The sequence below is a fragment of the Pseudoalteromonas sp. MQS005 genome (assembly GCF_001661605.1).
GTDB classification, from domain to species: domain Bacteria; phylum Pseudomonadota; class Gammaproteobacteria; order Enterobacterales; family Alteromonadaceae; genus Pseudoalteromonas; species Pseudoalteromonas tetraodonis.
In genome coordinates this window covers 1-91,848 of sequence record NZ_LYRQ01000010.1, presented here as the reverse complement: position 1 = coordinate 91,848, position 91,848 = coordinate 1, and the positions used below count along the sequence as shown (strand labels likewise).

The 91,848-nt window shown below is 41.1% G+C and carries 98 protein-coding genes; 67 read left to right on the top strand and 31 right to left on the bottom strand.

From position 1 onward, the window contains the following. Positions 1 to 255 precede the first annotated feature (255 nt). Entirely contained in the window at positions 256 to 1,320 is a 1,065-nt protein-coding gene (gene hemE, locus A9479_RS05540) for a uroporphyrinogen decarboxylase (RefSeq protein WP_013466162.1), read from the top strand. Between the two features lie 73 nt (positions 1,321 to 1,393). Here hemE and sthA read toward each other — a convergent pair whose 3' ends face one another. After that, positions 1,394 to 2,824, bottom strand: a complete 1,431-nt coding sequence (gene sthA / locus A9479_RS05535; RefSeq protein WP_197487240.1) for a Si-specific NAD(P)(+) transhydrogenase — start codon at positions 2,822 to 2,824, stop codon at positions 1,394 to 1,396. A gap of 13 nt (positions 2,825 to 2,837) precedes the next feature. Further along, positions 2,838 to 3,971, bottom strand: a complete 1,134-nt coding sequence (locus A9479_RS05530; protein ID WP_024602170.1) for a fatty acid desaturase — start codon at positions 3,969 to 3,971, stop codon at positions 2,838 to 2,840. Positions 3,972 to 4,101: 130 nt separating this feature from the next. On the opposite strand from A9479_RS05530, the gene fabR reads away from it, so the two are divergent. The 5 genes from fabR (at position 4,102) to leuD (ending at position 9,797) form a co-directional block, all read left to right on the top strand. Beyond that, a complete protein-coding gene (fabR, locus tag A9479_RS05525; RefSeq protein ID WP_013466159.1) occupies positions 4,102 to 4,719 on the top strand; it encodes an HTH-type transcriptional repressor FabR in 618 nt (205 codons plus the stop codon). Between the two features lie 395 nt (positions 4,720 to 5,114). Then, positions 5,115 to 6,668, top strand: a complete 1,554-nt coding sequence (leuA, locus tag A9479_RS05520; protein ID WP_013466157.1) for a 2-isopropylmalate synthase — start codon at positions 5,115 to 5,117, stop codon at positions 6,666 to 6,668. Beyond that, on the top strand, positions 6,665 to 7,741 hold the full coding sequence (leuB, locus tag A9479_RS05515; protein ID WP_013466156.1) for a 3-isopropylmalate dehydrogenase: 1,077 nt from the start codon (positions 6,665 to 6,667) through the stop codon (positions 7,739 to 7,741). The genes leuA and leuB overlap by 4 nt, the downstream gene beginning before the upstream one ends. Before the next feature lie 56 nt (positions 7,742 to 7,797). Continuing rightward, complete coding sequence (gene leuC / locus A9479_RS05510; RefSeq protein ID WP_008465616.1) at positions 7,798 to 9,198, top strand: 3-isopropylmalate dehydratase large subunit; 1,401 nt, start codon at positions 7,798 to 7,800, stop codon at positions 9,196 to 9,198. Continuing rightward, entirely contained in the window at positions 9,198 to 9,797 is a 600-nt protein-coding gene (gene leuD / locus A9479_RS05505) for a 3-isopropylmalate dehydratase small subunit (protein ID WP_064662899.1), read from the top strand. The genes leuC and leuD overlap by 1 nt, the downstream gene beginning before the upstream one ends. Before the next feature lie 51 nt (positions 9,798 to 9,848). On the opposite strand, the gene A9479_RS05500 is transcribed toward leuD, so the two are convergent. Further along, positions 9,849 to 10,142, bottom strand: a complete 294-nt coding sequence (locus A9479_RS05500; protein WP_013466154.1) for a hypothetical protein — start codon at positions 10,140 to 10,142, stop codon at positions 9,849 to 9,851. Positions 10,143 to 10,527: 385 nt separating this feature from the next. Here A9479_RS05500 and A9479_RS05495 point away from each other — a divergent pair, with 385 nt between their 5' ends. After that, on the top strand, positions 10,528 to 11,124 hold the full coding sequence (locus A9479_RS05495) for a hypothetical protein (protein ID WP_064662898.1): 597 nt from the start codon (positions 10,528 to 10,530) through the stop codon (positions 11,122 to 11,124). Between the two features lie 74 nt (positions 11,125 to 11,198). Here the strand turns inward: A9479_RS05495 and A9479_RS05490 are convergent, their stop codons facing one another. Next, positions 11,199 to 11,579: a hypothetical protein gene (locus A9479_RS05490; protein WP_013466152.1), complete on the bottom strand. Its 381-nt coding sequence runs from the start codon at positions 11,577 to 11,579 to the stop codon at positions 11,199 to 11,201. A gap of 95 nt (positions 11,580 to 11,674) precedes the next feature. Between A9479_RS05490 and A9479_RS05485 the strand changes: the two genes are divergently transcribed. Continuing rightward, on the top strand, positions 11,675 to 12,118 hold the full coding sequence (locus A9479_RS05485) for a TerB family tellurite resistance protein (protein WP_013466151.1): 444 nt from the start codon (positions 11,675 to 11,677) through the stop codon (positions 12,116 to 12,118). Between the two features lie 7 nt (positions 12,119 to 12,125). Here A9479_RS05485 and A9479_RS05480 read toward each other — a convergent pair whose 3' ends face one another. Then, positions 12,126 to 12,692, bottom strand: a complete 567-nt coding sequence (locus A9479_RS05480) for an NADPH-dependent FMN reductase (RefSeq protein ID WP_013466150.1) — start codon at positions 12,690 to 12,692, stop codon at positions 12,126 to 12,128. A gap of 116 nt (positions 12,693 to 12,808) precedes the next feature. Here A9479_RS05480 and A9479_RS05475 point away from each other — a divergent pair, with 116 nt between their 5' ends. Next, positions 12,809 to 13,705 (top strand): LysR family transcriptional regulator, encoded by an 897-nt coding sequence (locus A9479_RS05475; RefSeq protein WP_013466149.1) that lies wholly within the window; start codon positions 12,809 to 12,811, stop codon positions 13,703 to 13,705. 5 nt (positions 13,706 to 13,710) lie between these two features. Here A9479_RS05475 and norR read toward each other — a convergent pair whose 3' ends face one another. After that, complete coding sequence (gene norR / locus A9479_RS05470; RefSeq protein WP_064662903.1) at positions 13,711 to 15,276, bottom strand: nitric oxide reductase transcriptional regulator NorR; 1,566 nt, start codon at positions 15,274 to 15,276, stop codon at positions 13,711 to 13,713. Positions 15,277 to 15,441: 165 nt separating this feature from the next. Here norR and hmpA point away from each other — a divergent pair, with 165 nt between their 5' ends. After that, positions 15,442 to 16,623, top strand: a complete 1,182-nt coding sequence (gene hmpA, locus A9479_RS05465) for an NO-inducible flavohemoprotein (RefSeq protein WP_064662897.1) — start codon at positions 15,442 to 15,444, stop codon at positions 16,621 to 16,623. A gap of 39 nt (positions 16,624 to 16,662) precedes the next feature. On the opposite strand, the gene A9479_RS05460 is transcribed toward hmpA, so the two are convergent. Next, positions 16,663 to 17,316 carry an endonuclease gene (locus tag A9479_RS05460; RefSeq protein WP_064662902.1) on the bottom strand — a complete coding sequence of 218 codons (654 nt, stop codon included), beginning with the start codon at positions 17,314 to 17,316 and terminating at the stop codon, positions 16,663 to 16,665. Between the two features lie 252 nt (positions 17,317 to 17,568). Here A9479_RS05460 and A9479_RS05455 point away from each other — a divergent pair, with 252 nt between their 5' ends. Beyond that, on the top strand, positions 17,569 to 17,949 hold the full coding sequence (locus A9479_RS05455) for a hypothetical protein (protein WP_024602174.1): 381 nt from the start codon (positions 17,569 to 17,571) through the stop codon (positions 17,947 to 17,949). A gap of 29 nt (positions 17,950 to 17,978) precedes the next feature. Here A9479_RS05455 and A9479_RS05450 read toward each other — a convergent pair whose 3' ends face one another. Continuing rightward, on the bottom strand, positions 17,979 to 18,422 hold the full coding sequence (locus A9479_RS05450; protein ID WP_013466144.1) for a PaaI family thioesterase: 444 nt from the start codon (positions 18,420 to 18,422) through the stop codon (positions 17,979 to 17,981). A 198-nt stretch (positions 18,423 to 18,620) separates the two neighbouring features. Here A9479_RS05450 and lexA point away from each other — a divergent pair, with 198 nt between their 5' ends. The 5 genes from lexA to A9479_RS05425 all read left to right on the top strand — a co-directional run bounded on the left by lexA (position 18,621) and on the right by A9479_RS05425 (position 23,907). Further along, on the top strand, positions 18,621 to 19,238 hold the full coding sequence (gene lexA / locus A9479_RS05445) for a transcriptional repressor LexA (RefSeq protein WP_008114166.1): 618 nt from the start codon (positions 18,621 to 18,623) through the stop codon (positions 19,236 to 19,238). Positions 19,239 to 19,731: 493 nt separating this feature from the next. After that, the gene (gene coxB / locus A9479_RS05440) at positions 19,732 to 20,874 is read left to right on the top strand and encodes a cytochrome c oxidase subunit II (RefSeq protein ID WP_036980527.1); all 1,143 of its coding nucleotides are present in this window, start codon (positions 19,732 to 19,734) and stop codon (positions 20,872 to 20,874) included. Beyond that, complete coding sequence (gene ctaD / locus A9479_RS05435; RefSeq protein ID WP_028834828.1) at positions 20,874 to 22,466, top strand: cytochrome c oxidase subunit I; 1,593 nt, start codon at positions 20,874 to 20,876, stop codon at positions 22,464 to 22,466. Before coxB ends, ctaD begins: the two co-directional genes overlap by 1 nt. Beyond that, positions 22,466 to 22,996, top strand: coding sequence for a cytochrome c oxidase assembly protein (locus A9479_RS05430; protein WP_013466139.1), 531 nt, complete (start codon positions 22,466 to 22,468; stop codon positions 22,994 to 22,996). The genes ctaD and A9479_RS05430 overlap by 1 nt, the downstream gene beginning before the upstream one ends. 35 nt (positions 22,997 to 23,031) lie before the next feature. Then, complete coding sequence (locus tag A9479_RS05425) at positions 23,032 to 23,907, top strand: cytochrome c oxidase subunit 3 (RefSeq protein WP_013466138.1); 876 nt, start codon at positions 23,032 to 23,034, stop codon at positions 23,905 to 23,907. On the opposite strand, the gene A9479_RS20205 is transcribed toward A9479_RS05425, so the two are convergent. Further along, entirely contained in the window at positions 23,810 to 24,118 is a 309-nt protein-coding gene (locus tag A9479_RS20205) for a DUF2909 family protein (protein WP_081485455.1), read from the bottom strand. The genes A9479_RS05425 and A9479_RS20205 overlap by 98 nt on opposite strands. Positions 24,119 to 24,132: 14 nt before the next feature. Between A9479_RS20205 and A9479_RS05420 the strand changes: the two genes are divergently transcribed. The 13 genes from A9479_RS05420 (at position 24,133) to A9479_RS05360 (ending at position 36,567) form a co-directional block, all read left to right on the top strand. After that, a complete protein-coding gene (locus A9479_RS05420) occupies positions 24,133 to 24,873 on the top strand; it encodes an SURF1 family protein (RefSeq protein ID WP_064662896.1) in 741 nt (246 codons plus the stop codon). Then, entirely contained in the window at positions 24,863 to 25,357 is a 495-nt protein-coding gene (locus A9479_RS05415) for a hypothetical protein (RefSeq protein WP_013466136.1), read from the top strand. Before A9479_RS05420 ends, A9479_RS05415 begins: the two co-directional genes overlap by 11 nt. A 12-nt stretch (positions 25,358 to 25,369) precedes the next feature. Continuing rightward, positions 25,370 to 26,359 (top strand): heme A synthase, encoded by a 990-nt coding sequence (locus A9479_RS05410; RefSeq protein ID WP_024602181.1) that lies wholly within the window; start codon positions 25,370 to 25,372, stop codon positions 26,357 to 26,359. Positions 26,360 to 26,371: 12 nt separating this feature from the next. Further along, positions 26,372 to 27,301, top strand: coding sequence for a heme o synthase (cyoE, locus tag A9479_RS05405; RefSeq protein ID WP_013466134.1), 930 nt, complete (start codon positions 26,372 to 26,374; stop codon positions 27,299 to 27,301). Further along, positions 27,298 to 27,915, top strand: coding sequence for an SCO family protein (locus tag A9479_RS05400; RefSeq protein WP_058155347.1), 618 nt, complete (start codon positions 27,298 to 27,300; stop codon positions 27,913 to 27,915). The genes cyoE and A9479_RS05400 overlap by 4 nt, the downstream gene beginning before the upstream one ends. Before the next feature lie 163 nt (positions 27,916 to 28,078). Next, positions 28,079 to 28,351, top strand: coding sequence for a lipid asymmetry maintenance protein MlaB (locus tag A9479_RS05395; protein ID WP_024602184.1), 273 nt, complete (start codon positions 28,079 to 28,081; stop codon positions 28,349 to 28,351). Positions 28,352 to 28,359: 8 nt separating this feature from the next. Continuing rightward, positions 28,360 to 28,722: a response regulator gene (locus A9479_RS05390; protein ID WP_013466131.1), complete on the top strand. Its 363-nt coding sequence runs from the start codon at positions 28,360 to 28,362 to the stop codon at positions 28,720 to 28,722. Positions 28,723 to 28,736: 14 nt separating this feature from the next. Further along, the gene (locus A9479_RS05385; RefSeq protein ID WP_064662895.1) at positions 28,737 to 30,812 is read left to right on the top strand and encodes a chemotaxis protein CheA; all 2,076 of its coding nucleotides are present in this window, start codon (positions 28,737 to 28,739) and stop codon (positions 30,810 to 30,812) included. Beyond that, complete coding sequence (locus A9479_RS05380) at positions 30,794 to 31,279, top strand: chemotaxis protein CheW (RefSeq protein WP_064662894.1); 486 nt, start codon at positions 30,794 to 30,796, stop codon at positions 31,277 to 31,279. The genes A9479_RS05385 and A9479_RS05380 overlap by 19 nt, the downstream gene beginning before the upstream one ends. 48 nt (positions 31,280 to 31,327) lie before the next feature. Beyond that, positions 31,328 to 34,027 carry a methyl-accepting chemotaxis protein gene (locus tag A9479_RS05375; protein WP_064662893.1) on the top strand — a complete coding sequence of 900 codons (2,700 nt, stop codon included), beginning with the start codon at positions 31,328 to 31,330 and terminating at the stop codon, positions 34,025 to 34,027. Between the two features lie 68 nt (positions 34,028 to 34,095). Beyond that, positions 34,096 to 34,926 (top strand): protein-glutamate O-methyltransferase CheR, encoded by an 831-nt coding sequence (locus tag A9479_RS05370; RefSeq protein WP_013466126.1) that lies wholly within the window; start codon positions 34,096 to 34,098, stop codon positions 34,924 to 34,926. Further along, complete coding sequence (cheD, locus tag A9479_RS05365) at positions 34,910 to 35,527, top strand: chemoreceptor glutamine deamidase CheD (RefSeq protein WP_013466125.1); 618 nt, start codon at positions 34,910 to 34,912, stop codon at positions 35,525 to 35,527. The genes A9479_RS05370 and cheD overlap by 17 nt, the downstream gene beginning before the upstream one ends. 8 nt (positions 35,528 to 35,535) lie before the next feature. Next, a complete protein-coding gene (locus A9479_RS05360) occupies positions 35,536 to 36,567 on the top strand; it encodes a chemotaxis response regulator protein-glutamate methylesterase (protein ID WP_028834833.1) in 1,032 nt (343 codons plus the stop codon). Between the two features lie 3 nt (positions 36,568 to 36,570). Here the strand turns inward: A9479_RS05360 and A9479_RS05355 are convergent, their stop codons facing one another. Continuing rightward, positions 36,571 to 37,596, bottom strand: coding sequence for a polysaccharide deacetylase family protein (locus tag A9479_RS05355; protein ID WP_064662892.1), 1,026 nt, complete (start codon positions 37,594 to 37,596; stop codon positions 36,571 to 36,573). Between the two features lie 42 nt (positions 37,597 to 37,638). Between A9479_RS05355 and A9479_RS05350 the strand changes: the two genes are divergently transcribed. Further along, positions 37,639 to 38,910: an MATE family efflux transporter gene (locus A9479_RS05350; RefSeq protein ID WP_064662901.1), complete on the top strand. Its 1,272-nt coding sequence runs from the start codon at positions 37,639 to 37,641 to the stop codon at positions 38,908 to 38,910. Positions 38,911 to 38,914: 4 nt separating this feature from the next. Here A9479_RS05350 and A9479_RS05345 read toward each other — a convergent pair whose 3' ends face one another. Beyond that, positions 38,915 to 39,184 (bottom strand): hypothetical protein, encoded by a 270-nt coding sequence (locus tag A9479_RS05345; RefSeq protein ID WP_016900082.1) that lies wholly within the window; start codon positions 39,182 to 39,184, stop codon positions 38,915 to 38,917. A gap of 13 nt (positions 39,185 to 39,197) precedes the next feature. Further along, complete coding sequence (gene nfuA / locus A9479_RS05340; RefSeq protein ID WP_013466120.1) at positions 39,198 to 39,773, bottom strand: Fe-S biogenesis protein NfuA; 576 nt, start codon at positions 39,771 to 39,773, stop codon at positions 39,198 to 39,200. A 146-nt stretch (positions 39,774 to 39,919) separates the two neighbouring features. Here nfuA and A9479_RS05335 point away from each other — a divergent pair, with 146 nt between their 5' ends. Further along, on the top strand, positions 39,920 to 42,469 hold the full coding sequence (locus tag A9479_RS05335; RefSeq protein WP_197487239.1) for a M14 metallopeptidase family protein: 2,550 nt from the start codon (positions 39,920 to 39,922) through the stop codon (positions 42,467 to 42,469). A 2-nt stretch (positions 42,470 to 42,471) separates the two neighbouring features. On the opposite strand, the gene A9479_RS05330 is transcribed toward A9479_RS05335, so the two are convergent. Continuing rightward, positions 42,472 to 43,149, bottom strand: coding sequence for a ComF family protein (locus A9479_RS05330; protein ID WP_064662891.1), 678 nt, complete (start codon positions 43,147 to 43,149; stop codon positions 42,472 to 42,474). A gap of 74 nt (positions 43,150 to 43,223) precedes the next feature. On the opposite strand from A9479_RS05330, the gene bioH reads away from it, so the two are divergent. The 3 genes from bioH (at position 43,224) to A9479_RS05315 (ending at position 45,226) form a co-directional block, all read left to right on the top strand. After that, positions 43,224 to 43,961 (top strand): pimeloyl-ACP methyl ester esterase BioH, encoded by a 738-nt coding sequence (gene bioH / locus A9479_RS05325; protein ID WP_064662890.1) that lies wholly within the window; start codon positions 43,224 to 43,226, stop codon positions 43,959 to 43,961. A gap of 92 nt (positions 43,962 to 44,053) precedes the next feature. Beyond that, entirely contained in the window at positions 44,054 to 44,362 is a 309-nt protein-coding gene (locus tag A9479_RS05320; RefSeq protein ID WP_008112879.1) for a hypothetical protein, read from the top strand. A gap of 6 nt (positions 44,363 to 44,368) precedes the next feature. After that, a complete protein-coding gene (locus A9479_RS05315; RefSeq protein ID WP_064662889.1) occupies positions 44,369 to 45,226 on the top strand; it encodes a putative metalloprotease CJM1_0395 family protein in 858 nt (285 codons plus the stop codon). 62 nt (positions 45,227 to 45,288) lie between these two features. On the opposite strand, the gene A9479_RS05310 is transcribed toward A9479_RS05315, so the two are convergent. The 4 genes from A9479_RS05310 to greB form a co-directional block, all read right to left on the bottom strand. After that, positions 45,289 to 47,613, bottom strand: a complete 2,325-nt coding sequence (locus tag A9479_RS05310) for a Tex family protein (protein ID WP_064662888.1) — start codon at positions 47,611 to 47,613, stop codon at positions 45,289 to 45,291. Positions 47,614 to 47,781: 168 nt separating this feature from the next. Further along, on the bottom strand, positions 47,782 to 48,360 hold the full coding sequence (locus tag A9479_RS05305; protein ID WP_064662887.1) for a CBS domain-containing protein: 579 nt from the start codon (positions 48,358 to 48,360) through the stop codon (positions 47,782 to 47,784). Between the two features lie 55 nt (positions 48,361 to 48,415). Then, complete coding sequence (locus A9479_RS05300) at positions 48,416 to 48,721, bottom strand: hypothetical protein (RefSeq protein WP_024602195.1); 306 nt, start codon at positions 48,719 to 48,721, stop codon at positions 48,416 to 48,418. 124 nt (positions 48,722 to 48,845) lie between these two features. Then, positions 48,846 to 49,319, bottom strand: coding sequence for a transcription elongation factor GreB (gene greB, locus A9479_RS05295; protein ID WP_024602196.1), 474 nt, complete (start codon positions 49,317 to 49,319; stop codon positions 48,846 to 48,848). 183 nt (positions 49,320 to 49,502) lie between these two features. On the opposite strand from greB, the gene ompR reads away from it, so the two are divergent. Both ompR and envZ read left to right on the top strand, forming a co-directional pair. Further along, on the top strand, positions 49,503 to 50,222 hold the full coding sequence (gene ompR, locus A9479_RS05290; protein ID WP_013466099.1) for a two-component system response regulator OmpR: 720 nt from the start codon (positions 49,503 to 49,505) through the stop codon (positions 50,220 to 50,222). A gap of 5 nt (positions 50,223 to 50,227) precedes the next feature. Continuing rightward, positions 50,228 to 51,541: a two-component system sensor histidine kinase EnvZ gene (gene envZ / locus A9479_RS05285; RefSeq protein WP_064662886.1), complete on the top strand. Its 1,314-nt coding sequence runs from the start codon at positions 50,228 to 50,230 to the stop codon at positions 51,539 to 51,541. Between the two features lie 41 nt (positions 51,542 to 51,582). Here envZ and A9479_RS05280 read toward each other — a convergent pair whose 3' ends face one another. Together A9479_RS05280 and speE are read right to left on the bottom strand one after the other, a co-directional pair. After that, positions 51,583 to 53,625 carry a glycoside hydrolase family 97 protein gene (locus A9479_RS05280; RefSeq protein ID WP_064662885.1) on the bottom strand — a complete coding sequence of 681 codons (2,043 nt, stop codon included), beginning with the start codon at positions 53,623 to 53,625 and terminating at the stop codon, positions 51,583 to 51,585. Between the two features lie 139 nt (positions 53,626 to 53,764). Continuing rightward, positions 53,765 to 54,628, bottom strand: a complete 864-nt coding sequence (gene speE, locus A9479_RS05275; protein WP_064662884.1) for a polyamine aminopropyltransferase — start codon at positions 54,626 to 54,628, stop codon at positions 53,765 to 53,767. A 199-nt stretch (positions 54,629 to 54,827) separates the two neighbouring features. Between speE and speA the strand changes: the two genes are divergently transcribed. From speA to A9479_RS05255, 4 genes are read left to right on the top strand one after another with little or no spacing between them, the layout of a single operon-like run. After that, positions 54,828 to 56,708 (top strand): biosynthetic arginine decarboxylase, encoded by a 1,881-nt coding sequence (gene speA, locus A9479_RS05270; protein ID WP_064662883.1) that lies wholly within the window; start codon positions 54,828 to 54,830, stop codon positions 56,706 to 56,708. 60 nt (positions 56,709 to 56,768) lie between these two features. Further along, positions 56,769 to 57,641, top strand: coding sequence for an acyltransferase (locus A9479_RS05265; RefSeq protein ID WP_008109502.1), 873 nt, complete (start codon positions 56,769 to 56,771; stop codon positions 57,639 to 57,641). A gap of 18 nt (positions 57,642 to 57,659) precedes the next feature. Then, positions 57,660 to 58,580, top strand: coding sequence for an acetyltransferase (locus tag A9479_RS05260; RefSeq protein ID WP_013466094.1), 921 nt, complete (start codon positions 57,660 to 57,662; stop codon positions 58,578 to 58,580). Continuing rightward, positions 58,577 to 59,836, top strand: coding sequence for a mechanosensitive ion channel family protein (locus A9479_RS05255; RefSeq protein WP_016899329.1), 1,260 nt, complete (start codon positions 58,577 to 58,579; stop codon positions 59,834 to 59,836). The genes A9479_RS05260 and A9479_RS05255 overlap by 4 nt, the downstream gene beginning before the upstream one ends. Here A9479_RS05255 and chrA read toward each other — a convergent pair. Continuing rightward, the gene (gene chrA / locus A9479_RS05250; RefSeq protein WP_024602198.1) at positions 59,796 to 60,947 is read right to left on the bottom strand and encodes a chromate efflux transporter; all 1,152 of its coding nucleotides are present in this window, start codon (positions 60,945 to 60,947) and stop codon (positions 59,796 to 59,798) included. The genes A9479_RS05255 and chrA overlap by 41 nt on opposite strands. Before the next feature lie 184 nt (positions 60,948 to 61,131). Here chrA and A9479_RS05245 point away from each other — a divergent pair, with 184 nt between their 5' ends. After that, the gene (locus tag A9479_RS05245; protein ID WP_016899327.1) at positions 61,132 to 61,764 is read left to right on the top strand and encodes an OmpA family protein; all 633 of its coding nucleotides are present in this window, start codon (positions 61,132 to 61,134) and stop codon (positions 61,762 to 61,764) included. 104 nt (positions 61,765 to 61,868) lie between these two features. Then, positions 61,869 to 62,534, top strand: a complete 666-nt coding sequence (locus tag A9479_RS05240) for a hypothetical protein (protein WP_016899326.1) — start codon at positions 61,869 to 61,871, stop codon at positions 62,532 to 62,534. A gap of 14 nt (positions 62,535 to 62,548) precedes the next feature. On the opposite strand, the gene A9479_RS05235 is transcribed toward A9479_RS05240, so the two are convergent. After that, positions 62,549 to 64,327, bottom strand: a complete 1,779-nt coding sequence (locus tag A9479_RS05235) for an ABC transporter transmembrane domain-containing protein (protein WP_064662882.1) — start codon at positions 64,325 to 64,327, stop codon at positions 62,549 to 62,551. Between the two features lie 88 nt (positions 64,328 to 64,415). Between A9479_RS05235 and A9479_RS05230 the strand changes: the two genes are divergently transcribed. From A9479_RS05230 to A9479_RS05215, 4 genes are all read left to right on the top strand, one after another. Next, a complete protein-coding gene (locus A9479_RS05230; protein ID WP_064662881.1) occupies positions 64,416 to 64,814 on the top strand; it encodes a DUF3224 domain-containing protein in 399 nt (132 codons plus the stop codon). 14 nt (positions 64,815 to 64,828) lie between these two features. Beyond that, the gene (locus A9479_RS05225; protein ID WP_064662880.1) at positions 64,829 to 65,017 is read left to right on the top strand and encodes a hypothetical protein; all 189 of its coding nucleotides are present in this window, start codon (positions 64,829 to 64,831) and stop codon (positions 65,015 to 65,017) included. A gap of 9 nt (positions 65,018 to 65,026) precedes the next feature. Then, positions 65,027 to 65,644 (top strand): LysE family translocator, encoded by a 618-nt coding sequence (locus A9479_RS05220; RefSeq protein ID WP_013466086.1) that lies wholly within the window; start codon positions 65,027 to 65,029, stop codon positions 65,642 to 65,644. A 77-nt stretch (positions 65,645 to 65,721) separates the two neighbouring features. Next, positions 65,722 to 66,264, top strand: coding sequence for a PH domain-containing protein (locus A9479_RS05215; protein ID WP_064662879.1), 543 nt, complete (start codon positions 65,722 to 65,724; stop codon positions 66,262 to 66,264). A gap of 62 nt (positions 66,265 to 66,326) precedes the next feature. Here A9479_RS05215 and A9479_RS05210 read toward each other — a convergent pair whose 3' ends face one another. Together A9479_RS05210 and A9479_RS19625 are read right to left on the bottom strand one after the other, a co-directional pair. Next, positions 66,327 to 66,671, bottom strand: a complete 345-nt coding sequence (locus tag A9479_RS05210) for a rhodanese-like domain-containing protein (RefSeq protein ID WP_064662878.1) — start codon at positions 66,669 to 66,671, stop codon at positions 66,327 to 66,329. A gap of 5 nt (positions 66,672 to 66,676) precedes the next feature. Beyond that, the gene (locus tag A9479_RS19625; RefSeq protein ID WP_008467276.1) at positions 66,677 to 66,865 is read right to left on the bottom strand and encodes a DUF2892 domain-containing protein; all 189 of its coding nucleotides are present in this window, start codon (positions 66,863 to 66,865) and stop codon (positions 66,677 to 66,679) included. Between the two features lie 131 nt (positions 66,866 to 66,996). Here A9479_RS19625 and A9479_RS05205 point away from each other — a divergent pair, with 131 nt between their 5' ends. The 3 genes from A9479_RS05205 to A9479_RS05195 are packed head-to-tail and all read left to right on the top strand — an operon-like array spanning position 66,997 to position 71,640. Continuing rightward, positions 66,997 to 67,299 carry a metalloregulator ArsR/SmtB family transcription factor gene (locus tag A9479_RS05205; protein WP_008467273.1) on the top strand — a complete coding sequence of 101 codons (303 nt, stop codon included), beginning with the start codon at positions 66,997 to 66,999 and terminating at the stop codon, positions 67,297 to 67,299. Between the two features lie 5 nt (positions 67,300 to 67,304). Then, on the top strand, positions 67,305 to 70,580 hold the full coding sequence (locus tag A9479_RS05200; RefSeq protein ID WP_064662877.1) for an efflux RND transporter permease subunit: 3,276 nt from the start codon (positions 67,305 to 67,307) through the stop codon (positions 70,578 to 70,580). Continuing rightward, entirely contained in the window at positions 70,570 to 71,640 is a 1,071-nt protein-coding gene (locus A9479_RS05195) for an efflux RND transporter periplasmic adaptor subunit (protein ID WP_064662876.1), read from the top strand. The genes A9479_RS05200 and A9479_RS05195 overlap by 11 nt, the downstream gene beginning before the upstream one ends. Here A9479_RS05195 and A9479_RS05190 read toward each other — a convergent pair. From A9479_RS05190 to A9479_RS05155, 8 genes are all read right to left on the bottom strand, one after another. Beyond that, entirely contained in the window at positions 71,637 to 72,314 is a 678-nt protein-coding gene (locus A9479_RS05190) for a nitroreductase family protein (protein WP_064662875.1), read from the bottom strand. The two genes, A9479_RS05195 and A9479_RS05190, sit on opposite strands and share 4 nt — an antisense overlap. Before the next feature lie 212 nt (positions 72,315 to 72,526). Then, positions 72,527 to 73,765 (bottom strand): ABC transporter permease, encoded by a 1,239-nt coding sequence (locus A9479_RS05185; protein ID WP_013466081.1) that lies wholly within the window; start codon positions 73,763 to 73,765, stop codon positions 72,527 to 72,529. Beyond that, a complete protein-coding gene (locus A9479_RS05180) occupies positions 73,758 to 74,465 on the bottom strand; it encodes an ABC transporter ATP-binding protein (protein WP_008467268.1) in 708 nt (235 codons plus the stop codon). The genes A9479_RS05185 and A9479_RS05180 overlap by 8 nt, the downstream gene beginning before the upstream one ends. Further along, a complete protein-coding gene (locus A9479_RS05175) occupies positions 74,465 to 75,631 on the bottom strand; it encodes an efflux RND transporter periplasmic adaptor subunit (RefSeq protein WP_064662874.1) in 1,167 nt (388 codons plus the stop codon). Before A9479_RS05175 ends, A9479_RS05180 begins: the two co-directional genes overlap by 1 nt. A 49-nt stretch (positions 75,632 to 75,680) precedes the next feature. Beyond that, positions 75,681 to 76,391: a YIP1 family protein gene (locus tag A9479_RS05170; protein ID WP_064662873.1), complete on the bottom strand. Its 711-nt coding sequence runs from the start codon at positions 76,389 to 76,391 to the stop codon at positions 75,681 to 75,683. Between the two features lie 261 nt (positions 76,392 to 76,652). After that, positions 76,653 to 77,438, bottom strand: coding sequence for a hypothetical protein (locus A9479_RS05165; RefSeq protein ID WP_231893545.1), 786 nt, complete (start codon positions 77,436 to 77,438; stop codon positions 76,653 to 76,655). A 248-nt stretch (positions 77,439 to 77,686) separates the two neighbouring features. Further along, entirely contained in the window at positions 77,687 to 78,364 is a 678-nt protein-coding gene (locus A9479_RS05160) for a TorF family putative porin (protein WP_016899323.1), read from the bottom strand. Between the two features lie 372 nt (positions 78,365 to 78,736). Then, positions 78,737 to 79,900: a hypothetical protein gene (locus tag A9479_RS05155; protein WP_064662871.1), complete on the bottom strand. Its 1,164-nt coding sequence runs from the start codon at positions 79,898 to 79,900 to the stop codon at positions 78,737 to 78,739. A 266-nt stretch (positions 79,901 to 80,166) separates the two neighbouring features. Here A9479_RS05155 and A9479_RS05150 point away from each other — a divergent pair, with 266 nt between their 5' ends. The 18 genes from A9479_RS05150 (at position 80,167) to rplQ (ending at position 90,877) form a co-directional block, all read left to right on the top strand. Next, a complete protein-coding gene (locus tag A9479_RS05150) occupies positions 80,167 to 82,125 on the top strand; it encodes an AsmA family protein (RefSeq protein WP_064662870.1) in 1,959 nt (652 codons plus the stop codon). Positions 82,126 to 82,399: 274 nt separating this feature from the next. Further along, positions 82,400 to 82,768, top strand: coding sequence for a 50S ribosomal protein L14 (rplN, locus tag A9479_RS05145; RefSeq protein ID WP_008115397.1), 369 nt, complete (start codon positions 82,400 to 82,402; stop codon positions 82,766 to 82,768). 10 nt (positions 82,769 to 82,778) lie between these two features. Further along, a complete protein-coding gene (rplX, locus tag A9479_RS05140) occupies positions 82,779 to 83,093 on the top strand; it encodes a 50S ribosomal protein L24 (protein WP_004589210.1) in 315 nt (104 codons plus the stop codon). A 16-nt stretch (positions 83,094 to 83,109) separates the two neighbouring features. Next, complete coding sequence (gene rplE / locus A9479_RS05135; protein ID WP_010392500.1) at positions 83,110 to 83,649, top strand: 50S ribosomal protein L5; 540 nt, start codon at positions 83,110 to 83,112, stop codon at positions 83,647 to 83,649. A gap of 10 nt (positions 83,650 to 83,659) precedes the next feature. Continuing rightward, positions 83,660 to 83,965 carry a 30S ribosomal protein S14 gene (rpsN, locus tag A9479_RS05130; RefSeq protein ID WP_006794245.1) on the top strand — a complete coding sequence of 102 codons (306 nt, stop codon included), beginning with the start codon at positions 83,660 to 83,662 and terminating at the stop codon, positions 83,963 to 83,965. A 21-nt stretch (positions 83,966 to 83,986) separates the two neighbouring features. Further along, complete coding sequence (gene rpsH / locus A9479_RS05125) at positions 83,987 to 84,379, top strand: 30S ribosomal protein S8 (protein ID WP_016899320.1); 393 nt, start codon at positions 83,987 to 83,989, stop codon at positions 84,377 to 84,379. Positions 84,380 to 84,392: 13 nt separating this feature from the next. After that, positions 84,393 to 84,926, top strand: coding sequence for a 50S ribosomal protein L6 (gene rplF / locus A9479_RS05120; protein WP_006794247.1), 534 nt, complete (start codon positions 84,393 to 84,395; stop codon positions 84,924 to 84,926). A 9-nt stretch (positions 84,927 to 84,935) separates the two neighbouring features. Next, positions 84,936 to 85,286, top strand: a complete 351-nt coding sequence (gene rplR / locus A9479_RS05115) for a 50S ribosomal protein L18 (protein WP_008115388.1) — start codon at positions 84,936 to 84,938, stop codon at positions 85,284 to 85,286. Positions 85,287 to 85,295: 9 nt separating this feature from the next. Next, entirely contained in the window at positions 85,296 to 85,802 is a 507-nt protein-coding gene (gene rpsE, locus A9479_RS05110) for a 30S ribosomal protein S5 (protein ID WP_008115387.1), read from the top strand. A 3-nt stretch (positions 85,803 to 85,805) separates the two neighbouring features. Next, a complete protein-coding gene (rpmD, locus tag A9479_RS05105) occupies positions 85,806 to 85,988 on the top strand; it encodes a 50S ribosomal protein L30 (protein WP_008115384.1) in 183 nt (60 codons plus the stop codon). Between the two features lie 4 nt (positions 85,989 to 85,992). Continuing rightward, on the top strand, positions 85,993 to 86,427 hold the full coding sequence (gene rplO, locus A9479_RS05100; protein ID WP_013466073.1) for a 50S ribosomal protein L15: 435 nt from the start codon (positions 85,993 to 85,995) through the stop codon (positions 86,425 to 86,427). 10 nt (positions 86,428 to 86,437) lie between these two features. Continuing rightward, positions 86,438 to 87,766: a preprotein translocase subunit SecY gene (gene secY, locus A9479_RS05095; RefSeq protein WP_008115380.1), complete on the top strand. Its 1,329-nt coding sequence runs from the start codon at positions 86,438 to 86,440 to the stop codon at positions 87,764 to 87,766. Positions 87,767 to 87,788: 22 nt separating this feature from the next. After that, positions 87,789 to 87,902, top strand: coding sequence for a 50S ribosomal protein L36 (gene rpmJ, locus A9479_RS19620; RefSeq protein ID WP_002959476.1), 114 nt, complete (start codon positions 87,789 to 87,791; stop codon positions 87,900 to 87,902). Between the two features lie 125 nt (positions 87,903 to 88,027). Then, on the top strand, positions 88,028 to 88,384 hold the full coding sequence (gene rpsM / locus A9479_RS05090; protein WP_008115377.1) for a 30S ribosomal protein S13: 357 nt from the start codon (positions 88,028 to 88,030) through the stop codon (positions 88,382 to 88,384). 12 nt (positions 88,385 to 88,396) lie between these two features. Beyond that, complete coding sequence (rpsK, locus tag A9479_RS05085) at positions 88,397 to 88,783, top strand: 30S ribosomal protein S11 (RefSeq protein ID WP_002959471.1); 387 nt, start codon at positions 88,397 to 88,399, stop codon at positions 88,781 to 88,783. A gap of 21 nt (positions 88,784 to 88,804) precedes the next feature. Next, positions 88,805 to 89,425, top strand: a complete 621-nt coding sequence (gene rpsD, locus A9479_RS05080; RefSeq protein ID WP_002959461.1) for a 30S ribosomal protein S4 — start codon at positions 88,805 to 88,807, stop codon at positions 89,423 to 89,425. A gap of 24 nt (positions 89,426 to 89,449) precedes the next feature. Next, positions 89,450 to 90,436, top strand: a complete 987-nt coding sequence (gene rpoA, locus A9479_RS05075) for a DNA-directed RNA polymerase subunit alpha (protein ID WP_008115371.1) — start codon at positions 89,450 to 89,452, stop codon at positions 90,434 to 90,436. A 39-nt stretch (positions 90,437 to 90,475) separates the two neighbouring features. Continuing rightward, on the top strand, positions 90,476 to 90,877 hold the full coding sequence (gene rplQ / locus A9479_RS05070; RefSeq protein ID WP_013466072.1) for a 50S ribosomal protein L17: 402 nt from the start codon (positions 90,476 to 90,478) through the stop codon (positions 90,875 to 90,877). Positions 90,878 to 91,848: the final 971 nt, after the last annotated feature.

The following is a 91,848-nucleotide window of genomic DNA, read 5'->3' as shown; positions in this document are numbered from 1 at the left end:
ATTAACAATTTTTGTTATTGTTTTGTTAACGCGGGAGATACAATATCAAGCTTTTTTAGATGTTGCAAATAGTTTAATGAAAAGTTTTTATTATTAACGTTTGTTTGGTTGTTTTATGTGCAAAGTAACATGAAAATTAAAAATTACTTGATCTAGCGCTACTCTGTAGCGATTTAATCGCTTAGCGATAGAGGGGGCGTGAATATGGTGGTACAATCTTGCACAATTTCTAAAAGCCCTAGGACTCTATACGCTATGAGCGAATTAAAAAACGACCGTTATTTACGTGCCCTTGCCAAGCAACCTGTTGATGTCACGCCGGTATGGATGATGCGTCAAGCAGGACGTTATTTACCTGAATACCGTGCTACACGTGCACAAGCGGGCGATTTTATGAGCCTGTGTAGAAATGCTGAGTTAGCCTGTGAAGTAACATTACAGCCTTTGCGCCGTTACCCATTAGATGCAGCTATTTTGTTTAGTGATATTTTAACTATTCCCGATGCAATGGGATTAGGCTTGTACTTCGAAACAGGCGAAGGCCCTAAGTTTGAACGCCCAATTTCGTCACTAGCTGATGTTAAAAAAATTCCTAAACTTGATCCTACCGATGAGCTTGGCTATGTAATGAACGCAGTGAGCACTATTCGTCGTGAACTTAAAGGCGAAGTGCCATTAATTGGTTTTTCTGGTTCGCCTTGGACACTTGCAACTTACATGGTTGAAGGTGGTAGCAGTAAAGTATTTGGTAAAATCAAAAAAATGGCGTTTGCTGAGCCGCAAACACTGCATTTATTACTCGATAAACTAGCTGATTCGGTGATTGATTACTTAAACGCGCAAGTTAAAGCGGGTGCGCAATCGCTAATGGTATTTGACTCATGGGGTGGTGTACTAAGCCCGCGTGATTACAATGAGTTTTCATTGCAATACATGCATAAAATTGTTGATGGCTTAATTCGTGAATACGATGGCCGTAAAGTACCGGTTACTTTATTTACCAAAAACGGTGGTCAGTGGATTGAAGCGATTGCCGCAACGGGCTGTGACGCAGTAGGTCTAGATTGGACTATTAACATTGGTGATGCTAAACGTCGTGTTGGCGATAAAGTAGCACTGCAAGGTAATATGGACCCATCAATGCTTCATGGTACGCCTGATCGCATTCGCCAAGAGGTTGGCACTATTTTAGAAGACTTTGGTACTGGCAATGGCCATGTATTTAATTTAGGCCACGGTATTACACCAGATGTTGACCCAGAAAATGCCGGTGTATTTATTAACGCCGTGCATGAATTAAGTGCGCAATATCATAAATAGTTTCTAAATAACGATGAGTTATTAAAAAAGCCCGCTTGATTCAAGCGGGCTTTTTGTTACCTAGCGCTAAATATTACTTAAACAAGCGATTTAAGCCATTTAACGCCGCAACTCGGTAGGCTTCTGCCATAGTTGGGTAGTTAAACGTGGTATTTACAAAGTAGTCGATGGTGTTGCCACCATTTTTTTGTTCCATAATAGCTTGGCCAATGTGCACAATTTCAGAGGCTCGCTCACCAAAGCAATGCACACCGAGTACTTCTTTGGTTTCAGTGTGGAATAATATTTTTAAACTACCCACATCGGTGCCTGCAATTTGTGCACGCGCTAAATGTTTAAATTGAGCACGGCCGACTTCATAAGGAATTTTAGCTGCAGTTAATTGCTGCTCTGTTTTACCCACTGAACTCATTTCAGGAATGGTATAAATACCTGCTGGAATATCAATAATCAGTTTTTCTTCGCAATTACCACACGCGATGGCATCCGCTGCAATACGGCCTTGGTCAAATGCAGCACTGGCAAGACTTGGGTAACCAATCACATCGCCCACAGCGTATACGTTATCTACTTCTGTTTGATAAGTTTCGTTTACTTTTACTTGCCCGCGGCTATCTGCTTTTAAGCCAATGGCTTCTAAATTAAGGGTGTCAGTGTTACCGGTTCGGCCGTTGGCAAATAAAATACAGTCAGCTTTAACGCGTTTGCCCGATTTTAAATGCATAATCACGCAGTCGTCACGGGTTTCAATTCGGTCAAACTCTTCGTTATGACGAATTACAATGCCGCTATTCCAAAAGTGGTAGCTCAATGCATCTGATATTTCAGTATCCATAAATGCCAGTAAACGATCGCGAGTATTAACTAAATCTACCTTGGCACCCAAGCCTTTAAAAATAGACGCGTATTCACAACCAATAACACCGGCACCATAAATAAGTACGCGATGTGGATCGTGCTCAAGGCCTAAAATAGTGTCACTTTCGTAAATACGTGAGTGCGTAAAATCCACACCTGGTGGACGATAAGGTCGTGAGCCTGTGGCAATGACAATAGTTTGTGCAGTAAGGCGCTCAGTAGAACCGTCATTACGTCTAATTTCAATAGTATGTTTATCAACAAAGCTGGCATCGCCCTGAAACATATGAATACGGTTACGATCATAAAAGCTACTACGCAGATTCGATTGCTTTGAAATAACCGAGCTGGCATGGCGTAAGATATCAGGAAAAGTTAACCGAGTAGGGCGTTCGCCTACGTTGAATAAAGGATTTGCTTTGTATTCAATATAGCGGCTAACCGAATGGCGAAGTGCTTTTGAAGGAATTGTTCCCCAATGTACACAGCCACCACCTACGGCAGCTTGGCGTTCAATAACCGCTACTTTTTTGTTACTTTTAGAGAGGTTCATAGCGGTCCCTTCACCGCCAGGACCCGTGCCAATAATGATTGCATCATATTGGTATGTCACGGGTACTTTTTGCTTTTCTGGTTGTTTGGCCACAGCCACTCCTATTTTAACTAAAAGAGGCTTTTAATAACCTCGCATTAAGTGCTAGCCATGCCTGTTTTTGTGTTTCCCAGGCGGCTTCAAGCTCGTGATATTGTGCCATTAATGCCGACTTTTCACACTGCTTTGCCATATTATTTTTTTTAGCTTCCAACACTTGTTTTTGTAATGAGCAATAATTTTGCAGTTTTTTAAGCAACAAATCGTACTCTTGTTGTAATAATGTAAGCTTATCTTGCGCTAAAGGCAATTTTGCGAGGCGACCTTGTGTTTTGCTCATCAAGGTTTCTGCTTTAGCTTTTTCTATGCGCTCAACCGGTGTGCGCTTTAATTTACTCGCTAAACCAAGTGCAGCTAACGAGCGGATCATCCATTTAGTTGGGTCGTAATGAAACCATTTAATGCCATTGCGGTAATCGCTCGCAAAAATATGATGAAAGTTATGATAACCCTCGCCATAAGTAAATAAGGCTAAAAAGCCGTTATCGCGTGCGGTATTTTTTTCTGTGTAAGGGCGAGAACCCCAAATGTGCGCAACAGAGTTAATAAAAAAGGTAAAATGCTGGCTCAGTACTAAACGAAGTAGTCCCGCTAGTAATAACATGCCCCACACATCACCTAACATTAAACCTAATACCAGTGGTAAACCAACATTCATGGCAACTACCAGCTTTAAATAATGTTTATGTTGCCACATCACTATTTTATTGCGTTGTAGGTCGCGGCAATTGCTGTAATCACCGTAGCTATCGCCTTGGTAGTCGCGCAGCATCCAGCCTATGTGACTATACCAAAAGCCGTTGGTAGCGGCATAAGGGTCTTTTACAGGGTCATCAACTTGTCCGTGGTGAATACGATGATCGCTGCTCCAATGCAGCGCACTGTTTTGCAAAGCAAACGCGCCGCCTAAGGCAAAAATAAATTCAACGACCGGGTGTGCGTTGTAGGTTTTGTGCGCCCATAAACGATGGTAACCCGCAGTGATCGATAATCCTGCAAAAAACATGCAAGCTACAAAAGCAGCCCATTGTGTGCCTGTAAAGCCATAGTTAAACCCATACCAAGGTACAAGTGTAACAGCAGCCAAAAACGTCAGGCTAAAGAAAAGGACGTTGGTCCATATAAGTGGTGGTTTTTTCATCTTTCTCATTTCTCAGCGTACAACTGTACGCTAAAATAATATTTCAATCTGCTGCCGTCAAGTATTAGACTGTACTATTAGCTATTTTTTTAATTAAAAATTTATTACAAATTCATTCAGGGAGCTGTTGATGTCGGGCGTTAGAGCACAACAGAAACAAAAAACACGACAAGCATTAATTGAAGCTGCTTTTAATCAGCTTAGTGCTGATCATAGCTTTTCAAATTTGAGCTTGCGTGAAGTAGCGCGCGAAGCGGGTATTGCGCCCACCTCTTTTTACCGTCACTTTAAAGATATGAACGAGCTAGGTTTAACCATGGTTGATGAAGCGGGTTTAACGCTGCGTCAGCTGATGCGTCAAGCTCGTAGGCGAATAGCCAGTGGCGGCAGTGTAATAAATACGTCTGTGGTTACTTTTATGGAGTTTATTGATAACTCTAGTAATCAATTTAGATTATTGCTGCGTGAACGCTCAGGTACCTCAAAAGCATTTAGAGCGGCAGTAGCACGTGAAGTGAAACACTTTATTTTAGAGCTTGCTCATTATTTAGAAAGTGAAACGCCCTGTGATGCGATTCATGCGTATATTCAGGCAGAGGCTATGGTTACGTTGGTATTTAATGCTGGCGCCGAAGCGCTAGATATTGAAGGTCAGCAACGCGATGAATTAATTGAGCGAGTTATTTGGCAGTTACGCTATATTACTCGTGGTGCGTCAAATTACGTACGCGCAGAAAAGAAAGAGTAAATATTAAAAAAAGTTAAAATAAGCACTGTACTTTACGGTGCTTGTTAATTTAAACGCCACGCCCTCCAAGGTTGAATTCTTTATCTCTTTTTTATCTATTTATTGAATTTAAAATCCCTTAAAAGTCTTGTGTAATTATTTTTATGGCATTTTTATGCTTGCACCTACTGCGCTGCAATGATAAAAATAAGCCTCATTGGACACACACACAAGAAAACAAATGCAAACTAATCGTTTAATTACACTAAAACTAAACCTCTTACTGCTGTGGCAAGTGAGCGGGGATTAGTGTGTTTGCATTGAGCTAAACAACAAAACCCCGCAATTGCGGGGTTTTTTTTATCTCGCTGCAGGGATAAATCGAAATTTGGGTAACACAGGAATGAGGGGCAGTTATGCAAGAGCAAGATAAAGTATGGATTTTTGATACCACCTTACGTGATGGCGAACAGGCACTTAAAGCAAGCCTGACTGAAGATGATAAAATTCAACTAGCGCATACCATTAGCCGCTTAAATGTGGATGTTATGGAAGTGGGCTTTCCGGTTTCAAGCCCCGCTGACTTTCGCTCAGTGCAGCGAATTGCCACTGAAGTAAAAGGCCCTATTATTTGTGGCTTAGCACGCTCGGTTGCCAAAGATATTGAAGCCTGTGGCGAGGCGCTTCGCAGTGCACAGCAAAGCCGTATTCATACTTTTATTGCAACCAGCCCGCTTCATCTTGAACACAAGTTGCGAATGAGCCTTGATGATGCCACTGCAATGGCGGTTAAATCTATTAAATTAGCCCGTAATTACACTGATGATGTGGAATTTTCATGTGAAGACGCAGGACGTACACCACATTGGGATTTATGCAAAATAGTTGAGCAAGCTATTAATGCCGGTGCATCAACGATTAACTTGCCAGATACCGTCGGTTTTGTAACGCCAGATGAATACGCAGCAATGATCCGTCATTTAATGAACAACGTGCCAAATATTGATAAAGCCCGTTTAAGTGTGCATTGCCATAACGACTTAGGCTTAGCCGTTGCTAACTCTGTTGCTGCCGTTCAAGCCGGTGCGCGCCAAATCGAATGCACCATTAATGGTATAGGGGAGCGCGCGGGTAATTGTTCACTTGAAGAAGTGGCGATGATCATGAAAATGCGCAAAGACCATTTAAACGTATATACCGATATAAAAAGCGAAGAAATTTACCGCGCCTCTCGCCAAGTAGCCAAAATTTGTAATATGCCGGTACAGCCAAATAAAGCGATTGTTGGCGAAAATGCGTTTGCCCACAGTTCAGGTATTCACCAAGATGGTGTCTTAAAAGCGCAAAATACCTATGAAATTATGTCACCTGAAAGTGTGGGTGTGCCAAGTAATCAATTAAATATGACCTCGCGTTCAGGGCGTCATGTTATAGAGCATCGCTTAGAAGAATTAGGTTATCAAAAATCTGATTACGACATGGATAGCTTATACCAAAGTTTCGTTGCGTTAGCTGACCAAAAAGGCACAGTATATGACTACGACCTAGAAGCAATGATTTACTTTAATCAAATCAGCGACAAAGATGAAAAATATCAATTAGAGTTTGTTCACTCTACGTCGAACTCTCAATCGGTAGCCAGCTCAACGATAGGTTTGTTGATTGATGGCGAAGCAAAACAAGAAGCGGCCACAGGTAATGGCCCGGTAGAAGCCTCATTTGCAGCCATTGAGCGCTTAACCGGTATGAGCGTTGAAATGATTGAATACAATTTAGAGGCCACCGGCCAAGGTGCAAGTTCATTGGGACAAGTGAATATTATTGCTAAATATGATGGCCGTCCTTATCACGGTGCCGGTATTGCGGCCGATGTGGTCGAAGCCTCAGTACGCGCTATGGTTCGGGTTTATAACTTAATTTATCGAGCACAAAAAGTGTCTGATTTAAAACAACAAAGGAAAGCAGGATGAGTAAAACACATTACAGCGTTGCCGTATTAGCGGGCGACGGTATTGGCCCAGAAGTTATGGCAGCTGCAGAGCAAGTGCTTGATGCAGTAAGTGATAAGTTTGGCTTTACTCTGAACCGTGAACACCATGCTATTGGTGGTGCTGCCATTGATGAATTTGGCAAAGCACTTCCTGATACGACCTTAAAAGCGTGTGAAAACGCCGATGCTATTTTATTTGGTTCCGTGGGTGGTCCTAAGTGGGAACATTTACCACCTAATGACCAACCGGAGCGCGCGTCACTGTTACCACTGCGCAAGCACTTTGGTTTGTTTTGTAACTTACGCCCTGCTCAGTTATTACCCGCATTAAGCGCTGCATCACCACTACGTGCTGATATTAGCGAAAAAGGCTTTGATATTTTATGTGTGCGCGAGCTAACGGGTGGTATTTATTTTGGTGAGAAAGGCCGCAGTGGCGAAGGGGCAGAAGAAACTGCATTTGATACGCAAACTTATTCACGTAAAGAGATAGAGCGTATTGCACGTTTTGCTTTTGAGGCCGCTAAGTTGCGCAGCAATCATGTGACCTCGGTTGATAAAGCCAATGTTTTAGCATCAAGCGTTTTATGGCGCGAAGTGGTAACCGAAGTGAGTAAAGACTTTCCAGAAGTGAGCTTAGATTACATTTATGTAGATAACGCAGCGATGCAGCTGGTTAAACAACCTAGCCAGTTTGATGTATTACTTTGCGATAATTTATTTGGTGATATTTTATCGGACGAGTGCGCGATGATCACCGGTTCAATGGGTCTATTACCGTCGGCAAGTTTGAACCAATCAGGCTTTGGCTTGTATGAACCCGCGGGTGGTTCAGCGCCTGATATCGCCGGAAAAGGGGTGGCAAACCCAATCGCACAAATTTTAAGTGCCGCCTTAATGCTACGTTACTCATTAGGCCAAGACGAAGCGGCTCGTACGATTGAAAAAGCAGTCGCAGAGGCGGTTGAAGCTGGTGTGGGAACGCCGGATATTTATCCGCAGGGCGGCTATACCACCACCGATGTAGCAGCGGCCATCGTTTCACGCATTTAATTATTAAAGCCACAACACCGTCAGGCTGTGGCTCAATCAGATCAGGGAGTTAGCAAGTGGCCCAAACCTTATACAATAAAATTTGGCAAGCACACACCGTTGCCAGCATTAATGAGCAAACCGATTTACTTTATATTGACCGTCATTTAGTACACGAAGTGACGTCACCACAAGCATTTGCCGGCTTACGTGAAAAAAATCGTAAAGTGCGCTGTCCAGAAAAAACCATTGCCACCATGGATCATAATGTTTCAACTAAAAGTCGTTCACTGGATGCAGCCAGCGAAGTCTCTAAAAACCAATTAATGGCACTGGATGCAAACTGTAAAGAATTTGGTATTTTGCTGTACGACTTAAATTCAGTAAACCAAGGCATAGTGCATGTTATTGGACCAGAGCAGGGGATTACTTTACCAGGTACCACTATAGTCTGCGGCGATAGTCATACTTCAACGCATGGTGCGTTTGGTGCCTTGGCACATGGTATTGGTACCTCAGAGGTTGAGCATGTATTAGCTACGCAAACACTACAGCAAAAAAAGGCGAAGTCGTTAAAAATTCAAATTAACGGTGTATTACGCCCTACAGTAACAGCTAAAGATTTAATTATGGCGGTTATTGGTAAGCTAGGCACTGCTGGTGGCACTGGCTATGTGGCTGAATTTTGTGGTGAAGGCATAGAAGCTCTATCAATGGAAGCCCGTATGACATTGTGTAACATGAGCATTGAAATGGGTGCCAAGGCAGGTTTAATTGCCCCAGATAAAATCACTTACGAGTACTTAAAAGGGCGCCCGTTTGCACCCAAAGGTGCTGATTTTGATGCCGCTGTTGCCTACTGGGAAACTTTAAAAACGGATGATGGTGCTCATTTTGATTTAGAAGTAGAGTTAGATGCAGGCAGTATTCAACCGCAAGTTACTTGGGGGACTAATCCAGAGCAAGTGATTGGCGTTGATGAATGTATTCCAGATCCAGATAAAGAAACCGATTTAATTAAAGCCGATGCAATTCGCAGTGCGCTTAAATACATGGGCTTAAAAGCGGGCGATAAACTATCAAGCGCCAAAGTAGACACGGTATTTATTGGCTCATGCACCAACAGCCGCATTGAAGATTTACGCGCTGCAGCAAAAATTGTTGAAGGTAAACAGGTTTTAGCTGGTATTGAAGCGCTGATTGTTCCAGGCTCAGGCTTAGTTAAGCAGCAAGCTGAAGATGAAGGCTTAGCCGATATTTTTAAAGCTGCAGGGTTTGAGTGGCGCGAGCCGGGTTGTTCGATGTGTTTAGCTATGAACGATGACCGTTTAGGAGCTGGTAAACGCTGTGCTTCCACCTCGAATCGTAATTTTGAAGGTCGCCAAGGGCGCGGCGGGCGTACACACTTAGTGAGCCCTGCAATGGCGGCAGCAGCTGCAATACATGGTCACTTTGTTGATATTAGAGGAGAAGCTTAATGAGCATCTATTTTAGCGGCTTAATGGCCCCACTTGATAAAAACAACGTCGATACCGACCAAATTATTCCTAAGCAGTTTTTAACCTCAACAAGCCGTGATGGTTTTGATGCAGCACTGTTTTACGATTGGCGTTATTTAGATAATGGCGAGCCAAACCCTGAATTTATTTTAAACCGTCCTTGTTACCAAGGCGCGCAAATATTATTAACCCGCGATAATTTTGGCTGTGGCTCATCACGCGAGCACGCACCATGGGCATTAAAGCAATATGGGTTTGAAGTGATTTTAGCTGAAAGCTTTGCTGATATTTTCTTTAATAACTGTGGTAACAATCAAATGCTTGCTATTGCATTGCCAGCGCAAACGCTGGAAGAGTTATTTGTGTTAAGTGAGCAGCACGACGATATTCACATTGATGTGGATCTTGAAAACCAAGTGCTTACCAGCAATAAGTTTGCGCCAATCAACTTTGATATTCGCAAAGACGTGAAAGAGCGTTTATTAAGTGGCTTAGATTTTATTGGTGTAACCGAAACCCTCAATCCGCAAATTGATGCGTTTGAAAAGCAGTTAGCCGCAGAGAGACCGTGGCAGTAACCTTTTACATATGAAACTGGAGCGCAACTTAGGTTGCGCTTTTTTAATCGCTTATATTAAAAAACCACGCAATAAGCTTGCTAATGTAATCATTGCCATTAGTAATAAATTGAGAGTTTTAAATTTCTGGTAGCGGACTACCTTTGGGTCGTTGATAGTCGAAAAAAAACCATCTTTAAATGACTCAGCAAGATTGGCATAGGGTGTCCCATCTAATGAATTTTGTGATAATTTTTTCCATTGTTCTGGGTGCTGCTCAGCAAGGTGTTGATATATGTGCAGAGTGTAGCGATTTTGAATAATTAATAGTAATACGATGATTATTAAGCCGATATATTTTTCCATTTAAATATGTGCTCCGCGCTAAAACTGGCTTTACGTTTATACCAATCCGCAATAATACTCAATCATTTTGCGGGGCTAAACCTGTCGCTATCTGTGTTAAAAAATTCTCATTTAGAACAACTAAATAGCGAATTTTTTGCCTAGCTATCACCCCGTTTTTCCTGCCTCAAAATAGACTGCTTAATTAAGCGAATTGGTATTAGTTATTTCCCCTTTATCAAACAACAATATTTAATTTCTTATTTTCTTTCAAGCGATATTTTTTTACTAATTAATTAAAGTAAAACCCTATTGTTCTGTTAATTTTTATTGCTGTTCATCGTGATTATTTTCTTTGTGTTTGCTTAAACGCTAAGCTGATTTTTTACATGTTTAGGGACACATTATGAAATTATTAACAGCTGCAGCACTAATGCTTGCATCAACCGCTGCATTAGCACGTCCAGCGCCTTTAGTATCAATTCCAAGTCATGATAGCTTTTTCAATAGTATTGCTGCTCACTGCGGTAGAGCTTTTGAGGGTAAAGTAACGGTTGATAATGCAACAGGGCCGAGTTCATTTGCCGATAAAAAGTTAATTATGCATGTGCGTAAGTGTAATGACCGTGAGTTACAGGTGCCGTTTCATGTCGGTGATGATGCTTCACGTACGTGGATCATTACTAAAACAGGTAGTGGTTTGAGCCTAAAGCACGATCATCGCCATAAAGATGGCAGCGATGATGTGTCTACTATGTATGGCGGTCATACTGTGGATGCGGGTTTTGCTAATATGCAGTCATTCCCTGCAGATCAGTATTCAAAAGAGTTATTTGTTAGCCAAGGCATACCGCAATCGGTAGGCAATACATGGCAAATGTATATTTACCCTGAACAGTTCACTTATCGACTTATTCGCCAAGGTCGCGAATTCCGTGTTAATTTTGATTTAACTAAACCTATCACACCACCGGCTGCGCCGTGGGGATATGGCGTTAACTAACTTAGTTCAGGTTAACTACAGTAAAACCACAGGCTATTTTAATACTCAGTGGTTTTACTGAAAATAACGAGGTGTTATTTTTTTGAGGTTTTTTCTGCAGGCATTTCACACTGCACAAATACACTGAGCGGTGGCTGATAAGCACGCGGTTTAGTTGGAAAGCGTTGGTACTCCTGTACGCCCTCGGTCACTTTTAACATAAAAGGATTATCGTGACATAAACGATTTGCGTGGCGCAACAAAAACACACTTTGGTTTCTAAAATGTGGGTAGTCGTCAGACTGTATTTCTAAGTGGTAATTGTTAGTGTCTATTTGAGTTTGCTTATAATGCACCTTTTCATCAAAATCATAAAGTCGCTGCATTTCACTTTGCTCTGCCGACACACTCAAACACCCCGTTAATAAACACCAGCTAATAATTCCATGTATGTAATGATTGGCTTTTATACTCATAAACCTTTAACTCCATCTTGATTTTGGGTAGTGTGATCAGCATATCTATTAAACCCGTTATGATATAAGTCTAACACCCAAAAAGGGGAAATGTGATGTTCAAGCAAATTAAACAGCTTTTTTCGAGTATTGATCAGCAAGATTATGATATTGAACAACATGATTTAAAAACAGCGGTTGCCGCATTATTAATTGAGGTAATGCGAGCGGATAACGATTTACAGGCTGATGAGCAACATACGCTAAGTCTAACATTAAAAAAATATTTTGATTTAACGGATGAAGCAGTAGATGAGTTAACCGAGCAAGCAAGTGCAAGCTTAGATGACGCCATTGATTATTTTCAATTTTCTAAGCAAATTAACAATCAATGTAGTGCACAGCAACGCATTGATATAGTTGAATTACTTTGGCGTTTAGCGTACTCCGATGGAGAACTTGATCCACAAGAAGAATACGTTATTCGTCGTGTTGCTAATTTATTGTATGTTACCCATGAAGACTTTATTGCTGCAAAGCTTGCAGCAACAAAGTTATAGTGGCTGCTTATTTAAGCTTACTTGCTACGCTAACTAACTGCTGTGCAAGACCAGCCACTTTTTCAGCGGTAGCGGGGTCGCTAATTCGACCGTTGTCATCTAATAAAGTATGAATAGCCGGTACTGCCAGTTGGTTCGCTAATACTAAGCTGCCAATGCCTGATAATATATCACGCACATGATTTAAGCCCCGTAAACCGCCCAACCCACCTGGTGAGGCTGCATATAACGCGGTTACTTTATTTGCAAATGCAGGCTCTGCGCCTTGTTCGGTGCGCGATGCCCAATCAATAGCATTTTTTAACACGGCGGTAATAGAGCCATTATATTCTGGGCTGGCCAGCAAAATGCCATCGGCTGCGCGAAGTTTGTCTTTAAGTTGTTGTACACCGGCTGGTGTGCCTTGTGCCTCGAGATCTTCATCAAACATAGGAATGGCTAAGTCTGCGAGTTTAATCACTTCTACTTCAGCGCCACTTTCTAAAGCAAAGCGTGCCGCTTCGTTAATGAGTTTTTGATGAAAGCTATCTTTACGTAAGCTACCTGCTAGGGCAATAATTTTTGGTGTTGTCATGAGCTGCTCCTGATAATGAGTTTGTATAATGTGACTTTAACAAATAATCACTTGCAGAAAAGCCAAATAAACGCAAAACTTGTGTGCGTATATGCACAGATTAAAGAGTAGTTATCATGGCAATTCAATTTAATGATTGGCAAGACCTGAAGGTTGCTTACGAGGTAGCGCGCTTAGGTACTTTAACTGCCGCGGCCGAAGTGTTAGATGTTCACCATAGTACGGTGCTCAGGCGAATAAATAACTTAGAAAAAAGCTTAAATGCGCGACTATTTCATCGCCATGCTCGCGGCTACAAAGTCACAGAAATTGGCGCTAAGTTATTTACCACAGCACAAGCGATTAATGGTGAACTAGAGCGCCTACATAATGACATTATTGCTGCAGATAGCACCTTGCAAGGTAGCTTGTTACTCACCACAGTTAGTGGCTTTATTGATGTATTAAGTGAGGTGTGTGAGCAGTTTCAAACCTTGCATCCGCAAGTGCAATTACAAGTGATTATGGATCAAAAACGCTTACGTTTAGATCATGGCCAAGCACATATCGCAGTAAGAGCTGGACCCAGACCGGATGAGGGTGATTATATTGCTCAGCATTTAGCGGCGCTCTCGTCAGGATTTTATGCATCAAAGCATTACATTAGCCGTTATGGGTTGCCACAGACATTAGCGCAACTATCGCTGCATAGCTTTGTGTCAGGTGTAGCAGGGTATAATGCCAAAGTGCCTTACTTTGCATGGGTTGATGAAAATATTCCCCCGTCGCAAGTTAAGCTAAGAGTGTCAGAAACCTCAGAAGCGACCCGCGCCATAGTAAAAGGACTCGGTATTGGCGGATTACAGCATGATGTTGCAGCGCAATACTCTGATTTAGTCCCTGTACTGCCTAATGAACTGAGTTGGCCAACCGATTTGTGGCTGGTTACGCATCATTTAGTGCATCGAACGGCAAAAGTTCAAGCGTTTAGTCAGCTATTAAAAAATTATTTTAGGCAGCGAAAGTTAAGTTAAAAAGGCTACAACGATTTTTTTATTGAAACACCTAAGCGCTTGGCTAGCCGCGTTAAGTTAGCGCGGTCGACCTGTAAACTACGCGCTGTGCTTGCCCAGTTATAATTATGTTGTTTAAGTTGCTGTATTATAAGTTGCTGAGTATAGGTATCTATGGCTTGCTTTAACGAAATGTTGTTTGCTAAAGGTGGGATTACAAGCTGGTTTGAGTGTTCAAGAGCTAAGGTGTTAACAGCGCTTAAATTTAGCTCACAATGCGCAGGTTCAATAGTAATAATTGGTTGCTGCCACTGATGTTGTTTAGCCTTTAATGCAGCCCGATTAATCACATGCTCAAGCTCCCTCACATTGCCTGGCCAGTCATATTTTTTAAGCAGCAGTTGCGTTTCAATACTGAGTTTTAGCTGTTTAATAGCGAGCTTGCGGGCTGTTTTTTCTGCAAAATAACCGGCTAATAAAATAACATCTTCATCACGGGCTTTCAATGGAGCGACTGTGAGTGGATAAACACTTAATCGATGGTACAAATCGGCGCGAAACCGTCCTTGTGTTACTTCGTGTTTTAGGTCGCGATTGGTTGCTGCAATCACTCTAACATCGACATATTTAAGTTCATCTTCGCCAACGGTTTGTACTTCGCCACTTTGCAGTACGCGTAATAATTTACTTTGCATAGCCAGAGGCAGCTCGCCGATTTCATCTAAAAATAAGGTGCCGCCATCGGCTAACTGAAATTTACCTTGGCGGGCATTTTGGGCGCCGGTAAAAGCGCCTTTTGCATGGCCAAAAAATTCACTTTCTGCGAGGTTTTCAGGCAGTGATGCACAATTTAAATGAATTAATGGCTGATCTTTACGTGCGGAGTGTAAGTGAATATTACGTGCCACCAACTCTTTGCCGACCCCAGTATCACCTAAAATAAGGACACTAAAGTTTGATGCCGCAACCAGTTTTATCTCATTTTTAAGCGTTTGTATTGCAGAGCTTTGGCCAATAATTTCACCACCATCACGTTTGAGCGCTTCACGGTTTAACGCTTGTACTAATTCACTAGAGTGCTGCGCATGTTGTTTGTAATGGGCAAGCTCTAGGGCTGTTTTAAAGTGCGCACTGCACAAGGTTTGTAAGGTGTTGAGTGTATCAGTGGTAATACCGTAAAACGCATTGGCGTTAAGGCTATCAAAGGTCAGAATGCCAAGTAGTGCGTTTTTATCATAAAGGGGTAACCCTAAGCAGGCATGCACTGGAATATCACCGGTTTTAGCCAGTAGTAGCCCGTCGTATGGATCAGGTAGTGGACAGTCATGTGCAAATTGCAGAGCCAAACGACTACTGCAGATGGCTTTAAGGCGAGGATGCTCCGCAATATCAAAACGTCGTCCTAGGCTATCGGGCATAAGCCCTTTAATGGCTAAGGGTTTTAATTGCTCACCTTGGCGAATTAATAATGCACTGGCATCGCTGGGAATAACACGTTCAACCGTGGCTAAAAGTTGCTCAAAACTGTGAGCATGTAACGTACTTTGCGCAAGTTCTAATGCAACTTGCGTCAGGTTGAATTGTTGGTTCATGTCAAAATGACCTGTTAGTGTATTTTTACAGGTTTTATAGTAGGTCATAAAGACCCATCTTGTAAAGCGAGTTAATTTAACCTTTTGAATATTATAGGTTTAATTAGTTGGCACACTCTGTGTAATGCTAAATGCAAGCAGTTAGTTATTACATAGGAAATAAACATGTTATCCGATAAAACCATACAAATAGTTAAAAGCACGGTGCCATTGCTTGCAGAGGCAGGTACGGTCGTAACCGATCATTTTTACAAGCGCATGTTTAGTCATAATCCCGAGCTTAAACATATTTTTAATATGACTAATCAGGAAACGGGTCGTCAGCAATTTGCATTATTTAATGCGTTGGCTGCGTACGCGCAAAATATTGATAATTTAGCCGTGTTAAAAGAGGCGCTAGCGCGAATTAATCATAAGCATACCAGCCTAAATATTTTACCTGAGCATTATCCTATTGTGGGCGCACATTTAATCGGTACGTTAAAAGAGCTTATTCCTGAGCAGTTTACTGCCGATGTTGAATATGCGTGGCGCGAGGCCTACGGTGTACTTGCTGATATTTGTATTACCGAAGAAGCGGCATTGTATGCGCACAGTAAAAACAACCATGGTGGCTGGGCAGGCACGCGCCAGTTTGAAATTACTGATAAACATGTTGAATCTGAATTCGTAACTAGTTTTACGCTGACACCTGTGGATGGTAAAGCAGTTATTACCTACAAGCCAGGACAGTACATTGGCATTAAAGTTAAGCCTGAGGGCGCAGAATATGAAGAGATCCGCCAGTATTCTATTTCGCAAAAGAGCAATGCTAAAAACTATCGTATTAGCGTTAAAAAAGAGTGCCAACCAAAGCCTGGCGTGGTGTCTAATTATTTACACTCACTAGAGCAAGGCGCACGAGTAGAGTTATACCCGCCAGCGGGAGACTTCATTTTAAAAAATGAGGCAACTCCAGTGGTACTTATTTCAGCAGGCGTTGGCCAAACCCCGATGATGGCGATGCTGCAAACGCTACTTAGTGGTGATAAAAATCAAGCGATTAGTTATTTGCACGCGTGTGAAAACAGCCGCGAATTTTCATTTAAAGGGTATTTAGCGCAGCAAACGGCAATGCATCCACAGCTAAAAACATTTACTTGGTTTAATCAAGGTGGCGAGGAGTGTGATTTCACTGGGCTAATGGATTTAACGGTGCTTGAGGCATCATTACCTATTAGCGAAGGGGCATTTTATTTGTGTGGACCAGCATCATTTATGGCTTACGTAAAAGGCCAGTTACTTGATTTAGGTGTGCAAAGCTCAAACATTCACTACGAAATATTTGGACCACACCAAGCGTTATAGGTTAATTAAAAGCGTGTGTTACACGCTTTTAATTTAAACTTACAGCTTTTTACTATTTGTGTTAGCAGCATAAGCTTGTTGTTGCCAAGCATTAAATAGCTTTTGTTGTTTAGCTGAAATTTTTAAACCATACGTTTTTTGCATGTAAGAGTACGCATCGGCAATGCGTTTACGTGCATGAACAGGCGGTTCAACAACACGTTGTTTAAAATTAACTTTAACCTCACAGCGACCATATTGCGTCGCGTTTTGGGCTAACATGCCAAAGCGGTAGTTTGAGCGATCGGCGTTAATTTCACCAATTGCAGGGGCTAAATTGTTTATATCGGCTTCCATCATGCGAAACTTAGCGCTAACTTTGCGGCAGTTTTTACGCCCACCATCTTGCCAACATTGTAACTGGTGACCAAATTCCCATGCAGGGACAATATGTTCCCATTCAATTCGCAATGCACGTTGATTTACTTTGCCTGAGCGGGTTAGTGTGTTGCGAGGCACGTAGCCACAATGGGTAGGATCGGGTACTAACTTTTTGCCTTGTTTTTTTATATCGCAACCACAATAAATACTTTTAGCGTTTTCGGGAAGGGTATTAATTAAGTGCTTTTTGGCACTCGAAAACCGCGTAAATTGTTCGCCCATTGCTGAAAAACAAGCACAGCAAGCCAACAAAGCTAAAATAAACCGAATCATATCCATCACATACGTGAACTACAGGAGCGCCTAGTTTAAGGCCTAGAATAAAAAAGTAAACTGCCACCGGCATGCTTTAATTTTAATTTGCGTATTTTGTAGAGGGCGTTTTTGAGGAGTAAATAGTGGGCAATATTCAGAGGCTAACGCTAAAAATGCGTTAATGAGGTGATTCCTGCGTTGTTGATTTGGTATAACGGTAAAACTGCGTTAAAGTTTGCAATGAAATTAATAGAGGGTAAAAACGAGATAATGTCGGAAATTCAATTTTTAAATGTAGATCTAGAGCTTGAGTCAAAGCAAGATATTAGCGTATTAGTTGCTGATTTAAAAAAGGTCGCAACTATTTTACATTATGATAAAGACGAATACCGTCAACTTGCTCGCATTGAGGTTGCAGGTGAAATAACCACGCCAGATAAAGCGATTAATCACTTGTGTGAGTTAATCGAGTCGTGTTCACGCAATGCATTAAAGCAATGGTTGAGTTGTTCACGCAGAACTTTCGATATTGGGTTTGAGTCTGGCACTTCGCCAAAATGCTTTAACCAAGCCTTACATGCAGATACCTTGTTACGTATATCTGCAATTGGTGCAGGCGTAGAAATTACTATTTACCCTCTCGAAAAGTAATTTAACTTCAACCTTGGTTAATTGACTTACTAGCCTTTTCGCTCAACTACGGCTGCGGTCATCCGTGATACGCAGCAAAGCTCATTGCGGCTATTGGTTATTTTAATATCCCAAACCGAGCTGCGTTTGCCGATATGATAAGCTCTCGCTGTGGCCGTTAATGTGCCATTGCGTGATGCCTTTAAATGACTTGCACTGATCTCTTGGCCAACACAATAAAACCGATTGAAATCAACTACAAAATTAGCGGCATAACTTGCTACTGTTTCAGCAAGCACCACATTTGCACCACCATGAACGATACCCATAGGGTTATGATGCTCTGGAATTGCCGGCATAGTTGCCACTAAGTAGTCATCACCAATTTCACTGATCTCTATTCCCATGGTTTTCATGAGTGTCCCTTGGCCTGTAATACCTTGATCTAATTGCTTACAAAACTCTAATGTAATCGGTTGATGCCAAATACTCATGCTAGCTCCTTGGATAAGTAATTGAGAATTAAAATTTATTAATATGATAATGCGTTGCTAATAATTACATTTATCACCCTGCTTTTAAAGTAGGTTACTGTTTGATGATAACGGCATATAAGGCATTAATTTATATTTGCGATTTTTAAATAACTGTATATACTCACAGTTAATTGTACTGTATGGAAAACCAGTTGTATGCGACCATTAACGAAACGCCAAGCGCAAATACTCGAACTCATTAAAGTGTTTATTAAAGACACTGGTATGCCTCCTACACGTGCCGAAATTGCACAAACACTGGGTTTTAAAAGTGCGAATGCTGCAGAAGAACACTTAAAAGCACTGGCCAAAAAAGGTGTTATTAAAATGAAGCCAGGCGCGAGTCGGGGCATTCAGCTTGTTGAAGAAGAGGAGCCAGAGCAGTTGGGCTTGCCTTTAATTGGCAGGGTTGCTGCCGGTGAGCCAATATTGGCGCAACAGCATGTAGAAAGCCACTGTAAAATTGACCCTTTAATGTTTAAACCTGCGGCCGATTTTTTATTGCGTGTTAACGGTATGAGTATGAAAGACATTGGTATTATGGATGGTGATTTACTTGCTGTGCATAAAACCCAAGTTGCCGAAAATGGACAAGTTATTGTTGCCCGTGTTGACGACGATGTAACCGTGAAGCGTTTAGAAAAAGCGGGCAGAAAAGTACTCTTACATGCTGAAAATGATGAATTTTCAGCTATTGAAGTCGATTTAGAAAATGAGTCGTTCAATATTGAAGGCTTAGCGGTAGGTGTTATTCGTAACGCTGACTGGATGTAGTATTAAAGCATAATTTAGCGCTTAATAGTGATTAGGCGCTGGGTTTGTTAGCAGCACAATGTCTAACTTATCAAATGTATGACTATATGTTGTTAAGTGCTTCTCCTATCATAAATAAAATCACTAAATACTTTATAAATTAACAAATTTACTCTGCTTTTTTAAGTTAACAATTTTTTATATTTCTATCCTGTAATTTCAATACACCCCTTACTAAACCTGACTCTTAGATTAATTGCCTGACTAGTTGCTATTTTTTTAGCTGCGCATTTTAAAAAATACACCTTGTTTATTTTTCATACTCACCTTGCTTATTGTTTATTTTTTAACTAGTTATTAAAGAGCTGGAATAAAAATAACTCACAGCTTAGTCGTTTTGAGAACACACATTTACTAAATCCAGCACCCTTATAAAAAATAAAAATAACGAATAGGCGTTTAAGCCGTATGCCTCTTCGCTTTGCGTCAGCAATAGCATCAAAGGAGCCGTCACATGGGTAAGCTGAGTTCTTCCTTGTGGCTTATATTGTTTGTTTTTTCGCAGAATGTGCTTGCTAATAGCCAATATAATATGCGTAAAGGCGTAACCGATATAAGTAATAATGTATACCAACTGCACATGACTATTTTTTTAATATGTTGTGTGATTGGGGTGATCGTGTTTGCCATTATGTTTTGGGCACTCATTCATCATCGCAAATCTAAAGGGGCTGTCCCTGCCCAATTCCATGAAAGCACCAAAGTAGAAATACTGTGGACTGCGATCCCTTTTGTCATATTAATTGTTATGGCCATTCCTGCGACTAAAACCTTAATTGCCATGGAGGATGCCAGCAAAGCTGATCTCACCATTAAAATTACAGGCTCACAGTGGAAGTGGCATTACGAGTATATGGGGGAGGACGTTGAGTTTTATTCCATGCTAGCTACCCCTCAAAATGAAATAACCAACCTTGCTGATAAAAACCCGAATTATTTACTCGAGGTCGATAAACCACTGGTACTACCTATTAATCAAAAAGTACGCTTTTTAATGACTTCAGATGATGTTATTCACTCATGGTGGGTGCCTGACTTTGCCGTTAAAAAAGATGCAAACCCTGGGTTTATTAACGAAACATGGACCAATATTAATGAGGTCGGTACTTACCGTGGGCAGTGTGCAGAGCTTTGCGGTAAAGATCATGGTTTTATGCCTGTTGTAGTAGAAGCTAAAACAGAAGAAGACTTCAAAACGTGGTTAGCAGAGGCTAAACAAGCCAAACAAAAAGCAGCTGAGGCAGACGCTGCGTTATTAGACCAAGTTGTACCAAAAGAGGAGCTGATGGCGCTTGGTGAGCAGGTTTATATGGCGAGCTGCGCGGCGTGCCATCAACCAACTGGCTTAGGCTTACCGGGTGTTTTCCCGGCCCTTAAAGGCAGCCCAATAGTCATAGGTGATATCAAAGGGCATATAGATATTTTGCTCCACGGTAAACCAGGTACGGCTATGCAGTCTTTCGCAAAGCAATTATCAATCAAGCAAATAGCAGCTGTTATTACCTATAAACGCAACGCGTGGGGTAATGACACTGGTGATGTAATTCAACCGAGCGAGATACAAGCGGCACTGGATGCTGATGGGGAGGCTAAATAATGAGTAGCATTGCAGAACAACCTAATACCAATGAGGCTCATCATGCCCATCAACCTGCCACAGGCTTTAAGCGCTGGTTATTTACAACCAACCATAAAGATATAGGTAGCTTATATTTAATTTTTTCACTCACCATGTTTTTAATTGGTGGGGCAATGGCGATGGTTATTCGAGCTGAGTTATTTCAGCCGGGCCTACAACTGGTTGATCCTCACTTTTTTAATCAAATGACCACAGTGCATGGTTTAATAATGGTGTTTGGTGCGGTTATGCCAGCCTTTACCGGCTTGGCAAACTGGATGATCCCGCTAATGATTGGTGCGCCAGATATGGCCTTACCGAGAATGAATAACTGGAGCTTTTGGATTTTACCGTTTGCGTTTTTAATCCTATTAGCTTCATTATTTATGCCCGGTGGTGGCCCTGCATTTGGTTGGACCTTTTACGCGCCGCTTTCCACCACTTATAGTAACGACAACACAGCAATGTTTGTATTTGCTGTGCATATTATGGGTATTAGTTCGATTATGGGGGCCATTAATGTGGTGGTCACCATAGTAAATATGCGTGCTCCGGGTATGACGTGGATGAAGCTGCCGTTATTTGTGTGGACATGGTTGATCACGGCGTTTTTACTTATTGCAGTTATGCCGGTACTTGCTGGTGCAGTTACTATGGTGCTCACCGATAAATACTTCGCGACCAGTTTCTTTGATGCCGCTGGTGGTGGCGATCCGGTGATGTTCCAACATATTTTTTGGTTTTTTGGTCACCCTGAAGTTTATATTATGATTTTGCCTGCCTTTGGCATTATTTCTACGATTGTTCCCACCTTTTCACGTAAAAAACTATTTGGTTATGCCTCTATGGTTTATGCCACCTCTTCGATTGCTTTGTTGAGTTTTATTGTGTGGGCGCATCATATGTTTACCACAGGTATGCCCGTGGCGGGTGAGTTGTTTTTTATGTACGCGACTATGTTGATATCGGTACCTACCGGTGTAAAAGTATTTAACTGGGTGGCGACTATGTGGCGCGGGTCTATTAGCTTTGAAGTGCCAATGCTGTTTAGTATCGCATTTATTGTGTTGTTTACTTTAGGTGGTTTTTCGGGGTTGATGCTAGCGATTACACCTGCCGATTTCCAATATCATGATACCTATTTTGTGGTTGCACACTTTCATTATGTGCTCGTAACGGGCGCGGTGTTTTCTATTATGGCGGGGGCTTATTATTGGCTGCCAAAATGGACCGGAAACATGTTCAATATTACCTTAGCAAAATGGCATTTTTGGTTGTCGTTAATAAGTGTAAATGTGCTGTTTTTCCCAATGCATTTTGTTGGGTTAGCCGGTATGCCACGCCGTATTCCAGATTATGCGCTACAGTTTGCTGATTTTAACGCCATTATTAGTATAGGTGGGTTTGCCTTTGGTTTATCGCAATTATTATTTGTGGTGGTTGTGTATAAATGTGCAAAAGGGGGCGACAAAGTGCCTGCAAAAGTTTGGGATGGAGCTGAGGGGCTTGAATGGGAAGTTGATTCACCTGCGCCTTATCATACGTTCTCAACGCCGCCGGACATTAAATAATGACTCACTTGCCGTTATTAAAAAAGCTGGTGGTGATTTGCATTGCAATGTTTGCATTTGCATTTGCCATGGTCCCTTTGTATGACGTGTTTTGCGATATAACGGGGCTTAATGGTAAGCCCTCGTTAGAGCAGGCACAGCAAAGTACCTTGGTCACTGAAAATAGAGAAGTCAGCGTTAGTTTCACTACGCATGCGCAAAGTGGTGCGCCTTTTGAAGTTAAATCTAAAGAGTACAGTGTAGATGTAAAGCCTGGGGCCATGCGTGAAGTTAAGTTTAGCGCTAAAAATAATAGCAATGAAGATAAAGTAATGCAGGCTATACCGTCGGTAGCACCAGGAAAAGCGGCCAAGTATTTACACAAAATAGCGTGTTTTTGCTTTGATCAGCAACCGTTAAAGGCAGGTGAAGAGCTGGAGTTTACATTATTGTTTTATGTAGATACTGAATTACCCAGTGATGTAGAAGAGTTAACCCTGTCTTATACCGTATTTGATATTAGCGAGCGGCTAGTAGCCAGTAATAACTAGCTTATAAAACTAGTGAAAAACTAGGAGCAAATAAAATGAATCAAAAATATGAACATTATTATGTACCAGAGCAAAGTCCATGGCCAATAGTTGGGGCAGTTGCGTTATTTTTTATTGCGGTAGGCGCAGCCTTAACCGTAATGGATATGGGCAAAGAGGGTGGTAATGGCGTTTACTTGTTATACGTAGGTATAGCTGTACTACTTTACATGCTGTTTAGCTGGTTTAAAAATGTCATACACGAGTCTGATCAAGGGCTTTATTCTGCACAAATGGACCGTTCTTTTAGGCAAGGTATGAGCTGGTTTATTTTTTCAGAAGTGATGTTCTTCATGGCATTTTTTGGCGCATTATTTTATGCCCGCATGTTCTCTGTGCCTTGGCTTGGAGGTGCGGATAACAACGCCATGACAAATGAAGTATTGTGGCCTACGTTTGAAGCCATGTGGCCATTGCTAAATACCCCAGGAGGCACCACGACCCAAGCAATGGGCTGGCAAGGGTTGCCGCTTATCAACACGCTTATTTTGCTTGCCTCGTCGGTAACTTTACATTTTGCCCATGTGGCGATGGAAAATAATAAACGTACCCCACTCAAAGTATGCTTGGGAGCGACCATTTTACTCGGAGTGTGCTTTTTAGGGCTGCAGGTAGAAGAGTATATATATGCTTATAACGATCTTAACTTAACCCTTGATGCGGGCATTTATGGCAATACCTTCTTTTTGTTAACCGGCTTTCACGGCATGCACGTCACCTTAGGAACAATTATTTTGTTGGTGGTGTTTTTGCGCATTATGAAAGGACATTTCACTAAAGATAAGCACTTTGCCTTTCAAGCTGCAGCTTGGTACTGGCATTTTGTTGATGTTGTTTGGCTGTGTTTGTTTGTATTTGTGTATGTGCTTTAGTGATTAAGGGGGACTGATTTGCCGTAATAAAACCAAGTTTTAGTGCGGCAATCACCATCACTAATACCACAACAGAAAATAACACCCGACGCCCTAAAAAGTGAGACATAGGGCGTCCATTGGTTTTCCCTGACACCATAATTAATAAAGCACGAAATAAATTAAATAATATAAATAATAACAGTAGAACAATAATAATTTTAATAATCACTGGATTTTACCCTTATGCAGTTAGTTGTATTTAACAAACAAAAGCTTAGCTCAATAATAACAATTTGCTTGGTTGTTATTGTGGTATTGGTTTGTGTGCGACTAGGGTTTTGGCAATTACAGCGAGCAGAACAAAAGCAACAGCAGCTTAGTGCCATTGAAAATATACAACAACATGGCGTAATGAGCTGGGCAGAGTTACAACAGCTGCCAAATGAGTGGAACAAAACCGGTGTATTGGTTTCGTTAAATGGTTATTTTGACACTAATAATTATTGGTTGCTTGATAACCAAATCTATAATGGTCAGGTTGGTTACGACTTACTGGCATTATTAAAACTGTCTGATGAATCACGCTTTTTGTTAGTGAACTTAGGCTGGGTAAAAGCAGAACGTTCAAGAGAAATCCTACCAAACGTAACAATACCTAGTGGTAAATTTACGTTAACGGCACAAATTAAAGAAGATAATTTAAGTGGCTTTACCTTAGCCAATAACAATACTCAGTCGGATTTAGCCAAACGAATTCAAATCATTGATTTACAAGCATTGAGTAGCCAATCTAATCGCCCTTTAGTGAATTTTATGGCTTACCGCCAAGGTCAAGCTGATGAAATTGCTGCCCCTCATTATGAAGCCGTTGTTATGAGTCCAGAAAAACATTATGCCTACTCAGTACAGTGGTTTTTAATTGCGGTTGCCTGTGTGGTGGTCGCTATTTTTGCAAGCAGGAAGAGGATAGATAATGAAAAATAAACCCCTGTTACTCTTTGCTGTGTGCTGCGCTATTCCCTTAGTGCTGGCTTACAGCGCGTTAAAACTTGATTGGCTACCTACAGCAATTACTAACCATGGTGAATTTTTAGAGCGTGAAATTAAGCTAGACAATTGGGCGCAGCATAACCCTAAGCAATGGACCATCGCTTTAAATTATTCAGCACAATGCAAAGCGTCTTGCACAGAGCAATTAGCCGCTTTAGACAACTTATATGTTGCCCTTGGCAAAAACCAACACAAAGTTGATATGGCTATTATGGGACAGCCTGAGCTAGTTACAACGCGTTGGCATGTTATTGATGAGCAACAGCAGTTAAAGCCTGCCAGTTTGTATTTAATCGATCATATGGGGCTAATTGTACTGGAGTATCCATTTAGTTCTCAACCACAAGAAAACCGTTTGATCCAAAAAGGGTTATTAAAAGATCTAAAAAAATTACTCAATTACTCTCGTTCGAGCTAAGTAGAGGATGCTATGTATAAAAACTATAAAAATTTGGTATTAGCAACGAGTTTATTCGCATTAATTGTGGTGGCTCTGGGCGCATACACGCGTTTAAGTGACGCAGGGCTTGGTTGTCCCGATTGGCCTGGTTGTTATGGCTTTTTAACCGTGCCTAAACACGAAGCAGAGATTGCACAAGCGATTCAAAGTTATCCCGATATGATATTTGAAAAAGCAAAAGCATGGAAAGAAATGATCCATCGCTACTTTGCAGGCACGCTTGGGGTATTAATTTTAGTGTTGTTTATTTTAGCTTTTCTAAAGCGTCAGTACCCAACCACGCCTGTAAGGTTGCCTATGATATTGCTGCTGCTTGTTATTTTTCAGGCCGCATTAGGTATGTGGACGGTTACTATGAACCTACAGCCGCTTATAGTTATGGGGCATTTGCTCGGAGGATTTAGTATTTTAGCGTTATTAACGCTATTGTATTTGCGTCTGACCAGCCAACCTATTACGGGTGGTGATGCGGGCGCAAAACCTCACTTTAAATTAAGCCTCGTGGCATTAACGGTACTGATTTTACAAATCGCCCTTGGTGGTTGGTTAGCGGCTAATTATGCGGCTCCACATTGTAATGGCTTACCGCTGTGTAGTTACGCTCAGCCTTTTTCATTCAGTAGTGTCTTTCAGCTCCCCCTTGAGCACAGTAATTATGAATTTGGTGTGTTGTCGCAACAGGCGCGTATGTCTATTCATTTACTGCATCGAATATGGGCCTTAGTTACTTGCATTGTTTTAGCCTTGGTGATGTGGCGTATATACAGTCATGCCTATTCGCAAAAAATTAAAAGCTGTACGGTGAGTGTGCTAGTGGCGTTATTTTGCCAGATAGCTTTAGGGTTAGCCGTGGTGCATTTTCATTTTCCGTTAGGCGTGGCACTGGCGCATAACTTAATGGCTGCCATACTGTTATTAACTATGGTTAGGTTATGTTATTACCTAAAAGTACGTACTTAGAGGGGAATGATTATGGCACTTACAATTAATAAAAAAGCAATGCAGCCCGTTTACAGCGCATCGTTATTGACTAAAAGTTACCACTTAATCCAAGATTATTTGGCAATAAGTAAATTTAAAGTAGTGGCTATGCTAGTGTTAACAGCATGGGTTGGCTTAGCGCTAGCCCCTGATGTTGGCAGAGGTGTTGGGGTTCAGTTCATCAGTTTATTAGGAATTGGATTACTCTCTGCGGCCGCCGCAGTCATTAATCATGTGGTTGATAGCGAAATTGATAGCAAAATGGCACGCACCCGCCATCGCCCTGTTGCTAAAGGGCGTTTAAGTAAATTACATGCACTGAGCTTTGCTGCTGTGATTGGCGTTGCGGGCTTTATTATGCTGATGTTGTGGGCAAATACGCTCACAGCCATACTGACCTTATTTGCACTTGTTGGTTATGCGTTTATTTATACGTCATTTTTAAAACGTGCTACACCACAAAATATAGTTATAGGGGGATTAGCCGGTGCAATGCCTCCATTACTCGGTTGGGTGTCTGAAACAAATCAAATGGCGGCAGCCCCTTGGTTGCTGGTGATGATTATATTTACCTGGACCCCACCTCATTTTTGGGCGCTCGCCATCGCGCGTAAAAGTGATTATGAGCGGGCTAAAATCCCCATGTTACCGGTCACCCATGGTATCGATTTTTGTAAAACATGCGTGCTTGCATATTCGGTATTACTCGCCATTGTATGTGTGTTTCCTTATTTGATTGGCATGTCAGGGCTTATTTATCTAAGCGGGGCATGTCTTCTCAATATTGTATTTATATACAAAGCAATTAACTTAAAGTTTGCCGCCAAAGAAGACACTGCGATGGATTTATTTCGTTTTTCGATTATTCATTTGATGATACTATTTATCATCTTATTTATAGATAAATGGCTAGTTATATGAAGCAGTTATGGTGTGGTTTAGTTGTTTTTTCAGTACTCTTTTTATCGGCCTGTAGTGATAAAAAAAATTTACAAGATCTTGATGCGTTAGTTTATGAAACCGCAAAACCGTTATCTGACTTTTCGTTGAGTGATCAACAAGGGAAGTTAGTAACCAAACAGCAGTTTTTAGGCCAATGGAATTTAGTGTTTTTAGGTTACACAAGTTGCCCTGATATTTGCCCGATGACGCTAGCTAAGCTCAACAATGCCTATAAAAATTTGCAGGCTGAGTATCCACTACAAGTATGGTTTATATCTGTTGATCCTAAACGTGATATTGCTCAAAAACGTAAAGAGTACATAGATTACTTTAATCCAGATTTTTTAGCTGTATCAGGTGAACATAAAGACTTATTTCCATTTGTCCGCGAGCTTGGATTAATTTACGCAATTAGTGATAGTAATGAATCCGACTATGCGGTGGATCATAGTGCATCTGTTGCCCTTGTTGATGGCAGTGGCGCACTAAGAGCTATTTTTAAGCCTGAATTTAAACAAGGAGATGTGCCTTTGGTTAATACTACAAAATTAACCGCAGAATTTATTGAAATAGCCGAATACTACAAAAACTAGCTTTTAAAGGTTTTACGATTTTAAAGGGGCTTTATGCCCCTTTTCGCGTTTTTTATTAACGGTTTTTAATTAATTAGTTATTTTTTAGTCGTTTTTATGGCGTTTTCATTATCTCGGTCTAAGCTTTTGTTATGGATTGAGTTGATAAGGAAAAGCTTAAAAAATGCTTAAACTACCAAACGAACTTTCAATTGTTCATGTTGAAGTTTTACATCAAGATTTATTAAGCGAACTTAATAATAGCCGAGATATTTGCTTAGATATTAGCGATGTAATGTCTGCTGATACGGCCTCGGTTCAACTTTTATGTGCCCTACAAAAACATCTTCTTACTATTAATCAAAAAATTGCCTGGGTTGGCAGTAGTGATGCATTAACCAATGCCATTGATCAACTCGGTTTAAGTGAATACCTAGCACCAGAAAGTACTAATTAGAGGTCTATATGAAAAGAATATTAGCTGTAGATGATTCTGCATCAATGCGTCAAATGGTGAGTTTTACGTTAAAAACAGCAGGGTTTGATGTTACCGAAGCCAAAGACGGTAGTGAGGCATTAGCGATTGCCAAGCAGCAAGGTTTTGATGCAGTTATTTCTGATGTAAATATGCCTGTTATGGATGGGATCACGCTTATCAGAGAGTTAAGAGGGCTTCCGAATTACAAGTTTACACCGCTACTTATGTTAACCACAGAATCGGGCATGGATAAAAAGGTAGAAGGGAAAGCTGCTGGGGCAACAGGGTGGATTGTAAAGCCTTTCAATCCAGATCAACTATTAGCCGTGCTAAAAAAAGTAATCCGCTAACCTAGGAGTGCACTGTGAGTATTGATTTAAGCCAGTTTTTTGAAGTGTTCTTTGAAGAGAGTTTTGAAGGCCTCGATGTTATGGAGACTGAATTACTCAACTTAGTGCCGGGCGAAGAAGACTTAGAAACCATTAATACTATTTTTAGGGCTGCCCATTCTATTAAAGGAGGCAGTGCTACCTTTGGGTTTAATTCAATCGCAAACTTCACTCATGTTCTAGAAACATTACTGGATCAAATACGTGAAGGTCAGCGAAATATAAGCAGTGAACATATTAACTTATTACTTAAATCAGTAGATTGTTTAAGAGCCTTGTTGCATTCGCTTAAAGTACAGGAAGAGCCTGATTTAAGCCAAGCTGACTCATTACGAGAGCAGTTTGAAAGATTACTTGGCATGCCTGAAAGTGAAACCGTAGTGGCAGAAGCCAGTGTTGAACAGGTCATTATTAATACTTATCAAATTGATTTTAAACCGCATTTTCATTTGTTTAAAACGGGTAACGAACCGCTGTTTATGATCAGTGAATTAGCTGAACTTGGTGAATTGGAAGTACAAGCGTTTACTGATGTTATACCTGACATCAAAGATTTAACGACCGATGAATGCTTTTTATATTGGCGATTTTTCTTAAACACTGACCGTGACGATCAAGCAATTAGAGAAATTTTTGAGTGGGTTGAGGACGATGCCGATATTAAAATTGAGCTTTGTGGTGGCTTATTTAATGATGGTAAAGCAGCAGAAGCTGCAGTGGTCAACGAACCTGTTATTGAAACACCAAAAACGGTTGTTGAACCCAAAACCAATAAACCAAAAGCACCAACCAGTGCAAAAGCAGCGCCTGAGTCAACTTCCATTCGTGTTGGCATTGATAAGGTCGACTCACTGATTAATATGGTTGGAGAGTTGGTCATTACCCAAGCGATGCTAAATCAGCTTAGCGAACAAGAAATGACGCCTACCACGGTGACCTCGCTTCAAGAGGGGCTTGCGCAATTAGCGCATAACACCCGCGACTTACAAGAAAACGTGATGCGTATTCGCATGCTGCCAATTAACTTTGTGTTCAGTCGTTTTCCACGTTTAGTACGTGATATTGCCCAAAAGCTTAATAAAGAGGTGGAGTTAAAGCTGATAGGAGAACAAACAGAATTAGATAAAACCGTTATGGAAAAAATATCCGATCCTATGGTGCATTTAGTAAGAAACTCATTGGATCATGGTATTGAAACGGTAGAAAAACGTATTGCAGCAGGAAAAGATCCTGTGGGTAAGGTTACATTAAATGCCTTTCATCAGGGCGGCAATATCGTCATTGAAATTATGGATGATGGCCAAGGTCTTAACACTCAAAAGATCAAAGAAAAAGCGATTACCAATGAAGTGATCGCCGCTGACAGTGAGCTAACAGTTGATGAAATTAACGAACTCATTTTTATGCCAGGATTTTCTACCGCTGATGAGGTCAGTGACTTATCTGGCCGTGGTGTGGGTATGGATGTGGTTAAGCGTAATATTCAATCATTAAATGGCTCGGTAGAAGTGACATCTGCTGCTGGAATTGGTTCTACTTTTACTATTCGGCTACCGCTCACTTTAGCTATTTTAGATGGGCAATTAGTCAAAGTAGCCAAGCATACTTACATTATTCCACTGATCTCGATTGTAGAATCGTTGCAAATTGATATTGCAAAAGTAAGCCGTGTTGGTAAAGACCTAGATGTACTCAGATTACGTGATGAATACATTCCTATTTTACGTTTATACGACATTTTTAATCACCAAAATGCCATTGAATCGTTAGATAAAACCTTACTAGTTGTCGTGGAAAACGATAATCAAAAAGTTGGGTTACTTGTCGACGATTTACTTTCACAACAGCAGGTGGTTATAAAAAGCTTAGAGGCTAATTACCACAAAGTGGATGGTGTGTCGGGGGCAACGATTTTAGGTGATGGGCGTGTTTCGTTAATTTTAGATATTAGCGGCTTGATAAAGCTTTCAGGGTTAAAAAAGCCAGGTAGCCAAGCATTGAGTATTGAGCCATCGACCATCTTGGAGGATTCATGTTCTCTGAATCAATAGCATTAAATAGCAATATTGAACTACAGCGCAAAGAGGGCATTAAGCAGTTTCTCACCTTTATTATGGCTGAAGAAGAGTACGGAGTAGATATATTAACGGTGCAAGAAATTCGTAGCTGGGAAGATATAACCGCACTGCCAAATGCCCCTGAGTACATAAAAGGCGTGATTAATTTACGCGGCACCATTGTGCCAATTATTGATTTACGATTGCGCTTTGGTTTACCCACCATTGAGTATGGACCGTTAACGGTAGTCATTATTGTAAAAGTTGAGTTTGAGCAAGAAAGTAAAGTGATGGGGATCACGGTAGACGCCGTAGCGGATGTTTACAGTATTGCTGAGCAAGACGCTAAAGCAGTGCCGAGTTTAACCCAAACAAATGAAAGTGAATATGTCGCAGGGCTAGTGAATGTGGGTGATAAAATGGTCGCGCTAATTAACCTGCAGGCAACCATGAATATTTAGCGGTAATAGTAACTAAATAAAGCAAATAACTTAAAGGTGGTGATAAGCATGGGATGGTTTAGTAATTCAAAACAGTCTAAATCAAGCAATGATTTGATCATAAATGCATTGCATAAATCATTAGCAATAATTGAATTTGAGCCTAATGGAAGAATCATTACTGCCAATGTTAATTTTCTTCGTGTAATGGGCTACTCACTCGCTGAGATTCAAGGCCAGCACCATTCTTTATTTGTAAGCCCTAGCGAAACGCAAAGTGATGAATATCGTCAATTTTGGCAGCGTTTGAACGCGGGTGAATTTATTTCAGATGAATTTAAGCGTATTGGAAAAAATGGCAAAGAAGTCTGGATCCAAGCAACATACAATCCTGTTATAGACTCGCAAGGGCAAGTACTTAAAGTCGTTAAATTTGCAACAGACATTACTGAGCAAAAGTTAAAAGCGGTTGAAGCTGCAGGCCAAATTACCGCAATCAGTAAGTCACAAGCGGTTATTGAGTTTAATTTAGATGGAACCATTATTGGCGCTAATGATAATTTTTTAAAAACATTTGGTTATCAGGCAAATGAAATACAAGGGCAGCATCATAGATTGTTTGTTACTTCTGAATATGCAAACAGCCAAGAATATCAAGCGTTTTGGGATAAACTTGGGCGTGGCGAGTATGACAGTGGTGAGTATTTAAGAATAGGTAAACAAGGCGAGGAAATTTGGATATATGCCTCTTATAATCCTATTTACGATATGAATGGTAAGCCATTTAAAGTGATTAAGTACGCCACCGATATCACAGCGCAAAAAGAGCTAGAAAAAACCTCTAAAAAAGCGGCCGACTTGGCTAACGCATTAAAAGTATGCCAAGCAAGTGTGATGATTGCTGATAAAAATTTAAACATTATTTTTGTAAATGACTGCATCAAGCAAATGTTTAAAGCACGTGAAAAAGAGTTGCAAACTGTTTTACCTAGTTTTTCAGTCGCTGGGTTAATGGATATCCGTGTTGATGAGTTTCATCAGGAACTAGCTAATCAGCAAGAGCGACTAAAAAACTTAGATGCTCCTTATAAAACTACGTTGAATTTAGCTGGTCTTATTTTTGACATCATTGCTTCTCCTTGGACTAATCAAGATGGCAAGTGCTTAGGTACTATTGTTGAATGGCAAGATATTACTGATGAGGTGTCTAAAGCGGATGCTGAACGTGCTAGAGCGCAAGAAAACTTACGTGTTCGCCAAGCATTAGATACCGTGGCAACCAATACCATGATTGCTGATGCCTCGAATGTCATTGTGTATATGAATAGCGCAGTGAGAAATATGATGAGTGTTGCGCAAAATGATATACGCACTGACTTACCTAACTTTGATAGCAAAAACTTACTTAATCAAAGTATTGATATATTTCATAAAAATCCAGCCCATCAGCAAAATATGTTGGCTAAGTTAACGGATACTTACAGTACAGAAATTAAAGTGGGCGGCAGAACCTTTGGTTTAGTGGCAAACCCTATAATCACCACAGACAATGAGCGTATTGGGACGGTAGTTGAGTGGGAAGACAGAACCGCAGAAGTCGCTATTGAAAAAGAAATTGCTCAATTAGTCGGCGCAGCAAGCAAAGGTGACTTAAATGCACGAGTAGCTGAGCAAGGAAAAGATGGCTTTTTCTTACGTTTAGCTCAGGGTCTTAATAGTTTAGTTAAAGTGGTTGACGATGCGGTAACTGATACTGGCAATATGCTCGATGCCATGGCCACTGGGGATTTATCAAAACGGATTGAAAAACAGTATTACGGCTCGTTTGATAAACTTAAAAAAGATGCAAATGCGACAGCAGATAAACTAACTGAGGTCATTAATCGCATTAATACATCGGCTACACTGGTGGCCAGTGGGGCTGAAGAAATTTCACAAGGCAATGCCGATTTAAGCCAGCGTACAGAAGAGCAGGCGTCATCATTAGAAGAAACAGCCTCTAGCATGGAAGAAATGACCAGTACGGTTCGCCAAAACGCCGATAATGCTAAAGTGGCAAATGACTTAGCTGAAGAAACCTGTGATAAGGCGATTCAGGGTGGAGAAGTGGTTAATAAAGCGGTAACCAGCATGTCTGCGATTAATGAATCGAGTAAGAAAATTGCCGACATCATTGGAGTGATAGACGAAATAGCATTCCAAACCAATTTGCTTGCACTTAATGCTGCCGTAGAGGCTGCTAGAGCCGGTGAGCAAGGCCGAGGTTTTGCGGTTGTTGCAGGTGAAGTACGTAACTTAGCGCAGCGCTCGGCAGGTGCAGCGAAAGAAATTAAAGAGCTAATTAGAGACAGTGTTGGCAAAGTTGCTGACGGTAGCGCGCTTGTGAATGAGTCAGGTGTGACGTTACAAGAGATTGTGGTATCGGTGAAACGCGTAACGCAAATGATAGCCGATATTACCCAAGCCTCTGAAGAGCAAAGTGCAGGTATTGAGCAAGTAAATAAAGCTGTATCGCAAATGGATGAAATGACCCAGCAAAATGCGGCATTAGTTGAACAAGCATCGGCTGCAGGTGAATCAATGGCGGAACAAGCCAATGAAATGCGCCGTTTACTGCACTTTTTCTCATTAGGCCAGCAAGATATGGCAGTGGTATCGCCTGTTATTCGCACACCTGAAATATCTCATCAGCAACAAAATAGCTTCGTTAGTAATAAAAGCAAAGGTGAAAATTTTGTAGACTCGGCTGAAGAGTGGGAGGAGTTTTAAACTCACTTAGTTAGGTTCACCTGCAATGTATGCGTGAACCTCGCTTTATTTTTAAATGAGAGCAAATAATGAAAGAGTTTTTATTAACGGATAGTGATTTTAAGGAAGTGGCTCATTTAGTTTATAACGCCTGCGGTATTGTACTAGGAGAGCATAAGCGAGAGATGGTCTACTCACGCTTGGCAAGACGAATTCGTGAGCGAAAATTAACAAACTTTTCAAGCTACCTCGATTACTTAAAAAATCATAAAGATCAGGAGTTTGATGCATTTATCAATGCCATTACCACTAATCTAACCTCTTTTTTTCGTGAAATGCATCACTTTGAGTTTATAAAAGATCAGTTAATACCAACCCTGTTAAAGACAAATAAACAGACTAAGCGCATTCGAATTTGGTCTGCAGGCTGCTCTACCGGTGAAGAGCCCTATAGTTTAGCAATGACGCTGCAAGGAGCTTTTCCAAGTGATTGGGATGTGAAGATATTAGCCACTGATCTTGACTCTAATGTACTGGCGAAGGCGCAAAGTGGTATTTATACCGCAGCGAACGTAAATGGTCTTGATGATGCTTTACTAAAACGCTGGTTTTTAACCAGTAAAGATGGGCAAAGTTATAAGGTTAAACCTAAGCTGCAGCAATGTATTTCATTTAAGCGTTTAAACTTATTACAAGACTGGCCAATGAAAGGCTCGTTTGACCTGATTTTGTGCCGAAATGTAGTGATTTACTTTGATAAAGAGACAAAGGATCAGCTTTTTAACCGTTATGCCGATATTCTTAATGACCAAGGTTATTTATTTTTAGGGCACTCAGAAACCATGGGTAAAGAGCATGTTTTATTTAAAAACTTAGGGAAAACCATGTATCAAAAAGTAGCCCATGCACACGCAATTTAAGCCAGTATTAGCGGGTTTTGAGCATATTAAACGCTATTGGGACGCCTCGCGAGATCGTGTGGTCGCTAAGGTATTACCAGGTGAGTTTTATGTTTCTAAAAATGATGAGCTAATCACCACCGTCCTAGGATCGTGTATTGCTGCCTGTATTTACGACGATAAACTAGGCATAGGCGGGATTAACCACTTTATGCTACCAATTCAAAAAGGTGAGCGAATTGAGCAAGCGCATAGTTTAAGTTGTCGTTACGGTAATTGGGCTATGGAATATTTAATTAATGAAGTGCTTAAAAATGGCGCATCCCGGGCAAACTTAAAAGTAAAACTGTTTGGGGGAGGCAAAATAATTAGCGCCATGACAGATATTGGTATTGGCAATATCAGTTTTGCCAATGCATATATAGCAGAAGAAGCGCTAAATTTAGTGGCGCATGATATGGGCGGGCCTTGGCCACGAAAAATATTTTTTAATCCTCATAATGGAAAAGTACAAGTTAAAAAGCTACGTAACTTACACAATAATACGATTGAAAAACGTGAAGTGCGTTACTTACATAATCTTGAACAACAAACAAAAGCCACTGATATAGAGCTGTTTTAAGGATGGCTATGATTAAAGTATTAATAATTGATGACTCGGCACTGATCAGACAATTGCTAACAGAGATACTGCAACAGGCAAAAGATATTGTGGTAGTAGGGGGTGCACAAGACCCATACGAAGCCCGAGAGATGATCAAAAAATATAATCCGGATGTACTAACGTTGGATGTTGAAATGCCAAAAATGGACGGCATTAGTTTTTTAAAAAACCTGATGCGCTTACGTCCTATGCCGGTTGTGATGATTTCTACACTCACACAAAAAGGTTCACCCATTACGCTTGAAGCGCTTGAGATTGGTGCAGTTGACTTTATTGCTAAGCCAACAGTTAATGTTAAGGAGCAAATGAGTCAATATGCTGATATTGTTCAGCAAAAAGTCAGAGTGGCAGCCAGTGCACGGGTTCGAGGCTATAAAAAAAATAGTGCTGTAGCAGAACCCATCCCCACTAATGCCGAATTTTTAGTAAATAAAGTGATTGCGATTGGTGCGTCAACCGGAGGCACGGAGGCGATAAAAGAAGTACTTATACGCATGCCAAAAAACTGCCCACCCATTGTAATAACGCAGCATATTCCTCCTGTATTTAGTACCTCATTTGCAGAGCGAATGCAGCGCACCTGTACCATTAACGTAAAAGAGGCACAACAAGGCGATAAGCTGGTAGCAGGATGCGCTTATATAGCTCCTGGCGGGCTACATTTACGCATTAGCAAACAAGGTAGTGCATTATATTGTCAGCTTGATGATGGTGAACCTGTAAATAGGCATAAGCCCGCAGTAGATGTACTGTTTAACTCATTACTTGAAATTGGTGCTAAGTATATTGTTGCCACACTATTAACCGGTATGGGAAGTGATGGCGCGAAAGGTTTACTGGCGTTAAAACAACAAGGGGCTTATACATTGGCACAAGATGAGTTTTCGTCTGTGGTATGGGGAATGCCCAAGGCTGCTATTGATATCGGGGCTGCAAATGAGGTCGTACCGCTGGATAAAATGACCCAGCGGTTATTAAATCAAGTGATTAAAAAATAGAATTTAATTGATCACCCAAGGCTGTGAAAACCAATAATAACTGCCTGCTTTTTTTATTGATGGGGCGGTGCAGTTAAAGCGAGAGCGGCCTTTATTAAGCTGCTTTGGCGACGTCACCTCAACCGTATTATCGTTTAACCAATTTAAATTAGCTTGCCCAATGCTTGATACATAACAGGCAAATTGGCTTTTATGAAAGTCATCAGTCTCTAGATTTATAGTTAACGACGGTGGATTTTGTGTGGTTACACTATCTTTATAGGTTAGTTTATTAATAGTAAAAGCAGTTGAATTGAGCTTGGTAATTAACGTATCTAATTTGCTATAAAAACCAGATGCGGGAAAACGTGGTAAACGGCTAAAATTAGAATGTTGATTAACTGCACCAGAGTGCTGACCAATGCCAATAAAGCCTAGTTCAGTAACGAGAGCTTGTAGCTGATTGTTAAACTCTCCGTATGGATAGGCAAGGTATTTATAATCGTGGCCTATTTCTTCTTTAATACGCTGCTGTGAACTAAGAATGTCGTTTTTAGTGCGTTTACGCCATTGGCTTTGTGTTTCATTTTCGCGCTTTTTATGCAGATAGTTATGCTCGGCACTATGGTTGGCAATAAGGGCGCCTTTTTTTGCCAGCTCTCTGAGCTTATCCCATCCCATCACATAACCCGCTTGTTCATCAATGAGTTTTGGGTTTACAAAAATAGTGTACGGATAGCCAAATTTCTCAAGAATAGGCGCAGCTTGTTCGTAGTTATTGTTGTATCCATCATCAAAAGTAATCGCGAGCGTTTTATCGTCTAAAGCCTTACCTTGTTTTAATGCGCTAATCAGCTCGTTTAGTGGAATAACGTTAAAGTTATGCTCTTTTAAATAATTTAAGTGTTTAGTAAAAGTGTTGGCGCTTACACTGGTCACCGCGGGAAGGGTTTCACTGACGTGATGATACTGTAGAATAACAGCTGCTTGCGCACGTAAAGAACCACAAATCAGGAACAATAATACTAAATGAAACAATTTCTTATACATAATAAAGCACACCATAAAAGCTTGTTGTTGTTAGCCGGTCCAATGATATTATCAAATATTACTGTGCCGTTGTTAGGAATTGTTGATACGGCAGTGATTGGTCACCTGGGGAGTGCGCATTATTTAGCGGGAATTGCCTTAGGTTCTACCGTGATCTCCATTTTATTTTGGCTTGCTGGTTTTTTAAGAATGAGCACCACTGGGCTGGTGGCACAGGCTTACGGTAAAAATGATTTAACTCAGCTGGCAGCTTTACTCAAACGCAGTTTGTTATTGGCCAGCAGCGTAGCTCTAATTCTGATTTTATTATCCCCCCTTATAAAACACGCCATTGCGTATTTATCTGCTGCCAATAGTGATGTGCTCAATGAGGCCTATCGGTATTTTAGTATTCGTATTTTTAGCGCCCCAGCAGCGCTATGTAACTTAGTATTATTAGGCTGGATGCTCGGCGTTCATTATGGGCGAGGGCCATTTTATTTATTGTTAGTCACTAATATTACCAATATTGTACTCGACATTTATTTTGTAGTTTATCTTGATTGGGCGGTTGCAGGGGCGGCTTGGGCATCATTAATAGCGGATTACACGGCTTTAATTTTTGCTTTGCTGTTAGTGGTTCAGCTAGCTAAAAAACAGAGCATAAGTTTAGCGGTTGCAAATTGGTTTAGCATAGAAAAAATGGCAGGATTATTAAGTTTAAATCGCGATATTTTTATTCGCTCTTTAGTGTTGCAGTTATGCTTTAGCTTTATGACCTTTTATGCTGCACGTATAGGTGAAACTACATTGGCAGCCAATGCGGTACTACTCAACTTTTTAATGTTGGTCAGCTTTGCGCTTGATGGAATTGCCTATGCAAGCGAGGCAAAAGTAGGCCAAGCGAAAGGTCAACAAAGTGTTGAAAAGATAAGGCTATGGGTAAAAATAAGCGTATTTTGGGGCATGTTGTTTGGCATTTTGTATAGTGTATTTTTTATATTATTTGGCAGCTCTATTATAAAGCTGTTGACTAATGTACCTGAGGTTATTGAAGAAGCTACTCATTACTTACCGTGGGTAATTGTGCTGCCAATTTTAGCGATGAGTTGTTTTTTGTTTGATGGTATATTCGTTGGTTTAACACGTGCTAAAGCAATGCGAAATAGTATGCTGTTATCGGCGACAATAGGTTTTTTTGGGGTGTTTTGGCTATTTAAGGAATGGCAAAATAATGGCTTATGGTTGGCAATGAGTTGCTTTATGCTAATGCGGGGTGTAACACTTATAATTAAATATCAGCAGCTAAAAACTAATAATCAATTACTTGATTAAACCGTTATTTCCATAGATCGGGGTCGTTATTTTTGGCAGGAATGTTTTTCAATACTTGCGAAAAACGATTGGCAAAAATACCCGCGTAGCCCCAGAATGCAAAAAACAATGCCGGCGCTAAAATTACTATGCCAATGACTTGTAAACTATAATGACTGTAATAACCCAAAGTGATAAATATCACGGCCAGCACAAACAGTGCTAGGCCGCGAAAAAAGCGCTTTAGACTCAACTTAGGGTCGCTCCCTAAGCGGTAAATGAGTGGCTTTAGCATAGTGGATTAATACTTAGTAATAAGAGTGCTCGCCAGCTTCGTGATCGGTTATGTCAGCCACACCGGTGATCTCATCAAACTTAGCAATCATTTCTTTTTCAATGCCTTCTTTTAGTGTGACATCAATCATAGAGCAACCATTACAACCACCACCAAATTGAAGCACAGCAATACCAGCAGCAGTGATCTCTACTAAGCTTACTTGGCCGCCATGATTTGCAAGTTGTGGGTTAACTTCTGTTTCTAACATGTGTTGAACGCGTTCATTTAGGCTTGCGTCTTCACCTAGCTTACGTGCTTTAGCATTAGGCGCTTTTAGAGTTAGCTGCGTGCCCATTTTGTCAGTAACAAAATCAATTTCAGCTTCGGCTAAAAAAGGCGCGCTTTCGGCATCAACAACAGCGTCAAAACCGTTAAAGTTTAGGCGAATATCGCTCTCTTCTACCGCGTCTTCTGGACAATAAGAAACACCACATTCAGCTTGTGATGTACCAGGATTAACAACAAACACACGAATATTCGTTTGTTGAGATTGATCTGCTAATAGCTTAGCAAAATGCGCTTGCGCTGTTTCGGAAATTGAAATCATAAAACCGTCTATACTTGACTAAATTACTCGGATACTGCATATCATACTCCGCTCATCGTGTTGCGGCTAGTGTTGAACGTAAAAAGTTGGCATCTATTTTAAGCAATGGTAGCGTGCAATTAACAAACATTTTTAGAGTGATTTATATGCGGTTTATATTAACAGTAATGGTGATACTAGCCAGTTTTTCAAGTGTGGCAAAGCCCCTGTCGTATTATTTTGAGCAACAGGTTGAATTTGATCCCAGCATTCCAACACCTGAAAAAGTACTTGGTTATCAAGTGGGTGAATGGCATGTAAGGCATGATCAGCTTGTACGCTATATGGAAATTTTGGCTCAAAAAAGCGATCGAGTTAATTTTGAAGTAATAGGTCGTACCCACGAGCAGCGCCCACTAGTTATGCTCACTATTACCGCAGCTAACAAACTAAAAAATATAGAACAAACTCGCCAAGCACACTTAGCTCGCCTAAATAACTCAAACAATAAATTAGCAGAGCAGCCAAGCGTTGTGTGGATGGGTTATAGCGTTCATGGTAACGAATCGTCAGGGAGTAATGCTGCCTTGCTAGTGGCTTATTATTTAGCAGCCGCGCAAGGTGATGAAATAAATGAGCTACTTAACAACACGGTGATTTTACTCGACCCGTCGCTTAACCCAGACGGCTTAGCACGTTTTGCTAATTGGGCTAATAGTAATCGTGGAATGAACTTATCGTCAGATCCGCAAACGCGTGAGCATGTAGAGAGCTGGCCAAGTAGCCGTACCAATCATTACTGGTTTGATTTAAATCGTGATTGGCTTTTACTGCAGCACCCTGAGTCGCGAGCGCGTATAGCCAAGTTTCATTATTGGAAACCTAATATTTTAACTGACTTTCATGAAATGGGACCAAACAGTAGCTACTTTTTTCAACCAGGGATCCCAAGTCGTAAACACCCCATTACCCCTGAAGAAAATGTGAGCTTAACAAAAGCAATTGCAAATTATCATGCAAAAACTTTAGATGAAAACAACGCACTGTATTTTACAGAAGAAAGCTTTGATGACTTTTATTATGGCAAAGGTTCAACTTACCCTGATGTAAATGGTGGTGTCGGTATTTTATTTGAACAAGCAAGTTCTCGTGGCCATATTCAAGAAACGATCAATGGCCCGCTAACTTTTGCGTTTACGATTAAAAACCAACTTTTAACGAGCTTATCAACGTTTAAAGCGGCGATTGATAACCGCCAAGCTTTACTTGAGTATCAGGCTAACTTTTATAACAAAGCGGTTGAGCTTGCCAAAGATGAAGACTATCAAGGTTATATTGTTCAAGGTGGGGAAGACAAAACACGTACTAACGATTTTTTAAGCATACTTAAACAGCACCAAATTAATGCTTATCCAGTTAAAGAGGGACTAAAAGCTGAAGGTAAAAACTTTACCGCTAATAGCTATTTTGTGCCGCTTGCGCAACCACAATACCGATTAGTTAAAGCTATTTTTAGTGAACAGCAAAACTTTGCCGATAACACTTTTTACGATGTATCAGGTTGGACATTAGCGCATGCGTTTAATTTACCATTTGCTAAAGTAAACAGCCGCTGGGGATTAGAGGTTGATACTACGGCTTGGCAAAAAGCAAAACAGCCTGTTTTAACGCCGCTAACTAAAAACTATGCCTACGGATTTGCTTGGGACGACATGCTTGCCCCAAAAATGCTCAATAGTTTATTACAGCAAGGCATTAAAGCGCGTGTTGCATTAAAGCCATTAACCGCAACATCAACAAGTAATGAAATAAATTTTGATGCTGGCAGTATTATTATCCCTGCAGGACTGCAAACAGAGACTGATTGGGTGGCAAAGCTAAATCAAGCACAAAGCCAATTTGATATTGAAATTAAGCCAATTACCACAGGCTTAACCAGTAAAGGTGCCGACTTAGGCTCGCGCTCTATGGCGGTTGTTTCTGCGCCTAAGGTGTTATTAGTTGGCGGTAAAGGGGTTAGCCAATATGAAGCAGGTGAAGTGTGGTATTACCTAGATCGCTTTGTAGGCGTAGCGCCTACCATTGTTGAAATGAACCGTTTAGCGTCTTTAGAGCTCAGTAATTACAGCCATATTGTTTTGGCGCATGGCGATTATTCGACGTTATCTGATACCGACAAAGTGGCAATTAAAAGCTGGGTGAGAAAAGGCGGCGTTATTTGGGGTCATAAAGGCGGGGCAAAGTTCTTAGCTGATCAGCAGTTATTAAAAGCAAACTACTTATCACGTAAAGATGTTGCCAGCGCATTTGATACTCAAGGTTTAAAATATGCAGACAAAGACCATCTAGCGGGTCGCCAGCGTATTGCAGGCGCTATATTTAATACTTATGTAGATACTACGCACCCACTGACGTTTTCATTTAAGCGTGACACTCTGCCAGTATTTAAAAACAGTACCTGGTTACTTGAAGCCTCGCAAGCGCCGTTTGTAAATATACTCACCTATACACAACAGCCGTTACTTGCTGGTTTTACTGATGCAGTTAATGTAGAGCAAGTGGCCGGCGGTGCTGCGCTAATGGCTCACTCTTATGGTCGAGGTAGTGTGATTGCGATGACAGACAACCCTGTATTTAGAGGTTACTGGTATGGCACCAGCCGATTATTAAGTAACGCTTTATTTTTCGGGCATACCTTTCGCGTCAGTGGTAACTAAATCTAAAGTGGCGTTAAACAGGTCGTAAATGCCCAGACTTGTTTAGCGCCCGCTTCTTTTAGCGACAAGGTGGCTGCATTGAGTGTTGCACCGGTGGTCATAATATCATCAATAATGACCACCGTTTTACCCTCTAAATTGGCAGTACATGAAAAAGCCTGCTGTAAATTTTTTATCCGCTTTGTTTTGCTCAGTTGTGACTGTGCCGAGGTGTTTTTATTGCGTATTAAAACATTATTCAAGACCTTAAAGGATGACAAACAAGGCTGCCATACTTGGGTAACCTGATTAAATCCTCGACTAAAAAAACGCGACTTGTGCAAAGGTAAAATAATAAATACAGCAGCAGCTAAATGCTGTTTATTAGTAAAAATAGTAAGTTGTTTTTTGATGACTTGCTGCAGTGCTTTTTTGTAATGAATTTGATTATTAAATTTGAGTTGTTTTAGCCATAAATCAAAAGGGGGTTGATAAAAAGCGCAGGCAAATAGTTTCTCAAAGCTGCAGTTAGGAAACATTTCTACAATATCTGGGCGGTAAAATAAATTGTCATACTCAGCCAAATCTAGCAAAGGCAGGTCATCTAAACAAAACTGACATAGTCCCAGTGAGCTATGTACCTGATTTTGGCACAACACGCAATACGAGGGAAACAGCCAATCAGTTAGGCTAAGTTTCATTCGCTGATTCTCCTCATTACAAACTCCCCCTAAAACGCTATCATAGATTTAAGTTTGGTTAAGGTTAGGCAAATATGCAAAATGAATGTGTGTTGTTGCATGGTTGGGGAATGAACCAAGGCGTGTGGCAGTTAATAAAACCAGAATTAGAATTTTTATATTCTGGTAAGGTACGTAGTTTAGACTTACCTGGTTACGGTGCTCATGATGTCTCTTTGGAACCGTATACTTTGCATGATGCAGCTCAGTTGGTGAGTCAGCAATTAAAACCAAAATCTGTTTTGATGGGATGGTCTTTAGGCGGTTTGTTTGCCATTTATATTGCCAAACATTGGCCAGAAAAAGTGTCAAAAGTTATTTTAGTTGCCTCTACTCCTTTTTTTGTAGAGCAATTGCCCTGGGAAGGTATTAAACCTAAAGTGCTCACACAGTTTAAAGAACAGCTATTGCAAGAGCGTTCAAAAACGATAGAGCGCTTTTTAGCAATTCAAGCGATGGGCAGTGAGTCGGCGCGAGATGATGTAAAACAGCTAAAACAACTATTGAGTCAGTCACCGCCGCCGAGTAACCAAGCATTAAGTGCGGGGTTAGATATACTGCAAAGTGAAGACTTACGTGAATTATTTTCTCACTGTCCCGTCGCGATTAGTGGAATTTTTGGGCGTTTAGACTCTCTCGTTCCTTATCGAGCAATTGAAAAAATGGTCGCACTTAATTCTGGCTTTGAGTACGAAGTGATAGACAAAGCATCCCATGCGCCATTTATTTCTCATAAAAAAGAATTTTTATCTGCCGTTAAATCAATGCTTTGAAGCAAAGCCATGAATACAGCGGTTTAAAGCTTTATTTTGCGTGATTTTTGAGCGATAATTAAACAATATTTATTTGGTGGAGGTTTATTATTATGCCGATTGGATCTGTATTTAATAGCGGTGTTGAAGGGTTTAATAGAGCCAGCCAAGGTATTGAAAAGGCCAGCGCTGAGATTAACCGTGCCAGCATAGAGCAGCAAGATGATTCTCAATTAGCGCAGCAACGTCAATTAACGGCTGCTCGCCCTGAAGAAGCCGTAACCGCGCCGGTATCCCAACCTGCACGAATTGATGATGCATTAGTAAACTTAAAAGTTGAAGAGTTTAATGCCAAGGCTAACACGCAATCAATTCAAACTGCAGATGATGTACTAGGCACTTTAGTTGATATTAAAGTGTAATTCCTCATGAATATCGTCACGCCGTTTCCGTCTATCAATATAAACACTGCAAATGTTTATACGGAGACTGCTCGGCGTGACAATCAGTTACGTGAAGTCATTCCCCCAGCCGCTGCAAACACCGCCGGTAGTACTGAAAACAAAGCTCAAAGTGATGCAGAAAAAGCCAAACTACCTGGTAACAGCGATAGTTCAACTTATACTGCAAGCGGCAAAATTGCAGACAACAAAACTATTGAACAACGCGAAGGCAATGCTGATAGTGATCAAGATGATGCCGAGCAAGAAAAACAGCAAGCTGCCGAAGAAGTTAATGAGCAAGAAGAGCTTCAACTTGAGCAAGAACAGCAACAAATTAAAGAGCTAAAAGCTCGCGATACCGAAGTGCGAACCCACGAGCAAGCGCATGCCGCTGTTGGTGGACAATATGCCGGTTCACCCAGTTACGAATACCAAAGAGGCCCCGATGGCACTAATTATGCTGTAGGTGGTGAAGTACCGATTGATGTTGGGATTATCAATGGCGATCCGCAAGCAACCATCGATAAAATGCAAACGGTACGTGCTGCTGCACTAGCACCAGCAGAACCCTCAGGTGCCGACAGAGCGATTGCGGCAGACGCCACACAGAAAATGGCTGCAGCACAAGCTGAGTTAGCTTCAGCTGATGACGAAGACAGCAGCGAAGATAAAAGCAGAGTCAGTGCCTCGTTTTCTAATAGTGAAAGTTCAGAAGTAAAAACCGCTAAAAGCGAAGAACAATCGCGTGATATTGAAGTTGAAGCGCGTGCAGGACGCATTGCTAGCTTTTATCAACTGGCCTCATCCCCCGCGATTCAGAGTGAATTTTCAGCGCAAATTTAGCTGATTAAAAATAAAAAAAAACCGCCTAGGCGGTTTTTTTATTTTTAAATATATCGTTTAAATTACTTTTTCACTTTTGCGTTAGCAAAGGCGTCAGCAAAGGCATTCCCCATCATCGCATTGCCTGTATCGCGTTTAGGCTTAGGCGCTCGTGCTTGGTTTGTATTATTGCTGCGAGGCTTTTGCGGTGCTTCAGCTGCTGCTTTATTGCTGGTGTCTATGTCGTCATCTAGGCGCATAGTAAAACTAATGCGTTTACGGGCAGCATCGACTTCAACCACTTTTACTTTAACAATGTCACCTGCTTTAACCACTTCGCGTGGGTCTGAAATAAACTTGTTAGTAATAGCTGAAATATGCACGAGTCCATCTTGATGAACACCCACATCAACAAATGCACCAAAATTAGCAACGTTAGAAACCACACCTTCTAAAATCATACCAGGCTTAAGGTCACTAATTTTTTCAACACCGGCTTTAAACTCCGCGGTTTTGAATTCAGGACGTGGATCGCGACCTGGTTTATCAAGCTCGCTAATAATGTCAGTCACGGTTGGTAAGCCAAATTTATCGTCAATATAGTCGTTTGCAGCGAGTTTACTTAAAAATTCACTGTTACCAATTAAGTTATTTACGTCTACCTGATTATGTTCACAAATACGCTTAACGATTGGGTATGCTTCAGGGTGAACTGATGAGTTATCTAGCGGATCGCTGCCATTATTAATGCGTAAAAACCCGGCCGCTTGTTCGAATGCTTTTGGCCCTAAGCGTTCTACTTTTTTCAACTGACTACGTTTTGTAAATGACCCATTCGTGTCACGGTAGTTTACAATGTTTTGAGCCAACGTTTTGTTTAAGCCAGAAACACGTGCAAGCAAAGGCACTGAGGCCATATTTAAATCAACCCCAACACTGTTTACACAGTCTTCTACTACAGAAATTAGGCTTTGCCCAAGTTGGCTTTGTGATACATCGTGTTGATATTGGCCTACACCGATAGACTTAGGCTCTATTTTAACTAGTTCAGCTAATGGATCTTGGAGGCGACGTGCAATAGATACTGCACCGCGTAAAGATACATCTAAATCTGGGAACTCATTAGCGGCAAATTCAGACGCAGAATACACCGAAGCGCCGGCTTCACTGACCATAATTTTATTCAGTTTAAGCTCGGCATTGGCTTTGATAAGTTCGCCAACCAGTTTATCTGATTCGCGAGAAGCAGTGCCGTTACCAATCGCAATAAGCTCAACTTTATGTTGGCGACATAATTGCTCGAGCGTACGCAGTGATTTATCCCAATGATTTTGCGGTGCATGTGGGAAGATTGTTTGTGTAGCGAGCAGTTTTCCTGTGCTATCGACTACCGCAATTTTACAACCAGTACGCAAGCCGGGATCTAAACCAAGTGTCGTGCGAGGGCCTGCAGGCGCTGCCATTAATAAATCTTTTAAATTTTTAGCAAATACGTCTATAGCACCGGTTTCGGCTTTTTCACGCATTGCGGCTAAAAACTCGTTTTCTAAGTGTAGCCCAAGCTTAATTTTCCATGCCCACTGCACCACAGTTAATAACCATGCACTAGCAGGTTTGTTTTTAATATCTAGGCGGTAATGATCACTGATCATTTGGGCACATAACTGGGCTGGATTTTCAGCACTTGGCTCAGGGTTAATCGTTAACTGTAAAATGCCTTCATTACGTGCTCTTAGCATGGCTAATGCACGGTGCGAGGGCACTTTTTTTAACGGCTCTTGATGTTCAAAGTAGTCTCTGTATTTAGCACCTGCTTGTTCTTGCCCATCAATTAACTTACTCTCAATCGCCCCATTTTGACTAATATGGCTTCTAAACTTAGCGAGTAATTTAGCGTCTTCAGCAAAACGCTCCATTAGAATAAATTTGGCACCATCAAGGGCTGCTTTTGTATCAATAATGGCTTTATCGGCATTAATATAGTCAGCGGCTTCAGCTTCTGGGTCGAGCATTGGGTCGTTAAATAACGCATTAGCAAGAGGTTCTAAACCGGCCTCAATAGCGATTTGACCTTTAGTGCGACGCTTTGCCTTATAAGGCAAGTATAAATCTTCAAGCTCGGTTTTACTTTGCGCTGCTTTTATATCAGCTGCTAATTCCCCGGTAAGCTTATTTTGAGATTCTATCGTCGATAGAATAAAGCCACGACGTTCTTCAAGTTCACGTAAATAAGACAAACGTTGTTCTAGAAGGCGTAGTTGGGTGTCATCTAATCCACCGGTCACTTCTTTTCTGTAACGGGCAATAAAGGGGACGGTTGCGCCTTCATCAAGTAACTTTGTTGCTGCAACCACTTGTTGCTGCTGTGCATTTAGCTCAGTTGCTAAACGTGCAGAGATATCGCTCATGCAAAAACCTTTTAATACAAAAAATAAGACCAGCTAAGAAGTTAACTGATGCGTCAATGTCTTGAATAATATCACAGGGGAAGGTAATAAAAAGCTCTTAAAGCAAGCTATTTTACTTGCTTTAAGATGCCATTACTGAGGTTGGAACTATACTAATAAAAAGCTGATTTAGTGAGGGTGCTCTATACTTTCGAGTACTTCACTAAATGTGTGCGCTATTGGACTAATATGAACAGGAATTTGCAGCTTACGTGCTATATCGCGTGCTGAAATTAAACCACTTATTTCATTATTAGCCGCAGTGACTAATAAAAACATAGCGCCATGATGTTCCATAGTTTGCAGTGCATCACCAATGCATGAGTAGCTTAAGCTTTTCATACTTACACCCATTAAATTACTTAGCGGTGTCATTAAATAGCGCAAGCTAATTTCACTACGAGGCAAGCCTAAACGCTGTGCTAAAATCATGATTTTTGAGCTTTGTAAATCAGCACTCGCCACTATACCTACTAGCTTTTGCTGCTCATCAGTCACCAAAATAAAATCAGAGCGTTGAGTCGTTAACTGTTTTGACGCTTGTTCAATTGTTGTATCAAACGATGCACGCATCGGGCTTGTATCAGTAAAACTAGTCACCACTTGTGTAGCAGGTGAAGTTAAATCAATGACAGTTTCATTAGTAAATGTATTCGCAATAGTGCCATGCGAAATATCTTGGGTACGGAGTTCTTTAAAGTTAGACATAATATCCACCTAATTAGTTATAAAATTTAATAATGTTTAAAAGCAAGTTATTAAACTAAATAACGGGTGGCGCTCGCGGGTGTGCATGGCTGTAGGGTGTGACTAAAAGGCTGCTTTCATAATGAAAGTAAAACGCTAAAGGAAGTGGTTGAATTTCTCTAAGCGCAATAACACCGACATGAGAGTCTATATCGGTGTCGAGGTTTGCTTGGTCAGGAGAGTCGCAAACAATAAATTCTGCAGGTGTAAAACCAGCATCAATTTGCGTATTTTTGGGTGTTGCATGCAATGTCAAACTTACACTCATAAAGAGTGTAAACAATAGGGCATTTTGTAATATGCGCGCTGTAATGTTTGACATAGTGACGACCTTAATTAACTACTCTCAAATTAATACATCATAACTTGAGTTACTTTAGTTATAGCTTACTCAGATAATATAAACAATAAAAAGTTAATATGATCTGAATCAAAACTAAGCCGTTTTATTTTTGGTAGGAAATATTATTTACATACCATTGCTTAGCACCTTGAGGGGTCATGACCTCAAAATCATCGTCTACTTGTTTTTTTAATAGTGCTCGCGCCATCGGTGAGTCAATAGAAATGTAATCGTTACGATCATAAATTTCATCGGGACCGACAATTCTAAACTTTTTACACTCCCCAGCCTCGTTTTCTATTTCAACCCAAGCACCAAAAAAAACTTTGCCGTCTTGTACGGGTGAGTAATCAACAATTTTTAAATCGGGGATGCGCTTACGTAGATAGCGCACTCGGCGGTCTATTTGGCGTAATAGACGCTTGTTATACTGATAGTCTGCATTTTCAGAGCGATCACCAAGGCTTGCAGCCCAACTCACAATTTTAGTGACTTCTGGGCGCTTTACATTCCAAAGATGGTCATGTTCTTGCTGAAGTTGTAAATAACCTTCGCGAGTAATTAAGTTTGTTTTCACGCCGTGTTCTTGTTTAATTTTCATGTGTGGCACGGTATTAAAATAAAGGCAGCTTGTCGAGATAAAATAGCCACCAATGGGTTTGAAATGTTCAGTAACAATCTAAGCACTTAATTAGTTTTTTATTATTAAGTTTTTCATTTATATTAACTATTAATAAATTATAAAAATAAGCAACAGATTATGGGACAAGAGACAGTAAAAGTATTAGTGGTTGATGACGATAAACGTTTGCGCAGTTTGCTTGAGCGCTATTTAGTAGAGCAAGGATTTATTGTTAGAACAGCCGCCGATTCACAGCAAATGGATAGGCTTATTGAGCGTGAAAACTTTCACTTAATGGTGCTTGATTTAATGCTGCCTGGAGAAGACGGGCTCTCTATTTGCAGACGGTTACGTCAAAAAGAAAACCAAATCCCAATTGTGATGTTGACCGCTAAAGGTGATGAAGTAGACCGCATTATTGGTTTGGAGCTCGGTGCTGACGATTATATTCCTAAACCGTTTAATCCACGTGAGTTACTTGCCCGCATAAAAGCAATATTACGCCGCCAATCAAAAGAAGTGCCAGGGGCGCCCTCAGCAGAAGAGAATTTAATCAAGTTTGGTAAATTTACCTTAAATTTAGCCACACGAGAAATGAGCGAAGGGGATAATACCGTATCACTCACAAGTGGTGAATTTGCCGTATTAAAAGCGTTGGTATCTCATCCTCGAGAGCCGTTAAGTCGTGATAAATTAATGAACTTGGCAAGAGGTCGTGATTACAGTGCGCTAGAGCGTAGTATTGATGTGCAAGTGTCACGCCTTCGCCGTATGATTGAAGTGGATGCGGCTAACCCGCGTTATATTCAAACTGTATGGGGATTAGGTTATGTGTTTGTTCCTGATGGTGAAAAGTAATAATTATGGGGATGTTTCCACGTAGTGCGTTTGGGCAAACTGTTTTTTTAGTAGCAGCTTTGTTGCTGATTAACCAAATTGTATCCTACGTCACAGTAAGTTTATATGTTGTTAAACCCACTATTGAGCAAGTTAATTTGATGCTCGCTAAGCAAATTAAAACTGTATTTATTGACTGGGAAGATGGTGTTGAAGTAACCGATGAAGTTTCAGAAAAGTTTTTTGAAATAACCGGTATTGAGGTGATGACTCAGCGTGAAGCGATGCGCAATGGCTTAGGGCAAAGTCGTGAGTATTCAGGGCTATCGCGAAGTATGTCAGAGCAGTTGAATGGGTTTTCTCGGGTACGCATTAGTCAAACCGATCCACTTATTTATTGGGTGGAAGCCCCGCAAGCACCGGGCTATTGGGTTAAAGTTCCCTTAACCGGATTTAAAGAAAGTAATCTTGAATTTTTAACTTTTTACTTATCCAGTATAGGCTTTTTAAGTGTATTAGGCGGGTGGCTATTTGCAAGACATTTGAACCGACCATTAAAAGCACTGCAACAAGCGGCAATAAAAGTAGGCGTTGGTGATTTTAGTACTAAGTTACAAGAACAAGGCTCAAGTGAAGTTATTGAGGTAACGCGGGCTTTTAACCAAATGTCGCGAGGTATTGCAGCCCTTGAAAATGATCGTCGATTACTCATGGCCGGTGTCTCTCACGACTTACGCACACCGCTTACCCGTATTCGGTTAGCCACAGAAATGATGGTTGATGAAGATGATTATTTACGCGAAGGTATTATTTACGACATTGAAGATATGAATGGCATTATTGATCAGTTTATTGAATATTTACGCCATCATAAACGTGAAGAACAAAGCTATGAAGATATCAATGCGTTGGTAGCCGAAGTCGTACAAAGTGAATTAAAGCATCAACGTGTTATCACGTTTGAAAGCAATCCTAACCTAGGTAATATTCCCATGAGCTCAGTTGCTATTAAGCGAGTAGTGACGAATATGATTGAAAATGCACTGCGTTACTCGCAAGGGGATATTGAGGTGCAAAGTTATTTTAATAGCAATAAAAAGTACGTCATTATTGCGGTTAACGATAATGGCCCAGGTATTCCTGAGAGTGAATTAGAATCAGTGTTCGAACCATTTAAGCAAGGTGACGCTGCACGAGGCAGTGAAGGCAGTGGTTTAGGCTTAGCTATTATTAAACGCATTATAGACATGCATAATGGCAAGGTTGTGCTCTCTAATCGCCCTGAAGGTGGTTTAAGTGCGCAAATATATTTGCCAGTTAAAGTGGTTAATCAAAACTAAATAAAGCTATCCGCCGTTATATGCGGATAGCTTTAACCATTTTATAGTGCTTTAAAACGAATGGCTGTACCACCACTGGTGGCCAATTTTAGTGTGAGTTTATCATTTGCGGTAACAGTGCGTTTTTCGATTTTTAAATCGTAAGGGTTGTTCTTCCACTCTGCCTTATCACCATCTTTGTAGATTTGCGCTTCAAACTGTTTATCTTTATCTAAGAAGTCGAGTTTAACCTCAATGGTGCGGGCGTTTTCATCAGTTACAGCGCCTAAGTACCAGTCATTACCAGTGTACTGATCGCGTTTACGTTCTTTTCGTGCAAATACAATAAAGTCGCCTACTTCTCCATCAAGCGCAATACTTTGTTGCCAATCGGTCGGTACGTCTTGAATAAATTGAAAAGCATCGGGCTTAGCTAAATAATTTTTAGGTAAATCAGCCGCCATTTGAATTGGGCTGTACATTACAACATAAAGTGCTAATTGCTTTGCAAGTGTTGTTTGCGGGCGATTTGTATCGCCACCTAAGCCATTAAAGCTCATATCAAAAATACCTGGCGTAAAGTCCATTGGGCCTGCCAGCATACGCGTAAAAGCAAGCATTGGAATGTGCTCTGGTGGATTGGGTGGCGTGCCCCATGCGTTAAATTCTTGGCCGCGAGCGCCTTCACGAGCAATCCAATTAGGGTAAGTACGGCGAAGGCCGGTGTCTTTTATTGGCTCATGAGTATTAATACTTATTTTATGTTTTGCAGCTAGCTTAACGTTGTATAAGTACTCATTAACCATAAATTGGCCGTCATGCCACTCAAAACGGGCAATGCCGTTTTCATCAATGCGTTTAATATTGCCACCATCGGCTACATAACCGGTTTTAATTTGGCTTACATTTGATTGCTCGTAAAGCGCAAAAGCGTCTTCCATTTGATTACGATAATTTGTTACGTTACCTGAGGTTTCATGGTGGCCAATTAACTGCACCCCTTTTTGCTTACCGTAGCGGGTAAGCTCCTCAATATCAAAGTCATCATATGCTTGGGTAAAGCTAAATACATCGCCATTAAAAAACCAGTCGCCATCCCAACCAGTGTTCCAACCTTCAACTAATACACCATCAAAGCCGTATTTTGCGGCAAAGTCCATGTAGTATTTAGTATTTTTTGTGGTGGCACCGTGTTTTTCGCCACTACCCCAAGTATTCTCATTGATGTGCATGCCCCACCAAATACCTACGTATTTGCCTGGTTTAACCCACGATACATCACCGAGCTTATTTGGCTCATTTAGATTTAAAATAATATCTGAATTAACTAAGTCTACCGCATGTTCGCCAATTTGAATGGTGCGCCAAGGTGTATTAAATTCACCGTGCTTTTTGACTGCTATACCATCTGACCATGGCGTTAAATCGGCGCTAAAAGTGCCTGGGCGACGTTGGTTAAGCACCATGCCCGCATAATCGACTAGGGCTGCTTCATGAATGCTGATATGTACACCGTTACCATTTTTAAAGGTAAAAGGGGTGTGAGCGAATGCAGCATCTTGTAAGGCTGTGGTGTTGTAGACATATTCGTAACGATTCCAACCGCGAGCAGGTATCCACCATGCAGTGGCTTTATCGGCACCGGCGATGGCAAACTCGGTCAGCTCTTTAGTAATTTCTGTTTTTTCAAAACCGGCTTGTTTAGGGACTTCATAGCGAAATCCCACACCGCTATCAAAGGCTTTAAATCGCACTGTGTATGTGCCACCGTGGGGTGCGGGTTTATTAAAGGTAACGGCAATTTCATTGTGCTTGTCGACAACGGTTTGACGCTCTCCCCAAGGTTGCTGCCATTGACTATCGGTTTGTGAGCGAGTTACTTCACTAATAACAAAACCTTCATCAAATGGCGCTTGGCTTTTAAATCTAAAACCTAAATGTGACTGCGTAATAACAGGTTTACCATTAAAGCTAATAGAATAGTAAGGAGATGAAGATTGATCAGATATGGTGATTTTAATTTTTTGATCTGGCGATTCCAGCATGGCTTCTTTTGCAAAAGCGCTGCTTGAAAGTAAAGCAACTAGCAGTAAAGGTAATCTCATTGTGTGTCCTTTATGTCAAATTGTAGACTATGAGCATAAAGTGAAGGTGGGGTTATTACGAGATGACTGCAAACGTATTCAATGTAATTAAACACATAAAAAAGGGCTCTAGCGAGCCCTGTTTTGTATTTATAACTTATTATTTTTTATCAAAAGCGCGTTTCATGTAATTAGGTGTTGCGAGTGCACCGTGATGAATGCCGCCATTGTAGTATTCACTATGCTGTGCAATTATTGCTGCGCCGTCTTCTCTAAAGCCATTAAAAGCCTCAGATTTGCGAGCTAGCGTCACTGACCATAACCCACTTGGGTAAATAGGTTGTGGGAATGGGAGTGTTTGTAAATCGTTAAAACCAACACTTAGCATAGCTTCGCGCATTTCAACCAACAGTGGCATATGCATTAATGGCGATTCACTTTGTTGTACTAGTATTCCACCAGGACGAAGTGCGTTTAAACAGCTAGTATAAAACGCATGGTTAAATAAACCTTCACCTGGGCCTACCGGATCAGTACCATCAACAATCACTACATCAATAGACTCACCAGCTGCTTCGCGCATGTATTTAATGCCATCGTCAAACATCACAGTAGCACGTGGGTCATTATTTGATTCACATAACTCTGGGAAGTACTTTAACGACATTTGGGTAACCACTTCGTCAATATCTATTTGAGTTACAGTTTCTACACTTGGGTGCTTGAGCACTTCACGTAATGTACCGCAATCGCCGCCACCAATAATAACTACGTTTTTTGGGTTTGGATGCGCCAGTAATGCTGGGTGGCTGATCATTTCGTGGTAAAAAAAGTTTTCACGGCTACTTACCATAGTACAACCATCAATGATCATTAAATTACCAAAGTCTGTGGTTTCAAACATTTCTACTTTTTGAAAAGGAGACTGTTTTTCATCTAACTTTTTGTTAATACGTAATGAAAATGCGCTGCCATCGCGGTCGCTAATTTCAGTAAACCACTTACTTTGATCTAAATTTGCCATAGTTGTTGTTACACTTTTGGTTGAGTATGAAAAAAAGGAGGCAATTCTGCCAGTGCTTGGCCTATTGCTCAATCAAATTTTACTCTCTTTAGCGAATAAAGTTAGCTATAAAGAGGGGAAAGTTCAATTTTTGTTAGCTTAGCAGATAGTGACGTATTAAAATGCCCCTTTACACCTAATTTAATAAAGAAGAGTTGCCATGACTTGGGGTTTAGAAACAGCACGTGCTACATACAATGTTGCTCATTGGAGCGATGGTTATTTTGATATTAACGCACAAGGTGAGTTGATAGCCTATCCGGATGGCGACCAAACAAAACCTGCCATTTCTTTAAGTCAGCTTACTGAGCAATTTAAGCAACAAGGGTTAACATTGCCCGTACTGGTGCGCTTTACTGATATTTTAAAAAATCGTGTCGATACGCTCACCAATGCCTTTACTCAAGCGCGCACTAACCGCGAATATAACGGCAAATACACCTGTGTTTATCCTATTAAAGTAAACCAGCAGCGCTCTGTTGTAAGTAAGTTATTAGCTCACCCAAGTGGCTTAGTGGGACTTGAAGCCGGTTCTAAGCCTGAACTAATGGCCATTTTAGGGGTGGCGAAAGAGCCTATTACAATTGTATGCAACGGCTACAAAGACAGTGAGTTTTTACGTTTAGCCTGTATTGGTCAAGCAATGGGACACGGCGTTAAAATTGTGGTTGAAAAACTCTCAGAGCTAACCACATTGCTTGAAGAAATTGATAATTTAGGCATTGAACCGGCTATTGGAATTCGTATTCGCTTAAATTCGGTTGGCAAAGGTAAATGGCAAAATACCGGTGGTGAAAAAGGTAAGTTTGGTTTAACCGCAGGGCAAGTACTCAGTGCAGTGGAAGTACTTAAGCAACATAACAAGTTGCATTTAATGCAAATGGTGCATTTTCATATTGGTTCTCAAATCGCCAATATTCGTGATATTCATCGTGCCTTGCGCGAATGTGCTCGCCATTTTGCTGAATTAACTCAATACGGTGTACCGCTAAATACGGTTGATGTGGGTGGCGGGCTTGGCGTTGACTATGAAGGCTCAGGCTCACGTAGTGCCTGCTCAATGAACTACACAGTCGAAGAATACGCGCGTAATGTAGTGAATGCATTTGCCGATGTGTGCGATCAGCATAACTTAACGCATCCTGCGATTATTACCGAATCTGGCCGTGCATTAACGGCTCATCATGCGGTGTTGATCACCGATGTCATTGATGTAGAAAAAGCACCGAATCATTTAAACCCAGAACCGCCATTGGAAAACAGCGCATTAGTGCTAGATGAAATGTGGCAATGCTTACAACGTTTGAACCCACGTATGGCACTTGAAATATATCATGATGCTATGCACTTATTTAGCGAAGCACACGATCAATACGTGCATGGTTTAGTGAGCATGCTAGAGTGGGCGAAAATAGAGCAGCTTTACTTTACGATTTTACACCGAGTTCGTGCATCGTTAAGCGTTAACGCACGCGCTCATCGCGAAGTGCTGGATGATTTAAACGAAAAGCTAGCCGATAAACTGTTTGTGAATTTTTCATTGTTTCAGTCATTACCTGATGTATGGGGTATTCAGCAGTTATTTCCGGTCATGCCCATCGAAAATCTAACGCAGCCGCTTACTCAGCGCGCGATTATCCAAGACATTACTTGTGATTCTGACGGGCAAATACGTGAGTACGTTGAAGGTGCAGGTATTGAAACAAGTTTACCTATCCCTGAATATACACAAGGTCAGCAGTATCATATTGCCATGTTTATGGTGGGGGCATACCAAGAGATTTTAGGTGACTTACATAACCTATTTGGTGATACCGACTCAGTCCATGTTGAGCTTAATGAGCAGGGATATGTATTAACCAATGCCATTAAAGGAGACAGCGTTAAGGATGTATTAAAATTTGTTGATTATGATAGCGAGTTATTAGCTGATAACTTTGCCACTCAAATTAATAAACTTGATGTATCAGAACACTGTAAAGAAGGGTACCTAGCCGAGCTCAATGCAGGGCTTGAGGGCTACACCTATTTTGAAGATTAATTTAGTTGCATAGTTAAGCGCGGTCTTAGTGGCTGCGCGATGTTTAAAGGAATAGAAGTAATGTCAGTTATTCGCAGTGTATTTAGTATTTTCTTTTATACAATAAACACTCTTTTTTGGTTTGTGCCTATTTTTATTTGTGGCATCGTTAAGTTAATCCCAATCAAACCACTACAAAAATTAATGAGCTGGACGGCCAAGCAATGTGCCTCTATTTGGGTGACCTTCAACACGTTAAATCAAACGTTATTAACGCCAACTAAACTTAATGTTATTGGCCTTGAAGAGCTTAAATTAAAAGATTGGTACCTAGTTATTGCGAACCATCAAAGCTGGGTGGATATTTTAGTGTTACAGCGGGTGTTTAACCGAAAAATACCTTTTTTGAACTTCTTTTTGAAAAAAGAGCTTATTTACGTACCTGTTTTAGGTTTGTGTTGGTGGGCACTCGACTTTCCTTTTATGACCCGTACCAGTAAAAGCCAATTAAAAAAGAATCCTAAATTGCGTGGTAAAGATTTAGAAACCACCCGTAAAGCCTGTGAAAAATTTAAAGAAATGCCAGTCAGTGTGGTTAACTTTGTTGAAGGGACGCGGTTTACAGCGCAAAAGCATGCGCGTCAAAATAGCCCGTTTCCTCACTTACTTAAACCGAAAGCGGGTGGTGTGGCGTTTGTAATGCAAGCCATGGGTGAGCAAATTTCTAAAGTGGTAAATGTCACTATTCATTACCCTGAGGGCATTCCTACCTTTATGGATTTTGCAGCCGGTAAAGTAAAACACATTGATGTACATGTTGAAGTAAAAGGCGTTAGTGACGACTTAATTGGTGATTACACTAATGATCCTGACTTTAGAGTACGCTTTCAAAGTGAATTAAACCGCGTGTGGGAAGAAAAAAACCAGACGTTGGTTAATCTCAAACAAAAATAACAAAATGAGCTGACAGTTATGCTAAAAAAATGGTTACCTAATTGGTTAAATGGCTTAATTGTTGGCTGTGTTTTATTTGCTAATTTAATAATATTTGGCGCATTAGTGCTTACCCTAGGGTTAGTTAAATTAGTGCTGCCCATACCTGTAGTGAGTAAATTATTACACAGTGCGTATAAAGGGTGGTGCAAAGGTAACCGCTTAGGGCTGTGGTTAGGCTGTAATAATATTAAAGTTAATATTAGTGGGGAGGTAAACGCCAACAGTTGGTATTTGCTAATCAGTAATCATATTAGCTGGCTTGATATTGCGGTATTGAGCTCGTTGGATGCATTGCCAGCCCCTAAGTTTTTTTTAAAAGATGAGCTTAAATACGTGCCATTTATTGGCACTGGTGCGTGGGCGATGGGTATGCCCTTTATGAAACGAGTGACCAAAGCGCAATTGGCTAAAAATCCGAATTTAAAAGGCTTAGATGTCGAGCGTACTAAGCGCAGTTGCCGTAACTTTCGTCATCATCCTACAACCATAGTTAACTTTGTAGAAGGTACGCGTTTTACTGCGCAAAAGCACCAGCATCAACAAAGTCCTTTTCAGCATTTATTAAAACCTAAGGCTGGTGGAACTGCTTTTGCCTTAGAGGTTTTAAACGAGCAGTTTGACGCTATGCTTAACACCAGTTTAGTGTATAGCGGTCAGTCAGATCATGTGTGTCGTAATATTTTAAAAGGCGAGTTGGAGTCTATTCATATTACTATTGAGGTTATGCCAATAAATACACAGATGATTGGCAGTTACCAAACCGATAAGGCATTCAGGGCCCAGTTTCAGCAATACTTAAATAACTTATGGACAGTAAAAGATAAGCAATTAAGCGCTATTCATATTCAGCAAGCTAGTACTGAATTAACACCCAGTAAGGAAATTGAAATACCATGAGCAAAACACACCTACAGGAGCTAATTACTCCTTGGTTTGAAAAAGTCCCCGATGCTTTTTTTCTCAGCGCAATCACCGCCTCATCAATTGGCATTCTTTCATTATTATTTGTTTACTTATTTACTCGTCGCTTGATGTTACCGGGTATTCAAAAGGTGGTGACTAAACTCTCTCCTGAGCGTATTGGTTCATTGTCACCTATGTTAACTAAGCTGAATAAGCGGATTGCCTGCTTGCTGTGCTGTGTGCTTTTTTTAGCCACATTTGATAGTGTTTATCCGGTTAATGCAATTGCTCAAGAGATCCTTAAAACCATTGGCCAAGCATTATTAATTATTTATATTGGTTTTATTATTAGCAGTATTGTAAGCATTGCTGGTGCTATTTATAACCAATTAGATTTTGCCCGCGAAGTGCCCATTCAAGGGTTAATTCAAGTGGTTAAGCTGATCACCTTTATTGTGTGTTCAATATTAATTGTTAGTATTGTGCTTGAAAAATCGCCGACTTATATTCTTTCTGGTTTTGGTGCTATTGCCGCTGTTACTTTATTAGTATTTAAAGACACCATATTAGGTTTTGTCGCCAGCATTCAAATTGCCGCTAATCGTTTGGTGACCTATGGAGATTGGATCCAAGTAGATAACTACGGCGCCGATGGCGAAGTAATTGATTTAGGACTTAATACTGTAAAAGTGCGTAACTGGGATAACACCATAACGACCATCCCTACTTATATGCTGGTGGCCGGTTCATTTAAAAATTGGCGCGGTATGCAAGAATCTGGTGGGCGACGCATCAAGCGTTCTTTAAACATTGATATGAACAGCATCTTTTTAGTTGATGACGATTTTAAAGCGCAAATAGAAGCGGCTATACCACTGCAAGAATATATTCGACTAGGCACACTTCCCGATCCGGTGTCGAACTTAGGGCTATTTCGTCGCTATGCAGAGGGTTACTTAAAACAACACAGTAAAATCAATACCTCGCTCACACTTATGGTGCGTGAACTACAACCGCTTAATCATGGCTTACCGATTGAGTTTTACTGCTTCAGTGAAGACAAACGTTGGATATCGTACGAGCACTTACAAGCTGAAATTATGGACCATTTACTGGCCGTATTACCTGTGTTTGGGCTGCGCGCTTATCAAAGTGTCAGTGGGCAATTAAGCCCAGCTGACGGAGCCAATATGGCAGGTAAACCCAGCATTAAAGTGCCCAATAATGCTGTCCAAGGCCAACACCAATAAACAATAACAATAGCCACCAAATAGGTGGCTTTTTAATACGTAACCATGCAAACGCAGCAATCACTAATGCAATTTGCCAAATATTGCTTACGGCAGAAGTCCAAATGGGCGAATATAATGCAGCTGCCAAAAAGCCAACTACAGCAGCATTAAGCGCTGCAATTGAGCTGGCAAAGCGAGGATTACTGGCCAAGTTTATCCAGCTTTTTTGAAACGCCAGCATCAGTAAAAAACCGGGTGAAAATATCAATAATGTTGCGATTAGCGCACCCACTAATGGTTGTGCAGAGTTCAATTGTGCCCCCAAGTAGGTGGCTATAGTAAACATTGGGCCAGGAACGGCTTGGGCACTGGCGTACGCAGTTAAGAATTGATCATTACTCAGCGTTGGAACTCCCGCTTGCAAAACAGGTAATACAACGTGTCCACCACCAAATACCATGGCACCTGCTTGGTAAAAAGGCGCGAATAACGCAGCGTTTTCGCCAAGTGGGATAAAGCTGATGGCAAGTAGTAGTGCAAATAAGCCAAGAGCAATCCAATTGATGTTGGTTTTTTCTCTGCTAACATTTTCTGTAGATTTAGCTAAGTTAAGTAAAGGCCATAAAGCACCGATAATGGCAGCGGTTACTAAAATGGCGATTTGAGTGCCCAACATAGGAAATAAAATCAGTGCTAAAGTACTCATTATTGCCAGAAGTTTAAGTACCGCACTGGTGCAAAAGCTCTTCGCCATACTAAGGGTCGCATCAGCAACAATAACCACGGCAAATAGTTTCAAACCTGCAATAATAGCAAAATAAACAGCATCAAACTGATGTGCACTTATTGCAATTAGCACCATGATCAAAAACGAAGGCAGGGTAAAGCCTATAAACGCAGCGATACCACCGAGTACACCCGCACGTTCTACGCCAATAGCAAAGCTAACCTGACTTGAACCAGGGCCTGGCAGAGCTTGACTTAAGCTAATTAGCTGCGCGTAACGCGCTGTACTTAACCAGCGAAGCGAATCAACAAAGTGGTGCTTAAAGTAACCTAAATGCGCGGCAGGGCCGCCAAAGCTCATGCAGCCAAGCAAAAAAAACTGCCTAAAAATCGCAATTAACATAGTGTCCATCGCCTTTTGATAAATCATAAAATTGTCACAAACAAGTATGACATTATTATGAAACGCTATCACTACTTCCTTATTTGATAGGCAATATCAACGCTTATACGTTATTCTTCATTGTTGGTTCATACATATATTTGCATAATCGCAATAATAAATTCTAAATGAATAGGAAATTACCATGATGTTAACTAAATCACTTTTAAGTGTCACTGTCGTTGCTGTATTACTTTCTGGCTGTGAAATGAATAACACAGGTAAAGGTGCCGCTATTGGTGCAGCCGCGGGTGGTATTTTAGGTAAAGCTACAGGTAATCATAAAGATAAGCGTATTTTTATTGGTGCAGCTATTGGTGCGCTAGCGGGTGCTGCTGTAGGTGATTACATGGATAAACAAGAAGCTGCTTTTCGTGATGAGTTAGCGGGTTCGGGAGTTGAAGTGGTTCGTGAAGGCGATAACTTACGCTTAGTGATGCCCTCTAATATTACGTTTGCGACTGATCAATCTTATATTTCATCGGGCTTTCATGACACTTTAAATGCGATAGCAAGTGTAATGAATAAATACGAAAAAACCTACTTAAGTGTTGAAGGTCACACCGACAGCACGGGCAAAGACAGTTACAACATGACTCTTTCAGAGCAGCGTGCACAAAGTGTAAAAAATTACTTGGTAAACCAACAAATTATGGCGGCACGAGTAAGCACGAGTGGCTATGGCGAATCACGCCCAATAGCGACCAACGACACAGCGAATGGTCGTGCGCAAAATCGCCGAGTAGAAATTCAAATTGTACCAAACACTCAAGGTTAGCTTTTGTAGTTACAAACCGCGTTTGCGCGCGGTTTGTGTACTTATTTAAAGGGCACTTTTAAATAAGTTAGTTGTCATAAGGAGTTCTTCATAGGGACATGTTTATGACAAATTGGCGTACAGCAATTATTTTATCGGTATGTTTACATGGGTTAGTTTTGTTTTTTTTAACTACCTTAAAAGCCCCTAAAATTAAACAGCCGCAATTAACGCCAATTAAAGCGTATATGGTGAATGTGCCTGCCAAAAATAAAGTAACGCAACAAGCCACTCAGCAAAGCGCTAATAAAAATGTTAATACAGAAATAACCCCAACCAAGCCTGTTAATGCAACCCAATCAAAACCACTAAATGCGACTAATAAAAAAACAAAGGAGACGACTGAGCCGGTAAGTACCACCTCCATAAACACCCACCCTGTAACCGCAACGTCTTATAAAAAGATCGACCTGAAAAAAGGGCTCAATAGTATTTTACAGCAACAAACTGGCTATTCTGATACTGCAAAGAATGACCCTCAGAAAAAGCGCATTACCGTCCCAAAAGAGCATGCAGGGAAGGTGAAGCCGCTATTAAAAATAGAGCAGCAAAATATGCAATTTACCACTTACCGACGAGGTGATAGCTGTTTTAAAAAGGTATCTATTGGTGCTGGGGTTATGCCCAAAAAGGACTTGCCAGAGAGTTATATCGTTGGTGTAAAGTGCGATAAAACCAAGCTAACAAAGGCTTACGATACCGCAATGAATAAATGGCTTCATAAAAAGTAACTACTAAAGCGCAATTAATCTAGATTAAACTGTAATTCACATAGTTTTTGATACAAAGGGTTACTTGCCATTAATTGCTGATGAGTGCCTGTAGCTTTTATTTCGCCATTTTCCATTACCACAATCATATCGGCATGTTTTACCGTGGCCAGTCTATGGGCAATAATCAGCGTTGTTCTATTTTGCATTAAGTGTTCAAGTGCGGCCTGAACATGATGCTCGCTTTGCGCATCAAGCGCGCTGGTAGCCTCATCAAGTAGCAGTATTTCTGGGTCTTTTAAAATGGCGCGAGCAAGAACAATACGCTGCTTTTGCCCACCCGATAGCCTTACACCTTGTTCACCTAAGAAGCTGTTATAGCCTTGTGGTAACTGTTTTATAAATTCATCAGCATGGGCATGTTTGGCGGCCGTATAAACTTGCTCGTCACTGGCGCTTGGGTTTCCATAGCGAATGTTATGCATAACATCAGAGCTAAATAAAATCGGGTTTTGTGCCACCATCCCCATTTTGTTACGCAAGGTATTTAATGACAACTGTTTAATATTTATATTATGAAACTTAATCGCTCCGCTGGCAGGGTCATAAAAACGCTGTAACAGTTCAAACAAGGTGGTTTTACCGGCACCGGAAGGGCCAACAATAGCCACAGTTTTACCTGTTTCAATATTTAAGCTGATATTATTTAATGCGCTTACATCTGGGCGAGAAGGGTAATTAAAACTAATACTTTCAAGTGAAATTGCACTGTTGCTGGTTGTTGCATGTAACTGATCATCTTTTGGAATTTCGGGATTTTGTATTTTACTTTCAACCGCAAGTAGCTCGAGTAACCTTGCTGCTGCTCCTGCTGCGCGTTGTAGTTCACCGTAAACTTCTGCAACGGTCGCTACCGACATGGCCACCATAATGGCATAAAACACAAAAGCACCGAGTTCACCGCCCGTCATAGTGCCTGCTAACACATCACTACCGCCTACCCAGAGCATGGCACTAATAGCACTAAAGGTAAGAAAAATAACAGCTGCAATTAAAAACGAACGTTGTTTAATTCGGCTTTTAGCCACATTAAAGGCCTTTTCGGTTTCAAGCGCAAAAGCAGATTGTTCTAGTTGTTCGTGGCTATAACTTTGTACCACTTTTATGTTTTGAATGATCTCACCCGCGTAGGTGCTTATATCGGCAATAGCATCTTGGCTAGAACTGGCGAGTTTGCGCACCTTTTTACCAAACACTATCATAGGCACCAGTACTAAAGGGACGCAGGCCACAACGACCAAGGTAAGCTTTAAATTAGTAACAAGCAGCATAATTAAACCACCGACTAACATTAGCGAGCTTCGCAGTGCCATAGAAAATGACGAGCCAATAATAGATTGTAATAATGTGGTGTCGGTGGTTAAACGCGACATCAGCTCGCCGCTACGATTTTCTTCAAAGTAACTCGGGTGCAAGGTAACAATACGATTAAACACGGCTTTTCGAATGTCGTTACTGACTCGTTCGCCAATCCACGACATTAAATAAAATCGGCTGAATGTACCCACTGCCAATAAACTGATCAAACCAATTAATACCAACACAGCTTGTTGTAATTGCGCTTGCGAGCCGGCAATAAAGCCATGATCAATCACAAATTTAACGCCTTGCCCTAGCGATAAGTTAACTCCTGCGGTGGCCAGTAACGCCACTAAAGCCCCTAAAACTACCCATTTATAAGGCTTAATAAAATTGAATATAGGGAATAAAGCGCTAAAGGCGGCTTTATCTGAAGCAGACTTGTCTGTAGGCATAGTAGATTCTTATTGATGATTAAGGTATAGATATGGCATCAATAGATTAAAAATCAATAGTATTAAAAATCATCAATAGGGAAAAATTATGACAACTAAACAGGTAACAGGCGAGTTTACCGTTACATTAGCGCCTATAGAAGGGTATGCACATGGACAGCAAGGCGTTAATTTAGGTCGTATGTCGATTGATAAACAATTTACTGGTGGCCTAACCGCAACTAGCCAAGGTGAAATGCTCAGCGCCATGACCCCCACCCAAGGCAGTGCCGGTTATGTGGCTATTGAGCAAGTAATAGGCGAACTTGATGGTTTGCAAGGTGGTTTTGTATTACAGCATTTTGGGCTGATGGACAAAGGCCAAGATAGCTTAATTTTAAAAGTCGTACCCGACTCTGGTACCAATGAGCTCGCAGGATTAACAGGCAGCATGGCGATACGAATAGAGCAGGGTATTCACCATTATGATTTTGAATACAGCCTATAAAGCAGGTATTTATAATGCAAAAAATAGTAGAATTTAAAAAGCAGCGTGGCTTTTTTAGAGGTGGTATTGATATTGACGCACTTAATGAGCGAATTTATCAATTAAACCAAGAAGGCTGGAAAGTAATAAATGTTAGCGCCTCAACAGGACTATATGGTCAAGCTTATGCTTACATTTTACTTATTGAAAATGAAGAAATATAAGGGTTACTAATGGCATTATCATTATGGTTTAGCTTAGCACTGGTATGCATGATGGGAGCAATGTCGCCAGGGCCTAGTTTAGCTGTGGTATTAAAGCATAGCTTAAATGGCGGGATGAAAAATGGCATGCTGGCAGCGTTAAGCCATGGTTTTGGGGTTGGTTTATATGCAGCGGCCTCATTATTGGGATTAGGCGCATTGATGTTGCAGTTTCCTACTGTGTATCAATTTTTAGTGTACTTAGGGGCAGCCTATTTAGCGTATTTAGGTTTGAAAATACTATTTTCAAAACCTAACGACAGCGAGCTGCAAGTTCAAAAAAGTGCAGTGAGCAGTTCTAAGGCGTTACAAGATGGTTTTGCGATTGCATTTTTAAACCCTAAGTTGGCAATTTTCTTTTTGGCGCTATTTTCGCAGTTTATCGATCCAGAAAACCTTACATTAAATATCGGTATTATTATGTGCTTAACCGTTTTTGTAATAGATACTGGGTGGTATTTATTGGTGGCTTTACTCACTGATGTGTCTAAAAAGCGCTTTGGCTTTACCAAGCAAAATGTGTGGTTAGACAGACTATTAGGTATGGTATTTATTGCGCTTGCGATCAAAGTGGTAATTGGATTTTAACTATCAAAGTGATTGAATTGCGTACAGTTGGTAATTAATGTAACTTAAAAAAACTATAATTTAAAAGTGATAAAACGATGTCTAATATAATTTTAAAAAGTGCCACTTTTGATAACAAAGTCAAACAGTACTGGATGTGCTTAGCTGCAATATTTAGCCTTTTTCCAGTTGTAACTATTGTGTTTTTACCCGTTGTATTGCTTTTGGTGTGGCTAGTCGCAGGGCGAGTATTAGCAGCTATGTCGGCCGATTTGCTAGAGCGCAAGCTAGTGGTTAAACGCGGTATTTTGTTTAAAGAAGAAAAATCGATTCCGCTTGAAAAAATCACTGATGTGGGATTAAGTCAGGGGCCATTAATGCGACTATTTGGTTTATACCGCTTAAGCTTTGAAACTGCAGGGCAGTCTGGTCACGGTGCATTAGTATCGTTACTTGGGGTAGTTAATGCCAGTGAATTTCGTGAAGCCATTTTAACTCAAAAAGATAACCTCACTGCAGATCAGCCAGCCCAATCTAATAACGATGAACCACAAAGCCAAGTAGAGCTCATCCGCTCGCTTACCTACAGCGTAAAAAATATCGAGCAAATGTTAGTCAACTTGTTGGATGAGAGGAAGTAAGGCGCAGGTATACATTAATTTTCGGCGATCGGTTGATCGCCGAGTGATTTAATTTTTGGCCTTTAAAATACCTGACAAACAGCTTCTGCTTTACAGGTAATAACTGTGACGTTTTCATAACCTACGCGTGTCAGTGCTTCAGCGCTTAATGTTGCACGCGCACCACTAGCGCAATGTAAGTAAATAGGGCGTGCTGCGTCTTTTTCTATTTCCATTAACTTCATTTCAAGTAAGCCGCGCGGAATATTAATTGCGCCGGTAGCGGCTTTGGTTGCATGTTCAGCCGGTTCACGCACATCAATGAGTAATCCTTTGTTTTCACTGATCTCTTGTTTAGCTTGTTCGGCGTCGATACGACGTTGATTAGGCGTAATAATTTTTAGTAAATCGGGGATAGATGTAAGCATGGTGATTATTCCTTAAAGCCAAGTTTGCGTAATAGAGTGATCATTGGGCACCAGCTAGTAAAAGCTGATTGGATTAAGTTTACAGCGATAAAAGCGGTAAAGTATATCCACTTCGGATCGTGATACGTTTGCAAAAGGATTGATACAACAATCATGATGCCAGCGATAAGACGAAGTGCGTTATTGAGTTTCATAATAGTAGGTCACTTATTTGATTGAGTACAGAGCTACTATATTAGATATTGTTAAATTAGTAAATTCTAATATTAGACATTTCTTATCTAGCAATTTATACTAAGTGCATATTTTAGAATAAGAGCATAGTATGAAAATTGACTTTACAGCGATGGCGACTAATGTGGATCAAGCTGAGCAGCTATTAAAAATATTAGCGAATAAAAATCGACTAATGATTTTATGCTCATTACAAGATACCGAAATGAGTGTTTCGCAGCTTAACGAAGCCGTACCGCTAGCGCAGTCTGCGTTATCACAGCACCTAGCGGCACTGCGCAAAGCCAATGTAGTGGCTACTCGCCGCGAAAGCCAAACTATTTATTACCGCGTGATTGATCAAAATGCCGTGCATTTGTTAGGCACATTATATGGACTGTTTTGCAAGGGCTAAAAGTTATGAGCATGATTGATAACGCAGTAAAAAGCAGCTTAAGTGGCCGTATTCCGGTTATTATTTTTGTGTTGTCGATTTTGTTTGGCTTATTTGCTTTACAACAAACAGCGCGAGAAGAAGAACCACAAATAGTGGTGCCTATGCTCGATATATACGTATCGGCGCCCAACGTAGAAGCTCCAGAGGTAGCCAGATTGGTTACCCAGCCACTTGAAAAGCTACTTGCCCAACTTGGCGGTGTGGAACATATTTATTCCACTACACAAACGAATGCCGCAGTGGTTACACTTCGCTTTGAGGTTGGCCATGACCGCGAACAAGCTATTTTAGATACCTATGCAAAACTTAACAGTTATCAACATACCATGGCTTCTGTTATCAAAAGTTGGCAAATACGGCCCGTTGAAGTGGATGATGTACCTATTGTTATGCTGGGGCTATACAGTAAAGACCCACAACTTTATGGTGATTACGAGTTAACCCGCTTTGCTAACGAAATAGCCAACAGTTTACAACGTATTGAACACACCAGTGAAGTAAAAGTCATTGCTGGTCGTAAACGAACCCTCACCATTAATTTAAATGCCAGCGCATTGGCTGCCCACCAAACAACCGTAAATGACGTTTTTTATGCATTAAGCGTGTCTAATCAACTAACGCAAGTAGGCAGTGTGGTTGATGGTCAGCAGCAAATTGAATTGCAAGCAGGTGATGTTCTACGAAGTCAATCTGCTGTAGAACAGCTGGTAGTGAATGTTGTTAATGGCAAAAGTGTTTACTTGCTTGATGTTGCAAACGTTATTGATGGCCCAAGTGAAGCTAAGTATTACCAATGGCTTGCTCAATCGGCAAACCAGCAGCATTTGCCAATGGTAACACTAAGCGTTGCAAAACAAACCGGCACGAACGCTGTTGCAGTTGCCAACGATGTTCATCAAATGATGGCGCAGCTAACACGCACGCTATTACCCCCTGAAGTGAGCTATGCGGTATTAAGAGATTATGGCCAAACTGCCGATGAAAAAGTAAATAACCTCACTTCAAGTTTAGTCTTTGCGGTCTTTACTGTGGTGATATTTGTGGGGGTGTTTTTAGGTTGGCGTCCTGCCGTGGTGGTTGGGTTGGCGGTTCCTATTTGTTATGGCATTACACTCTCATTAGATTTTGCATTTGGTTACACCATTAACCGGGTGACCTTATTTGCGCTTATTTTATCTTTGGGTTTACTGGTAGATGACCCAATCACAGGTATTGATAATATTAGCCGCTTTTTGAATAAAAAAGGCGATAAAAAACAGCAGATTGTTGGTGCAATGAGCGAAATTCGAAATGCCTTGCTTATGTCGACACTCACTATAATGGTGGCGTTTATTCCACTGGCGTTTATCACCGGAATGATGGGGCCGTACATGGCACCTATGGCATTTAATGTGCCGGTTAGCGTGATGGTTTCTACCATTGTTGCATTTTTTGTAACCCCTTGGCTTGCGATGAAGTTACTCAAGCCTGATAACGAACAACCCTCCGAGCTTGCTCCTAAAATTGGTGCATATCAAAGAATATTAAGCCCATTATTGGCTTCTAAGGGGCGAGCTAAACTTGTTTTGTGGCTAACCCTAGCATTATTTATTATTAGCGCCATGTTACCCGTGATGCGTTTGGTGCCTTTAAAGCTACTCCCTTTTGATAATAAAAATGAGCTGCAAGTGCTGATAGATATGCCAGAGGGGACTAATCTGGAGCACACAGCTGCATTTACTAAACAAATCCAAACACTCACATGGCAATTAAACGAAGTAAGTGAAATAGCGGCCTATGTTGGTCAACCTTCAAGTATGGACTTTAACGGTATGGTGCGCGGCTATTATCGCCGTGAGGCAGCTAATCTCGCCGAGCTGAGAGTATTGTTAGTGGATAAGTCTAAGCGCGATCATCAATCCCATGGGGTGGTTATGCGTCTTCGCGAACAGCTCGCGATGCTAGCAACCGATGGCATTGTAATAAAAGTGGTTGAAGTACCACCAGGGCCGCCGGTACTGAGTACCTTAGTTGCTGAGGTTTACCGAGATGCTTTTGTTGATGAGCAAACACATTCTCACGCTGCCTTGCAGTTAGCTGCGCGTTTACAACAAGAGCCTCATGTAGTTGAAGTCGATACCTCAATGGTGGCACCCTCGCCATTACAGCGCTTTGTTACCAATAAAACCAAGGCCGCACTCAGTGCGGTTTCAACTCAAAATATTGCACAAACACTCAGTATTGCCTCTCAAGGTGAAAACGTGGGTGTACTTTATGTGAGCAATGAAACAGAGCCCGTTGATATTAAATTACAGCTACCTTATAGCGAGCGAAATCAGCTTTCGCAATTACTTGCACTTCAGGTTAGGGGCGACAGAGATTTAGCTAAAACCAGTAACGAGTTTGGTTTAAGCAGTGCGCCAAGGCCGTTAGTATCGCTTTCAGAACTCGGTGAATTTACACAACATCATGTTGCTAAAACGATTGTTCGTAAAGATCAGCGCGACGTGATTTATGTTATGGCTGAGCTTAATGGGCGCACACCAGCGGAAGTGATTGCTGATGTGAATGCTGATTTAAATGTATCAAACGATGAGTTTGTTAAAACATCGTGGGTAGGTCGTCACTTTTTTAATAATGGCGGAACAGCCCCATGGCAACTACCACAAGGAACCCATGTCAGCTTTAGCGGCGAGGGGGAATGGCGCATAACCATTGATGTATTTAGAGATATGGGCATTGCCTTTGCGTTTGCGCTCAGTGCTATATTTATAATTTTACGGGTACAAACACAGTCGGCGAGTTTATCGCTGATTATCATGTCAGCTATTCCGTTAACAGTGATAGGCATAATGCCAGGTTTTTGGCTGTTAAATCAGTTTGGTGAGCGCTCTATAGCTGGAGCCCCAGAGCCGGTATTATTTACTGCCACAGCGATGATAGGCATGATTGCCCTTGCAGGTATCGTGGTGCGTAACTCACTTATTTTGGTTGAGTTTATTAATCAAGCTCGCGGCCAAGGCATGGTAATTAAAGAGGCGCTTGTTGCAGCGGGTACGGTGCGAATGCGCCCTGTGCTCCTAACCGCAGGTACCACTTTATTAGGTAACTTAGTGATCACACTCGATCCGGTATTTAGCGGGCTCGCGATTGCGATTATTTTTGGCATTGTGGCGTCTACATTATTTTCATTATTTGTAGTACCGCTTGTTTATTATTTAGTGTTTGCAAGCACAGAGGATAAAGCGCATGCAGGGTAAATCAAAATTTATAGGCACATTGGCCGCGTTATTTGTCATTATTATGGCTGTGCTTTATATGGCGGGCAGCTTTTCTGACAAGCAAACTGCAGGCTTAAAAGAATCACAAATAACGAACTATCAAGGTGAGCGAGTAACGGTAACGCTGCAAAGTATTGCAGGCACTGAGCAGGTACCAGGTAGTGTAATAGCAAAACAAAATACGCAAATTTCATCGCATGTTATGGCGCAGGTTGAGCAGTTAAAAGTACGTGCTGGCGATAAAGTCGCTAAGGGCGATTTACTTATTATGCTCAAGCAAGATGATTTTAAAGCGGCGTTAGCGCAAAGCGGCGCAAATATTAATGCGGTGCAAGCGTCGTTAACGCAAGCTAAAAAGCAACTAGCCAGAATGATTGATTTAAATGCGCAAGGATTAGTATCTGTTAGTGAATTAGATGACGCCAAAGCAAAGTTTGAAAACTTAACCGCTAATTTAGCGGTTGCTAAGCAACAGCAAACGCAAGCTCAGGTATCGCTTAATTATACGCGTATTACTGCCCCTATTTCGGGCGTGGTCGTTGAGCGCCTAACTGAACCTGGCGATACTGCAACACCCGGTAAACCGCTGATTACTTTGTATAACCCATTACAGTTACAGCTTGAATTTAATGTACGTGAACAACAAGCAGTAAAATTAAGAGTAGGGGACAGTTTAAATGTGGTATTACCTTCTCTAGATATAACAACACCCGCAACGGTGAGCGAAATTGTACCAGTGGCAGATAACGCGGCGCGCAGCTTGCTTATTCGTTTAGAAGCCGATGCGCAACTTGGTTTAATGCCAGGCCTTTATGCTCAACTACAGTTACCAATAAAAAGTACCCAAGGTGTATTAATTGATCCACGTTGGGTGCATGAGTTTGGTCAGCTCAATATGGTGTATGTACTTGAAAACGAAACGCTGGTTAAACGTTTCGTGCGTTTAGGCAGTATTATAAATAACCAGCAACACGTAATAGCAGGCCTAAAAGAGGGTGATGTACTTGCTGTTGATTACATGCCAAGTCAAAGCGATTAAATAAAACTCGCAATTTCATCAATCGACTTTTTATCTAGGGCGTGCAGCGGCACTGTTGCATGCTCATCTGGGTAACCAGTAATAAGTAACATATAAGGGCGTTCGTTGTCTTTATCACGCCCACAAATATTGGTTAGAAAACTCATCGGTTTTGGTGTGTGGGTAAGTGTTGCAAGGCCTGCGCGGTGCAAGGCTTGAATTAAAAAGCCAGTGGCAAGGCCTACCGATTCATGCACATAGTAATTCGTGTTTTTATCGTCCGTATTTACACCCCCCTTTTTTTGACTAAACACCGCGATTAACCATGGCGCGTGCTCTAAATAGGGTTTGTTAGCATCGGTGCCTAAGGGTTTTAGTGCATCTAACCATTCTTCACCCGCTCTGCCTTCATAAAAAGAGCGTTCTAATTTCTCGGCTGCTTCACGAATTTTCTTTTTAACATCACTACTATTAATTGCTACAAAATGCCAAGGCTGGTGGTTTGCGCCACTAGGCGCTGTACCTGCCGCTTTTATACAGGTTTCGATGATTTCTTTTGGCACTGGGCGGTTACTAAAGCTGCGAATACTATGACGGCGTTGACTCGTTTGTAAAAACTCATTCGCACGCGTCAGCATTTCCTCTGGCGGGTATTCTATAAAATCGGCTAATAGTTGGCTTTTATGATTTTGCATGGCTGTTCGCTTCTTATTTTTAGAGTGTGTGGTTTAAAATAGCAGCAAAGGCTTTATCTGCTAAGGTTTATAAAACCCGCGCTACGCATAAAATATTTATATCATATTACAAGGCTTAGCCAATAGATAAGAGCCTATTAGGTATCCTAAAACAGTAAAAGTCAGCTATTTTAGGATACTATTTTAAGCAAACAGGTCGCTATTTTGAGTGTTTATTCATAACGTAAGGCATCAATGGGATTAAGCCTAGCTGCTTTTATTGCGGGAGCTAAACCAAATACAATACCGATTAAAGAGGTAAAACCAAACGACAGCATAATAGCCCAGCCTGGTATATAAGCGTCGGGCATGCTTGGTACAGAGAGCGAAATGAGCTCGGCAGCACCATAGCCAATGACTAAGCCAATTAAGCCTCCAAATAATGACAGCACCACAGCTTCAACTAAAAACTGCAACATAATAAACCCTGGTGTTGCACCGAGTGCTTTTAGTGTGCCGATAACACGGGTACGCTCAGTTACTGATACCAACATAATATTCATTACGCCAATACCGCCAACAACAAGACTGATACCAACAATCCCTGCGGTAATTGCTGTAGCGCTACCTGTAAATTTATCAACGTTAGCGCGTGCTTTTTCAGCTGTTTCAAATTCAAAGTCGTTTTCTTGATTGTCTTTTAGTTTATGTAATTGGCGTAAAATGCGAGTGATTTTAGCAAGTACCAATTCTTCATCACTGTCTTCTTTGAGTCTAAACATAATTTGTACATTGCTGCTGCTACTTGGACCCTCTAATGCGCTCATGGTACTGATGGGAATATTAATATAATCGTCTTGATCGAACCCCAATAAACTACCTTGTTTTTCAGCCACGCCAATAATTCTAAACCACTCGCCGCCAAGTTTAATATATTCGCCTACAGGGTTTTTTGGCAGGTTTAGCTTTTCAATAATGGATGGACCAATAAAAGCGACTCGACGGCGCTTTTCATCATCCTCTGCGCGAATAAAGCGCCCAAGTTCTGGAAAGGTTCTATACGCTTTTTGGTAATCTTGCTCTGTACCCATTACTCGTGATGAGTGGCTTTTATTTCCATATTCAGCGCCACCAGAAAAACGCCAAGTAAACATCAGTGCAGTGAGTGTTTCAGCCTCTTTTACTCGGGCTTTTAAGACTAAAAAATCGTTGTAAGTGAGTTTAGCATTTTTGCCCACCATTTCTTGTTCAATGCTGGTAAAGGGTTTAATTGTGGTTACATCAGGTGCCATATCTGCGAGTTGATCGTTAATTTGCTTAGTAAAGCCTTGCATAACGGCTACCACTGTAATAACCGCGGCAACCCCAATTATAATCCCTAAACAAGTGAGTGCGCTTCGCATGGCATTGGCTTTAATTGCCATTAACGCCGCTTTTGTGCCTTCCATAATGGCAATAGCAGATTTAAACATGTTGTTTGTCTCCCTCGCCTTTACGAACATCACTCACTACCTTGCCATCAACTAAGCGAATAACTCGCTGACAATGATCAGCAATTTCTTGTTCATGGGTAACTAAAATAATAGTGTGGCCTTCGTTATGTAACTCATCAAATAGTGCCATAATTTCGGTGGTGGTTTTACTGTCTAAGTTGCCAGTTGGTTCATCGCCAAGCAAAATGTGAGGCTTGGTTACAAGAGCACGGGCAATCGCAACACGTTGGCGTTGCCCACCTGACAATTGGCTAGATAAATGATCCACTTTATCACCGAGTCCTACACGTTTGAGTGCATCGAGGGCTTTTTGTTTACGTTGTTTTGCGGGTATAAACCTATAAACCAAAGGCTGCATCACATTTTCAAGTGCCGACGCACGCGGAAGTAAGTTAAAGCTCTGAAAAATAAACCCAACGCTTTCATTACGCTGATGAGCAAGTTCGGTTTCGGTCATACTTTTTACTAGTTTATCTTTTAAAAAGTAGTCACCCGTAGTGGGGGTGTCTAAGCAGCCTAGTAAGTTCATTAAGGTTGACTTACCTGAACCAGAAGGGCCGATAATAGCAACGTACTCGTTTTCGTTAATGACCACGTTTACATCATCAAGGGCTTTAAATATTTGCTCACCCATTTTGTATTGCTTGTTAATATGCTCAAGCTTAATTACCGCCGACATTATTGCGCATCCTTGGCAGTTGTTTGCTTAACTTTTACCGTATCATTTTCTTTTAGTTTACTGATAGGACGTGCAGGGCCAATAACAATTCGCTCCCCTTTATTTAAACCTTGGGTAATTGCTTGCTCTATATCTGAAGAAATACCCACTTCTACATAGGCTTTGCTTACAGTGTTATCGTCGTTTAAACGCCATACAAACGTTTTGTCATCTTCTTTTTGTATGGCTTCGATAGGGAGCTTTAAGCCATTCACAGCAAGGCTTGTTGCGATTTCTGCACGGCAGCTCATACCTGCATATAGTTGCCTATCGGTATTATCAAGTAACACTTTCACTCGAAATGATAAACCTTGTGAACCTGCTTGGTTTTTTGCTGAGGTTCCAATGTTAATGACCTTGCCAGTGAAGGGTTGATTGGGGTACGCAGCAGCATAAATATCTGCATGCTGGTCCAATTTAATGCCAGCAATATCAGTTTCATCAACTCTGAGCTCAGCTAAAATAGCGCTTGGATCGGCAACCAGCATTAAATCTGAGCCAATAATATTAGTGGTACCTGCAATAACGGTTTCACCTTCTTTAATATTTACAGAGGCGAGTAAGCCGCTCATAGGCGCACGAAATACGCTTTTACTGAGTCTATCTTCAGCAATTGAAAGAGAGGCTTTAGCTTGGTTATAAGACTCTACTCTGGCTTCAATATCTATTTTTGCAAGGTCACGTGCATTTCGTAAGTTCTCGTAAACTTCTTGCCCCGCAAGTCCCACATCATAAAGCTCTTTTTGACGCTTTAGCTGACGTTCAATATTCAAAAGGCGTGTTTTACTATGTTTGATTTCTATTTCGCTAGCTCGCAATACCGCTTTATTACGTGTTACTTCTGACTCAAAAGCAGTGGTATCTAAGCGCATTAAAATGTCGCCTTGTTTTACACTTTGCCCTTCTTCAACAAACACCTTGTCGACTCGTCCGGTTACCTCTGAACGTAACTGCACTTGAGTATTAAAGACTAAATTGCCAGAGGCCATAATGGAGTCTGCAATACTACCTTGCTCAACCTGTGTAACATTTACCTCTGGTGCTTTTTCATCGCCAGTAATTTGCTTTGATACAACAAGAGCAATAAAAGCTGCAATTGCAAGGGTAATGATAATCGCTTTTTTCATTTTTATTTCCGTATTTAATGAGTAGGCAGAAAAGTTTGCCTACATTCCTTTAAGCAACAATAATAATTGTCCAGATGCTGTAAATGATGATGTTCGGTAGCGCAGCAAAAAGAAGTGCTTTATTAAAGCTGAAATTAGTCCAACACTTTAACCCAATAGCAACCAAAGCTATGCTCCAAAGACTAAAAATACTTAAACTCTCCATCATATTATAGAAGCTATCTCCAAGCTCTAACCCCAGCAATAACTGATTTATAGACGCGTAATTGAATAAACTAATAGGTAATTCATTGTTACTGGCTGTAAGAACTAGCGCAACAACACCTAAACTTGAAATAACCATGGGCATCATGCTCCAAACACCAAAACCATACCACGCACCATAGCTATAATTAGCATCAGGGTCTTGCTTGGATATCAGCATATAATACCCAGATAGGAGTGCATTTATAAAAAGAAGGCCGAAAATCCCCCCGCCAATTGCAAACCACACTTGGTTATCGAGGCTTTGCTCCATACTTTGACGGATCATTTTTTTCTCGCCGATTGTGGCATCCACACTCGCTGCAGCAACCTGCTGGTCTAAAATAAATTGTGAGTCTGCAGTGGTATAAAATGTATAAGCAGAGGCTGCAAGGGTTAGAGCGAGAAGTGCAAAAGCAAGCCAAGACCAGCCTTTAGCTTCTTTTAGCCCGTTAAAAGCCTTGCTTGGGCTGATAAAAATATCGATACAAGCAGAAAGCGCGTTAGATGACTTCATTATTATTCCTTAATAACCTATTTGTGGGTTGGTAAACAATTGATACCAATGAGTAGATTAATAATATAGGAAAAAGCAGGTACTAATTTCACTCAATTGTAACCGATTGTTAACAAAAGGTGGTGTGTTATAAAAAGTAGAGTGTAAAGTGCGTATCACTAAGCTCTATAGCTATTAGGTGGTTTCAATATGTTGATTAATCAGGAGTGAAATTTAATTGTTATGTGGCTGTATTTGAGGTAAATACAGCCATTTATCTAATTAGCTATCAGATAAACTTAAACCGCTAGGGTTATCTGTTGCGATATATAGTGCTTTGAGTTTTTTATCACCATTTTCGGTTTCAGTAAATTGCTGAAAAGAATAGTTTTTAGAAAAACTTGAAAGAGTCTCAATAGATGCTTGATTACTACTTTGTGTATAAGTAAGTTCTAGTGCGCAAACCTTACCTGCACACTCGAGATCTTGCTGTAAAATAGTTACGTCTTTTAATTCATTTAGAATAAACTCATTTAGCTTATCTTTACGTACTTGTGCTATTTCAGAGTATTCAATATCAGACATGCGTTGCAGTAATATTGAAGTATCATTTTTAAATACGTCGTCCAATGCTTTTTTTGAAACAAATTCTTTTCCATCCTCAGTTGAAACAAACTCTTCAGAAAAAGCGTGAGGGCTTGAAATAGGCGATTTAGATATCGCTGCCACTTTTTTCTCTACAACTTTGTGCTGTTTGACAGATGGTTCAGAGGCTTTACTTAATAGGGTGTTTGGCTCAATTGGAGGCTTAGCGTTTTCATTACTAAGAACGGCTTCATCAGTTGGTTTTATGTGGGTTAGCGGAGGTTTTGAGGGCTCCCCAGTGTTTAAGATACCAATACCAAGAATGGCGACAAAAACAAGTGCAATTAAAAATATGTATTTCATTTTACTATCCTTAGAAGAGAAAGGCATACGCCTTTCTAAATGATGCTTATTCCAACCGTATCCTACAAGAAACTTGACCACCACCAGAGCACGAATAGCTAACTGTACCACCCTCACCATGAACAACCGTCATGCTACCTGAGGTGCAACGGCATGTCATTGTTGCATAGCTAAATGTACTCATTGTGATTAAAAAAAACGCTAAAATAGCTGTGATTTTTTTTGATAAATTCATAATAATCCTTAATCGTGATTTCGAATTTTAATGTTATCTTATTGTTTTTTTTGTAAACAACTATTTTCTAGGTGGTTTAAATATGAGAAAGGGCCTTGCGGCCCTTAGTGTTGCAGCAAGTAACACATTCTTTTTATAGGCTAAAGTCGACAGCGTAGGCTACATAAGCTTTAACATCTGAGCCGTCCATGTCGTTATCAGATAGGCCAAAGGTAAAACCATCTTTAGACACTGATACACCATAATCAATAATATTGTCATCACCGATGAAATCGCCTGAGTAATGCCCTATGTGTAGCGCCATTTCAGTGCCATTGCTACCAACAGCGAAGCTGTAATCGGCGTTTAAATACAGTGAATCACCAAAATCAGTACCATCACCACTGGCAGCAGATGTTGCAAGTACGGCTGCACCAAATGTAAAACCTTGCACACTAATGCTACCGTAAACTTCTGAAAAATCTGCATCGGCACCTGATGCCGCATCTGGGTAAGCGTAATAAATATAACCTACGTCATAACTTACGTTTTCATTAATAGCGCCGCCAAAACCGGCGTATAAGTCTAGTTCGTAAGTCATTTCATCTGCCCAAGACGCATTTGACGCCCACGTACCTGCATAAAATCCAGATTCATTAGCGTAATCAATACCGCCAGATACAGCTGCATCGCCCCCAGTTTGCTCTTGTCCGCGCCATAAGTAGTTAGAAGTAGCGGCTGCATTGGCTGTTACTTCGGCAAATGCAGTAGTTGATGTCATTCCTGTTAATGCCAATGCACCGATGAGTATTGTTTTTTGTAGTTTTAGCATGTTTCATTTCCCATTGTATGATTTTGCACGCCAAGGTTTTTTATTATAAACGACTACAACCTTTTGAACGGCGGCGTATTATTACGTTACTGCAGGGGGAATTGCACTGTATGTGCCAGCTTCCATTTATTCAATAAAAAATAAATTTTATATTATAAAACAAGGTGTTGAAATTATGCGCAAAGACGCTTTGTGAAAAGTATGTAAGGAAAGAACACACTGCTGGTGCAAAAAAAAGCCTGGCTGCACCATTAGAGCGCTACCAGGCTATCTATATTAGGATCTATTGGCCTTTGAAAATTTAACCTTGAAAGGTCTACAGACCCTAACGTTACGCTAGTTTATTAAAGCTAATTGCGTTTGATATACGTTTTATCCAAAAATGGTACGCATAAGTGTAATTGTTTCGTTAACACCACGGCCTTTTTGTACTTCGCTAATAATAGAATCACGCTTAGCACGAATATGCTCTGGGATGTCATCAGCAGCAAGTGCGCGGTCCACTAATATTTCAGCCGATTCTTTGCCGCGGCGTGGCGCTTTACTGCTGCTAGAAGTGCTACGTGTAGGTTTATTAAGTAGCTTAATGTAGTTAGAGTTATCTGCAGTATTAGTATCTGCATAATAGAAAAAGCAAGGTATAAGCGCTTTAATGTCCACCAACTGTGTTTCTAGTTCATTACCAGCATTGGCCATTTTAAACCATGACATAGCGTGAATGCTTTGTACTACATCTTGCCAGTAACGCTCAAAGTCACGGTTATTTAATTTGGTGATACCAAGTGCGGAGCAAAGTGCATCTAAGCGACTGTTACTAATTGGAGTAAACACATCAGGGCGACGCATTGCTAATAAACGGGTGGCAGGCGCCAGAGTTGGTTTTTCATCACTACCATTAAATGCACTCAAATAAGCAATTACAAATTGTTGGTAATTACCTAGCGCTACATCACCCTCAAGTGGAATGTTGCTGAGTGCATCGTCGAATGCACCTGGCAAATCAGCCAGCATCTGGTGAAAACCTTTGGCGCTTTTGGTAGAGGCAAACCATTCTACATCAAAGTTATAAGTACTCGGATCGAGTGATGCCATATGCTTACCGCTAAAAGCGAGTAAGTCTTCAGGGATCATATCTTTTAACGGCTTTTCACGCAGGCCTGCAATATAAGTAGTTAAACGTAGCTGCTCATCAAGTGCCACCAGTTCTTTATGTTGCTCTACAAACATACTCACTACTGGCCAAGGCGCTACCCGTAATGTTTTTAACTGTAAAAAGCTAATGGCTGAAATAAGTTGGTCATGCAGCTTTTTCAATAATGGTAATTGTGGGCTTTCGAGTAAGTCATAATTAATGCGGTCGCGGCTTGCGCTTAATAGCTCGTAACACCAACCTAAAAAGTCTTCTGGATGGTTTTCCACTTTCACAGCCATCAGGTTTAGGCTTAGCTCTGAAGATTGCTTCAGAATGTTTTGATAAATTTGACTTTCTTGCTCGCCTAATGCCATTTTTGACGGTGAAATTAGCAGTTTCTTCATGCCTTGTAGACTCTCCGGTTAGATATATTTTTTAGTCGCTACATTTTAGCTTATTTAGGCTAAATACAACAGGGGCGCGCATCATACCGAACAATTGCAGCAATGTAATCAGGGGCATTAATCTTTAAATTTATTAAAATGAGTTTTGAAAACCTGATTTTAAAAAGGGATGCCCTAATTGATATGTTTTTTATTTATTTAACAATGCTTTTAGTGTTAACTCCCGCTATGATAAGAACATTATTTGCACGTTTGAAAGGATGATCATGAAGACCTTATTTAAAGTTATTGGTGTCATATTATTGCTATGCATAGCGTTAATTGTTGCTGCACCATTTTTAATTCCTACCGATACCATTTTTAATAAAGTGTCTGAGCAGGTAGAAAAAACAACTGGGCGCACATTAACGATCAAGGGAGATAAAACCCTCAGTGTATTTCCTGCATTAAAGCTGGAGCTTAATGATGTGCATTTTGCCAATATGCCTAGCGGCTCTCGCGCTGATATGGCAAGTATGCAGCAACTTGCCGTTCATATTCCTTGGCTTTCATTACTCGGTGGCGAGTTAAAGCTAGAAAAGTTTGTCATTAATGAGCCTGATATTTTGCTAGAAACCGATAAAAGCGGTAAAGCTAACTGGCAGTTATTTGATGCAGTGGCCAAGCAACCTGAGCAGCAAACTCAATCGGGTGAGGCAGTCAAACTACCTGAAAACTTTGATATTCAATTAGGTGAAGTCGCTATTTATGGCGGGTCGTTTACATATTTAGATGGTCAAACGGGTGCTAAACAACAGATTAGCGATTTAGAACTGGCTATATTACTGCCTTCACTGCGCAAACAGCTCGAAGTCAAAGGGGCTATTACTTATATGCAAGAGCGATTTGAGCTTGATGTAAAACTTGATACTCCAGCAAAAGCGATTGAAGGTGCCACATTTAATGTAAAGCAAACGCTTAACTCACGTTTAGTCGATTTAACGTTTGATGGCAGCATAGCCAAACAAGGCCAAGATATTAAAGGATTATTAGCACTTAACGGTGATTCAGTTAAAAATATTGCTAACTGGCAAGGGGTTGACTTAAACGCTAAAGACAATGCGTTTAATGCCTTTAGTATCAATACCCAAATGCACTTGCTCAGTGAGGAGTTTAACCTAACAGAATTAGTTGCAACGCTCGATGCACTCGAGATTAAAGGTAAAAGTAAGGTGAATCTAGGCAGCCGTTTAGCGGTTAATGCTGATATTGACCTAGGGATGCTTGATTTAAATCCTTACTTACCAGAAACCGTAGCTAAAAAAGAAGCCCCAGTAAAAGACGAGTCTAAGCCTGCAGAACCGATTGTATGGGATGATACTAAAATTGATTTAAGTGGCTTAAGTGCATTAGATGCAAATGTGATTGTTCGTTCAAGTGGTTTAAAAGCTAACGACATTAAACTAGGCGCTAATCAGTTTACTATGGTACTTAAAAATAGCATTGCTAAATTAAGCTTAGATAGCTTTGTCGCTTATGAAGGAACAGGTAAAGGGGTGGTTACTATCAATGCCCAAAATACCCCTTATAAAATAGCAACCAACTTCGATTTAGATAAAATAGAGGCACAGCCCTTACTTACTGATGCTGCAGGCTTTGATAAGCTAATGGGCAAGGGCTCTTTAAGTTGGAATCTAACCACGGCAGGGCAAAGCCAAAAAACATTCATTAACGCGCTTAATGGTAAGCTAGGGTTCAAGTTCGCGGATGGTGCCGTTAAGGGAGCAAACGTAGCGGAAATGGTGCGTAAGGGTAAAGAGCTAGTTAAAGGCAACTTTAATGCCGTGTCTGAGGGATTAGATACAGGATTTGAAGAATCTGAGAAAACCGATTTCTCTGCACTTTCTGGTAGTTTTAACTTTACCAATGGCGTAGGCAAAAATACTGATTTATCGTTGATCAGCCCTTTAATACGCATTTCAGGTGAAGGAGACGTTGATTTACCGCAAACGCTCGTTAACTATCGACTAGTAACAGGCGTCGTGGACTCTATTGAAGGTCAAGGTACAACCGATGACAGTACTGGCTTTAAAGTTCCTTTACGCATAAAAGGCCCGTTTCATGACGTGAATATAAAGCTTGATGTAAGCAATGCTTTAAAAGATGAAGCTAAGCAAAAGCTTGATGATGCAAAAGACAAAGCTAAAGATAAAATTAAAGACAAATTAAAAGGTTTGTTTGGCTAATTTTAATTACTGATATAAAACAAGGCATCAACAAGATGCCTTGTTTGTTTTATAACCATCTGTAAATTAGATAAATAGCATAAAAAACCTCGTTTTAATTTAGCATCCCTATTAAATTAATTAAAAAATAACCTACCACTCCCCCCTCAATGCTGATACAATTGCCCGCCCTTAAGAGACATCTAGTATGTTTTTTGAGTGGAATTCAATCGAAATGTCTTGATTTTAAACAAATTTAAGACAAGTTGTAATTACTACACCGGAGGTCATTAACATGATCCAAATGCAAACTCAGCTGGAAGTTGCTGATAACAGCGGCGCTCGCAAAGTGCAGTGTATAAAAGTCCTTGGTGGTTCACACCGTCGCTATGCAGCGATTGGCGATATCATTAAAGTTTCTGTAAAAGAAGCGATTCCTCGCGGTAAAGTGAAGAAAGGTGATGTTAAAAACGCGGTAGTTGTGCGTACCAAAAAAGGCGTTCGTCGTCCAGACGGTTCATTGATCCGTTTCGACAGCAATGCGGCTGTTATCTTAAATGATAACTTGCAGCCTATTGGTACTCGTATTTTCGGCCCTGTGACTCGCGAACTTCGTAATGAAAAGTTCATGAAAATCGTTTCACTAGCCCCAGAAGTACTGTAAGGAGTCTATCATGGCAGCAAAAATCCGTCGTGATGACGAAGTAATCGTACTAGCAGGTAAAGACAAAGGTAAGCGCGGCAAAGTGCTTTCAGTTGTAACCGAGTCTGGTCGAGTATTTGTCGAAGGCATTAACTTAATCAAGAAACACCAAAAGCCGGTTCCACAGTTGAACCAAGCTGGCGGTATTGTTGAGAAAGAAGCGTCTATCGACGTATCAAACGTTGCGATCTACAACTCGGAAACGAGCAAAGCAGATCGTGTAGGTTTCAAGATTGAAGATGGTAAGAAATTACGTATCTTTAAATCTACTGGTAAAACTATCTAATAGTTGGAGTAGAATGATGGCGAAACTGCATGAAGTATATAAAGACAAAGTAGTTGCTGAACTTCAAGAGAAGTTTGGTTTCAGCTCTGTCATGCAAGTCCCTCAGATCGAAAAGATCACATTAAATATGGGTGTGGGCGAAGCCTTAGCTGACAAGAAGATTTTAGATAACGCTGTTGCGGATCTAGAAGCTATCTCTGGTCAGAAACCTTTAATCACTAAAGCACGCAAATCTGTTGCTGGCTTCAAAGTGCGTGAAGGTTACCCGATTGGTTGTAAAGTAACCCTACGCGGCGAGCGTATGTGGGACTTTTTTGAGCGTTTGGTTTCAATCGCTATCCCACGTATCCGTGACTTCCGTGGTGTGAGTGCTAAGTCTTTTGATGGACGCGGTAACTACAGCATGGGCGTACGTGAACAAATCATCTTCCCAGAAATTGATTATGATAAAGTAGACCGTGTACGCGGTATGGATATCACAATCACTACATCTGCGAAATCAGATGAGGAAGGCCGTGCGTTGTTAGAAGCGTTTAACTTCCCATTCAAGAAATAAGGGTAGGGTTATGGCAAAGAATTCTATGAAAGCGCGCGAAGCAAAGCGCACTAAACTAGTTGCTCAGTACGCTGAAAAGCGTGCAGCACTAAAAGCTATCATCAGTGATGTTAATACATCTGAAGATGATCGTTGGGACGCGGTACTTAAGCTACAAGCTTTACCTCGTGATTCTAGCCCTGCACGTCAACGTAATCGTTGTAACATTACGGGCCGCCCACATGGTTTCCTTCGCAAATTCGGCATGAGCCGTATTAAAGTTCGCGAAGCAGCTATGCGCGGTGAAATTCCTGGCCTTAAAAAGGCTAGCTGGTAATAGAATCATGGGAGTAAGACTATGAGCTTGCAAGATCCTATCGCGGATTTATTTACACGAATCCGTAACGGTCAGTCAGCGAAGAAAGTATCTGTAACGATGCCTAATTCGAAACTGAAAGTAGCAGTAGCTAATGTATTAAAAAATGAAGGTTACATCGCAGACTTCTCAGTAAGTGGTGATGTAAAACCTGAGCTTTCTATCGAGTTAAAGTACTTCGAAGGCAAAGCTGTTATTGAAAATATCCAGCGTGTAAGTCGCCCTGGTCTACGTATCTATAAGAGACGTGACGAATTACCAAAGGTAATGGGTGGTTTAGGTATCGCTATCGTATCAACTTCTAAAGGCCTAATGACAGACCGCGCAGCACGTAGTGCAGGCGTTGGTGGTGAAATCATTGGTTTTGTAGCTTAATCGGAGGGGAACTATGTCTCGCATAGCAAAGGCACCAATAAACGTTCCTGCCGGTGTAGAAGTTACATTAAAAGGCCAGGAAATCACAGTTAAAGGCAAAAACGGTGAACTTACTCGTACTATCAACGATGCAGTTGAAGTACAAGTTAACGACAACGTTATTACAACTTTACCTCGTGAAGGCGTAGCCAATGCATGGGCACAAGCAGGTACTGCTCGCGCTCTAATCAACAACATGGTTGTTGGTACGCATGAAGGTTACGAGAAGAAACTTCAGTTAGTAGGTGTTGGTTACCGTGCTGCAGCTAAGGGCAAAGTTTTAGACTTAACTCTTGGTTTCTCGCACCCAGTTAATTTCGCAGTTCCTGAAGGAATTACGATTGAAACTCCAAGCCAAACAGAAGTTCTAGTTAAGGGCGTAGATAAGCAGTTAGTTGGTCAAACAGCTGCTAACATTCGTGCATACCGTAAACCTGAGCCTTATAAAGGTAAAGGTGTTCGTTATTCAGATGAGAATGTACGCCGTAAAGAGGCTAAGAAGAAGTAAGGTAAGACGATGGATAAAAAAACAGCTCGTCTACGTCGTGCTAAACGCACTCGTAGAAATTATATTGAACAAGGCACAACGCGTCTTGTTATCCACCGCACGCCACGTCACATTTACGCTCAAGTTGTAAACGCTGAGGGTAATGTACTGGCTGCTGCTTCTACTGTTGAGAAAGCTATTAGCGAAACAGTTAAAGGCACAGGCAACGTTGCAGCTGCACAAGCAGTTGGTAAAGCGGTTGCTGAACGTGCGGCTGACAAAGGCATCGAAAAGATTGCTTTTGATCGCAGTGGCTTTAAATATCACGGCCGTGTGAAGGCGCTAGCTGATGCTGCGCGTGAAGCCGGTTTGCAATTCTAGGAGTAGACAATGGCTAACGTAGAAGCAAAGCAACAACAGCCTGATTTAGCTGAAAAGCTAATCGCGGTGAACCGTGTGTCTAAAGTAGTTAAAGGTGGTCGTATCTTTAGCTTTACTGCACTAACTGTAGTTGGTGATGGCGCAGGTAAAGTAGGTTTCGGTTATGGTAAAGCACGTGAAGTTCCAGCTGCTATTCAAAAAGCAATGGAAAAAGCACGTCGTAACATGATCAACGTAGACCTAAATGGCAACACATTACAGCATCCTGTTAAAGGACGTCATGCTGGCTCACAAGTGTTTATGAAACCAGCATCTGAAGGTACTGGTATCATTGCAGGTGGTGCTATGCGTGCAGTACTTGAAGTGACTGGTGTGCAGAACGTACTTTCTAAATGTTACGGTTCTACTAACCCGATCAACGTTGTACGTGCAACGATCTCAGCTCTTGAGAACATGAATTCTCCTCAGTCGATCGCTGCAAAACGTGGTCTTCGAGTAGATGAGATTTTGGGGTAAACCATGGCTAATAAAACTGTAAAAGTAACACAAGTAAAAAGCTCTATCGGTCGTTTACCGAAGCATAAAGCTACATTACGCGGTCTTGGTTTACGTCGTATCAATCACACTGTTGAGTTAGAAGACACAGCATGTGTACGTGGTATGATTAACCAGGTTTATTACATGGTTAAGGTAGAGGGGTAATTCGATGCATTTGAATACACTTTCACCTGCTGCAGGTTCAAAAACTGCTCCAAAACGTGTTGGTCGTGGTATCGGTTCTGGTCTTGGTAAGACTGGTGGCCGTGGTCACAAAGGTCAAAAATCACGTTCTGGCGGTAAAGTACGCGTTGGTTTCGAAGGCGGTCAAATGCCTATGCAACGTCGTCTACCTAAGTTCGGTTTCACTTCTCGCAAATCATTAGTATCTGCAGAAATTAACCTATACGAAATCGCTAAAGTTGAAGGCGATGTGGTAGACCTAAGCGCGTTACAAGCAGCTGGTCTAGTTAAAAAGAACGTTCAGTTCGTTAAAGTTGTTAAATCTGGCGAAGTTTCACGCGCTGTTACCGTTAAAGGCCTTAAGGCTACTAAAGGTGCACGCGAAGCTATCGAAGCTGCCGGAGGCAAGGTAGAAGACTAAGGAAGTACTAATGGCTAAACCAGGTCAAGATACACAAAGTGCACAAGGTGGACTTTCGGAATTGAAGCGCCGATTACTCTTCGTATTGGGTGCTATCATAATTTACCGTCTAGGTTCATTTGTGCCGATCCCTGGGATTGACGCCGCTGTACTTGCCGATTTCTTCGAGCAACAAAAGGGCACCATTGTTGAGATGTTCAACATGTTTAGCGGTGGTGCGCTTGAGCGAGCTTCAGTGTTAGCACTGGGTATCATGCCGTATATCTCGGCTTCGATTATTACGCAACTATTAACGCATATGTATCCGCCGTTTATAGAGCTTAAGAAAGAAGGTGAGCAAGGGCGTAAAAAGATAAGCCAGTACACACGCTACGGCACGCTTGTGCTTGCTACTATCCAATCAATCGGTATTGCCACAAGCTTACCGGGCATGATGAACGGGTTAGTTGTTAACCCAGGTATGGGATTCTATTTCACCGCAGTGGTGAGTTTAGTAACCGGTACTATGTTCCTTATGTGGTTGGGCGAACAGATAACAGAACGTGGTATCGGTAACGGTATCTCAGTTCTAATATTTGTTGGTATTGTAGCTAACCTGCCGTCTGCTATTGGTTCGACAGCCGAAATGGCGCGCCAAGGTGATTTGAATGTTTTTGTACTGTTGATGGTTGCGGTTATAGTATTCGCTGTTACTTATCTTGTTGTATTCTTTGAACGTGGTCAACGACGTATCGTTGTTAACTACGCCAAACGTCAACAAGGTCGTCAAGTATTTGCTGCTCAAAGCACGCATTTACCTCTGAAAGTAAATATGGCGGGTGTTATTCCACCAATCTTCGCTAGCAGTATAATTCTGTTCCCTGGTACAATTGCAAGCTGGTTCGGCCAGGGTGAAGGTCCGGTTGCTGATGTGCTACAAGCAATTGCTACAACGTTGACTCCAGGTCAGCCTTTGTATGCAATGGTTTTAGCTGCGGCTATCATCTTCTTCTGCTTTTTCTACACAGCGTTGGTTTTTAACCCACGTGAAACGGCAGACAACCTGAAAAAATCTGGCGCATTTATCCCAGGTATTCGTCCAGGTGAGCAGACATCTAAATACATTGATAAAGTGATGACACGCCTGACATTGGCAGGTGCTTTGTATATAACCTTTATCTGTCTGGTGCCCGAATTCATGACTATGGCATGGCAAACGCCATTCTATTTCGGCGGTACATCAATTTTGATTATCGTTGTAGTAATCATGGACTTTATGGCACAAGTACAGACGCATCTGATGTCACATCAGTATGATTCTGTGCTGAAAAAAGCGAACCTTAAAGGCTACGGTCGATAAGGTCAGTTTACGGAGTTGAGCAATGAAAGTACGTGCTTCCGTTAAGAAAATATGCCGTAACTGTAAAGTTATTAAACGTGCTGGTGTAGTACGCGTAATTTGCAGTGAGCCTAAGCATAAGCAAAGGCAAGGCTAAGTAAACAGTCGTGCAGGCTGAGGTTTCTCGGCCTGTGTTTTTAGTTGTGATTTGGTCTTCGTTTGAGTATCCTTACGGGCTTTTCAAACAGATGATTACCAAATTCAAATATAGGAGATGTGTTAGTGGCCCGTATCGCTGGCATTAACGTCCCTGATCATAAACATGCAGTTATTGGTTTAACAGCTATTTATGGCATAGGTAAGACTCGCTCTAAGGCTATCTTAGAAGCGACTGGTATCGCCGAGACCACAAAAATCGGTGAACTTTCAGACGAAACACTTGACGTATTGCGTGAAGCAGTTGGCAAGTACACTGTAGAAGGTGACCTTCGTCGTGAAGTTACTTTGAATATCAAGCGCCTTATGGACCTTGGTTGTTTCCGTGGCCTACGTCACCGTCGCTCTTTACCACTTCGTGGTCAAAGAACAAAGACTAACGCGCGTACCCGTAAGGGTCCTCGTAAGCCTATTAAGCGATAAGGGGATAGTAAAATGGCTAAGACACCAATTCGTCGTAAAAAGGTTAAAAAGCAAGTTGCTGATGGTATGGCTCATGTTCATGCGTCTTTCAACAACACTATTGTAACGATTACCGACCGTCAAGGTAATGCACTATCATGGGCTACTGCCGGTGGTTCAGGTTTCCGTGGTTCACGTAAATCTACTCCATTTGCTGCTCAGGTTGCTGCAGAGCGTGCAGGTACTGCTGCTCAAGAATACGGTTTAAAAAATCTAGAAGTTTTCATCAAAGGTCCAGGTCCAGGTCGTGAATCTGCTGTACGTGCTTTGAATGCTGCTGGTTACCGTATCACCAACATTACTGACGTGACGCCAATACCACACAATGGTTGTCGTCCACCGAAGAAACGTCGCGTTTAACAATAGGTTAGGAGAAATAACATGGCAAGATATTTGGGCCCTAAGCTCAAGCTGAGTCGTCGTGAAGGTACTGACCTGTTCCTTAAGAGCGGCGTAAGAGCTATCGACTCTAAGTGTAAACTTGAGACTGCACCTGGTCAGCACGGCGCTCGTAAAGGACGCTTATCTGATTACGGTTTACAATTACGTGAAAAGCAAAAAGTACGTCGTATCTACGGTGTATTAGAAAAGCAATTCCGTAACTACTACAAAGAAGCTGCTCGCCTTAAAGGTAATACAGGTGAAAACTTGTTACAGCTTTTAGAGCAACGTTTAGACAATGTTGTATATCGCATGGGTTTTGCTAGCACACGCGCTGAAGCACGTCAGTTAGTAAGCCACAAAGCGATTCTAGTTAATGGTCGTGTTGTGAACATTCCTTCATACGTAATTACTCCAGAAGATACTGTTGTAATCCGTGAGAAGTCTAAGACACAAGCACGTATCATCGCTGCTCTAGAGTTGGCTGAGCAACGTGAAAAGCCGACTTGGGTTGAAGTTGACGGTAAGAAATTGGAAGGTAGCTTCAAGCGCCTACCTGAGCGTTCAGATCTGTCTGCGGACATTAATGAACAACTAATCGTCGAACTTTACTCTAAGTAAAGTTAAGAGTTAAGAGAGGATAAAATGCAGGGTTCTGTTACAGAATTTCTAAAACCAAGGTTAGTCGATATCGACGCTATAAACCCAACGCGTTCTAAAGTAGTTTTAGAACCACTCGAGCGTGGCTTTGGTCACACTTTGGGTAATGCCTTACGCCGTATACTGTTATCATCTATGCCTGGATGTGCAGTAACTGAAGTTGAAATCGACGGTGTATTGCATGAGTACAGCGCGAAAGAAGGCGTACAAGAAGACATCATTGAAATACTACTAAACCTTAAAGGTCTAGCGGTAACGTTAGAAGGCAAAGATGAAGTTTTTCTGACCCTGACTAAATCTGGTGTAGGCCCTGTGACTGCGGCAGATATTCAGCACGATGGCGATGTAACAATTGCTAACCCAGATCATGTTATTTGTAATTTAACTACAAATAACAGCGAGATCAGCATGCGTATTCGTGTTGAGCGTGGTCGTGGTTATGTGCCGGCATCTAGTCGTTTATCCTCTGATGACGATGAGCGTCCAATTGGTCGATTGCTGCTTGATGCATCATTCAGCCCAGTTGAACGTATTGCGTACTCGGTTGAATCAGCCCGTGTTGAGCAACGTACAGACTTAGACAAGTTAATCATTGATATGGAAACAAACGGCACTTTAGATCCTGAAGAAGCGATCCGCCGTGCGTCTACTATCTTAGCTGAGCAACTAGATGCATTCGTAGATTTACGCGATGTAACTGAGCCAGAAGAGAAAGAAGAGAAGCCAGAATTCGATCCTATTCTACTTCGTCCAGTTGATGATCTTGAACTAACAGTACGTTCAGCAAACTGTTTGAAAGCCGAGCAAATTCAATATATCGGTGATTTAGTTCAGCGCACTGAAGTTGAGCTTCTTAAAACGCCTAATTTAGGTAAGAAGTCTCTAACTGAAATAAAAGACGTGCTAGCTTCACGTGGTCTTTCTCTAGGCATGCGCCTAGAAAATTGGCCGCCTGCAAGCCTAGCTGAATAATCTAAATCACTATATTAGTTTAGTTAGAAGGATAGGGTCATGCGCCATCGTAAGAGTGGTCGTCAATTAAACCGTAACAGTAGCCATCGTAAAGCGATGTTCAGCAATATGGCAGGTTCTTTGGTGAAACATGAAATCATCAAAACTACTTTGCCTAAAGCGAAAGAGTTACGCCGTGTAATTGAACCTTTAATCACACTGGCTAAGACTGACAGCGTAGCAAATCGCCGTTTAGCATTTGCCCGCACGCGTGATAATGAAGTAGTTGGTAAATTGTTCAGCGAAATCGGTCCTCGTAATACAGACCGTCCAGGTGGTTACACTCGTATTCTTAAGTGTGGCTTCCGTGCTGGTGATAATGCACCAATGGCTTATATTGAACTAGTTGGTCGCCCAGCGGCGAGCGAAGAAGTTCAAGAAGACGCACAGTCTGCAGAGTAAGTCTTTAAAGAGACACCAAAAAGCCGAGCTTATGCTCGGCTTTTTAATATCTAAAATTTATCACACGGTAATAGGGTCGCGACAAGTCCTCCCCAATTTTTTTATCAATAATAAACAACAGCCCCATATCAATAAAGGCAGTCTATTTGCTACTAACAGAAATATAGTTCGCTTATTTAAATACTTTCTTCATGTTACCCCTAACCTATATATTCTATTTAGCTATGATTGATACAATTAAGCTAATTATATAATTTACGATTGTGATTAACGTCATAGGTTGAAACAGTAAATACATAAGTAAAGAAAGCCTTAACTATATGCTATGTTTTTTGCCAAATGCCCTTAGTGTTCTACTAGCTAAAATAGTTATAGCAAGAAATCGGATGCTATTTGCAAGCGATTTCAACATCAACATCAACACGTTATCATTAAAAAATAACTTATAACCTCATTTGAAGCTAAATATGCTTGAGTTTAGTTGTCTTTTTAAGCGTTTAGTTGTAATTTTGTTCGAACAGTCATTTATTTCAAGTTTTCTTCAAAAAAGGGTTGATCTGTTTTCGGATCTCCCTATAATGCGATCCCACTGAGACGGGTAACGCCAACGCATAGCGAGGCACAAGCTGCTCAGTAAGTCGAGTAAAACTTAGTTTCGAAAACTTTCAAGTTTAACAAAATTAAGTGTTGACAAAAAAATAGGAAAGCGTAATATGCGCAGCCCTAGCGAGATAAAGTTAAACGCTTTAATCGCAACGTTCTTTAACAATATAAAGCAATCATCTGTGTGGGGACTCGTACAGATTGAGTTCTAACAGCCAAGCTACTTAGGTAGTGAGGCAAACAAATTTAGAGTCTCAATTGAAACTGAGTGACCAACAGAATAGTTACTTTTAGTAATTATTCAGCACAGTCAATTCAATATCGAAAGATATTAAATAAATTCAGAATTCATTGAGCTGTCGAAAGAC

Coding starts and splice junctions, on each gene's coding strand:
- A9479_RS05165 (WP_231893545.1), bottom strand. CDS start 77,438: ATGGTGAGGGTGGTACAGTTAGCTATTCGTGCTCTGGTGGTGGTCAAG.
- A9479_RS05420 (WP_064662896.1), top strand. CDS start 24,133: ATGCAGTTAGTTGTATTTAACAAACAAAAGCTTAGCTCAATAATAACA.
- A9479_RS05170 (WP_064662873.1), bottom strand. CDS start 76,391: ATGAAGTCATCTAACGCGCTTTCTGCTTGTATCGATATTTTTATCAGC.
- A9479_RS05220 (WP_013466086.1), top strand. CDS start 65,027: ATGGCATTATCATTATGGTTTAGCTTAGCACTGGTATGCATGATGGGA.
- A9479_RS05310 (WP_064662888.1), bottom strand. CDS start 47,613: ATGAGCGATATCTCTGCACGTTTAGCAACTGAGCTAAATGCACAGCAG.
- rplO (WP_013466073.1), top strand. CDS start 85,993: ATGCATTTGAATACACTTTCACCTGCTGCAGGTTCAAAAACTGCTCCA.
- A9479_RS05480 (WP_013466150.1), bottom strand. CDS start 12,692: ATGACAACACCAAAAATTATTGCCCTAGCAGGTAGCTTACGTAAAGAT.
- A9479_RS05495 (WP_064662898.1), top strand. CDS start 10,528: ATGAAATTATTAACAGCTGCAGCACTAATGCTTGCATCAACCGCTGCA.
- A9479_RS05185 (WP_013466081.1), bottom strand. CDS start 73,765: ATGTTTAAATCTGCTATTGCCATTATGGAAGGCACAAAAGCGGCGTTA.
- A9479_RS19625 (WP_008467276.1), bottom strand. CDS start 66,865: ATGAAACTCAATAACGCACTTCGTCTTATCGCTGGCATCATGATTGTT.
- A9479_RS05455 (WP_024602174.1), top strand. CDS start 17,569: ATGTCGGAAATTCAATTTTTAAATGTAGATCTAGAGCTTGAGTCAAAG.
- A9479_RS05265 (WP_008109502.1), top strand. CDS start 56,769: ATGTCAGTTATTCGCAGTGTATTTAGTATTTTCTTTTATACAATAAAC.
- rpmD (WP_008115384.1), top strand. CDS start 85,806: ATGGCTAATAAAACTGTAAAAGTAACACAAGTAAAAAGCTCTATCGGT.
- A9479_RS05200 (WP_064662877.1), top strand. CDS start 67,305: ATGAGCATGATTGATAACGCAGTAAAAAGCAGCTTAAGTGGCCGTATT.
- A9479_RS05205 (WP_008467273.1), top strand. CDS start 66,997: ATGAAAATTGACTTTACAGCGATGGCGACTAATGTGGATCAAGCTGAG.
- ctaD (WP_028834828.1), top strand. CDS start 20,874: ATGAGTAGCATTGCAGAACAACCTAATACCAATGAGGCTCATCATGCC.
- A9479_RS05475 (WP_013466149.1), top strand. CDS start 12,809: ATGGCAATTCAATTTAATGATTGGCAAGACCTGAAGGTTGCTTACGAG.
- A9479_RS05380 (WP_064662894.1), top strand. CDS start 30,794: ATGTTCTCTGAATCAATAGCATTAAATAGCAATATTGAACTACAGCGC.
- nfuA (WP_013466120.1), bottom strand. CDS start 39,773: ATGATTTCAATTTCCGAAACAGCGCAAGCGCATTTTGCTAAGCTATTA.
- A9479_RS05225 (WP_064662880.1), top strand. CDS start 64,829: ATGCAAAAAATAGTAGAATTTAAAAAGCAGCGTGGCTTTTTTAGAGGT.
- hemE (WP_013466162.1), top strand. CDS start 256: ATGAGCGAATTAAAAAACGACCGTTATTTACGTGCCCTTGCCAAGCAA.
- A9479_RS05425 (WP_013466138.1), top strand. CDS start 23,032: ATGAATCAAAAATATGAACATTATTATGTACCAGAGCAAAGTCCATGG.
- cheD (WP_013466125.1), top strand. CDS start 34,910: ATGCACACGCAATTTAAGCCAGTATTAGCGGGTTTTGAGCATATTAAA.
- A9479_RS05460 (WP_064662902.1), bottom strand. CDS start 17,316: ATGATTCGGTTTATTTTAGCTTTGTTGGCTTGCTGTGCTTGTTTTTCA.
- A9479_RS05160 (WP_016899323.1), bottom strand. CDS start 78,364: ATGCTAAAACTACAAAAAACAATACTCATCGGTGCATTGGCATTAACA.
- A9479_RS05240 (WP_016899326.1), top strand. CDS start 61,869: ATGACAAATTGGCGTACAGCAATTATTTTATCGGTATGTTTACATGGG.
- A9479_RS05400 (WP_058155347.1), top strand. CDS start 27,298: ATGAAGCAGTTATGGTGTGGTTTAGTTGTTTTTTCAGTACTCTTTTTA.
- A9479_RS05230 (WP_064662881.1), top strand. CDS start 64,416: ATGACAACTAAACAGGTAACAGGCGAGTTTACCGTTACATTAGCGCCT.
- A9479_RS05155 (WP_064662871.1), bottom strand. CDS start 79,900: ATGAAGAAACTGCTAATTTCACCGTCAAAAATGGCATTAGGCGAGCAA.
- A9479_RS05260 (WP_013466094.1), top strand. CDS start 57,660: ATGCTAAAAAAATGGTTACCTAATTGGTTAAATGGCTTAATTGTTGGC.
- A9479_RS05215 (WP_064662879.1), top strand. CDS start 65,722: ATGTCTAATATAATTTTAAAAAGTGCCACTTTTGATAACAAAGTCAAA.
- A9479_RS05330 (WP_064662891.1), bottom strand. CDS start 43,149: ATGAAACTTAGCCTAACTGATTGGCTGTTTCCCTCGTATTGCGTGTTG.
- A9479_RS05375 (WP_064662893.1), top strand. CDS start 31,328: ATGGGATGGTTTAGTAATTCAAAACAGTCTAAATCAAGCAATGATTTG.
- A9479_RS05300 (WP_024602195.1), bottom strand. CDS start 48,721: ATGTCAAACATTACAGCGCGCATATTACAAAATGCCCTATTGTTTACA.
- rplE (WP_010392500.1), top strand. CDS start 83,110: ATGGCGAAACTGCATGAAGTATATAAAGACAAAGTAGTTGCTGAACTT.
- rplX (WP_004589210.1), top strand. CDS start 82,779: ATGGCAGCAAAAATCCGTCGTGATGACGAAGTAATCGTACTAGCAGGT.
- rpsK (WP_002959471.1), top strand. CDS start 88,397: ATGGCTAAGACACCAATTCGTCGTAAAAAGGTTAAAAAGCAAGTTGCT.
- fabR (WP_013466159.1), top strand. CDS start 4,102: ATGTCGGGCGTTAGAGCACAACAGAAACAAAAAACACGACAAGCATTA.
- A9479_RS05210 (WP_064662878.1), bottom strand. CDS start 66,671: ATGCTTACATCTATCCCCGATTTACTAAAAATTATTACGCCTAATCAA.
- A9479_RS05235 (WP_064662882.1), bottom strand. CDS start 64,327: ATGCCTACAGACAAGTCTGCTTCAGATAAAGCCGCCTTTAGCGCTTTA.
- coxB (WP_036980527.1), top strand. CDS start 19,732: ATGGGTAAGCTGAGTTCTTCCTTGTGGCTTATATTGTTTGTTTTTTCG.
- rpmJ (WP_002959476.1), top strand. CDS start 87,789: ATGAAAGTACGTGCTTCCGTTAAGAAAATATGCCGTAACTGTAAAGTT.
- A9479_RS05530 (WP_024602170.1), bottom strand. CDS start 3,971: ATGAAAAAACCACCACTTATATGGACCAACGTCCTTTTCTTTAGCCTG.
- cyoE (WP_013466134.1), top strand. CDS start 26,372: ATGGCACTTACAATTAATAAAAAAGCAATGCAGCCCGTTTACAGCGCA.
- A9479_RS05430 (WP_013466139.1), top strand. CDS start 22,466: ATGACTCACTTGCCGTTATTAAAAAAGCTGGTGGTGATTTGCATTGCA.
- A9479_RS05360 (WP_028834833.1), top strand. CDS start 35,536: ATGATTAAAGTATTAATAATTGATGACTCGGCACTGATCAGACAATTG.
- A9479_RS05345 (WP_016900082.1), bottom strand. CDS start 39,184: ATGCTAAAGCCACTCATTTACCGCTTAGGGAGCGACCCTAAGTTGAGT.
- A9479_RS05315 (WP_064662889.1), top strand. CDS start 44,369: ATGAATATCGTCACGCCGTTTCCGTCTATCAATATAAACACTGCAAAT.
- chrA (WP_024602198.1), bottom strand. CDS start 60,947: ATGTTAATTGCGATTTTTAGGCAGTTTTTTTTGCTTGGCTGCATGAGC.
- speE (WP_064662884.1), bottom strand. CDS start 54,628: ATGGCAAATTTAGATCAAAGTAAGTGGTTTACTGAAATTAGCGACCGC.
- A9479_RS05335 (WP_197487239.1), top strand. CDS start 39,920: ATGCGGTTTATATTAACAGTAATGGTGATACTAGCCAGTTTTTCAAGT.
- envZ (WP_064662886.1), top strand. CDS start 50,228: ATGGGGATGTTTCCACGTAGTGCGTTTGGGCAAACTGTTTTTTTAGTA.
- rplN (WP_008115397.1), top strand. CDS start 82,400: ATGATCCAAATGCAAACTCAGCTGGAAGTTGCTGATAACAGCGGCGCT.
- A9479_RS05190 (WP_064662875.1), bottom strand. CDS start 72,314: ATGCAAAATCATAAAAGCCAACTATTAGCCGATTTTATAGAATACCCG.
- A9479_RS05490 (WP_013466152.1), bottom strand. CDS start 11,579: ATGAGTATAAAAGCCAATCATTACATACATGGAATTATTAGCTGGTGT.
- rpsN (WP_006794245.1), top strand. CDS start 83,660: ATGGCAAAGAATTCTATGAAAGCGCGCGAAGCAAAGCGCACTAAACTA.
- rpsE (WP_008115387.1), top strand. CDS start 85,296: ATGGCTAACGTAGAAGCAAAGCAACAACAGCCTGATTTAGCTGAAAAG.
- rplR (WP_008115388.1), top strand. CDS start 84,936: ATGGATAAAAAAACAGCTCGTCTACGTCGTGCTAAACGCACTCGTAGA.
- ompR (WP_013466099.1), top strand. CDS start 49,503: ATGGGACAAGAGACAGTAAAAGTATTAGTGGTTGATGACGATAAACGT.
- A9479_RS05320 (WP_008112879.1), top strand. CDS start 44,054: ATGCCGATTGGATCTGTATTTAATAGCGGTGTTGAAGGGTTTAATAGA.
- norR (WP_064662903.1), bottom strand. CDS start 15,276: ATGAACCAACAATTCAACCTGACGCAAGTTGCATTAGAACTTGCGCAA.
- A9479_RS05180 (WP_008467268.1), bottom strand. CDS start 74,465: ATGTCGGCGGTAATTAAGCTTGAGCATATTAACAAGCAATACAAAATG.
- bioH (WP_064662890.1), top strand. CDS start 43,224: ATGCAAAATGAATGTGTGTTGTTGCATGGTTGGGGAATGAACCAAGGC.
- rplF (WP_006794247.1), top strand. CDS start 84,393: ATGTCTCGCATAGCAAAGGCACCAATAAACGTTCCTGCCGGTGTAGAA.
- A9479_RS05390 (WP_013466131.1), top strand. CDS start 28,360: ATGAAAAGAATATTAGCTGTAGATGATTCTGCATCAATGCGTCAAATG.
- A9479_RS05255 (WP_016899329.1), top strand. CDS start 58,577: ATGAGCAAAACACACCTACAGGAGCTAATTACTCCTTGGTTTGAAAAA.
- A9479_RS05450 (WP_013466144.1), bottom strand. CDS start 18,422: ATGAGTATTTGGCATCAACCGATTACATTAGAGTTTTGTAAGCAATTA.
- rpoA (WP_008115371.1), top strand. CDS start 89,450: ATGCAGGGTTCTGTTACAGAATTTCTAAAACCAAGGTTAGTCGATATC.
- A9479_RS05500 (WP_013466154.1), bottom strand. CDS start 10,142: ATGGAAAAATATATCGGCTTAATAATCATCGTATTACTATTAATTATT.
- A9479_RS05195 (WP_064662876.1), top strand. CDS start 70,570: ATGCAGGGTAAATCAAAATTTATAGGCACATTGGCCGCGTTATTTGTC.
- A9479_RS05280 (WP_064662885.1), bottom strand. CDS start 53,625: ATGAGATTACCTTTACTGCTAGTTGCTTTACTTTCAAGCAGCGCTTTT.
- lexA (WP_008114166.1), top strand. CDS start 18,621: ATGCGACCATTAACGAAACGCCAAGCGCAAATACTCGAACTCATTAAA.
- hmpA (WP_064662897.1), top strand. CDS start 15,442: ATGTTATCCGATAAAACCATACAAATAGTTAAAAGCACGGTGCCATTG.
- A9479_RS05175 (WP_064662874.1), bottom strand. CDS start 75,631: ATGAAAAAAGCGATTATCATTACCCTTGCAATTGCAGCTTTTATTGCT.
- leuB (WP_013466156.1), top strand. CDS start 6,665: ATGAGTAAAACACATTACAGCGTTGCCGTATTAGCGGGCGACGGTATT.
- rplQ (WP_013466072.1), top strand. CDS start 90,476: ATGCGCCATCGTAAGAGTGGTCGTCAATTAAACCGTAACAGTAGCCAT.
- A9479_RS05485 (WP_013466151.1), top strand. CDS start 11,675: ATGTTCAAGCAAATTAAACAGCTTTTTTCGAGTATTGATCAGCAAGAT.
- A9479_RS05245 (WP_016899327.1), top strand. CDS start 61,132: ATGATGTTAACTAAATCACTTTTAAGTGTCACTGTCGTTGCTGTATTA.
- A9479_RS05150 (WP_064662870.1), top strand. CDS start 80,167: ATGAAGACCTTATTTAAAGTTATTGGTGTCATATTATTGCTATGCATA.
- rpsH (WP_016899320.1), top strand. CDS start 83,987: ATGAGCTTGCAAGATCCTATCGCGGATTTATTTACACGAATCCGTAAC.
- speA (WP_064662883.1), top strand. CDS start 54,828: ATGACTTGGGGTTTAGAAACAGCACGTGCTACATACAATGTTGCTCAT.
- leuA (WP_013466157.1), top strand. CDS start 5,115: ATGCAAGAGCAAGATAAAGTATGGATTTTTGATACCACCTTACGTGAT.
- A9479_RS05370 (WP_013466126.1), top strand. CDS start 34,096: ATGAAAGAGTTTTTATTAACGGATAGTGATTTTAAGGAAGTGGCTCAT.
- A9479_RS05355 (WP_064662892.1), bottom strand. CDS start 37,596: ATGTATAAGAAATTGTTTCATTTAGTATTATTGTTCCTGATTTGTGGT.
- leuD (WP_064662899.1), top strand. CDS start 9,198: ATGAGCATCTATTTTAGCGGCTTAATGGCCCCACTTGATAAAAACAAC.
- A9479_RS05410 (WP_024602181.1), top strand. CDS start 25,370: ATGTATAAAAACTATAAAAATTTGGTATTAGCAACGAGTTTATTCGCA.
- A9479_RS05305 (WP_064662887.1), bottom strand. CDS start 48,360: ATGTCTAACTTTAAAGAACTCCGTACCCAAGATATTTCGCATGGCACT.
- A9479_RS05350 (WP_064662901.1), top strand. CDS start 37,639: ATGATATTATCAAATATTACTGTGCCGTTGTTAGGAATTGTTGATACG.
- A9479_RS05395 (WP_024602184.1), top strand. CDS start 28,079: ATGCTTAAACTACCAAACGAACTTTCAATTGTTCATGTTGAAGTTTTA.
- rpsD (WP_002959461.1), top strand. CDS start 88,805: ATGGCAAGATATTTGGGCCCTAAGCTCAAGCTGAGTCGTCGTGAAGGT.
- A9479_RS05415 (WP_013466136.1), top strand. CDS start 24,863: ATGAAAAATAAACCCCTGTTACTCTTTGCTGTGTGCTGCGCTATTCCC.
- secY (WP_008115380.1), top strand. CDS start 86,438: ATGGCTAAACCAGGTCAAGATACACAAAGTGCACAAGGTGGACTTTCG.